This is a genomic window from Flavisolibacter nicotianae (genome assembly GCF_003628535.1).
GTDB classification, from domain to species: domain Bacteria; phylum Bacteroidota; class Bacteroidia; order Chitinophagales; family Chitinophagaceae; genus Flavisolibacter; species Flavisolibacter nicotianae.
The window spans coordinates 57,672-172,629 of the sequence record NZ_RBCI01000003.1; the positions used below are offsets into that span (position 1 = coordinate 57,672).

General features: G+C 49.0%; 104 protein-coding genes, 1 tRNA gene and 1 pseudogene (1 of these 106 running past the window's edge). 56 read left to right on the top strand and 50 right to left on the bottom strand.

The window, feature by feature from the left end; translation table 11 throughout:
- Nucleotides 1-112 precede the first annotated feature (112 nt).
- The 6 genes from rplI to D6024_RS08660 all read right to left on the bottom strand — a co-directional run bounded on the left by rplI (nt 113) and on the right by D6024_RS08660 (nt 8,052).
- A complete protein-coding gene (gene rplI, locus D6024_RS08635) occupies nt 113-559 on the bottom strand; it encodes a 50S ribosomal protein L9 (RefSeq protein WP_121354221.1) in 447 nt (148 codons plus the stop codon).
- A 74-nt stretch (nt 560-633) separates the two neighbouring features.
- Nucleotides 634-900 (bottom strand): 30S ribosomal protein S18, encoded by a 267-nt coding sequence (gene rpsR / locus D6024_RS08640; protein ID WP_121354222.1) that lies wholly within the window; start codon nt 898-900, stop codon nt 634-636.
- A complete protein-coding gene (gene rpsF, locus D6024_RS08645; RefSeq protein WP_121354223.1) occupies nt 893-1,258 on the bottom strand; it encodes a 30S ribosomal protein S6 in 366 nt (121 codons plus the stop codon). The genes rpsR and rpsF overlap by 8 nt, the downstream gene beginning before the upstream one ends.
- 260 nt (nt 1,259-1,518) lie before the next feature.
- Nucleotides 1,519-5,169, bottom strand: a complete 3,651-nt coding sequence (locus D6024_RS08650) for a T9SS-dependent choice-of-anchor J family protein (RefSeq protein WP_121354224.1) — start codon at nt 5,167-5,169, stop codon at nt 1,519-1,521.
- 210 nt (nt 5,170-5,379) lie between these two features.
- Nucleotides 5,380-7,086: a single-stranded-DNA-specific exonuclease RecJ gene (gene recJ, locus D6024_RS08655; RefSeq protein WP_121354225.1), complete on the bottom strand. Its 1,707-nt coding sequence runs from the start codon at nt 7,084-7,086 to the stop codon at nt 5,380-5,382.
- Between the two features lie 3 nt (nt 7,087-7,089).
- The gene (locus D6024_RS08660; RefSeq protein WP_121354226.1) at nt 7,090-8,052 is read right to left on the bottom strand and encodes a polyprenyl synthetase family protein; all 963 of its coding nucleotides are present in this window, start codon (nt 8,050-8,052) and stop codon (nt 7,090-7,092) included.
- 190 nt (nt 8,053-8,242) lie between these two features.
- Between D6024_RS08660 and D6024_RS08665 the strand changes: the two genes are divergently transcribed.
- From D6024_RS08665 to D6024_RS08690, 6 genes are all read left to right on the top strand, one after another.
- Nucleotides 8,243-9,829 (top strand): OmpA family protein, encoded by a 1,587-nt coding sequence (locus tag D6024_RS08665; RefSeq protein ID WP_121354227.1) that lies wholly within the window; start codon nt 8,243-8,245, stop codon nt 9,827-9,829.
- Nucleotides 9,830-9,974: 145 nt separating this feature from the next.
- Nucleotides 9,975-10,790, top strand: coding sequence for an outer membrane protein assembly factor BamD (locus D6024_RS08670; RefSeq protein ID WP_121354228.1), 816 nt, complete (start codon nt 9,975-9,977; stop codon nt 10,788-10,790).
- Nucleotides 10,765-11,109 carry a DNA-directed RNA polymerase subunit omega gene (locus tag D6024_RS08675; protein WP_121354229.1) on the top strand — a complete coding sequence of 115 codons (345 nt, stop codon included), beginning with the start codon at nt 10,765-10,767 and terminating at the stop codon, nt 11,107-11,109. Before D6024_RS08670 ends, D6024_RS08675 begins: the two co-directional genes overlap by 26 nt.
- A 163-nt stretch (nt 11,110-11,272) precedes the next feature.
- Complete coding sequence (coaBC, locus tag D6024_RS08680) at nt 11,273-12,454, top strand: bifunctional phosphopantothenoylcysteine decarboxylase/phosphopantothenate--cysteine ligase CoaBC (RefSeq protein ID WP_121354230.1); 1,182 nt, start codon at nt 11,273-11,275, stop codon at nt 12,452-12,454.
- A complete protein-coding gene (gene porD, locus D6024_RS08685) occupies nt 12,451-13,362 on the top strand; it encodes a type IX secretion system protein PorD (protein WP_121354231.1) in 912 nt (303 codons plus the stop codon). The genes coaBC and porD overlap by 4 nt, the downstream gene beginning before the upstream one ends.
- The gene (locus tag D6024_RS08690; RefSeq protein ID WP_121354232.1) at nt 13,363-13,713 is read left to right on the top strand and encodes a DUF4296 domain-containing protein; all 351 of its coding nucleotides are present in this window, start codon (nt 13,363-13,365) and stop codon (nt 13,711-13,713) included. It begins immediately after the preceding gene.
- A 41-nt stretch (nt 13,714-13,754) separates the two neighbouring features.
- Here the strand turns inward: D6024_RS08690 and D6024_RS08695 are convergent, their stop codons facing one another.
- Together D6024_RS08695 and D6024_RS08700 are read right to left on the bottom strand one after the other, a co-directional pair.
- Complete coding sequence (locus D6024_RS08695; protein WP_121354233.1) at nt 13,755-14,513, bottom strand: class I SAM-dependent methyltransferase; 759 nt, start codon at nt 14,511-14,513, stop codon at nt 13,755-13,757.
- A 3-nt stretch (nt 14,514-14,516) separates the two neighbouring features.
- Nucleotides 14,517-15,173: a response regulator transcription factor gene (locus tag D6024_RS08700; RefSeq protein WP_121354766.1), complete on the bottom strand. Its 657-nt coding sequence runs from the start codon at nt 15,171-15,173 to the stop codon at nt 14,517-14,519.
- 1,051 nt (nt 15,174-16,224) lie between these two features.
- On the opposite strand from D6024_RS08700, the gene D6024_RS26625 reads away from it, so the two are divergent.
- From D6024_RS26625 to D6024_RS08730, 6 genes are all read left to right on the top strand, one after another.
- A complete protein-coding gene (locus D6024_RS26625) occupies nt 16,225-16,563 on the top strand; it encodes a hypothetical protein (protein ID WP_162944642.1) in 339 nt (112 codons plus the stop codon).
- Between the two features lie 8 nt (nt 16,564-16,571).
- Nucleotides 16,572-17,414, top strand: a complete 843-nt coding sequence (locus tag D6024_RS08710) for a sensor histidine kinase (RefSeq protein ID WP_121354235.1) — start codon at nt 16,572-16,574, stop codon at nt 17,412-17,414.
- Between the two features lie 23 nt (nt 17,415-17,437).
- Complete coding sequence (locus tag D6024_RS08715; RefSeq protein WP_121354236.1) at nt 17,438-18,088, top strand: response regulator transcription factor; 651 nt, start codon at nt 17,438-17,440, stop codon at nt 18,086-18,088.
- A gap of 437 nt (nt 18,089-18,525) precedes the next feature.
- Nucleotides 18,526-19,194, top strand: a complete 669-nt coding sequence (locus tag D6024_RS08720) for a response regulator transcription factor (protein WP_121354237.1) — start codon at nt 18,526-18,528, stop codon at nt 19,192-19,194.
- Nucleotides 19,195-19,258: 64 nt separating this feature from the next.
- A complete protein-coding gene (locus tag D6024_RS08725) occupies nt 19,259-20,086 on the top strand; it encodes an aminotransferase class IV (protein WP_121354238.1) in 828 nt (275 codons plus the stop codon).
- 8 nt (nt 20,087-20,094) lie between these two features.
- Nucleotides 20,095-21,411 carry a cryptochrome/photolyase family protein gene (locus D6024_RS08730; RefSeq protein WP_121354239.1) on the top strand — a complete coding sequence of 439 codons (1,317 nt, stop codon included), beginning with the start codon at nt 20,095-20,097 and terminating at the stop codon, nt 21,409-21,411.
- Here the strand turns inward: D6024_RS08730 and D6024_RS08735 are convergent.
- Both D6024_RS08735 and mqnB read right to left on the bottom strand, forming a co-directional pair.
- Nucleotides 21,408-22,238, bottom strand: a complete 831-nt coding sequence (locus D6024_RS08735; protein ID WP_121354240.1) for a 1,4-dihydroxy-6-naphthoate synthase — start codon at nt 22,236-22,238, stop codon at nt 21,408-21,410. The two genes, D6024_RS08730 and D6024_RS08735, sit on opposite strands and share 4 nt — an antisense overlap.
- Nucleotides 22,235-22,882, bottom strand: coding sequence for a futalosine hydrolase (mqnB, locus tag D6024_RS08740; protein ID WP_121354241.1), 648 nt, complete (start codon nt 22,880-22,882; stop codon nt 22,235-22,237). The genes D6024_RS08735 and mqnB overlap by 4 nt, the downstream gene beginning before the upstream one ends.
- A gap of 70 nt (nt 22,883-22,952) precedes the next feature.
- On the opposite strand from mqnB, the gene D6024_RS08745 reads away from it, so the two are divergent.
- Nucleotides 22,953-23,396, top strand: a complete 444-nt coding sequence (locus D6024_RS08745) for a 6-pyruvoyl trahydropterin synthase family protein (protein ID WP_121354767.1) — start codon at nt 22,953-22,955, stop codon at nt 23,394-23,396.
- Between the two features lie 6 nt (nt 23,397-23,402).
- Entirely contained in the window at nt 23,403-24,002 is a 600-nt protein-coding gene (folE, locus tag D6024_RS08750) for a GTP cyclohydrolase I FolE (protein WP_121354242.1), read from the top strand.
- Here the strand turns inward: folE and D6024_RS08755 are convergent.
- On the bottom strand, nt 23,999-24,541 hold the full coding sequence (locus D6024_RS08755; protein ID WP_121354243.1) for a Uma2 family endonuclease: 543 nt from the start codon (nt 24,539-24,541) through the stop codon (nt 23,999-24,001). The genes folE and D6024_RS08755 overlap by 4 nt on opposite strands.
- A gap of 54 nt (nt 24,542-24,595) precedes the next feature.
- Between D6024_RS08755 and fabD the strand changes: the two genes are divergently transcribed.
- Nucleotides 24,596-25,486 (top strand): ACP S-malonyltransferase, encoded by an 891-nt coding sequence (gene fabD, locus D6024_RS08760; RefSeq protein ID WP_121354768.1) that lies wholly within the window; start codon nt 24,596-24,598, stop codon nt 25,484-25,486.
- 129 nt (nt 25,487-25,615) lie between these two features.
- A complete protein-coding gene (locus tag D6024_RS08765) occupies nt 25,616-25,783 on the top strand; it encodes a phosphatidate cytidylyltransferase (RefSeq protein ID WP_121354769.1) in 168 nt (55 codons plus the stop codon).
- Nucleotides 25,784-26,030: 247 nt separating this feature from the next.
- On the opposite strand, the gene D6024_RS08770 is transcribed toward D6024_RS08765, so the two are convergent.
- The 3 genes from D6024_RS08770 to D6024_RS08780 form a co-directional block, all read right to left on the bottom strand.
- The gene (locus D6024_RS08770) at nt 26,031-30,356 is read right to left on the bottom strand and encodes a PKD domain-containing protein (protein WP_121354244.1); all 4,326 of its coding nucleotides are present in this window, start codon (nt 30,354-30,356) and stop codon (nt 26,031-26,033) included.
- 94 nt (nt 30,357-30,450) lie between these two features.
- Nucleotides 30,451-31,950, bottom strand: coding sequence for a carboxypeptidase M32 (locus tag D6024_RS08775; RefSeq protein ID WP_121354245.1), 1,500 nt, complete (start codon nt 31,948-31,950; stop codon nt 30,451-30,453).
- A 70-nt stretch (nt 31,951-32,020) separates the two neighbouring features.
- On the bottom strand, nt 32,021-32,776 hold the full coding sequence (locus tag D6024_RS08780; RefSeq protein ID WP_121354246.1) for a polysaccharide deacetylase family protein: 756 nt from the start codon (nt 32,774-32,776) through the stop codon (nt 32,021-32,023).
- 108 nt (nt 32,777-32,884) lie between these two features.
- Between D6024_RS08780 and D6024_RS08785 the strand changes: the two genes are divergently transcribed.
- From D6024_RS08785 to D6024_RS08800, 4 genes are all read left to right on the top strand, one after another.
- On the top strand, nt 32,885-33,982 hold the full coding sequence (locus D6024_RS08785; protein ID WP_121354247.1) for a Nif3-like dinuclear metal center hexameric protein: 1,098 nt from the start codon (nt 32,885-32,887) through the stop codon (nt 33,980-33,982).
- A gap of 212 nt (nt 33,983-34,194) precedes the next feature.
- Nucleotides 34,195-34,950: a zinc ribbon domain-containing protein gene (locus D6024_RS08790; protein ID WP_121354248.1), complete on the top strand. Its 756-nt coding sequence runs from the start codon at nt 34,195-34,197 to the stop codon at nt 34,948-34,950.
- Between the two features lie 91 nt (nt 34,951-35,041).
- Nucleotides 35,042-36,700: a DNA repair protein RecN gene (gene recN, locus D6024_RS08795; protein ID WP_121354249.1), complete on the top strand. Its 1,659-nt coding sequence runs from the start codon at nt 35,042-35,044 to the stop codon at nt 36,698-36,700.
- Nucleotides 36,701-36,945: 245 nt separating this feature from the next.
- On the top strand, nt 36,946-37,251 hold the full coding sequence (locus D6024_RS08800) for a hypothetical protein (protein ID WP_121354250.1): 306 nt from the start codon (nt 36,946-36,948) through the stop codon (nt 37,249-37,251).
- Nucleotides 37,252-37,435: 184 nt separating this feature from the next.
- Here D6024_RS08800 and D6024_RS08805 read toward each other — a convergent pair whose 3' ends face one another.
- A complete protein-coding gene (locus tag D6024_RS08805) occupies nt 37,436-37,921 on the bottom strand; it encodes an SRPBCC domain-containing protein (protein WP_121354251.1) in 486 nt (161 codons plus the stop codon).
- A gap of 236 nt (nt 37,922-38,157) precedes the next feature.
- On the opposite strand from D6024_RS08805, the gene D6024_RS08810 reads away from it, so the two are divergent.
- The 3 genes from D6024_RS08810 to D6024_RS08820 all read left to right on the top strand — a co-directional run bounded on the left by D6024_RS08810 (nt 38,158) and on the right by D6024_RS08820 (nt 39,740).
- On the top strand, nt 38,158-39,153 hold the full coding sequence (locus D6024_RS08810) for an MBL fold metallo-hydrolase (protein WP_121354252.1): 996 nt from the start codon (nt 38,158-38,160) through the stop codon (nt 39,151-39,153).
- A 95-nt stretch (nt 39,154-39,248) separates the two neighbouring features.
- Complete coding sequence (locus D6024_RS08815; protein WP_121354253.1) at nt 39,249-39,503, top strand: hypothetical protein; 255 nt, start codon at nt 39,249-39,251, stop codon at nt 39,501-39,503.
- 27 nt (nt 39,504-39,530) lie between these two features.
- Nucleotides 39,531-39,740 (top strand): hypothetical protein, encoded by a 210-nt coding sequence (locus D6024_RS08820; protein ID WP_162944643.1) that lies wholly within the window; start codon nt 39,531-39,533, stop codon nt 39,738-39,740.
- A gap of 54 nt (nt 39,741-39,794) precedes the next feature.
- Here D6024_RS08820 and D6024_RS08825 read toward each other — a convergent pair whose 3' ends face one another.
- Nucleotides 39,795-40,076, bottom strand: a complete 282-nt coding sequence (locus D6024_RS08825; protein WP_121354255.1) for a hypothetical protein — start codon at nt 40,074-40,076, stop codon at nt 39,795-39,797.
- Between the two features lie 97 nt (nt 40,077-40,173).
- Between D6024_RS08825 and D6024_RS08830 the strand changes: the two genes are divergently transcribed.
- Nucleotides 40,174-40,707: a hypothetical protein gene (locus D6024_RS08830; protein ID WP_121354256.1), complete on the top strand. Its 534-nt coding sequence runs from the start codon at nt 40,174-40,176 to the stop codon at nt 40,705-40,707.
- A 142-nt stretch (nt 40,708-40,849) separates the two neighbouring features.
- Here the strand turns inward: D6024_RS08830 and D6024_RS08835 are convergent, their stop codons facing one another.
- Nucleotides 40,850-41,782 (bottom strand): YihY/virulence factor BrkB family protein, encoded by a 933-nt coding sequence (locus D6024_RS08835; RefSeq protein ID WP_121354257.1) that lies wholly within the window; start codon nt 41,780-41,782, stop codon nt 40,850-40,852.
- 75 nt (nt 41,783-41,857) lie between these two features.
- On the opposite strand from D6024_RS08835, the gene D6024_RS08840 reads away from it, so the two are divergent.
- A complete protein-coding gene (locus D6024_RS08840; protein WP_121354258.1) occupies nt 41,858-42,148 on the top strand; it encodes an HNH endonuclease in 291 nt (96 codons plus the stop codon).
- On the opposite strand, the gene D6024_RS08845 is transcribed toward D6024_RS08840, so the two are convergent.
- On the bottom strand, nt 42,149-43,012 hold the full coding sequence (locus D6024_RS08845; RefSeq protein WP_121354259.1) for a hypothetical protein: 864 nt from the start codon (nt 43,010-43,012) through the stop codon (nt 42,149-42,151).
- Between the two features lie 84 nt (nt 43,013-43,096).
- Here D6024_RS08845 and D6024_RS08850 point away from each other — a divergent pair, with 84 nt between their 5' ends.
- From D6024_RS08850 to D6024_RS08855, 3 genes are all read left to right on the top strand, one after another.
- Nucleotides 43,097-43,315, top strand: coding sequence for a hypothetical protein (locus D6024_RS08850; protein WP_121354260.1), 219 nt, complete (start codon nt 43,097-43,099; stop codon nt 43,313-43,315).
- 177 nt (nt 43,316-43,492) lie between these two features.
- Nucleotides 43,493-43,660, top strand: coding sequence for a hypothetical protein (locus tag D6024_RS26630; RefSeq protein WP_162944644.1), 168 nt, complete (start codon nt 43,493-43,495; stop codon nt 43,658-43,660).
- Nucleotides 43,661-43,694: 34 nt separating this feature from the next.
- Complete coding sequence (locus D6024_RS08855) at nt 43,695-43,937, top strand: hypothetical protein (protein ID WP_121354261.1); 243 nt, start codon at nt 43,695-43,697, stop codon at nt 43,935-43,937.
- Between the two features lie 84 nt (nt 43,938-44,021).
- Here the strand turns inward: D6024_RS08855 and D6024_RS08860 are convergent, their stop codons facing one another.
- Complete coding sequence (locus D6024_RS08860; protein WP_121354262.1) at nt 44,022-44,279, bottom strand: hypothetical protein; 258 nt, start codon at nt 44,277-44,279, stop codon at nt 44,022-44,024.
- 230 nt (nt 44,280-44,509) lie between these two features.
- The gene (locus tag D6024_RS08865) at nt 44,510-45,622 is read right to left on the bottom strand and encodes an NAD(P)/FAD-dependent oxidoreductase (protein WP_121354263.1); all 1,113 of its coding nucleotides are present in this window, start codon (nt 45,620-45,622) and stop codon (nt 44,510-44,512) included.
- Nucleotides 45,623-45,653: 31 nt separating this feature from the next.
- Here D6024_RS08865 and D6024_RS08870 point away from each other — a divergent pair, with 31 nt between their 5' ends.
- Nucleotides 45,654-46,358, top strand: a complete 705-nt coding sequence (locus D6024_RS08870) for a 2-C-methyl-D-erythritol 4-phosphate cytidylyltransferase (protein ID WP_121354264.1) — start codon at nt 45,654-45,656, stop codon at nt 46,356-46,358.
- A gap of 150 nt (nt 46,359-46,508) precedes the next feature.
- Nucleotides 46,509-47,180 carry a hypothetical protein gene (locus D6024_RS08875; protein ID WP_240409990.1) on the top strand — a complete coding sequence of 224 codons (672 nt, stop codon included), beginning with the start codon at nt 46,509-46,511 and terminating at the stop codon, nt 47,178-47,180.
- Between the two features lie 84 nt (nt 47,181-47,264).
- Here D6024_RS08875 and D6024_RS08880 read toward each other — a convergent pair whose 3' ends face one another.
- A complete protein-coding gene (locus D6024_RS08880) occupies nt 47,265-47,555 on the bottom strand; it encodes a hypothetical protein (protein WP_162944645.1) in 291 nt (96 codons plus the stop codon).
- 208 nt (nt 47,556-47,763) lie between these two features.
- Here D6024_RS08880 and D6024_RS08885 point away from each other — a divergent pair, with 208 nt between their 5' ends.
- The 3 genes from D6024_RS08885 to D6024_RS08895 are packed head-to-tail and all read left to right on the top strand — an operon-like array spanning nt 47,764 to nt 50,736.
- Nucleotides 47,764-49,179: a tetratricopeptide repeat protein gene (locus tag D6024_RS08885; RefSeq protein ID WP_121354266.1), complete on the top strand. Its 1,416-nt coding sequence runs from the start codon at nt 47,764-47,766 to the stop codon at nt 49,177-49,179.
- 46 nt (nt 49,180-49,225) lie between these two features.
- The gene (locus tag D6024_RS08890) at nt 49,226-49,999 is read left to right on the top strand and encodes a phosphosulfolactate synthase (protein ID WP_121354267.1); all 774 of its coding nucleotides are present in this window, start codon (nt 49,226-49,228) and stop codon (nt 49,997-49,999) included.
- On the top strand, nt 49,996-50,736 hold the full coding sequence (locus D6024_RS08895; protein WP_121354268.1) for a shikimate dehydrogenase family protein: 741 nt from the start codon (nt 49,996-49,998) through the stop codon (nt 50,734-50,736). Before D6024_RS08890 ends, D6024_RS08895 begins: the two co-directional genes overlap by 4 nt.
- Nucleotides 50,737-50,806: 70 nt before the next feature.
- On the opposite strand, the gene D6024_RS08900 is transcribed toward D6024_RS08895, so the two are convergent.
- The 5 genes from D6024_RS08900 to D6024_RS08930 all read right to left on the bottom strand — a co-directional run bounded on the left by D6024_RS08900 (nt 50,807) and on the right by D6024_RS08930 (nt 54,246).
- Entirely contained in the window at nt 50,807-51,232 is a 426-nt protein-coding gene (locus D6024_RS08900; protein ID WP_121354771.1) for an acyl-CoA thioesterase, read from the bottom strand.
- Nucleotides 51,233-51,240: 8 nt separating this feature from the next.
- Nucleotides 51,241-51,960, bottom strand: coding sequence for a hypothetical protein (locus D6024_RS08905; RefSeq protein ID WP_121354269.1), 720 nt, complete (start codon nt 51,958-51,960; stop codon nt 51,241-51,243).
- A gap of 2 nt (nt 51,961-51,962) precedes the next feature.
- On the bottom strand, nt 51,963-52,532 hold the full coding sequence (locus D6024_RS08910; protein ID WP_240409991.1) for an RNA polymerase sigma factor: 570 nt from the start codon (nt 52,530-52,532) through the stop codon (nt 51,963-51,965).
- Nucleotides 52,533-53,102: 570 nt separating this feature from the next.
- Complete coding sequence (gene rdgB, locus D6024_RS08925) at nt 53,103-53,690, bottom strand: RdgB/HAM1 family non-canonical purine NTP pyrophosphatase (protein WP_121354272.1); 588 nt, start codon at nt 53,688-53,690, stop codon at nt 53,103-53,105.
- Nucleotides 53,691-53,700: 10 nt separating this feature from the next.
- Entirely contained in the window at nt 53,701-54,246 is a 546-nt protein-coding gene (locus D6024_RS08930; protein ID WP_121354273.1) for a hypothetical protein, read from the bottom strand.
- Between the two features lie 90 nt (nt 54,247-54,336).
- Between D6024_RS08930 and D6024_RS08935 the strand changes: the two genes are divergently transcribed.
- The 3 genes from D6024_RS08935 to gcvP all read left to right on the top strand — a co-directional run bounded on the left by D6024_RS08935 (nt 54,337) and on the right by gcvP (nt 60,904).
- On the top strand, nt 54,337-55,377 hold the full coding sequence (locus tag D6024_RS08935) for a branched-chain amino acid aminotransferase (protein ID WP_240409992.1): 1,041 nt from the start codon (nt 54,337-54,339) through the stop codon (nt 55,375-55,377).
- A gap of 105 nt (nt 55,378-55,482) precedes the next feature.
- Entirely contained in the window at nt 55,483-57,876 is a 2,394-nt protein-coding gene (locus D6024_RS08940; RefSeq protein WP_121354275.1) for an outer membrane beta-barrel protein, read from the top strand.
- A 151-nt stretch (nt 57,877-58,027) separates the two neighbouring features.
- A complete protein-coding gene (gcvP, locus tag D6024_RS08945) occupies nt 58,028-60,904 on the top strand; it encodes an aminomethyl-transferring glycine dehydrogenase (protein ID WP_121354276.1) in 2,877 nt (958 codons plus the stop codon).
- 86 nt (nt 60,905-60,990) lie between these two features.
- Here gcvP and D6024_RS08950 read toward each other — a convergent pair whose 3' ends face one another.
- The 4 genes from D6024_RS08950 to D6024_RS27510 form a co-directional block, all read right to left on the bottom strand.
- Nucleotides 60,991-61,170 carry a hypothetical protein gene (locus tag D6024_RS08950; RefSeq protein ID WP_121354277.1) on the bottom strand — a complete coding sequence of 60 codons (180 nt, stop codon included), beginning with the start codon at nt 61,168-61,170 and terminating at the stop codon, nt 60,991-60,993.
- Nucleotides 61,171-61,428: 258 nt separating this feature from the next.
- Nucleotides 61,429-62,190 carry an oxygenase MpaB family protein gene (locus D6024_RS08955; protein WP_121354278.1) on the bottom strand — a complete coding sequence of 254 codons (762 nt, stop codon included), beginning with the start codon at nt 62,188-62,190 and terminating at the stop codon, nt 61,429-61,431.
- Between the two features lie 139 nt (nt 62,191-62,329).
- Nucleotides 62,330-63,346 carry a PorP/SprF family type IX secretion system membrane protein gene (locus D6024_RS08960; RefSeq protein ID WP_121354279.1) on the bottom strand — a complete coding sequence of 339 codons (1,017 nt, stop codon included), beginning with the start codon at nt 63,344-63,346 and terminating at the stop codon, nt 62,330-62,332.
- A gap of 220 nt (nt 63,347-63,566) precedes the next feature.
- Nucleotides 63,567-68,366, bottom strand: coding sequence for a PKD domain-containing protein (locus D6024_RS27510; RefSeq protein WP_121354280.1), 4,800 nt, complete (start codon nt 68,364-68,366; stop codon nt 63,567-63,569).
- A gap of 239 nt (nt 68,367-68,605) precedes the next feature.
- Here D6024_RS27510 and D6024_RS08970 point away from each other — a divergent pair, with 239 nt between their 5' ends.
- Entirely contained in the window at nt 68,606-69,064 is a 459-nt protein-coding gene (locus tag D6024_RS08970) for a CBS domain-containing protein (protein WP_121354281.1), read from the top strand.
- Nucleotides 69,065-69,340: 276 nt separating this feature from the next.
- Here D6024_RS08970 and D6024_RS08975 read toward each other — a convergent pair whose 3' ends face one another.
- Complete coding sequence (locus D6024_RS08975) at nt 69,341-69,769, bottom strand: DUF2141 domain-containing protein (RefSeq protein WP_121354773.1); 429 nt, start codon at nt 69,767-69,769, stop codon at nt 69,341-69,343.
- Nucleotides 69,770-69,918: 149 nt separating this feature from the next.
- Here D6024_RS08975 and D6024_RS08980 point away from each other — a divergent pair, with 149 nt between their 5' ends.
- From D6024_RS08980 to D6024_RS08990, 3 genes are read left to right on the top strand one after another with little or no spacing between them, the layout of a single operon-like run.
- Nucleotides 69,919-70,404 (top strand): YkgJ family cysteine cluster protein, encoded by a 486-nt coding sequence (locus tag D6024_RS08980; RefSeq protein ID WP_121354282.1) that lies wholly within the window; start codon nt 69,919-69,921, stop codon nt 70,402-70,404.
- A 52-nt stretch (nt 70,405-70,456) separates the two neighbouring features.
- On the top strand, nt 70,457-71,113 hold the full coding sequence (locus tag D6024_RS08985; protein WP_162944646.1) for a hypothetical protein: 657 nt from the start codon (nt 70,457-70,459) through the stop codon (nt 71,111-71,113).
- A gap of 37 nt (nt 71,114-71,150) precedes the next feature.
- Nucleotides 71,151-71,441 (top strand): DUF4242 domain-containing protein, encoded by a 291-nt coding sequence (locus tag D6024_RS08990; RefSeq protein ID WP_121354284.1) that lies wholly within the window; start codon nt 71,151-71,153, stop codon nt 71,439-71,441.
- A 77-nt stretch (nt 71,442-71,518) separates the two neighbouring features.
- Here D6024_RS08990 and D6024_RS08995 read toward each other — a convergent pair whose 3' ends face one another.
- The 8 genes from D6024_RS08995 to D6024_RS09030 form a co-directional block, all read right to left on the bottom strand.
- The gene (locus D6024_RS08995; RefSeq protein ID WP_121354285.1) at nt 71,519-72,418 is read right to left on the bottom strand and encodes an MBL fold metallo-hydrolase; all 900 of its coding nucleotides are present in this window, start codon (nt 72,416-72,418) and stop codon (nt 71,519-71,521) included.
- Nucleotides 72,419-72,686: 268 nt separating this feature from the next.
- Nucleotides 72,687-73,928, bottom strand: a complete 1,242-nt coding sequence (locus tag D6024_RS09000; protein ID WP_121354286.1) for an MFS transporter — start codon at nt 73,926-73,928, stop codon at nt 72,687-72,689.
- 21 nt (nt 73,929-73,949) lie between these two features.
- Complete coding sequence (locus D6024_RS09005; protein WP_162944647.1) at nt 73,950-74,600, bottom strand: phosphatase PAP2 family protein; 651 nt, start codon at nt 74,598-74,600, stop codon at nt 73,950-73,952.
- 120 nt (nt 74,601-74,720) lie between these two features.
- On the bottom strand, nt 74,721-76,364 hold the full coding sequence (locus D6024_RS09010) for a T9SS type A sorting domain-containing protein (protein ID WP_162944648.1): 1,644 nt from the start codon (nt 76,362-76,364) through the stop codon (nt 74,721-74,723).
- A gap of 414 nt (nt 76,365-76,778) precedes the next feature.
- Entirely contained in the window at nt 76,779-77,744 is a 966-nt protein-coding gene (locus D6024_RS09015) for a glycosyltransferase family 2 protein (RefSeq protein WP_121354289.1), read from the bottom strand.
- Nucleotides 77,745-78,019: 275 nt separating this feature from the next.
- Nucleotides 78,020-78,694, bottom strand: a complete 675-nt coding sequence (locus D6024_RS09020; RefSeq protein WP_121354290.1) for a porin family protein — start codon at nt 78,692-78,694, stop codon at nt 78,020-78,022.
- A 121-nt stretch (nt 78,695-78,815) separates the two neighbouring features.
- A complete protein-coding gene (locus tag D6024_RS09025; RefSeq protein WP_121354774.1) occupies nt 78,816-79,490 on the bottom strand; it encodes an OmpA family protein in 675 nt (224 codons plus the stop codon).
- Between the two features lie 330 nt (nt 79,491-79,820).
- Nucleotides 79,821-80,399, bottom strand: coding sequence for a hypothetical protein (locus D6024_RS09030; RefSeq protein WP_121354291.1), 579 nt, complete (start codon nt 80,397-80,399; stop codon nt 79,821-79,823).
- 167 nt (nt 80,400-80,566) lie between these two features.
- Between D6024_RS09030 and uvrA the strand changes: the two genes are divergently transcribed.
- Nucleotides 80,567-83,434 (top strand): excinuclease ABC subunit UvrA, encoded by a 2,868-nt coding sequence (gene uvrA, locus D6024_RS09035; protein ID WP_121354775.1) that lies wholly within the window; start codon nt 80,567-80,569, stop codon nt 83,432-83,434.
- 617 nt (nt 83,435-84,051) lie between these two features.
- A complete protein-coding gene (locus D6024_RS09040) occupies nt 84,052-86,541 on the top strand; it encodes a right-handed parallel beta-helix repeat-containing protein (protein WP_162944649.1) in 2,490 nt (829 codons plus the stop codon).
- A gap of 237 nt (nt 86,542-86,778) precedes the next feature.
- On the opposite strand, the gene D6024_RS09045 is transcribed toward D6024_RS09040, so the two are convergent.
- The 3 genes from D6024_RS09045 to D6024_RS09055 all read right to left on the bottom strand — a co-directional run bounded on the left by D6024_RS09045 (nt 86,779) and on the right by D6024_RS09055 (nt 89,076).
- Nucleotides 86,779-87,684: a ribonuclease Z gene (locus D6024_RS09045; protein ID WP_121354293.1), complete on the bottom strand. Its 906-nt coding sequence runs from the start codon at nt 87,682-87,684 to the stop codon at nt 86,779-86,781.
- A gap of 91 nt (nt 87,685-87,775) precedes the next feature.
- On the bottom strand, nt 87,776-88,645 hold the full coding sequence (locus D6024_RS09050; protein ID WP_121354294.1) for a fructosamine kinase family protein: 870 nt from the start codon (nt 88,643-88,645) through the stop codon (nt 87,776-87,778).
- 50 nt (nt 88,646-88,695) lie between these two features.
- Nucleotides 88,696-89,076 carry an STAS domain-containing protein gene (locus tag D6024_RS09055; RefSeq protein ID WP_121354295.1) on the bottom strand — a complete coding sequence of 127 codons (381 nt, stop codon included), beginning with the start codon at nt 89,074-89,076 and terminating at the stop codon, nt 88,696-88,698.
- Nucleotides 89,077-89,160: 84 nt separating this feature from the next.
- Between D6024_RS09055 and D6024_RS09060 the strand changes: the two genes are divergently transcribed.
- From D6024_RS09060 to cmk, 3 genes are all read left to right on the top strand, one after another.
- Nucleotides 89,161-91,683 (top strand): ATP-dependent Clp protease ATP-binding subunit, encoded by a 2,523-nt coding sequence (locus tag D6024_RS09060; protein WP_121354296.1) that lies wholly within the window; start codon nt 89,161-89,163, stop codon nt 91,681-91,683.
- A 380-nt stretch (nt 91,684-92,063) separates the two neighbouring features.
- On the top strand, nt 92,064-95,852 hold the full coding sequence (locus D6024_RS09065; protein WP_121354297.1) for a M4 family metallopeptidase: 3,789 nt from the start codon (nt 92,064-92,066) through the stop codon (nt 95,850-95,852).
- An 88-nt stretch (nt 95,853-95,940) separates the two neighbouring features.
- The gene (cmk, locus tag D6024_RS09070; RefSeq protein WP_121354298.1) at nt 95,941-96,627 is read left to right on the top strand and encodes a (d)CMP kinase; all 687 of its coding nucleotides are present in this window, start codon (nt 95,941-95,943) and stop codon (nt 96,625-96,627) included.
- A 107-nt stretch (nt 96,628-96,734) separates the two neighbouring features.
- On the opposite strand, the gene yidC is transcribed toward cmk, so the two are convergent.
- Both yidC and D6024_RS09080 read right to left on the bottom strand, forming a co-directional pair.
- On the bottom strand, nt 96,735-98,582 hold the full coding sequence (gene yidC, locus D6024_RS09075; RefSeq protein ID WP_121354299.1) for a membrane protein insertase YidC: 1,848 nt from the start codon (nt 98,580-98,582) through the stop codon (nt 96,735-96,737).
- Nucleotides 98,583-98,923: 341 nt separating this feature from the next.
- On the bottom strand, nt 98,924-99,784 hold the full coding sequence (locus D6024_RS09080; RefSeq protein ID WP_121354300.1) for an SDR family oxidoreductase: 861 nt from the start codon (nt 99,782-99,784) through the stop codon (nt 98,924-98,926).
- 82 nt (nt 99,785-99,866) lie between these two features.
- Here D6024_RS09080 and D6024_RS09085 point away from each other — a divergent pair.
- Nucleotides 99,867-99,940, top strand: a tRNA-Ala gene (locus tag D6024_RS09085).
- A 577-nt stretch (nt 99,941-100,517) separates the two neighbouring features.
- On the opposite strand, the pseudogene D6024_RS27585 reads toward D6024_RS09085, so the two are convergent.
- The 3 genes and pseudogenes from D6024_RS27585 to D6024_RS09110 form a co-directional block, all read right to left on the bottom strand.
- Nucleotides 100,518-101,459: pseudogene (locus tag D6024_RS27585) on the bottom strand (recombinase family protein); the annotation flags it as partial.
- Nucleotides 101,404-101,679 carry a hypothetical protein gene (locus D6024_RS09105; protein ID WP_121354302.1) on the bottom strand — a complete coding sequence of 92 codons (276 nt, stop codon included), beginning with the start codon at nt 101,677-101,679 and terminating at the stop codon, nt 101,404-101,406. The gene D6024_RS09105 and the pseudogene D6024_RS27585, both read right to left, overlap by 56 nt.
- Before the next feature lie 77 nt (nt 101,680-101,756).
- Nucleotides 101,757-102,464 (bottom strand): hypothetical protein, encoded by a 708-nt coding sequence (locus tag D6024_RS09110; RefSeq protein WP_121354303.1) that lies wholly within the window; start codon nt 102,462-102,464, stop codon nt 101,757-101,759.
- A 206-nt stretch (nt 102,465-102,670) separates the two neighbouring features.
- Between D6024_RS09110 and D6024_RS09115 the strand changes: the two genes are divergently transcribed.
- Complete coding sequence (locus tag D6024_RS09115) at nt 102,671-103,150, top strand: hypothetical protein (RefSeq protein WP_121354304.1); 480 nt, start codon at nt 102,671-102,673, stop codon at nt 103,148-103,150.
- 47 nt (nt 103,151-103,197) lie between these two features.
- Here the strand turns inward: D6024_RS09115 and D6024_RS09120 are convergent, their stop codons facing one another.
- From D6024_RS09120 to D6024_RS09130, 3 genes are read right to left on the bottom strand one after another with little or no spacing between them, the layout of a single operon-like run.
- Nucleotides 103,198-106,317, bottom strand: coding sequence for a type I restriction endonuclease subunit R (locus D6024_RS09120; protein WP_121354305.1), 3,120 nt, complete (start codon nt 106,315-106,317; stop codon nt 103,198-103,200).
- Nucleotides 106,310-107,473 (bottom strand): restriction endonuclease subunit S, encoded by a 1,164-nt coding sequence (locus D6024_RS09125; protein ID WP_121354306.1) that lies wholly within the window; start codon nt 107,471-107,473, stop codon nt 106,310-106,312. The genes D6024_RS09120 and D6024_RS09125 overlap by 8 nt, the downstream gene beginning before the upstream one ends.
- Nucleotides 107,470-109,032 carry a type I restriction-modification system subunit M gene (locus tag D6024_RS09130; protein ID WP_121354307.1) on the bottom strand — a complete coding sequence of 521 codons (1,563 nt, stop codon included), beginning with the start codon at nt 109,030-109,032 and terminating at the stop codon, nt 107,470-107,472. Before D6024_RS09130 ends, D6024_RS09125 begins: the two co-directional genes overlap by 4 nt.
- A 312-nt stretch (nt 109,033-109,344) precedes the next feature.
- Here D6024_RS09130 and D6024_RS09135 point away from each other — a divergent pair, with 312 nt between their 5' ends.
- From D6024_RS09135 to D6024_RS09175, 9 genes are all read left to right on the top strand, one after another.
- Complete coding sequence (locus tag D6024_RS09135) at nt 109,345-109,896, top strand: sigma-70 family RNA polymerase sigma factor (RefSeq protein ID WP_121354776.1); 552 nt, start codon at nt 109,345-109,347, stop codon at nt 109,894-109,896.
- A gap of 66 nt (nt 109,897-109,962) precedes the next feature.
- Nucleotides 109,963-110,424 carry a DUF6789 family protein gene (locus tag D6024_RS09140; RefSeq protein ID WP_121354308.1) on the top strand — a complete coding sequence of 154 codons (462 nt, stop codon included), beginning with the start codon at nt 109,963-109,965 and terminating at the stop codon, nt 110,422-110,424.
- 22 nt (nt 110,425-110,446) lie between these two features.
- Nucleotides 110,447-110,674, top strand: coding sequence for an anti-sigma factor family protein (locus tag D6024_RS27710; RefSeq protein WP_449401682.1), 228 nt, complete (start codon nt 110,447-110,449; stop codon nt 110,672-110,674).
- A 74-nt stretch (nt 110,675-110,748) separates the two neighbouring features.
- The gene (locus D6024_RS09150) at nt 110,749-111,105 is read left to right on the top strand and encodes a DUF6799 domain-containing protein (protein ID WP_121354310.1); all 357 of its coding nucleotides are present in this window, start codon (nt 110,749-110,751) and stop codon (nt 111,103-111,105) included.
- Nucleotides 111,106-111,193: 88 nt separating this feature from the next.
- The gene (locus tag D6024_RS09155; protein WP_121354311.1) at nt 111,194-111,529 is read left to right on the top strand and encodes an arsenosugar biosynthesis-associated peroxidase-like protein; all 336 of its coding nucleotides are present in this window, start codon (nt 111,194-111,196) and stop codon (nt 111,527-111,529) included.
- Nucleotides 111,529-112,578: an arsenosugar biosynthesis radical SAM (seleno)protein ArsS gene (gene arsS / locus D6024_RS09160; protein WP_121354312.1), complete on the top strand. Its 1,050-nt coding sequence runs from the start codon at nt 111,529-111,531 to the stop codon at nt 112,576-112,578. Before D6024_RS09155 ends, arsS begins: the two co-directional genes overlap by 1 nt.
- 10 nt (nt 112,579-112,588) lie before the next feature.
- On the top strand, nt 112,589-113,557 hold the full coding sequence (arsM, locus tag D6024_RS09165; RefSeq protein WP_121354313.1) for an arsenosugar biosynthesis arsenite methyltransferase ArsM: 969 nt from the start codon (nt 112,589-112,591) through the stop codon (nt 113,555-113,557).
- Nucleotides 113,558-113,577: 20 nt separating this feature from the next.
- Nucleotides 113,578-114,387, top strand: coding sequence for a purine-nucleoside phosphorylase (locus D6024_RS09170; protein WP_121354777.1), 810 nt, complete (start codon nt 113,578-113,580; stop codon nt 114,385-114,387).
- Nucleotides 114,384-114,958 carry the 5' portion of a TIGR04282 family arsenosugar biosynthesis glycosyltransferase gene (locus D6024_RS09175; protein ID WP_121354314.1) on the top strand. Its footprint extends 25 nt past the window's final position, so the window shows 575 of its 600 coding nt (coding positions 1-575); the start codon lies at nt 114,384-114,386; its stop codon lies beyond the right edge, outside the window. The genes D6024_RS09170 and D6024_RS09175 overlap by 4 nt, the downstream gene beginning before the upstream one ends.

The window sequence follows — 114,958 nt, forward strand, 5'->3', positions numbered from 1 at the left end:
TTTTTTTGGGGAACAGCAGTTTTTCAAGAGGAAGCACGGTCGTTCGCTTAGAGCACAAAATAAAAAAAGTCTATGCAAATGCATAGACTTTTTAAAAGAAAAAATGTGGCGTTTATTCAGCAACTACTTCAAGATCAACTTCGGCTGACTGTCCGTTGCCAAAATCGACGGTTGCTTTGTACGTTCCAAGTTCTTTCACTTCGTCGTTGATCGTAATCTTCTTGCGATCGATGTCGTAGCCTTTTTGATCGCGGATTGCACGGCTCACCTGCAGGGAAGTGATGCTTCCGAAGATCTTGCCGCTGGTACCGGTTTTGGCACCTACGCGAACCGGGGCTTCTTTCAGCTTGCTGATTACATTGTTGATCTGGGCCAGCATTGCCTCTTCTTTCTTACGAGCCACTTTCAGTCTTTCTTCCAGTTGCTTTTTGTTTGAAGGATTGGCTTCAACGGCCAGGCCTTGCGGGATCAGGAAGTTGCGGGCATAGCCATTGCGAACTTTCACCAGCTCATTCTTACCACCCAGGTTGTCGACGTCTTGAATTAAAATGATATCCATATTCGTTGTTTTAGCCAATCACGCCGGCGGCGCGACTGTCCGTCTTGCCATACCGGCAAGAGTTAGGTTAAAAATTATTTTAAAAGATCCGTTACGTAGGGCAACAAAGCCATTTGACGGGCCTTTTTGATGGCATCAGACACTTTACGCTGGTACTTCAGTGAGTTACCGGTAATGCGGCGGGGCAACATCTTGCCTTGCTCGTTCAGGAATTTTTTTAGGAACTCTACATCTTTATAGTCGATGTATTTGATGCCATACTTTTTAAAACGGCAAAACTTCTTTGGGCGCTTTTCCTGCTTAATGGCCGTCAGGTATTTGATTTCATTTGCTTTAGCCATTGTTTACCTCCTCGAGTTTTTCGTTTCCGGTTGGCTGGCCGCTGCGCTTTCTGTTGTTGTACTCAACGGCGTACTTGTCCAGTTTTGTGACCATGTGACGCAGGACGGTCTCGTCACGCAGAAGCTGGATCTTCAGCTTCTCATTGAAGTCGGATGACGCCTGATACTCAGACACCCAGTACAAACCGGTAGTCTTTTTTTGTATCGGGTACGCCAGTGATTTCAGGCCCCATGCATTTTCGGCAACCATCTGTCCACCGTTATCGGTAACGATTGTCGCAAATTTGCGCTGAGCGTTTTTGAATTCTTCATCGCTCAGGACCGGGGTAAAAATCACCATCAATTCGTAATTGTTCATTACCCTGTTTTTTTGGTTAAAAAATTAAATGTGTTCCGCGGTAAAACACGCCTCGTTAACAGGGCAGTGCTTTTCGCGGGAGCGCAAAGGTAGGGGAAGCGGCTGGAAATGGGAAGGAGGAACGGAAGATTTTTGGGCGGAAGGTGTTAAAAATGGAGGGAATTTTCTTGCTTAGGGTAGGATGAGGGTGTAGCCAAATAGTTGGCGGAAAAAGAAAAGGCGGCCCTCCGGCCGCCTTTTGAATTACGATGCAAAACTGCTTACTCAGTTTTTACCAGTTTCTGGATCTGGACGTATTCCTTTCCTTGCGCGGTGGCGACAATGCGGCAGTAATAGACTCCCGGCTTTAGGGGAGCCGTATTGTAATGAATGCTATACGTGCCGGCCACGCGGTCGCCGGTGAATACCCGGGCGGCTTCCCGTCCCATTAAATCAAACACTTTAATAGAGACGTTGGCTGCCTGGGGAAGCGTGTATTGCAGGCTGGCCGTTTTCGCCACTGGGTTGGGGTAGGCATGGAATTTTAGCTGGCCACCGGTTTCAACAGCCTGTGGGCTGTTGCGCGGTGCGGCTACAGTTGCAGTGTACCAGTCGCATTGGCCAAGTTTGGCTCCTTTGTTCAGGAAAGCAGCCAGGGAATGGACGCTGACACAGATCGTATTTCCATTGTGGCAAACAAAAACCTTCCGGTCGGCCTTATTGTTGTCGCAATAAGGGTTGCGAACCGTAACGGTGAAGCTGCAGGTGGTGCTATTGCCACTGGCATCGGTAACCTCGAAGGTATTAGTTGTAGTGCCAATGGGGAAGACAGAGCCACTGGGCAGGCCACCGGTTTGATGGATAACCGAGTTTTCGCAATTGTCGGTAACGAGGGGAGCTTCAAATCGCACAGCCGCACCGTCCAGCGATGTGGGGTTGGCAACGATGTTTGGCGGGCAGGCGAACACAGGCAATTGCCTGTCTTTAACCGTGACTTTGAACGAACAGATTTCGCCATTGCTGCTGGTGACATTCACCACTGTTGTTCCCACCGGGAAATAGGAACCCGAAGCAGGCGTTGCCGTTACGGTTCCGCAGGTCATGGTAGTGCCAACGCTAAAGTTGACAACAGCGCCACAATGGTCCGGATCGTTGGCGACCGTGATGTCGGCCGGGCAGGTCAGCTTGCAGAACATGTAGCGTGTAAAAACCGGGAAGTGATCGGACGTCGTGGAAGCGTAGCTGGAAATCTGGCTGGCCACGTCGCTCAATACAGCCGCCGTTCCCGGCAGGTAGTAGGCCTGCATTTCATTGCTTAGCATCACGTGGTCGATCATGTCGTTGTAGCTGACAGTCGATTTTTTCCCGGCAAGGCTCAGGGCAAGCGTTGGAGAGAAGAAATGTGCCGGGTCTGTTGTAAAGGAATTATACGAAGAGGTGGTAAAGCCGGCCGTGATGGATTGGTCGAGATCGTCATTGAAATCGCCCAAAACAACCACGTTGGCATTGGCAAAAGACGTGTTCAGGGTATCGTGCAATTCGGCTGCGGCTGCCTGTCTGCGGGCATACGAAGTTGCTGTCGGTGAGGTGTTGGCTTTGGCATGAACCAGTACAAAGTTCACTTTCCGGGTAACGCCATTCAGCGTCACGTCGGCCGTCAGCAGGAAGGGATATCGGCCGCTCGACCAATTGTTGTACGAAGTGCTGCTGATGTCCTGGTTATTGATCAGGGGGCGGGTTGTGACATTGCTGAACAGGTCTGTCCTGTATACAAAAGCAAGTTTTTGTGCTTCCGATAATGGACCACCGGCAGGATCGGGCGGGTTAACATGCGAGCCGTATTGCCCGATCACATAGCTGTAGCCAGGCATATTCGATACCACTCTGGCAAGGCGGCTTTCGTCAACGACCTCAACCAGTCCAAAAATATCGGCACCGATTCCTTTCAGGACAGTTTGTGCATTTTGTTCTTGCTGGTTGTCGTTCGTTGGGCCGAGCGTTGTACTGCCAAACCATTCCATGTTCCAGTTTACAACTTCGAGGGTAGTAGCCGGGTCGATACTGGTTCCGCTCAGCGTCAGCGTCTGTTGCTGGCTAGATGTGTTAACCGTGATTGAACCGGTAAAGTTCTGGTCGGCCTGGGTTGGAGTAAACCGCACATAAACCGTTGCGGATACATTGTTGGCTTCAGCTACAGTGAATTCAACAGCCGGGCTAAAACTGCTTCCGTCTTTCGAGAGAAGAAAAGGGCCATTGGCTGTGACCGTTACGTTTTCTACCAGGTCATTGCCTGTAAACGAGAAGGTTTTATCGGCTGTGTTGCCATTGGCGACATAGCCAAACTGCAGGTTGCCGGTGCCGACCGTGAGGCTGGGCGGCGGCGGTGTTTCGGAATTGACCAGGCTAATGTCGTCGACTGTCCAACGGGCACCATCCTCATCCGTAGATGTATAGACGAATGCAACGTGCACGTTGGCTTGCTTGAATGCCGCCAGGTTAATGCCGGACGAAAGCGTCCAGCTATTGGAAGCCTGCTGGGGAAACCGGCCGTTCAGATCTGCCCACGTATAATTTCTTGGATCGCCGGTGCCGGGATAATCGGTGGAAATTTTTAACTGCAGCGGAAGGCCGTTAAAGGCCGTGCGGCTCCAGAAAGAGAGAAGCGGAAAGGTTGTGCCGGTAAGATCAAATGCAGGCGAGATTAGCCAGTCCCGGTTCTGTACATTACTGCCGCCGGAAAAGCCGTTAATCTGCACGCCATAGGGAGCTTGCGCTGTGCCTGTGGGTGCCTGTGGATCCCGTCCGAAAGGTGTACAGGCCCAAACGACTGCTCCGCTTTCGCTGAACTGTGTAAAGCCATTGCTTAGTGCCCCGTTGCATGTGGAAAAATCAGCGGAAAGCAGGGTGTTGCCTGTCGTAAAACGCCAGGTCGTTGCATCGCTGATGCCAGGAAACGAATTGTTTGCAAGGTCCTTGAATACCCCATTTTCGACGAGAATGTAATAGGTGGTATTTGTGGCGAGATTTGCCAGCGAAAAAGTGGCTGTTGTACCACCGACAGTCACACCTGCAGATGCAACGGAAACAGTTTGAACAGTGCTGTTGTCGGATGCTTTTTTGACGTAAATGTTGCCGCTGCCTTTTGCGATGTTTTCATCGAACGTCAGTGTTGCCGTTGCTGCGAGTGGAACATCGGTGGCGCCGATAACGGGGATAGTTGTCAAAAGGGAAGGAGCAGTGACATCGGCGTTGTTATTTCCCAGTGAAAGCGAGAAGTCGTCGATGGCGAGGCCGTCGTCTGCACCGGAAGCATTAAAATCAGTCCAGCGGATAAAAAACGTAGCGTCTGCGGGGATAGAGAAGCCTGTCAGGGTAAAAGAAACACTTGAGCGAAAGGCGGGGTCGTTGCCATCTTTGGCACCTACCGTCCCGGCACTGACCGGTGCGGAAAAATCAAGTTCGTCCTTATTGATCCAGGTTCCTGTGGATAGGCTGGTTGCGTCCGTACTGTACTGGAAGTCGAGCCTGTCAGTCCGGCCGGTGGCGCCAAGACGCCATTGTTCACCGGTGAAACTGATTGTGAAGGTGGTAAGCGTCGCACCCGTTTTGTTCACGAAAGCAGCACCAACTGTAGGGGTCAGGGAGCCGGAAAGCAAGCCGCCAAAGGCCCGCTCCGGACTACCGGCGGCCCCAAAGCTGTAGGTGTCACCGGCATTGCCGGAGCCGGTACCGGCCGTATAGAAAGTGTTGGTATTGGTGCCGCTTTCCAGAAAGCCCCAGCCGGCAGGTGTTATGCCGGAGGTGCCCGAAACTGCCAGCGAATTAAAATCCTGGGAGTACGTCCCACTGGTCAGTGAGATGGGAACCGAGGTTTGACCAAAAGAGGTCAGTGCAACGACAAGCGTTGCCAGAAGCGAGTACAATTTTCGCATATTCAAAAGGGTTTATCTAACAAATGTAATCTGGCAACCATACCGGCAATGCGATCATCATCAATTAATTATTAACAATGAGAGAAAGGGTTCTACAGGGTTGCCCACCCGGGGAAAGACTATTGATAAGAAAAAACGTTGGTGTGTAGGGAAGAACAAATTTATAGGAGGTGACCGGAAGGTTTGCGAAAGCTGCGAGCAGTTGCTGGCTTAGTTTCTTTCGCTTAAACGCACATCCATCACCTTCAATTGCAGGTTTTTTTCACCGTTCCACTCATTCTCTTCGATCTTGAAAACGATATCCAGGGGCTGATTGTGCAGAAGCAAAGGCATTTTTTCCGCCATATTGAATCCAATGCCTGTTAAAGTATGATGATCCTGACGAAGCACGAAACGCAGGTGGGCTTCTTTTACCACTTTGCTCCACCCCGTATTGTAAACCTGCCGTGCACAAAATGTGGGCGACATGTTTTCCGGGCCGAACGGCTCCATTTGGCAGAGAATGTCGTAAAAGGATTTTTTGATGTCGCTGAACCGGATTTCCGCATCAATCACGATCTCGGGTATCAGCAGTTCCGGATGGATGGTGGCCTGGACCACTTCTTCAAACCGTTTGCAAAAGGCATCGACTTTGTCGGCTTTCAGTGTCATGCCGGCAGCATAAAAGTGGCCACCATAGCCCAGCAGCAGGTCTTTACACTGGTGAATGGCTTCGTACACATTGAAGCCGGCGACGCTGCGGGCCGAACCGGCGACGTAGTCACCACTTTGGGTTAAGACGATTGTGGGCCGGTAAAAATGGTCAATCAGCCGGGAGGCAACAATGCCAACCACGCCTTTATGCCAGTGCGGTTGAAAGAGCACCGTGCTTTTGCGGCTGGCCAGCGAGTTATCGCTCTGTATGAGCGCCAGGGCCTCTTCGGTAATGCTGCTGTCGGCTTCTTTTCGGCTGGTATTGTCTTCATTCAACTGTTCGGCCCAGAACATAGCCTCTTCATAGCTATCGGCAATAAACATTTGTACCGCTTTGCGGCCTTCGTCCATGCGGCCGGCTGCATTCACTCTGGGAGCAATAATGAATACCAGGTTGTTGATGTGGAATTGCTTTTGGAAACTGCTTAGATAGCTGAGCGCTTTAATGCCGAAGTTGGGATTTTGATTGGCTTTCTGCAACCCGTAATAAGCCAACACACGGTTTTCGCCGGTAATGGGAACAATATCAGCCGCAATGGCTGTCGCCACAAGGTCAAGATAGGTGAAAGCAATTTCATCGGGCAGGTACATCGCCCGGCACACAGCCATAATAAGCTTAAAGCCAACGCCACACCCGCAAAGTTCCTTGTAAGGGTAAGCACAATCTACCTGCTTGGGGTTTAAAATAGCTACAGCTGGAGGTAATTCATCATCGGGCAGGTGGTGATCACACACAATGAAGTCAATTCCCAGGCTTTTCGCATAACGGATCAGCTCAACTGACTTGATTCCACAGTCCAGCGAAACAATCAACGTGTAGTTGTTCTCAAACGCGAAGTCGATCCCCTGTTTGCTGACTCCATACCCTTCACGGTAGCGGTGTGGAATGTAAAATTCTGTTTGCGCATGGTGTTTTTTCAGAAACTGGTACATGCACGATACGGCTGTCGTTCCATCAACGTCATAATCACCAAAAACGAGGATCTTTTCACCGGCTGCAAACGCCTGCAGAACACGGTCAACCGCTTTTTGCATGTCTTTCATCAGGAAGGGATCATGCAAGTCGGCGAGTTGCGGGCGGAAAAACCGGCGGGCTTTGTCATATGTTTCAATGCCGCGCTGAACAAGGATGGCACACAGGACAGGGTGAATCTTCAGCTCCCTGAAGAGAGCCGTCGCTTGTTCCTTTTCGTATCCGTTGATGCGCCAGCGCTTTTCACCCATTGTTTAATATTTACGATCCGTAACAAAATTCACGAGGTCTTCAAATCCGTCTCTTGTTTCCGATGGCGGAAAGCTGTGCAGGATGCTGAGTGCTTCCTGTTTATAGGCTTTCATTCGCTCCACCGTGTAGTCGATGCCGCCAGCTTTTACCACTTCATCTACAATATAGGCAATTTTGTCCTTGCGGGTGTTCTCGTTCTTAATGATGTAAATAAGCTCGCGGCGTTTTTTCCTGTCGGTGTTGTTCAGGGTATAGATGAGCGGCATCGTTAGCTTTTTTTCCTTGATATCGTTGCCGGTAGGCTTGCCTATATCCTGCGAAGTGTAGTCAAAAAGGTCATCTTTAATCTGGAAAGCAATGCCTACTTTTTCACCGAAGAGCTGCATCTTCCGGGTGATCTCTTTGTCGCCGGTCACCGACCAGGCCCCGGCGCCACAGGCGGCAGCAAGCAATGACGCCGTTTTGTTCCGGATAATCTCCAGGTACACATCTTCGTCCAGGTTCAGCGACCGCGATTTTTCCATTTGCAGCAATTCGCCTTCGCTCATTTTCCGAACGGCGTCCGACAGCAGCTTGAGAATTTCAAAGTCATCATTGTCAAGCGAAAGCAACAGGCCTTTGGCCAAAAGGTAGTCGCCCACAAGGACCGAGATTTTGTTTTTCCAAAGTGCATAAACTGAGAAAAAACCTCTACGTTCAGGTGAGTCGTCCACCACATCGTCGTGCACAAGGGTGGCGGTATGCAGCAGTTCCACCAATGAGGCTGCCCGGTAGGTAGTTTCATTCACCTTGCCGCAAAGCTTTGCCGCCAGAAAAACGAACATCGGCCGGATTTGTTTGCCCTTTCGTTTTACCACGTAACGCATGATTCTGTCGAGCATGAACACGTTGCTCCGGGCCGCATCCTTGAACTTCTTTTCAAACAGGGTCAATTCGGCCTCTATTAAATTAACGGGTAGCTTCATTCGTAATTGAAAAATTGCAGCAGCAAAACGACAAATCCCCTCTGATGGTACAAGAATTGCAGATTTGAGCTGGCAAATTATAATGACTTGGCAAACGGGTCAAAAATAAATTTAAAAGTTTGGTAATTCTAAGTCAATTTATATTTTTGCGACTGATTAGGACATTGTTTTCAAATTTTAATTGATAGTTATGGTAAGCAAAAAGTACTCTTTTATAGCAGGTGCGTTGTGCCTGTTAGGCTCGACCGGCTTTGCTCAGACGACGACGAGCGGTTCCGGTTATGATGTAGCTGATTCCTCTGTAGTTCCTTCCCGTGGTATGCCCCAGCAAACTGAATTCATGCAGGGCACCTACAACTTCCCGGCAAAGCCGCGGAGCATGTGGGAGTTGGGTTTGAAAGTTGGTTCGTTTATGGTTGCGGGTGATATCCCCGCCCGTTTTCCTGGTGTTGGTTTCGGCGCTCACATCCGCAAGGCATTGGGTTATGTTTTCTCTCTGCGTTTAGAGTATATGTATGGTATTGGTAAAGGTTTGAACTGGAATGCCACTTCTAACTATTATAATAACACGGCCTGGTGGAATGCCGGTTACAGACCAACAAACCCGCAACAGGCAAGGATTTTCGAGAACTACAAAACAAATGTGCAGGACCTTTCACTGGAAGGTATCATCACATTGAACAATGTTCGTTTTCATAAAGCGCAATCCGGTTTCAACGTGTACGCATTGTTGGGTATCGGCGCGGCTACTTACGACACCAAAGTCAATGCCCTGAACGGAACAACTCCGTACAACTTCAGCGGTATTTCTGGCTATAACGACTATAAAAACAGAAAGAACGTAAGAGATCAGTTGAAATCACTGATGGATGACTCTTATGAGACACAGGCTGAAAATGACGGTCCCCGTCGTCCGAAGCTGGGTGGCAACACGCTGATCCCCGTTGGTCACGTTGGTGCTGGTATCGCTTTCCGTTTGAACAGACGTTTGAATTTGGCGATCGAAGACCGTTTCACAATCACCAGAACAGACCTGATCGATGGCCACAAATGGGCTGAACAGGTATTTGGTCAACCTGTGTTGACTGGTGACTACGATGCTTACAACTACGCTACAGTAGGTCTGAACATCAACCTGGGAGCAAAAGCTGTTGAACCGCTGTGGTGGTTGAACCCGCTGGATTATGCTTATCAGGAAATTCGTAAGCCTCGCCTGATGATCCTGCCAAAACCAGTTCTGCCTGATACCGATGGTGATGGCATTACTGACCAGTTTGACCAGGAAGTTACACCTGCCGGTTGCCCTGTTGACTCTCATGGTGTGAGCCTCGATTCAGACGGTGACGGTGTTCCTGATTGCCGCGATAAAGAAAAAGTTACACCTACCTACTGTCAGCCAGTTGACGCCGATGGTGTTGGTAAGTGTCCTTGCCCTGACTCTACTTGCTTCCAGGGTATGGTTCGTGCAGGAGATTGCGCAACGGCTTTGGGTTCTATGCCAAGCATTGCGTTCAAAGGCAGCGCTTCTAAACTGACTACAGAACAAAAGAGCCTGTTGGCCGGTGTCGCTGCTAACCTGCGCAACAACCCGAACTGCCGCATCTCTATCGTTGGTTATTGCACAGAAAGCAAAGCAAAACAATCTTCTGGTTCTGCAAGAGCCGAGAATGTTCGCAAATACCTGGTAGAAAGTGAAGGTATCTCAAACGATCGTATCACTGTTCTGCTTGGTCAGCAAGGTGGCGATTGCAATACAGTTGACCTGAGAGCTGAATAATTTGAATTCTTTTCGATAAAAAAATCCCGCTTCAACGAGGCGGGATTTTTTTTGCCCTCACTTTAGATAAATCTTAACGGCGGCTAATCTTCCGTTCCAGATAATTAAAGAATATTTGCCGCTATTGAATAATTTCGCCCATTTTATGAAGTTTTCTGCTGCGCTTTTTTTTAGTTTTTTTCTCCTGGCCGGCTGTCAATCCATTAATAAAGTGCTGAAAAATCCCGATCCGCACTATAAACTTCGGATGGCAGAACAGTATTTCGCCAACAAAAAATATGGCTTTGCCCAGCAGATCTACGAAGACATTATGCCGGCTTTCCGTGGGCAGCCCGAATTTGAAGACATTTATTATAAATACGCCTACACAGCTTATTATCAAAAAGATTATCTGAATGCAGAAAACCTGTTTAAAGGCTACCTGGAGGTTTTCTCAACAAGTCCGCGGGCAGAAGAGATCGATTTTATGCGGGCCTATACCTTCTATAAACAATCACCCAAGGCAGCGCTGGACCAGACATCGACCCGCAAAGCCATTGGAATGATGCAGACGTTCATCAACACGCATCCCGGTTCGGCTAAAAACAAGGAAGCGACCGAGATCATTGACCAGTTGCGCCTGAAACTGGAAACCAAGGACCGCAAGGCCGCACAATTGTATTATGACATTGGACAGTTCCGTGCAGCGGCGGTTGCTTTTAACACGCTGCTGAACGACTATGCGGAAAGCCAAGCCGGTGCTGAATACAAATTAATGGCAATAAAATCTTACTTTCGCTTCGCTGAAATGAGCGTGGAGGAAAAAAAAGCCGAGCGTTTCGAAAAAGTAATTGAAGAGGCTGCAGACTTTATGGACCGTTTTCCAGACAGTCCTTTAAGCAAGGAAGTCCAGGATTTTGTCAGCAAATCGCAAAACAATTTAAAAATATACTCGAATGAGCCTGTTAAGACGACAACTTAATACGAACATTGCCAACAATATTGAAACCCGTGATATAAATGAACTCAAGAGTAAGACGGGGAATGTCTATGAATCAATCGCCGTCATTGCAAAGCGGTCTAACCAGATCAACATTGCATTGAAGGAAGAACTGCACAATAAACTCGACGAGTTTGCCAGCCATACGGATTCATTAGAAGAAATTCATGAGAACAAGGAGCAAATAGAAATTTCCCGGGCTTACGAAAAAATGCCAAATCCGGCTATTCTTGCTACATCAGAATTCATGGAGGGAAAGGTTTACTTCCGTAAAAACGAAGAAACTGATCTGTTTCATTGATACCAGCCGTAAATCATTTGGAAAGCGACTCTTAACGGGTCGCTTTTGTTTTGTCAGCTAAGCTGGATGTTCCGGATTGGCGGAAACGGAGGTACTCCTGCATATCTTAATTCATAATGAACCGGTTATTTCTTTTTACACCTTTGTCACTTAGCTTTGAGCCATGTCTGCGGGGAAAAAAATATTGATAGGTATTACAGGAAGCATTGCTGCGTATAAAACACCGTTGTTGGTCAGGCAACTGGTTAAAGCCGGTGCTGAAGTAAAGGTGATCATGACCCCTGCCGCGGAAGACTTTGTTTCCCGGCTAACGCTTGCGACCGTTTCAAAAAATGATGTGCTCGTAAATTTATTTGACGAAGCAACCTGGGCTAATCATGTACACCTGGGACGTTGGGCCGACCTCTTTTTACTGGCTCCTTTGAGCTGTAACACGCTAAGCAAAATGGCCCATGGCTCTTGCGACAATCTACTCCTGGCCACCTATCTGTCCGCAACTTGTCCGGTGGTTGTTGCTCCCGCAATGGATGAAGATATGTGGCACCATCCCACAACCAAAAGAAACCTGGCCGCGGTTGAAAGCGACGGATGTTCAATAATCCCGGTAAAACACGGCGAATTGGCCAGTGGATTGATCGGGGATGGCCGGATGGCTGAACCGGAAGAGATCGTTTCCTGGCTGGATGCTTTTTTTGCCAGGCAAAACAGTTTATCTGGGAAAAAAGCCTTGGTTACAGCCGGACCTACATACGAAGCTATCGATCCCGTACGTTTTATCGGCAACCATTCCTCAGGCAAAATGGGTATTGCTATCGCCGAAGAGTTGGTGAAACGGGGCGCCTCTGTAACCCTGGTTACCGGACCAATTTCTCTTCAAGCCAAAGGTCTTCGGCGCATTTCGGTGACAAGTGCTGCAGAGATGTACGCAGCCTGTACAGGAGTGGATTACGATATTGCCGTGATGGCGGCGGCTGTTGCAGACTATACGCCAGTCGAAGTGGCCGATAAAAAAATTAAGAAGAATAGCGGCGAGCTCACCCTTACACTGAAACGAACCCAGGACATTTTGGGTTCCTTGGGAAAGCAAAAACGCGACGGCCAGTTGCTGGTGGGTTTCGCTCTTGAAACTGACAACGAGAGAGAAGGAGCATTAAAAAAGCTTCGGGAAAAAAATGCCGACCTGATCGTTTTGAATTCACTACAGGATGAGGGTGCCGGTTTTGGACATGATACCAATAAGGCAACCCTCTATTTTCGAAACGGGGAAGAAAAGAATTTGCCATTAAAGTCCAAAACTGCTTTGGCAAAAGATATTGTTGACACTATAACCGAATTAGTAAAATGAAATGGATCATCGCCGTCGCGCTGCTCGTTACGATGCAAAAGGCAACAGCACAGGAGTTGCAGGCTAAAGTGACTGTAATGGCCAACCGCGTGAGCAATAAGGTTGATAAAAAAACCTTTCAAACATTGCAAACGGCCCTCACAAATTTTGTGAATAACCGCAAGTGGACCGGCGATGCCTTTCAGCCACAGGAAAAAATCCGCTGCAGCTTCTTACTCAATATAGACCAGGAACTCGGAAACAATCTTTATAAGGCTACGCTGACCGTTCAGTCGGCAAGACCGGCATACAATACGACCTATGAGTCGCCGCTGATTAATTTCCAGGACAACGAGGTTACATTTAAGTACATCGAATTTCAGCCGGTCGAATTCAATGAAAATCGTGTGCAGGGCAATGACCCGGTGACAGCCAACCTGCCTGCTGTTCTTGCCTTTTATGTCAACATGATCCTGGGTATGGACTATGCATCCTTTTCACTGCGGGGAGGCGACCCGTATTTTTTAAAAGCGCAAAACATCGCGAATAATGCACCGGAAGGACAGCAGATCAGCGGATGGAAGCCATTCGATGGGTTGCGAAACCGCTACAAACTGGTTGAGGGTTTTGTCGACAACCGTTTTGCTCTGATGCATGATGCGGTTTATGCCTATTACCGCAGCGGGTTGGATCAGTTTGCCGAAAAGGAAAAAGAAGCCCGGATTGGTGTGCTTAACGCATTAAACTACCTGAATACGGTCGGCCAGGAAAACCCGGGCGCCATGGCCATCCAGTTTTTCTTCCAGGGAAAGAGCAGTGAACTTGTCAGGATATTCAGCAAAGCCGATCCGGATATGAAAACACAGGCTCGCAATATTCTCACCCGCCTTGACCTGACCAATGTCAATGCTTACAAGGAATTGAAATAAATGCGTTATCTTTTTTTACTCGCCATCGTTTTTGCAGCCACCGCCTGCACGTCTTCGGTACCCGAAGAAATTATGCCGAAGGAAAAAATGGGAGCGGTCTTGTACGATGTGATCAGGGCCGATGAAATGACGGACTTTCTCCTGGCAAACGATTCTACATATCGGGAATTTTCGAAAAGAGCTTCCTTCTACGATACGATTTTCCAGCTTCATGCCGTGAAAAAGGAAGACTTTCAAAAAAGCCTGAGGTTTTACCAGGGGCGTCCCGATCTGCTAAAGGAAATTTTGGATAGCCTGCAAAAAAAGGTATCGCCGGCGCAAAGCCAGCGAAGCGCTCCGTTACAGCGCTAACCGCTAATCTTCGAAGAAATAGGCCGTGCAATTATCGATGTTTAGTTTTTCTTTTCGACAACAATGTAGGCTTTGTTATCGCCCATCCTGAACGGACGTTTCTTCGGCGTACTGTAAACGGACCGCAAACGCAGGCCTGCCTGGTCAAAAAGAAAACTTAGTTCGTCGAGCGTGAAAACATAATCCACGCCACGAATAACTTCGACCGTTCCATCAGGGGCAAGAAGGGTATGCTCAGATTCGATGCGGCCTGGATTGAAGTGATATTTGTATTCAAGAAGATATTTGTATTCGTCGATCTTGTACCATTCGTGTTCACGAAAATGCCGGATGGCAATTTCTGCGATCATCCAGGTGTTGATAATAAAAATGCCGTCAGGTGTCAAATGAGCCGCAATTTTTTCCAACAGGGAGAGGGCATCTTCCCGGCCAAAAAAAGCAAAGCTGTTCCCCATACACAGAGCAACTTTATAGGAGCCGCTCAGTGGCACTTGCATTGCACTGGCCGCAATGGCTGTCACTGCCAGGTTTTCAGCAATTGCAGTTGTTTCGATTTCCGCTACGTACTCTTGTAAATTGTCAATTGCCGTTACGGTATAGCCCCGTCTTCCCAGTTCAAGTGCATGGCGTCCATAACCACAAAGCAGGTCAAGAACGTTGTCGCCTTTCTGCAAGGAGGCTTCGTCTTCAACAAACGAACACTCAGCTTCCGAAAGACCAGGCGGAATCAGTTTGCGCCAGATTTCTTTATAGGCGCTCTGGAAAAACGTATCGTTAATGTTGTTGCTTTTCGTTTGCAAATCTTACTCGATTAAACGGTTTCGCATGGCATACATCACGAGGCCGGCGATGGTTTTGGCACCAACCTTTTGCTTCATGTTCTGCCGGATGGTCTCAATGGTTCGCGGACTTAAGAAAACATCCTTCGAAATTTCCTCGGTGGTTTTGTCTTCTGCGATGCTTTTCAAAATACGCAGTTCTTTTTCCGAAAACTTCACAGGCGCGGGGTAATACTGGCGAACATTCTTTTTATGTTGCAACCGCATCAACACCGCTTTGTTTACGAGATCATTGAAGTAAAAGTCATCGTTCATGCAGGTAAGGATGGCCTGGTATATCTCATCCGGATCTGAAGTTTTTGTGAGATAGGCATTGGCGCCCATTTCCATCATCTTCGTGATCATCTCCTGGTCGTCATACATTGTCAGCACAACGATCTTCACTTCTTCATATTCTTTGCGGATCAAACCAATGGCATTCATGCCATCCAGTTCGGGCATGCGCAGATCCATCAACAACACGTCGGGTTGTTTGAGCTGAATTTTGTGCATCAGGTCTTTACCGTCTTCTGCTTCCCACAAAAATTTGATGTGATCGCGGCCGGTGAGTGCCATTTTTATGCCGTCACGAAAGATTTTATGATCATCGGCGATGGCCACTTTGATTTGCTGGGTATTCATGGAAATTGGTTTAATGAGCTGTTCGCAGTCGGCGACAAATCTAATTGTTTTTTCGTCTCCCACTCCATGACATCTTAAGAAATTTTTTCACGGAGCTGTGACGCATTCAAAGGTGGAACTACGTTTTCCGGAATCGTAAAAATGCGTTTGTACGAAGGGTTATTCCCCTTTGGCAATTGGGGGAAAGTAGGTGCGCATTTGGGGGGATTGCACCGGCTAATTGTTTGTACCCATCCTTGTTAAGTGTTTCTTCTTAGTGGTGGCCGAAGCGCTGAAATGTAGGCCTGGACTGCGTTTCAGCGGACTGGAAAGGGCTGGTTTTGTCGCCGTATGAATCTGTTTTGGGGTGAAAAATGGACAGTAAAATTACGATCATGAATGCGCAGAAATACCTGATTTTGTACGTAAGCCTACTTTTTTGCTGAGTACAAACGCTGATGAATAGTGTATTATGATGAAAAATTACAATTTATACTGAGCCTGAAGCACTTGGTTGAGAAAGATTTGAGGCCAATATTTGAGGTACAAAAACTTACTGATATGGTACCGACTAAAAAAATCATGAGATCTGTTCCTCCCGTTGGCGACGAACCAATTTGGTGGGAGCAAAATTAATTAAAGAAAGCAAAATTTCATTTTGTCAAAAGGTTTTCTATATTTGGCCTAAAACCAAAACTATAGAAAACCCTTTTTTATTTTGATCATTGTTGCCCTCGATATCTACCTTGAATTAGTTCCTCTCCTCGTATTCCTGATTTTTTTAAGAAAATCAAAAGCAGAAACAGGGATCCGGTTGATTGTCGCCTACTCGACGATAATTTTTTTGATCAACTTTTTATTATTGTATTGGAGAAAGCTTCCTTTGCTTTACGATTCATTCACATTGATTGAATGCTTGTTCTTCTGCAGCTTTCTTTACACTCAGCTCAAGAGTCAAACTTCCAAAAAGCTTTTGCGTCTTTGTTGCCTCGTTTTCACGGTATGTTATATTGGCTTTACGATTTATGCCAAAATGGCGACTGATACCAGTTCCATCCCAACCAACCAGGTCATGATGGATTCAATTCCGATTGGGGTGGAAACGATACTCCTCCTGGCATTCTCGTTTTACTTTCTTTACGAACGGACCAAGGATACCACGACGCTGTTTATCTACAACACCTACCAGTTTTGGATTGTGCTTGGCATCGTGTTGTACCTGGCGGGATCGTTCTTTATTTATATTTTCTGTAATTATTTAAGTCCTGCCGAAGTCAGGAAGTATTGGGTCGTGACCAACTTTTTTTCCATTTTGCGAACCCTGTTTTTTGCGATTGCGATTGTCTATAATTCAAAGCCGCCGCGTAACAATACACTGGTAACAGACTTTGAACTCACCTATTTAAATTAACCCGTCCGATGTTCCTTCTGCAAACGCCAACCTCCGGAATTTCGATGGTTCTTTTTCTGGGAACTTTAGGGATGCTTGTCCTCACCATCGGGTTGATCTTGTTCATCATTTTTCACCAGCGGAAGGTGATCCGCTTTCAACTGCGGTTGCAGGACATGGAGAAAAAGCAGCAAAAGATTTTGCTGAATGCCTCAATCCGTTTGCAGGAAGAAGAACGGCAACGATTGGCTGCCGACCTGCACGACGACGCCGGACCATTGCTGGCAACGGCCCGCCTCTACCTGAGCGAAAACCTCGTGAACCTGGACAAGGCCACGCAGTTACAATCCATTTTCCAGGCACGCCAGATTCTGGACGACACCATCCAATTGATCCGCAATATCAGCCACAGCCTCATGCCGCCAACGCTCAAGAATTTTGGCCTCGAGTCGGCGGTGAATGATTTGTTTCAAAAGATCGGCGGTTCCGGTGCCATTAATGCCAGCAGCCGTTTTCACGATTACAAAGACCGCCTGAAGGCCGACAAAGAACTCATTCTGTTTCGTGTCGTGCAGGAACTTGTCAATAATATTTTAAAACACAGCAGCTCCAGTTTTATTCACTTAACGCAGAACAATCAGGGCGACAATTGTTACATTCGCATCCATCACGATGGCCGCGGCCTTGTGCAAAGCGATTTTGAAAAATTGAATAAAAGCAAAACCGGCCTGGGGTTGAAAAACATCAGCAGCCGTTTGAAAGTGGTGCATGGCCGTATCAATTTTGAAAAAGACAGTTCGCAGACCTATTATAAGATTACCATCGAAGTGCCCAAGGAAGAAGTGCCCGAAGAGATGCTTTATCATTCGTAATTTTAAGTGAAATCTGATTTCTGATGAATGTGATTAAAGTGGCAATTGCCGATGACCACAAGATCTTTCGCAAGGGTGTCATTCTTTCCCTTCGTCCGTATAACAATATCAAATTTGTACTGGAAGCCGAGAACGGCGACGAACTGCTGGCTGGTCTTCCCGAGGCACAGCCAGATGTAATCCTGATGGATTTGCGCATGCCCCAAAAGGATGGGATCGAAACGACGAAAATCGTCAGCAAGCAATTTCCCAACATTTTTGTTCTTGTGCTGAGCATGTACGAAGACGAGCGATTTGTATCACACCTGATGGAAAACGGAGCCAATGGTTACCTGCTGAAAAACGCAGAGCCGCAGGAAATCCGCAAGGCGATCATGGACGTGTTTGAGAAAGGTTACTACCTGAACAACTTTGTCAACCGTATTCTGATCAAAAAAGCGCATGCAAAGCAAAAGACAATTCCCTCGTTGAACAGCGAAATCACGATCAGCGACAAAGAACGCGAAGTGCTTCGCTTTATTTGTATGGAATTTACGGCCCAGGAAATCGCACAGAAAATGGACATCAGCCCGCGTACGGTGGAGGCCATTAAAGACCGGCTGATGGAGCGGTTTGGTAGCAAGAATACGGCGGGGCTTGTATTTTTCGCCGTTAAAAACAACCTCGTGGATTGATCTGTCATCTCTTCACTTCGATTTTTAATCATAGCATGCGTCTCATTCCCTTTTTGGTTCTTACGCCCTGCATGATTGTTGGACTAAAATAGCAGTTACCGCATTTCCTCCTGCGCAGGCAAAGGCCATTCCAGTACACCCGCATTTTTAGAAATTACATTACCTGCGGCCAGGGATAACTGTTTTACTTTCCAAGGCACCGCCCGGTTATTTGCTAATTGAAAGTCAAAACACTCTAGATCTACGCTTGCAAAAGCCTTCAGTACCGTATTTTTGCACCTTTTATCGTAAAAACAACATTTATTATTCGTGGAAAGACGATCCAGTGAGTCCGTATTTTATGTGAAGTGAAATTCCGTACTAGTACTGTTTCCCGTTCGGAAGTTTTTCTGCAATTTGCAGCCCTGTTTTAACGTACAACTACCAACCTTTATTCAATGAAAAATCCAGAAACTAACGTTATTAAAGTTGCGATTGCGGACGATCATGCTCTTTTCCGTGCCGGTGTGAAAACGGCCCTGGCCAGCCGCAAAGACATACAAATGGTGGCAGAAGCGGAAAATGGCATGCAATTGCTGAACCTGCTGAAGCATATTGCGCCGGATGTGGTGCTCCTGGACATTCAAATGCCGATCATGGATGGCCTGACAACTCTTCCTGAGGTCAAGAAACTTTATCCCGATATTAAAGTCATTATGCTTTCGATGCACAATGATCATTCGGTGATTACTCGCATGATGGAGATCGGTGCCAATTCTTACCTTACCAAAGACTCTGATTCGGAAATGATTTACCAGGCGATCCGAACCTGTTTTGAGCAGGAGTTCTACTTCAACGACCTTACCAACAAGGCCCTGCTGAATGGATTGCGGATGAAACGCCCGGTAGAGCAGGAGGTTCCCGATGTGGCGCTCAATGACAAGGAAGTAACAATCCTGAAGTTAATGTGCGAAGAAAAAAGCACCCGTGAAATTGCTGTTGCAGTAGACCTGAGCCCCCGCACAGTCGAAGCTATTCGTGACAAACTGAAAACTAAAACCGGCGCAAAATCCCTGGCCGGCCTGATTATGTACGCTGTAAAAGCGGGCATTGTTGAACAGGAGTGATCTTTTAAAAATCGTTCTGCAAAAGCCAACCTCACCGTTGGCTTTTTTCGTTCAACTTTGAGGCATGAATGTATGCCTGAACGGAGATTTTTTCCCTGCAGAAGCACCCTTGCTTCCGGTTCACAACCGCAGCTACAAATGGGGCGATGGTGTGTTTGAAACCATGAAAGTTTTTCGTGGCAAACTGTTGTTGGAAAATCTGCATTTTGAACGATTGTTGACAAGCCTGCGAATTTTGCAGATCGGTACAAACGTAGCCCTTCATCGCGACACGATGGTTGCACAGGTACTTGAACTTTGCCGGCAAAACGACTGTTCGCATCATGCCCGTGTCCGCCTTGCAGTTTACCGTACCGAAGAAAATGCCGCTGGCTATTCTATTGAAGCCCTTCCGCTGGATGATCATGTAAGCGAGTGGAGCGAAGAGGGATTGAACCTCGTGCTGTTTCCGTATGCCCGCAAGAGCATGGATGCGTTTGCCAATTTAAAGTCTGCTAATTTTTTGCCTTACGTTATGGCCCAGCGTCACGCAACGGAACGTGGCGCAGATGATGCTTTGGTCATTAATGCACAAAACCACCTGTGTGATTCATCCAAAGCCAATCTTTTCCTGATCAAGGATGAAATCATCTATACTCCCGCTTTACACCAGGGGTGTGTTAACGGCGTCATGCGCCGGGTTGTCATCGATGAAGCAAAAAAAATGGGTTTTCGTTTGCACCAGGATGAAGTGACGGAAGAACAGGTCATTGCTGCCGGCGAAGTTTTTTTGACCAACGCGATCCAGATCATTCGTTGGGTAGCCCGCTACAAGGATTCCGAATATGGTTTTGCCCAAACCCGACAGCTTTTTACTGCTGTAAAGGCAACCATTTTTCGCGGTCTTTGTTAACACACATCATGCAGAAAGTTGTTCTCTTTTGGTTCCGGCGTGATTTGCGACTTTCCGACAATGCCGGTCTTTATGCTGCCCTTCGATCGGGCTTGCCTGTTGTACCGCTTTTCATTTTTGATAAGACCATTCTCCTGCAACTCGAAGACAATGATGATAAACGGGTAAGCTTTATTTATTCTGCTTTGCAACACCTGCAGCAACAACTGGCCGCTGTCGGCAGCACACTGGATGTTCGCTATGGAAACGTCGAAGATATTTTTTTAACTGTGGTCAGGGAGTATGATGTGCAGGCCGTTTATACTAACCAGGATTATGAGCCTTCTGCACGGCAACGCGATGAGACGAATAGGATGTTCCTGGCGAAAAAAAATATTCCTTTTTACTCGTATAAAGACCAGGTGATTTTTGAAAAAGACGAAGTGGTAAAAGAGGACGGAAGCAACTACATGGTCTTTACGCCCTATGCCAAAAAGTGGAAGGCGCTCCTGCAACAAAAGCCGGTTCAGCACTTTTTTTCGGAGCGACTCCTGCAGCATTATTACTGCCAGGATCCCTTGCAAATTCCTGCACTTGAATCGTTGGGTTTCGTTTTCAATCCCGCCATTCCCCCATTGTCCCGCATCGATGAAACAAAAATCATTCACTACGATCAAACAAGGGATACGCCATCTGTTAAGGGTACAACACGAATGGGGGTTCACCTGCGGTTTGGTACGGTAAGCGTTCGTAAACTGGTAGAGAAGGCCTTGCTGTTAAACGAAGTATTTTTAAATGAACTGATCTGGCGGGAGTTTTTTATGCAGGTACTCTGGCACCATCCCAGGGTTGTGAACGAGGCCTGCAAAAAAGAATATGATGCGATCGCCTGGCGCAACAACGAACAGGAATTTGCGCAGTGGTGCAAGGGGGAAACTGGTTTCCCGATCGTTGATGCCGGCATGCGGGAGCTCAATGAAACAGGCTTTATGCACAACCGTGTGCGGATGATCGCAGGCAGCTTTCTGGTAAAAGATTTACTCATCGACTGGCGTTGGGGCGAAGCCTGGTTTGCCAGAAAGCTCCTCGATTTTGAACTTTCTTCAAACAACGGCAACTGGCAGTGGGTGGCCGGCTGCGGCTGCGATTCCGCACCCTATTTCCGTGTTTTCAATCCGTCACTGCAGGCAAAGAAATTTGATCCGCAGGGAATTTATATTCGCAGGTGGGTGCCGGAGTTTGATACGGCAACCTACGCAGAGCCGATGGTTGATCATGCATCTGCAAAGGAGCGTTGCATCAGGGCATACAAAAAAGCATTGCAAAAGCAAAGCCGCATAGCTTAAGATAGAAAAAGGTCCTCCGCTTTTCCGGATTGTCCGTGCATTTTTGTGTAAACATCAAAGAACGCCTGGATAGCCGCCTTGCCGTTGGGGCCAAGGTTGACAGAATACTCGTTCACGTAAAGTTGAATATGCTTGCGCATCACATCTTCCTCCATGGCCTGTGCATGGCTGGTGATGTAGGCGGAAAGTTTCGGGTAGCGATCCAAACTGTATTGCACGCTTTTTTGAATCAGCCTTTCCACTTTGCGTTTTATTTCATCGGGCAGGCTTCGTTTAATGGTGATCCCCGCAAGCGGAATGGGAGCGTTCTCACGCTGTTCCCAGATCTCACCAAGATCGCAGATTTTGTGCAATCCTTTTTGCTGGTAGGTGAACCTGTTTTCGTGGATAATCACGCCCAGTTCTACCTCGCCATCGCACACGGCATCCTCGATGGAAGAGAAAAGCAGGGGCTCGGTATTTTTTACAAACGGAAAGGCATAGTGCAGTAAAAAATTCGCGGTTGTCAACTCTCCCGGAATGGCAATTTTGCAACGACCAATATCGCCGACATCCACCATTTTTTTTGCAACCAGCAGCGGGCCGACACCTTTGCCAAGGGCAGCGCCGGAATTGAGCATAGCATACTGCGCGGCCTGAGGAAAAAAGGCAGGAAAGCTGAGTTTCGTGATGTCAAGCTTTGCTTTTGCAGCGCCTGCGTTGAGGGTTTGAATATCTTCCAGCTTGGGTTCGAAAACCAATCCTTCCGTATCAATCAGGCCATTGACAAGGGCATCAAAAATAAATGTATCGTTTGGACAAGGCGAAAAACCGATGGTAAGTTTCATGATGCTTTCAGTTTCGTAAGGATTTTTTGCACTTCACGGTTAAGACTGGCAATGGCTTCTTTCATCTTCCATTTGCTTTTGTCTCTCTCGCCGATAAAATTAGACAGGGAGCGGATCTGGAGGAAAGGAATTTTTTCCAGCAGGCCCACATAATGCAGGGCCGCACCTTCCATGCTCTCTACCTGCGCATTGAGTTGATCGCGGTAATACCGGACGGTGGCTTCGTCTGTCGAAATTTCATTGACGGTGACGCCACTGACGATAGGCAGGCCGGTTGCCCGCAATCGCTCCACATCATTTGTCAGCCGTGTTTCGTTCCAGGGTGGTGTGTTCGTGCCAAGCAAGTGCAGGTCGAAAAGCGATCGAAAACCACTGGCTTCCTTTACACCCAAATCGCCCAGGCATTCGCTTCCGACTACCACAACACTACCAAGCGAATCTTGCGGCTGCAGCGTGCCGGCAACACCGGCCTGGATAATCAGGTCGGGGCGATTTTGCACGGCCTCTTTGGTCAGTGCATAGGTGGCGGCCACGAGGCCAACGCCTGTGATGAGAAGATTTACGGTCCGGTTTTCGTGTAACGAAAGGGCCTGGATAGTGGGAGCAATTTCCATTTCCGTGGCCGCACAAAGCAAAATCTGCATGGCGCAAAATTCGGATTTCTGCTCTGTTTGCAACCTTTACCTTTGTCCTTTGTTGGTTAACCCGAACAATATGAAGCAGAAAGTAGCCGTTGTGCGCCGCGAACATTTTAATGCTGCACATCGCCTGTTCCGCAAGGACTGGAGCGATGAGCAGAATACGTCAACCTTTGGCAAATGCAGCCTGCCCAATTTTCATGGCCACAACTATGAATTGGAGGCAAAGGTAATCGGTGAAGTGGATGCAGAAACGGGCTATGTCATGGACATCAAAAAGCTTTCTGACCTCATTGCCGAAAAAGTGCTGGAGAAATTCGATCACAAAAACTTAAACCTTGATGTGGAAGAATTTCGAACACTCAACCCGACGGCTGAAAACATTGCTATTGTGATCTACAACATTCTTCGTCCGCACATCCCGGAGCAAAACGAATTATATATCCGCTTGTTCGAAACACCCCGGAATTATGTTGAATATCCTGTGGCTCCAACCAATTTCGTAAATCCCAAATCGTAAAACCTGATGGCTTACCGTAAAATCGATCAATACGACGATCAGATAACCCAACAACTTTCAGACTGTTACAAAACAATCATTACATCCGCCGGTGAAGATGCCGAAAGGGAGGGCTTGCTGAAAACACCGGAACGTGCTGCCAAGGCGTTTCAGTTTGCCACGCAGGGCTATGGACAAAATGCAGTGGAGATTCTGAATTCGGCCCGTTTCAAAGAAGATATCAGCGAAATGGTGATTGTCAAGGACATTGAACTCTACTCGATGTGCGAACACCACCTGCACCCGTTTTATGGTAAGGCGCACGTGGCCTACATTCCCAACGGCTACATTACAGGCCTGAGCAAAATTGCCCGGGTAGTGGATGTGTATGCCCGCAGGCTGCAGGTACAGGAACGACTCACGACGCAAATTCTGGCAGCCATCAAGGAAAGTCTCAATCCTCTTGGTGTGGCTGTGGTGATCGAGGCCAAGCACCTGTGCATGATGGTTCGCGGTGTGCAAAAGCAAAACTCTGTAACCACCACCTCTTCCTACGACGGTGAGTTCCTGCACAACCACATCACTCGCAATGAATTTTTAAAACTGATTGCGGCCGACCTGAGTTAAGAAAGCAAATCCTGAATGGAGAAATTGACAATGCAATCGTTGGCGAGTGTGAAAGTATTCAGGTCTTTTACTTCCTGAAAACTGTTGTCCTTTAGTTGGAAAGTTTCCACATCTTTCTTGCCAATATCTGCAATGAGATAATACCGCACACCATAAGCCTGGTAAAGGTTAAATTTGGTGTTGCGGTCTTTTAAGATAGTAGAGGGAGAAAGAATTTCTAAAATCAGTGAAGGGGGATTTGTTACGAAATTTCCTTTGATCTCTTCAGAAACAACCATTACATCGGGACGTACAACCGTGTCGTCACTGACAATCCAGTCTGTTTCATATAAAACGTCACAAGTACAGGCTCCTGCTTTTTTAGTTAATGCATTTGAAAAGGCGGTTACAAACCGGCTTCCGAAACGTTGGTGCTGCCAGGTTGGTGCAGGATTCATGGCATACGGAATGCCCCTGATCAATTCCCAGTCGCCTTCCCACTTTTCGTAATCTTTGTAGGTGTAGTGAGGGTAATCATGTATGGTCAGATCAAAACTCATCCCCGGTCCTCAAATTTAGGGCGGTTTCTGCTTTGTAGCTTACTTTTGCGGCTTATGAAGAATGCATTTGTATTTCCGGGACAAGGTGCGCAGTACCCGGGAATGGGGAAATCGTATTACGACAACAGCAGTTTTGCCAAGCGAATTTTTGAACAAGCCAATGAATTGTTGGGTTTCCGGATTTCGGATGTGATGTTCAACGGAACTGAGGAAGACCTGAAGCAGACAAGAATTACGCAGCCTGCCATTTTTCTCCACTCCATTATTGCATTCCGCAGCATAGATGCCGGCCGGCCGGATATGGTTGCCGGACATTCTCTCGGTGAGTTTACCGCCCTTGTTGCCAATGGCACGTTGAGTTTTGAAAGCGGGCTTCAACTGGTAACGCTGCGGGCCCAGGCCATGCAGAAAGCCTGCGAACTCAATCCCTCTACCATGGCGGCCGTGCTGGGCCTTTCCGACGAAAAGGTCGAAGAAATTTGCGCCCAGGTTTCGCAGGAGAGTGGCGAGGTGGTGGTGCCTGCCAATTACAATTGCCCGGGCCAGTTGGTGATTAGCGGTAGTCTTAAAGGCGTGGAAACTGCCTGTGAGCAGTTGCGTGCAGCCGGTGCCAAAAGAGCGCTTATTTTGCCGGTAGGCGGCGCTTTTCATTCGCCATTGATGGAGCCGGCCAGGCAGGATTTACAGGAAGCCATTGAAGCGACCACTTTCCATGCACCGGCCTGCCCGGTGTACCAAAATGTAGTCGCCAAGGGCGTTATCGATCGCGATGAAATCAAGCAGAATTTAATCAACCAGCTTACCGGTGCCGTGAAATGGACGCAGTGCGTACAGGCTATGATTGCAGACGGTGCCAATAAATTCATTGAAGCGGGTCCCGGAAAGGTCTTGCAGGGACTTATCGCCAAGATTGACAAATCGGTTCAAACCGAAGGTGTTAGCTAGGCCAATAAGCAGTAAACAAAAAGCAATGGGCAAGGAGCGTAGGCGTAAACTTGCCCATTGCTTTTTGTTTACTACCAACTGAAAACGATCGGCAAAGCTTTTGCATACTTTCCACAAAAACAGAGACGTATGAAAAAGCTTTCAAGTATTTGGCTTTGTGCTTTTGCATTGGCAATGACCTTTTCGTCCTGCGAAGTGGTGGGCGGAATTTTCAAGGCAGGCTTCTGGACCGCTATTATCCTGATCGTCCTGGTCATTGTAATTATCCTTTGGTTGGTAAACCGGGGCCGCAGTTAAACCTGCTCCTTTTTTATTGCTGCTCCTTTCAATGACCTCTGTCATTGTTGGGCGCAGCATTTTGTTTGCAAACGTTTCACCTGTGCACACATGTGAAACGAGCACCTGGTATTACTTTTCCTGTGGTTCTCTTTTTTGTAAAAATATTTTGCGATTGATATAGCAGTGTTACTTGCTACAAGGCCGCTCTCCCTATTGCCTGTCCCAACAACACTGTTCACGGTCCGAAACTGGGAGAATAAGTCTCTTAGCGAATCAATGTAATGCTGCCATCCACACGAATGGTCTCGCTGTTATCACAAAATATATCCAACTGGTAAACATATGTATCAGGAGAAAGCCTGCGTCCTTGATACGTGCCGTCCCATCCCTTGCTGGCATCGTTGGCCACAAAATTCTGCCGCTCAAAAATAATCTCGCCCAGGCGGTTAAAGATCCGGAGGCTTTTGACACGGGCCAGCCCGGAGCCACGCACATAAAACACATCGTTACTGCCGTCCCCGTTTGGTGAGAAGGTGTTGGGCACAAACACATTGGCATTTTTACACAACACGATCACCTGAATGCTGGCCTCGTTCCGACAGCCATTGCTGTCTGTTGCCACCACTTTGTAAACGGTATTGAAATTAGGTTTTGCGATGGGCTGCGGACAATCGGTGCAACTGAGTCCTGTGACCGGTGACCAGCTATAGCTGACGACATTGGGCGAATAGGTCACCGGTTGAATTTGAATCGGTGTTCCGACCAGCGACGTCAGCGTAGCCGGCGCTGTGATGACCGGCAACGGGTTCACGTGGATGTCTTTACTTGCCGAGTCCACACAGCCGCTGCTGTTTACCGCAATCGCTTCAATGCTGAAATCACCGGCGGTGGTGTATTGCTGAATTGGCGGCAGCATTACCGAGGACGTGTTCCCATTCGGGAATTGCCATAACCACTGCATGGCGGATGTGTCGCTGCGCAAATTAATACCACGGGCCAGCATCCATGAGTCGCGGCAAAACACCGAGTCGGCAATGATTGCGATAGACGGACTTTGAACGACTTTGATCGGCGTCTTCAGTGTAAAGGTGTCGCGGCACATTGATGATGTAATTGTCACCAGCGTTACAGGGAAGAGGCCAGCACGCGGGTAGAAATGCGAAGGGTTTTGTGTGGTTGCCGTTCCTCCGTCGCCAAAGTTCCAGTTGTACTGGGTGACCGGTTCGTTGCCCAACGTGGAGTCGATGATTTGGATCGTACCGCTGTCGCAAAACAGGAGTTTGTCTACCCCGAATTTGGCATTGGCGCCACGCACAAAAACGGTGTCGGTGCCGGTGTAAGGCAAAAGGCAATTGCCGGAGTCGGAGATGATAAGCCGCGGCACGAAGCTGCCAAATGTCTGGTAAAGGTGCGTGGTATCCTTCTGCTTTGTTGTAACAATACTGCCATCACCGAAATCCCAGGAATAGGTCATATTCGCCGGGCTTTGAATACTGGTACGGAGGAGGAGCGGCTTACAGGCGTCGAATGGTGTGTACGAAAATTTATGTACGCTGTCGGGGTAGACAACAATATTCTGTTTGGCTGTGTCCACACAGCCACCACGACCGGTCACAAGAAGCTTCACCACATAGCTTCCCGGTAAGGTGTACGTGAAAACAGGGTTGGCAACTGTGCTGACAGATGGACCGAACTGCCAAAGTGATGAGGTGTAAAAATTGGAGGTATTGGTAAACCGTACCTCGTAAGGAACGCATCCGCCAATGGAATCGGACACATTAAACGAAGCCGTTGTTTTGTGAATGTTGATGTATGCCGTTCGTGTCAGCGAATCAATACAGCCATTGCTGTCTTTTACGATCAACTGGATCGAATACGTGCCTGTATCCTTGTAGAGATGAACAGGCGCAGCGGCGTTTGACATTGTCCCATCGCCAAACGTCCAGGCCGTTGTGTGTGCCGCAGAATCACTGAGATCGTTAAAATGCACACTGCTGCCCAAACAGGTAAGCGTATCCGGCGAATCGAAATTCACTTTCGGGTCTGTGGTGATGACAGCATTGGGAAGGAAGACGCTGTCTTTGCATCCCTTGCTGTCGGTGACAGTTAATTGCACGGCAAATTTTCCTGTATCGGAATAAACGTGCTGAAAGCCGGTGGCGGTTTGGAAACGCTCGGTTTGGCCATCGCCGTACGACCACTCCCATTGTGTAACCGGGTGCAGGCCATCACCCACCGATTTATCGGTAAACTGCGCTTTGATTCCTTTGCAACCGGTGGTATTCAGGGCAATAAAATTTGCAATCGGTCCATTGATCCTGATGTAATTGACAGCAGTTGCCGTATCGGGACAGCCATAAATGTCCTTTGTAATCAATGTAGTGGTGAAATTGCCGGCCTTGTCGTACACGGCCTGCGGATTGGCATCACGGGACGTTTGCCCATTGCCAAAATCCCAATAATAGTCGCTAACCTTTGTGGGATCGGCAAGGATCGATGTATAGGAAATTGTAGCCGTTTTGCACGCCTCGCGTACATCCGCATTGAAATTTGTGCTGACATCAAATGCAAGGACCTGCACGGAATAAGAATTGGAGCAGGTGCCATTCGTGACGGTCAGGGTCGCAAGATAAGTTCCGTAGTCCTTGTATATGTGCTTCGGGTTTGAGGCGGTGGAGGAGGTGCCGTCGCCGAAGTCCCATTGCCAGGTTTGAGCTCCGATGGATGCATCGGTGAAGAGAAACTCATTTTTGCCTCCGCAGATTTTTTGTACAAAAAATTTGGGGATGGGCGGCTTCGACCGAAGGAAACTGTTCCGTGTCAGGGTTACCGGGCAGCCGTTGTTGGTAACAGTTAATTTAATCGTAAAGAGACCAGTATCGGCATAGGCATGTGTCGGGTTTTGCACATTGGACGTTTGGCCATCACCAAAGTCCCAGGCCCATGTGTCGCCCTCGTTCGTGATGCCGGTAAAGCTAACCGGTTGCAACGCACAAACAGGATTTGGAGCAACTGTAAAATCGATCACCGGTTTGCGTCCCACAACGATTGCATTGGGTAAAGTCAGAGAGTCGGTGCAACCGGTGCTGGTTGTCACTACCAGCGATACGGCATAATTCCCCTGTACCGGGTAGGTGTGGGTTGGCGTTGCCGCAGTAGATGTGGTGCCATCGCCAAAATTCCATAAATAGGAAGTGACCTTGTCAAGTGTTTGAACGTTGGCAGAAAAACCGGCCGTGTAGGGAATACAGCCTGCCTGCGGCAACGATGGAAAAGTTGTCACCGGTTTTTGCACCCGTACAAAGGCTTTTTTTCGCAATGTGTCGGTACAGCCCGAGCTGTTGGTTACCGCCAGCATCACATCAAAATCGCCGTATTGGTCGTAGGTGTGCGAAGGATTTTGACCGGTTGCGGCATTCCCGTCACCAAAGTCCCATGACCAACTGACAGCGTTGCTTGACGCATCGTTGAATTGAACGGTCAGCGGTGGTTTGCACTGGAATGTATTGGGCGACGTAAAAGCCGCTTTGGGCAAAGGCAGGGCCCTGATCACTTTGGAAAACGAGTCGGTGCAAAAACCGTAATTATTGTACAACCGTACGGTATACGAGCCGGTTTTAGAATAAGTCGTGCTGGCGTCGATCGTACTGGCGGTAGTGCCGTTTCCAAAATCCCACTGCGCACTGGCCGGTACCGGTGTTGACGTATTGGAAAAAGAGGCCGGCGATAAAATGCAAATGCTGTCGGGTGCGGCAAAACTGGTTGCAACACTTGGGATAGATATGAGGTCGGGTTTCGGCAGCGAAACTTTACAGCCGTTGGTACTGGTCACCGAAAGCGTTACCGTGTATTTGCCGGGAGCCGCATAGGTGTGTGTTACAGTGGTCTGATCTGATGTGGCACCGTCGCCGAAATCCCAGCTATAGGAAAGGTTCCCCGGTCCCGAACTGGTGTTGTTGAACGTAACCGGGAAAGGTGCTTTGCACCGGTCGATCGGCGTATTGGTAAAGTCAACATTGATGCCTGTGGGTATTTGTATGTACGAAGGCTTGGTAAACGTTGCGTAGCAACCCTTATCGTTCGTTACTTTTAGCGAAACGGTATACTGGCCCGCGGCCGTGTACGTGACCTGTGGCGACTGATCGGTTGCCTGGAGGCCGTTGCCAAAATCCCATTGCCAACTGACATTGCTGGTTCCGGCACTGGGCACAGACGCATCGGTAAACTGAACCGGCAGCGGAAAGCATCCGTTGGTAACATCGGCAGAAAAATCCACCTTGGGTTTGTCGTAGATCGTGATGTAACCCGATCGTGTCAGTGTATTGCTTCCACTGGCATTGGTGGCCGTGAGGGTAATGGTATACGTCCCGGGCTGAAAATACGTGGCCGAAGGATTCTGAAGGGTCGAGGTGTTGCCATTGCCAAAATCCCATTTCCAGGCAGTCGGTGTGCCGGTAGAAAGATCCTGAAAGGAAATCACGAGAGGTGCACAACCCGATACCGTCTGCGCCGAAAAATTCGCAGTCGGCGTTTGTCCGATAACAACGGTTGCAAGCAGCACAAAGAGTACAAGAAGGGAGTGTTTTTTCAAGTGTGTTTCTTTAGGGGCAACATGCCGGATTACCTACCGTATTTCTGGGTGGCGATGGGCACCCCGGACTTCGTCAAGCCAAGATAAAATGCTTTTATGAATAAATCGACATGTACTTTTCTGTGGCATAGGCCAAAAAATAGTCGGGGTTCAGGGGTTCGCCGGTTACTTCTTTGCATAAATCTTCACTGATGAAAAGCCGTCCCTTACTGTGTATTTTTTCCCGCAGCCAGGCCAGGAGTTCTTGGGTTTGACCTGTCGAAATTTGTTCATCCAGTCCCTTTATCGACTTCCGCACATGGGCAAAAAGCTGCGCGGCATAAAGACTTCCGAGACTGTAAGTAGGAAAATAACCAAAGCTGCCATGGCTCCAGTGAACGTCCTGCAAAGCGCCCTGCTTGTCGTCGGGAACATCCACATCCAGGAGTTGTTTGTACTGTTCGTTCCAGTAGTGCGGAATGTCTGCTGTGTGTAGCGATCCTTCCAGAAGACGCTTTTCCAACTCGTAGCGGATGGACACATGGAAATGATAGGAGATTTCATCGGCCTCGGTCCGGATGAGGGAAGGCTGTACTTTGTTGATGCCCTTGTAAAACCGGTCGAGGCTGACATCTTTGAATTGTTGTGGAAAATGGCGTTGCACAACCGGGTACCAGTGTTGCCAGAAGCCTTTGCTCCGGCCAACGTTGTTTTCCCATAAACGTGACTGTGATTCGTGAATGCTGAACGAACAGGCTTCGCCGAGCGGAAGCCCGTATTCGCCTGCTGGCAGGCCCTGCTCATACAAGGCGTGACCCAGTTCATGGATGCAACTCCAGGTCATGTTCCCAAAATCGTTTTCGTCGATGCGGGTGGTAATGCGCACATCTTCCGCACTAAAGCTGGTGGTAAACGGGTGCTCGCTTTTGTCTTGCCTTCCTGTTTCGAAATTAAAATGGAGCGCTTTCAACAACTCCATGCCCCAATCCCATTGCTGGCTGGCGGGGAAATGCTGGCGTAGAAACGAATCATCGACCTGTGGCCGGTGCAGAATTTTTTCGTACAAATCTTTCAACTGCGGCAGCAGGCCTCCAAAGGTTTTATCGAGCAAGGCAACGGTCGTGCCTTTTTCGTACTCGTTCAGCAAGGCATCGTAAGGGTGCTGCAAGTATCCCAGCACGCCGGCTTCTTCTTTTTTTAGTTTGACCAGCGCTTCCAGGTCGTCCTGGTAAATGGCGAAGCTGTTCTGTTTTCGTGCTTCGATCCAGGAATGAAAGGCCTTGTTCACGGCATCGGACAGGGCCCGCACAAGGGCTGGCGTGTATTTCTTGTTTTTGGTATAGTCTTCCAGCGTCAACGCCACATTGCGTTTTTGCACCGGGGACAGTTCGCTGTCCTGCGATAGTTCACGGAGCAAATCTCCCAGGCTGTCTTCACTGAAAAGCTGGTGCGACAACTCGGCCAGGGTGCTGATCTGCTGTCCGCGAAAACGGGCACTTTTCGGGGGCAGGTAGGTTTCCTGGTCCCATTGCAAGACAGCGCTGGCATAGCGAACATCGGCGATGCGCTGCATTTTTTCCCGGTAGGCGGAATAGCGTTGTTCGGAAGTTGGCATGGTCAAAAGTTTACAAACAAAAGGCTGAAGCAGAGAATGCTTGCTTCATACAAAAAAACGTGCCGCTTGTTTACCTGGCAATCTGGTTGATGGTAACGAAGGAAATGTTGCGTTCTGCAGCAGCGCGGCTGAGTAAGAGCAATCGTTCTTTACTGATCTGGAGATGCAGCGATGGTTTATTGATCTGGTGGGCCACTAAAACCAGGCAGTCGTTGTGTTCCCGTGCTTTGTCCATCAGGGAAAGAATCCGATCGTCTTTCAGGCGGGAGTTATTGTCGATATTGGCGCCGTACAGCACTTTGCGGGTACCGGATTCTTTTACCAGGCTTTTGTAATAATCCTGGTGGTTGGAAAGTGCCCGGACGGAATTGAAACGGCGCAGCAGGCAATTGTCCAGTTGGTTGGAATGACTGCCGTAGGGGTAGGCAAAGTTTGTAATGGTATAACCGTCGCGTTTCAGCAAAGACAGATCAGAGATGATCTCTTTAAATTCCGTTTGGGCCAGGCCATCTTTGTTAACCTCTTTTACAAGGTCGGGATGCGTAGCCGTGTGGTAGGCGATTTCGTGGCCATGACTTTCAATGGTTTTCAACCGGTGTTTTTGTTCGGTCGTGAACGTATGGTAAGCGCTCACATAAAAGGTTGCCTTGATTTTTAACGAGTCAAGAAGTTCCAGGTTCTCAAACCAGTTGTCGACCGACGCATCGTCGAAGGTAATGGCAACCTGGCCGCTTGGCAGATTGCCGTGCGGGACATCTTTAAAACAGGCTTGCTGAAAAACAGCAACAAAGCAAAGCAGTAAGAAAAAGAGTAAACTCTTTTGCATGCAAATACGTTTTCGGTTCGTTATTGAAACGCCTTCCGGCGACTGGCCTGATTTGCAGGTTAAAGGTGATTAGGAATTTTCCCATCGGAAAATGGTTACTTTGGCTTCATGAAAATTGGTGAACTCCTCTCCGCCATCGAAATCTTTGCTGCTCCGGAATTACAAGAGGATTATGATAATGCTGGTCTTCTAACAGGAAACAAGGATTCTGAATGTACCGGCGTCCTTTGTACGCTGGACGTCACGGTGGCGGTTCTTCATGAGGCTCTGCAATATAAGTGTAATTTGGTTGTGGCGCATCACCCGGTTATTTTCAAAGGGCTCAAGCGATTAAATGGCCGTAATTACGTGGAGCAGGTGGTGATCATGGCCATCAAAAACGACATTGCCATTTATGCGGCGCACACTAACCTGGATAACGTGGTGCTGGGAGTCAGCAACACCATCGCCAGCAAACTGGGACTGCAAAACACCACCGTTCTTCAACCCAAAAGCAAGGTCCTTCGCCGCCTCATAACGTTTGCACCAACCGATAAGGCAGAAGCCGTACGCAACGCCGTTTTCGAAGCGGGAGCAGGGCACATCGGTAACTATTCGGAGTGCAGTTTTAACAGCCAGGGCACCGGCACGTTCAAAGCCGGAAAGGGCGCCGATCCCTACGTGGGCGAAATCGGCAGGCGGCACGAGGAACAGGAAACCAAGGTTGAAATCGTCTACCCGTTTTACCTGGAGAAACAGGTGGTAAAGACCCTGCTTGCCAGCCATCCTTACGAAGAAGTGGCCTACGATATCTTTACGATGGAAAATGCCCATTACGGTATCGGGTCGGGTATAATCGGCGAGTTGCCGGCCGGCATGGCAGAAGAATCGTTTTTGAAAATGTTAAAAGATCGCTTTCATTTACCCGCCGTGCGGCATACCCCCCTGCGGGGAAGGCCAGTGAAAAAAGTTGCCGTCTGCGGGGGCGCCGGCAGTTTCCTGATCAAAACCGCTCTCTCAAATGGGGCCGACATTTATATTAGTGCTGATATCAAGTACCACGAATTTTTCGACGCCGAAGGCCGCATGGTCATTGCCGACATCGGTCACTACGAAAGCGAGCAGTTTGCCGTGGATCTGTTGCGTGACCTGCTTGTGGAAAAATTCCCTACTTTTGCCGTCCTTAAAACCAGCGTGAATACCAACCCCGTGCAGTTTTTTACGTGAGACGGGAAAGGGCGAACGTGAGATGGGATGGGGTGAAGGGGCGCTGCTGAACAGGAGTACTGGATGTACAAGGGTGCGACGCAACGAAACCGATAGTAGTACAGTCGCTGGTTACAAAAAGAAAAAGGTAAAACCGAAAAGTATAAAGTAAACGTTTCGGGTGTTTGGGCTAAACAACTCCAAACCCCAAACTCCAAACCCCAAACAGTTATATGGCAACCGTAAAAGAATATTCTGTTGAAGAAAAATTATCGTCACTGGTAAGACTTCAAAAAGTAGAATCCAAGCTGGATGAAATCCGCATTCTGAAAGGTGAACTTCCGATGGAGGTGGCCGACCTGGAAGACGAGATCCAGGGGCTGCATGCCCGCCAGTTGCGCATTGAAGAAGAAATCAATGGCATCACGGAATTTATTAACCAGAAGAAAAATGCCATCAAAGATGCGCAGGAGCTGATCGCGAAATACGAGAAGCAAAGCGAGAACGTAAAGAATAACCGCGAGTTTGAAGCCATCAACAAGGAAATTGAGATGCAGCACCTCGAGGTGAAGCTTTGTGAAAAGCACATCAAGGACGCCAACGAGGAAATCGCCGAGAAGGCCGTTTCGCTGGAAAAAGCCAAAAAAGCGATTGCCAACAAGGAAGGCGTTCTGAATTCGAAAAAGGGCGAACTGGAAAAGATCATTTCCACCACCGAAAAAGAAGAAAAAGAACTGGGTAAAAAGGCTGAAGAAGCCCGCAGCCACGTCGACAGCCGCCTGTTGGCTTCGTACGAAAAAATCCGCTCCAGCTACCGCAATGGCCTGGCCGTTGTGCCGGTAGAGCGGGATGCCTGTGGTGGTTGCTTCAATTACATTCCGCCGCAAAAGCAAAGCGAGATCAAGCAGCGCAAGAAAGTGATGATCTGCGAAAACTGCGGCCGCATCCTGGTGGATAGCGAACTGAATGATGCCATTGAGGTCCAATAAATTAGACTCATAATTTTTAAGAAAAGCTTTCCTGCAAACGGAAGGCTTTTTTGTTTTGGGAAATGGGAAATGGAGTAATTTGTCCCGGATTATGCTGAGCCGATTATCCATACAGAACTACGCAATTATTGACCGTCTTGAGATCGACTTTTCTGCACGGTTGAACGTGATCACCGGGGAAACCGGTGCGGGAAAATCTATTCTTTTGGGTGCATTGGGACTTATCCTGGGACAACGGGCCGAAAGCAATGTGCTGTTGAACAAAGAAAAGAAGTGCGTGGTCGAAGGCTGTTTCAAAGAAGAAGCGGCGGACGGTCACGTGGTTGCTTTCCTCAAAGAAAATGAGCTGGATCTGGCCGATGAACTAACCGTTCGGCGGGAGATTGCAGCCAGTGGAAAATCCCGGGCTTTTATCAACGACACACCAGTCAATCTTTCGCAATTAAATGCGCTGAGCAGTTTGCTGGTTGATCTGCACCAGCAGTTCGATACACTGGAACTCGGCGAAAGCGATTTCCAGCGGGAAGTGCTGGACGCACTGGCGGGAAATTTTTCATTGCTTTCCACCTACCAGCAAGTCTATTCACAATCGCAGGCGGCCCGTAAAGCGTGGGAGCAGCTGAAGGAACAAAAAGCACAGTTTGAAAAAGAGGCCGACTACCACCAGTTCCAGTTTACTGAATTGGAGGATGCAGGATTCCGTGAAAACGAACTGGAAGACCTGGACGTAGAGCTGAAAATGCTTGCCAATGCCGAGGGCATCAAAACGGCCCTGAGCAAAGCCTACTATGAAATGGCCGAAAGCGAAGAGCCGATTGTGCGCCAACTGAAAAGCATGCTGGGAAGCCTTCAGCATTTTGCCGAATTGCATCCCGATCTCCCGGCTATCTCGCAACGCCTGCAATCGGCATACATCGAACTGCAGGACATTGCCGACGAGATCGACCGCATCAACGGGCATATCGGGTCGGATGCGCAGCGTCTCGACTTTATCAACGAGCGTCTTTCAATCGGCTACCGCCTGCTGAAAAAACACGGCGTGTCTGCGACCAATGAGTTGATCGAAATCCGCAACAACCTGAACGAAAAATTGCAGGCTGTGCTCAACATCGATGAATCCATTGTGGCAGCAGAAAAAAGATACAACGACTTGATCCACGAAGCCGACGTGCTGGCGGCAAAGATCTCCGCGGCCCGCTCTGCACAGGTAAAGCCATTGGAAACAAAAGTGAACAAGATGCTGGCGCAGGTAGGCATGCCCAATGCCCGGTTGAAAGCAGATATCCGTAAAGTGGCGCTCAATCAGACCGGCTTCGATGACGTGGTGTTTCTCTTCGACGCCAATAAAAGCAACCAGTTTCAGCCCCTGCGCAAGGTGGCCAGCGGCGGGGAACTAAGCCGCTTGATGCTGTGCATAAAATCGCTGGTGGCTACATCCATGAACATGCCTACGCTGATCTTCGACGAAATCGATACGGGTATTTCCGGTGAAGCCGCCAAACAGGTGGGCATCATTATGAAAGAACTGGCCCTTGCCCGCCAGGTTATCTGCATCACGCACCAGCCACAGATCGCCGGCAAAGCAGATGCACATTATCTCGTGTACAAATCGCTGAAGGAAGAAAGGGTGACGACCGGTGTTCGCCTCCTCGATACCGATGAACGCATTGTGGCCATTGCCAAAATGATGAGCGGTGAAAAGCCCACAGCCGCTGCCCTGGAGAATGCAAAAGAGATGGTGATGAATTAAGTGAGGTTTGAAAAAGCCAATCGAACAAGAATAAACCCGGATAGAATGAAAAGCGAAGACGCCGAAAGCGCCCCGTTTTCATAGAAAAGATTGACAGATGATGAAAGCCGGCTCCGAAGGAGCTCGGTATCCTGCACAAAACGGCCATTCCCATAACCTTGCTCATTTCAAGGCGCCCCTGCTGAAACGCTCTCTGGTACAATTTTTCCTGTGATGAATAGGGTCCAGTTATCGAACCTGTGTTCATGAAAAAGCCGGCGGTCGATCCTCACTTGCTGCAATTATTGGTTAGCATCTATAACGAGTCTATCCAAACCTTTTACCATTTCCCTGAAGTGATTCTTTGTGGTTCTCATCACCTGGAGGCGGCTGACCTGGCATTGTTGCTTGCCCAGGGATTTGTTGTTTCGTCCGGCTATGATTCATTCGGAAAAAACTACCGCCTTTCACGCAAGGGAGAAGCCTTCCTGTTTCATGCATTGTTTCCCCGCCGGGCAAAGCCTGTTCGGCATCACCCCGCTTCGCAATACCGCTTTCCGTTTGTGTCGTAAACAAAACTGTTGAAGAACTGATTGCAAGAACTGGCATAACTTTTTTTGGATTGTGAAAAAATGGATTTGTTATGCCCAATTGGTTAAGAGCTTTGATAGCAGGTTACGGAGCAAAAAAGTTAGGTGGCGGTTGTTTGAGCACCATCATCATTTTTGTTTTGATCTACTGGATGCTGGGACATTGCTAGGCGTGCTCCGATCCGGCGTCCGGCATTTGCGATGGATCGAAAGCGCCTTTGCGCAGGTTGATCCCGTATTCGAGGAAGGCTTTCAGACAGGCCAGGAAATTAGCCCAGCCTTCGGTGTTGCTTTTCAGCCATCGAAGGCTGGCTTCCGATAAAGTTTTTTCGCCTTCGGTAACAACGACAAACGTGGTGTTTTCGTCAACCGCCTTTAGTCGCATATCCACGATTGTTTCACTGCCGTCTTCCGTGCTCCAGGCAAAGGAAACCTGCCTGCCCGGTTCCGCGGCAATGACCCTGATGGGAAAACTCATCGCCATTTCGGGAAAGCTCCACTGCAAAACAGCGCCGGCTTCCATGCGGCCGCTGCTTTTGGAAATAAAATAGTTCGACATTTTTTCAGGGTCAACGATAGCTTCGAAAACCTCGCCGGCTGGCTTTGCCACCCGGAGGCCGGTTTTGATCTGTAACGGAGTTTGCGGATTCATCTGCCAGGATTTTGACGAAGATATTTCATACCCATCTGCTTTTCGGTTGCAAAGTTTTGTTCGATGGCGGATGAAGGAGGAAAGAGGAAAGTAGGAAGGGCGCTGTGTTTTCGCTGCGGAGATTCTTTCATTTTGATGACGGTTGGGTGTCAATTTCGCCGGCAGGGTTTCTCCGATGAAAGATGGATTGAAACCCGTTTTGAACAAAACACGAGAGATCGGGGTTAGCTTTGGATATGCAGGTGACTGACCATTTCAACGGAAAGATTTTTTTGAACCCGGTACCGACAGAAGTGATGGGCAAAGGCGCGATCTGGCGCCTGCTGGGCAAGGCGTTTCAGAAGCACCCGCATCGTGAGCCAGCCAAATCACCCGGGCCCTTTTCGGTAGATCATGATGCATTGCGTACCATCCCGGATTCTGCGTTACGGGTTACCTGGCTGGGGCACTCGAGCCTGCTGATAGACGTCGATGGAAAACGCTTTCTGACCGATCCGCTCTGGTACCAGCGAGCATCGCCATTTCGCTATCTTGGGCCTCGCCGCTTTTTCCCGAACCCGCTTTCCCTTGAGGCACTTCCGCACATTGATGCCGTTTTGCTGTCGCACGATCATTACGATCACCTGGACAGGAAGAGTATCCTGCATCTCACGCAAAAAAATATCCCGGTGATCACAATGCTGGGCGTCGGAAAGCGCCTGCTTCAGTGGGGGATTTCGCCGGGCCTGGTAACCGAACTGGATTGGTGGGATGCCGTTCCCTTTGGCGGGGAGCATACGATCACCGCGGCACCGGCCCGTCACTTTTCGGGCCGTGGCCTTACCGACAGGTTCTCCACCTTGTGGGGATCCTTTGCGATCAAAGGGCCCCTGCATCGTGTCTTTTATGGAGCAGATTCGGGATACTTTAACGGCTTTGTCACCATTGGCGAAAACCTGGGCCCGTTTGACCTGGCGCTTCTCGAGATCGGGGCGTATAACGAAGAGTGGGAAGCCATTCACATGGGTCCTGAAAATGCCGTGCAGGCAGCACTCGACCTGAAGGCCGCGCAACTTATGCCAATTCACTGGGGAACATTCAACCTTGCCATGCACCCCTGGACCGAACCGGTGGAGCGGTTACTGGACGCAGCAGCGAAAAAAGATGTATCGCTGGTGCTTCCCGCACCCGGCGATACCACGCCCATCACCGGCAATTCGCACAACAGCGGGTGGTGGAAAAAATACCACTAGGCGCTGCGCTTCCTGTTTTGCGTTTATAATGGATTGGCACATTCCCTTCAACAAAACCCGCTTGGGTATGCTCCTTGTTGTCAGTAAAAAAAACGATGGCAGCAGCAGCAAAAAAAACGACTTCGAAACGCAAGGCCGGTGTGAAAAGAACCGCAACAAAACGCGGCGCGACAAAGAAAAGCACTTCCAAAAGCCTGGCTAAAAAGAACAAACTGGGCGTGAAAAATTCGTTGGTGAACAATATCAATGCCCACAAGGAAAAAGGCGATTCGAAAAGCCGGAAAAAATCAACTGTCAGCAAAAAAGCTTATCAAAAGATGGAACAAAATTGGGGGAGAGATAAGGCGTAGTCCTATTTGTTCAACAAAAGCATGGAAATGGAAAACGATCAAAAGAAACGACCGGAAAATCCGGAACAAGATGCGGCCCGCGAACAAAATCCAACATTGCACGAGCCCGGCGCAAAGGTGGCCGATTACGGAAATGTAACGGGTGGTTCTGCCAGTGAAGATGCAGAGCAGCATAAGAGTGGCAAGCCGCAGGACAATTCCCGCTCGGCGAACAACGACACGATGGGTAATCCCTAAGTCGAAAGACGTATTGAAAATTCACCATTTTCAATACGTCTTCTTTTTAAAAGTTTATTCTGTGGGATTGTTCATCACCTGTTGAGCAATTTGCTTTTTTAGGTTTTTTTCTTCGGTATCGCCGGAAGAAGTAATGTCGTAAAGCGGCAAAATCGTCGCGGTAGGGTTGTGCAGAATGGTGAAGTGTTCACCACAAATCTTCGTCAATTCAGGGTCATCGATAAAAATCGAATAAACGTTGAGAAACGGAACCGGCGTCATACTGGTATCGATCGTTTCTACCTTGTAGCGAACCACGTGGCCTTTTCCGTTGTAGGGAACCTTGATTTCCTTCATGTCATCTCTTTTCGCTATCGCTGAAAATTTTATACCGCAGCCCCTTGCGTGCAAACTGGCAGTTCATTTGCGACAGCTGTTATGGAGGAAAATGAATATGAAGCAGAAGTTATTGTTGGCAGCTTTCCTGGTAATTGGAATTGTCGTCAGTTCTGCGGCCCAGACAACGGCTGTAAAAAAGCAGGCGAAACAAAAAACAGCGAAACAGGGTCAAGCAAAAGCGGTAACGGGAAAAACGAAATATGCCGCTAACAACAGTTCAACGGTGGTGCTTCGTTCCGTTTCGGAAAACAATGCATATGCGCCGGCAACGCGACCTTTTACCATCACGGATCCAACCATTACGACCCTGAATCAGCAGGCTAACGGAGCCGCCGCGGGTAGTTCGAGGATTGCAGGCATGCCCAAAGGGACCTATGGTTTTGCCAATGGAAAACTTTTTTTACGTCCCACTACCGCCAATTCATCAGGTACGGTTTCCGGTAGTGGCGCCGTCGGAACCGGCACCACGATCATCGGCGTTGGCACAAGCGAAAACTCGCCGGGTGTCAATGGCAAGAACCCCAATGCCGGCACCTGGTTGTGGGGCGACCGGTTGGCAACACGGCCTACAACGACGAAGCAGCATTGATGGGACGAACAATTTTGCAGGAGGTGGTACATGCCAGCAGAACGGTTTGCCGTCCGTATTGATGGCTTTTCCGCCACGTTTTGCGAGGCCTGGCGTCTGTAGAAAATGGTAAAACGATTTTGGAAGTTTCTCTTCGTGCCGTTCAGGCAGTTTCATTCACTTCCTGCAGTTTGTAATGGGTGGCATAGGAGCGGGGATTGATAGGAACACGTAGGTGATCGGCCCAGACGCGAGTAAATGCCGCGCCAAAATACAAGATCAGGGATGAGTAAAACACAAACAACAGAAGCAGTACCGCACCGGCTGAAGCCCCGTACAACGAGTTCAGGTTGCTGTTTACCAAAAGAACCCGCAGGATGTATTTTCCCAGGTTAAAAAGCACGCTGGTCACAAAAGCGCCGGTGAAGGCGATGCGCCAGGGCGCACGGGCATCGGGTAACAACCGAAAGAGTATGGCAAACCAAAGCGTGACAAATGCCACCGAAAGCAGATAATTCAATACGCCGATAAACTGGTGCGCAAACTGGGGGCTGACGTTGGTGATGGTGTGATCGAGGTAGGCTTTCGCTCCTTCCGCCAGGATACTCAAAACAAAAAGGAATGCCGTTCCAACAATGATCAAAACCGACTGCAGCCGGGTTTTGAGGTTTTGCAGGAAGCTTTCTTCCCGAAGCGGCTTGATGCGCCAAAGCTGGTTGATGGAGGATTTGATCACCATCAGCAAGGTTGTTGATACCAGAAACAGAAACAGGATACCAGCCACCGTAATCAGCTTGTTGTTCGCCAGCTGCCTGAATGCCCGCAACACATTCACAACCTGCTGCATCGCTTCGTTGCCCAATACACCTGCCAACGTGCCGTAAAGCTGGTGCCGGACTATAGTGACATCGTAAAACAGCCCCAGAAGCTGGGAAAGAATGATCAGGATGAATGGCAGCGCAAAAGACGTGAAGAAAGCTGTGGCGCCAGCCATGCGCAAAGGGTCGTTGTTGGATAAGTTCCGGAAGGCCTTTTTAATCAAAGAAAAAACCACAGGCACAAAGGAAAGCATTTCCAGTGACAGTACTTCCTTCATTTCGGATCGGGCGAAAACGCAGCGGCAGCGCTGCAAGGGCTATGCAAAGGGTACATTTCTTGAAACGGAAAAAGCATGCAGACCGGAGATGTTGAATTCTGTCCTCTTTGCGGGCGAAGGCTGGCGAAGCCTTATAATCGTCACCACCTGTTGCCGCTGAGCAAGGGTGGTCGCGGTACGGCCACAATCCTGCTTCACAAAATCTGCCACGACAAGATACACGCCGTGTTTACCGAGATGGAACTGAAACGGCATTTCTATACCATCGAACGACTGCGGCAGCATAAAGAAATCGCGGCCTTTTTAAATTGGATCCAGAAAAAAGAGCCGGAATACTACGACCGGTCCGTTCGCCGGAAACGCTGATCATTGCACTGTTTTGCGAAAGTCGTCCATCTTTCTCTTGTCTCCCGAGGCAACCACCGCCAGCCATACGTTGATCTTTGCGGCCGCCTTGGTGGCGGGGTACTTGGCCAGGAGATAGTCGTATGCTTTTTTGAATTCGTCGTTTAGCCTCGTACCGTTGTCGTCAATGGCCGGGGAGTTGTCTGCTCCGTTGATGAGGGCATTGGTATAAAAGCGGTTTAGCCGCACAGCATCTGCAGCAAATGACCGCGGAAGTGGCGCGGAAAGAAGTTGTTCGCTCAGCACAAGGCGGTCAACCAGCTCGGGCATTTCGATGGCGAGCCCGGCATCCAAAAATGTCGGTGTCGAATCCTCTTTTGCCACTAGGTCCAGGTAGTTGTCGACCGGCCGTGTTGTTTTGGCTTTGATAACAGGCAGGATTGTTTCGTACAAAGGCAAGAAGTATACACCGCCTTCGCCGTCGCCGGCCATTTTTAGTTTCTTTTTGTGCAGGTCGCTCAAAAAAGCTTTTTGCTTTTCGGTAAGGTTTGTTCTTGCCGGGTCGAGCATGGCAAAATAGTCGGCACTGTCCGTTTGCAACCGGTCATTTTGGGTTTTTACCACGTCCTGTATCAGCGAAACTACAGCAGCGGCTGCACTGTCGGCGCCGGTACTGTCGTTTGGTGCACGCATGTCATAGAGATGAACGGCACTGTCAATTGCTGTTGGCAAAGCCTTGTTGAGCTTTTGCAAGGTGTCGGTAAAGGCAGCCAGGGTAAGCGTGTCAGTTTTGGCCGGCGCTGTGTTTGCGTGTTTGGGCGTTGTGTCTCCTGTAGCGCAGCCAAGCAGTGCACAGAAAAAAAAGCTGAAAAGGAATGGTTTCATTGGTCAATTGTATGGAGATACAAAATAAGGCAAATTGAATTGGCATAATTCTTTCGCCTGTTCTTCTGCGGCAAAACAAAAAAAATGACAGACGAAAAAGACCTGAATACAAGCAATCGGCAAAATATGGAGAACGAAAGCAAGCGGGTAAGTGAACGAGTAGAAACCAGTGGGGATCCTGCGATTGAACGGGACGGCGGCGGTAATGTTGTTAGCATTGCGGATCAGCAGGAAGGTAGCATGAACAACGGCGAGTGCGGGGGCAATTTAACGAGTGAAGAGCAAGGTGGAAATTCCTTTTGAGAGAAGTTTTGTGTGCCGGTTTATGGCGAAGGCAACGGTAAAAAACAACAGTTGCGGGATGTTCGTTTCATCGGCAGAAAGACGAAGTGAATGCTGTTCTTCTTTTGCGGCCTCTTAATGACCGGTAAGACTGACGGGAAGTGACTTTTACCAGCATTAAAATTCAAACGATAAAAAATGGAAAAGCAGGAAAACAAATTGCAGGAGCAACAGGCGCCACTTAAAAATAGTGACAGGACCTTTGTGCAGGTTGGGCATAACGGAGAGCCGGTCATTCCAAGGGAAGAGCCAAAAAAGGACGACGCGACTGAGCAGCGGGATGACCTGTCGCAAACCGGCCGCTAAGGCCTGTAGTTCTGTCCTTTTTAAAAATTTCGTTATGGAGAAAAACAAATGGGAGCCAGACAAGCGAGAGGGAAATCCCGATAAGGCCTACAGGGATGAATTAGCCGGGAAAGGCAGCTCTTTAACTGACACGCCATCGGAAAGCGATGCCCGTGACAGAGCAAAAATGGAAAAAGCACGCGGTGGGCAGGGCCAGAAAATAGACGGCGTTCATCCGGATGAATTACAGGATGACGATGGTGAAAGCATACGGCGGGAAACGCTGGAAAATAAATGAGTAAAGCAGCAAGCAACTTTTCGGTGTGCGACAATGAATAGCCGCTTTTCGCTTTCCAGCACCGCACACCAAAGGGTTGAACGTTTACTGCAATTGTCCTTTCAGGAAACTTTCGATTGCACTGCAGGGAACAAGGAAAGGTTTATCCGTAATCGTAATGTTGAGGGTTTGCCCTGCAATGGTATAGTTGCCCGTAATCTTATTGCCAAAGACCGACACGTCGAAATCACCGCTGTTGGTGTCGCCGTCAAAATTACCTCCCTGGCTTTGCACGGCCGTTCTTGCTTTGGCAAGAATCGGTTCCGGCGCACCGGAAAACGGGATCGAAAATTCACACGCCATAAATTGTTTTTACAATGTTAAGGAATGGATTCGTGTAACGAAAGGCAAGTTGCGCATCTGCGATTTACCTGTCATGTCCACTTATCTCCTGTAGCAAATGCTGGTAAGCAATGGCAAGGATAGTGCCATGCATTCGCGATTGCCGGCAATGCATTTACCCGGTCAGAACCGGGAATATGGCTAAAGTCCCTATTGAAAAAAAAGAGCCGACCATTCTTTTGGACAAACGCTTACTTGGAAAGGATCCTGCTGAAGCGATGAACGTCTGCCTCTGGTGCAATTGGAAAATCATAGACTATATGCTGGGCCAACTGGTGAGCAAAAAAAGGGGCCAGCGATGCACCCTTGGTGCCCATGCCGTTGAGGATGCCGATGTTTGGGAACTGCGGATGGAAACCAACGAAAGGTCTTCTTTCCAGCGTTGCAGGTCGCACGGCTGCTTTATGATCCACGATTTTGAAAGGAAGCTTCAGCCATTGCGACAAGAGCTGGCTGGCGGTTTGGTAAAAAGTCGGTGAGGGTTTATCGTCTTCAAATTCCCACTGGTAATTCGAGCCCAGCCAAAACAGTCCTTCACTCGCAAGGGGGACTAGTAACATTCCCCTTTTGTAGATATGTTGGCGGTCGAGGGAATCACATTCCAGGATCAACGCTTCTCCTTTATTGGAGGAGAAGGGCAGGAGCGAGAACCATGGGTTGGAAGTGCCGCCAGTTCCTTCACAAAACACGATTTTCCGGGCAACAATATCATGGTAGTGAACTGCATCGTCCTCGTGCTGCACATCTTCCGGCCTGAACTGCTCAGTTCTGAGCTGCCCTCTTTGTTTTAGTTTTTCCTGCCATTGCGAAAGAAGCACCTGCAGGTGCAGGGTAAAAGCAGGGCCGATCTCTCCGCAGCCAAAGTCATACTGGAAAATGGGATTGAAATGGTTTTGATCAGGGTATGCGTACAGGTAAGTGTCGTTCTCCGTCAGGCGCTCGATAAATGTGTTGCGCATTTGCGGCGTGGGAAAAAAATCAATGATGCTTTTTTTGTACAGGAGGGGCGTTCCCAATTCTTCAGCAATAGTAGCGTATGTCACCCCGGCAAAATCCATCAATTCATCCGCCATCCAGGACGTCGTGTAGCGCCGCCCCGTAACGGGATTGATCACGCCGGCTGCCACTTTCGACGAGCTGTTTTCCAGGCCGGCATCTACCACAAGAACTGACTTGCCTTCGCGGTGCAAAAACCATGAAAGAAGCGTGCCGCAGATTCCTTGCCCAACGATGAGTACATCCACTTGCATGGCGCGAAGGTAGTTGCAGAAATACTCCAAAATGGGTACAAAGATTCGCTGCAAAAGGAGTAATTTGCCGGGCTATTTTTATTGTATGGAGAAGTACGCTATCATCGTTGCCGGCGGCATTGGAAAACGCATGGGAAGCGCAGTGCCGAAGCAGTTTTTGCTGCTGAAAAACAAGCCTGTTTTGTATTACACCATTAAGGCGTTTGTAGAGGCGTATGATGATATCCGGATCATCCTGGTGCTGCCGGAGGAGTATGCCGATCTCGGCAGGGAAATCATTGATGCCTACTTTGACTACCGCCGTATTCAAATCACGTCGGGTGGCGAATCCCGCTTTCATTCGGTGCAGAATGGCTTGCGCCTGATAGAGGAAGAAGGGATCGTATTTGTGCACGATGCTGTCCGTTGCCTTGTGACAACCGATTTGATTCACCGTTGTTACGAACAAACCTTGCAGATGGGAAGCGCCGTGCCGGTTATTCGGGCCAAAGACAGCGTGCGCATGCTGAACGAGGAACTAAACGACAACGAAGTGCTGGACCGCACGAAAGTGGTGCTGGTGCAAACACCTCAAACGTTTCACAGCCGGATTTTACGACCGGCTTTTGAAATTGATTACAAAGAACGCTTTACCGACGAAGCAACCGTAGTGGAAGCCTTTGGCCTGAAGATATCGCTGGTAGAAGGTGAAGAGAACAATCTTAAAATCACCCGCCCCGTTGATTTGCTCATTGCAGAGAAGATTTTGGAGATGCAGCAGGGCGAGAAAATGGGACTTCTTAACAATTGAGCAATCTCGCTCGTTGCGAAACCCGCCGCGTACACGCATCAACCGGTTTCCAGCCTTTCTTATAACCACCGGAAACTTAACACTCTCCGGCAGGTGCTCAACGCAACTTTTACAGATATTTGATACGTCTTTAAAGAGACAACTACAGTTATGTACCAGACCCTGACTTTGAAACTCGTTTTTTCTTTCCTTCTCCTGGCTTCGTTGCCTTCGTTGGCGCAAAAAAAGCTGGCTGAGGGCTCCATTCTTTACGATATCACGATAAATAACGGTTCTGACAAGCCGCAAAATGCCGAATTCCTGGATGGTGCAACCAATGCTGTTTACATTAAAGCAGGTAAGGTGCGCACCGAAATGGTGAGTTCTCTGGGCACGCAGTCGACGATCATCGATCAAACCGGAGGCAAAAAAGAAGTCACAATTTTAAAAGAATACGGTGCGCAGAAATTTATGATCAACCTGGCTGCTGCCGACTGGGCTGACCTGAATAAAAAATACGAGAACGTTACGTTTACCTACGATCCTTCAGCAACAAAGGTGATCCAGGGATTGTCGGCAAAAAAAGCAATCGGGAAACTGGGCGATGGCACAACGTTCACCGTTTGGTATACGCCGGATATTACCGTTGATAACAAGGATTTTCAATACGCCAACCGCAATCTGCCCGGTCTGGCGCTGGAATATGAAACGGTTTTGGGGAACCTGAGAGTGGTGTACACTGTTTCGAAACTGAGTTTTGCGCCGGTGCCGCAAGCCAAATTTGACCTGCCAAAGACGGGCTTCCGGGTCATGACATACCAGGAAAGCAAAGGCGGGAAATAAAGCACAAGCGATCAATAAAAGGCAATCGGCTCGATTCTAAAAGGCCGGCGTAATGAATTGGGACAGAAAAAGGAAAAGAGAAAATCAGAATTTTTCCGGAGCGGTTCCAAACCGGATTTTTCCCATCAAAGGCAATTTCTTCAGCGGCATGATGTAAGCCGCATTTCCTTTTTGGTATGTAACAACCGGGTTCAGCAGGATAAATTCCTTCTTTTCGGGAGCCGCGAAGAGGTTATTGCATCTGTAATTGTAATTTGACCGCAGGGAAAAATTTTTGGCACTGTAGGGAAGCAGAACGGTTGCCGCGTCTTTTTTCCCTTTTCTTCCGCCGTCGCCAAGCGTCGCAAAAGCCGCTACAGATGCGGATAAAAGCACCAACGTAGCTACCTTTTTAAGAAGAAAACATTTCGTTATGACGGACGGCCGGTTCATTTCGGGTCAAAGATAGGCTGTTTTATTAACATTCTTTCAACTTTCACCCATTTTCTTTACCATTACCTTAACGGCTGGCACTGGATTTTGTGGAATTAATTCGCTGTTTTCCGCTGATTTCAGCGTATTTTGTTACAAGGAGATTTTGCCTATGCGATCAGACCCCCATGAAGATAAAGACAGTTTGGACGAGCTATTAAAGCTTTACAACAACCTGCGAAACGGGCTGGGTGGTTTTTTAGACGAAGATGAATTTGAACGGGTCATTGACTACTACGATGACAAAGAGGAGTTGAGCAAGGCGCTGGAAGCAGCTGAAACTGCCCTCGATTATTTTCCCTATTCATCTTCCCTGCTCATTAAAAAAGCCGACATTCTGCTGGCTACCCGAAAATATCACCAGGCACTGGAAATCCTGGAGAAAGCCGAATTGTTCGACGGCCAGGATATCAATCTTTATATTTTAAAAACCGATGCTTACCTGGCGCTCGACAGGCACGAAGAGGCGGTAGCCTTGCTGGAGGATGCTATCCACAATTTTGAAGGCGAAGAAAAAATCGAATTGCTTTTCGAACTGGCTGACGTGTACGATGATTATGAGGAGTTCGACAAAGTGTTCGACTGCCTGAAGGTGATCCTGGAAGAAGAACCCACCAATGAAGAAGCTCTTTACAAGATTTGTTTCTGGACAGATTTTACCGGACGCAATGAGGAGAGTATCCGCCTTCACCTGAAAATTATTGATGATCATCCGTTTAGCGAGCTGGCATGGTTTAATCTTGCCGCGGCTTACCAGGGCCTCAAATTGTTTGAAAAAGCCATTGATGCCTACCAGTACGCCATCGCGATTGACGACAAGTTTGATTATGCCTACCGCAACCTGGGAGATGCGTTTATCCGTATCCGCAGGTATAAGGAAGCCATCGAAGCACTCGAAAAGGTGTTGGAGCTCTCCAAGCCTGAAGAGGTCATTTACGAAGCGATCGGTCATTGTTACGATCGGATGAAAAACTTCGCACAGGCCCGGTTTCATTACCGGAAAGCCTCGCACCTGAACCAGGAGGACAGCAAGCTTTATTACAAAATAGCCTGCACCTACTACAATGAAGGCCAGTTCGGAAGTGCTGTAAAGCAACTGGAAACAGCGCTGAAAATCCACCGTTCCCAACACGAATACAACTTGTTGATGGGTGAGTGCAAGCTGCAACTGCACGAATGGAAAGAAGCCATCCAGTTCCTGTCAACCGCCATCCGGGTGCGGCCGCGAAATATTTCCGGCTGGGAAACGCTGATCCGGTGCTTATACCAGTGTGGTTACTACCAGGAGGCCAGGCAGCAAACCCTTGCAGCGATCAAGCATACAAACGAAAAGCCCATTTTTATCTATTACCTGAGTGCGGTTTTGTTTGCCATGAACAAGCCCAAGGAAGCCCTTCTTTATCTCGAGAAAGGTTTGGCGGCGTCCCCCAAGGGCCTTAAAAAGCTCGTTCAGTTAAACCCTTCCATCCTGCAAAAGCCGCAAGTGGTAGACCTGATTGCAGGGTATAAACGAAATCAGCAGAGGTAAACCGTTTACTTCCCTATTTTTGCCGGCAATTTTAATTGATTGTTGAATGAATTTTAATCTGTCGCAAATCCCCGAACGGTTACAAAAGCCCCGGGCCGCCGGTCTGACCATGGTTATGGACAAAGGGCTGAGTGTGGAAGAGGCAAAGAATTTCCTGAGTGTTTCCCATCCGCATGTTGATATCGTGAAGCTTGGTTTTGGAACTTCCTTTGTTACGCCCAACCTGCGGGAGAAACTAGAGGTTTATCGTTCGTACGATCTGCCCATTTATTTTGGCGGAACCCTGTTTGAAGCGTTTTTGATCCGCAACCAGTTCGACGATTATCTTTCCGTGTGCAAGGATTTTGGCATTAGTTATATGGAAGTCAGCGATGGTTCCATCGAAATTCCCCATGCCGAAAAATGCGGCTACATCGAAAAGATGACCCAATATGGCACCGTGCTTAGTGAAGTGGGCAGCAAGGATGCCGCACACATTATCCCCCCGTATAAATGGATTGAGCTGATGCGTGCCGAATTGAGTGCCGGCGCTACGTACGTGATTGCCGAAGCCCGTGAAGCGGGTAACGTCGGTATCTACCGTGGGTCGGGCGAAGTGCGGGAAGGCCTGGTGCAGGAAATCCTGACGCAGATTCCCGGTGAAAAAATCATTTGGGAAGCACCGCAAAAAGCCCAGCAACTTTATTTCATTGAGCTACTCGGCGCCAATGTTAACCTGGGAAATATTGCTCCTACAGAAGTGATTTCGCTGGAAGCCATGCGCATTGGCCTTCGTGGCGATACGTTCCATTTGTACCTGAACAAAGAAGCCGTGAAATGAAACGCTACGGGCTCATTGGCCGGACATTGACACATTCTTTCTCGAAAGATTTTTTTTCCAAAAAATTTGAAAAGGAAGGAAGAACAGATTGTGTTTATGACAACTTTGAGTTGCTCACTATCGAAGAATTTCCGTCCCTCCTTGGAGCGCATCCCGATCTCCAAGGCCTGAACGTGACCATACCGTACAAGGAAGACGTGTTGCAGTACCTTACGGACAGCAATGACGTCGTCAGGGAAATCGGCGCCTGCAACTGCATTAAAATCAAAGGTGACGAACGGATCGGATTCAATACCGATGTGCTTGGGTTCCGGAATTCGCTGGTACCCAGGCTCAGGCGGTATCACCGGAGGGCCGTTATCCTAGGGACCGGCGGTGCTTCCAAAGCCATCCAATATGTGCTGCAGCGATTGGGGATTGAATATGTAATCGTCAGCCGGCACAAAAAAATCAATGAACTGGGATACGAAGACCTGGGCGAAGACCTGATGGCCGATCATTACCTGATCATCAATACCACGCCACTTGGCATGTATCCCAATGTAGAGTCCGACCCACCCGTCCCTTACGAATACCTTACGCACAAGCATTTTTTATACGATGTCATCTACAACCCGCTTAAAACAAAATTCCTCGCCGAGGGGGAAAAGCGGGGGGCACAGATCTGCAATGGTTACGAAATGTTGATCGAGCAGGCAGAGGAAAGCTGGCGTATCTGGAATTCTCCTGAATTTTGATGTGGTCAACTCTTAAGACAGCCAATAATTCTACCTGTCTATAATTGCGTTCAACAAGGAAGTTTTCGTTTTATTTTTCCCATTTGCGGCGGGCTTCTTCCGGCACCTTTGCTATTTTTCGCTGGACATAATCAAAACAAATCATGCCTGTTTTCGCAACTGCTACGGCGGTTTCTTCTTCGCCTTTTACCAGTTTGTAGTACAAGTCGAAACCGATGCGGCTGAAGTCAGCAATGGTAACATATGCTTTGAGAACATCGCCATAAAACGATTCTCCCTTGAACTCGATCGCTGCATCGGCCATGATCAGTCCCACCCCGGCAAATTCCAGTTCCGTATATCCCGCGGCACGCAAAAAAAGCATCCGGGCTTCGTGCAAAAGGGAAAGAATGGAATCATTACCTACATGGCCGCCGTAATTGATATCGGTGATGCGTACCGGTATGTTTGCTGAAAATGAAAAGGTCTCGGGTACTTGAATCTTGATCCTTGCCATGCCCAAGATTACGGCTTTTGCTGCAATTGCTGCAGCATGTCGAGAATGCCGGTAAAATCGGTGGTCATGGCTTTGGCAGCAAGCTTTTGCCGGAGGAGCTGCAGCCGTTGTCTGCATCCGCTGTCGCCGTCTTTGCAATGAATAAAACCTGCCATTTTTTTTGAAATTCGCCGCACTTTCCCATCGTCATCATTAAAGAGCACATAGTTGTTGAGCGAAGCATAGTTCACGCCGGCCGTTTCGGCTGTTGCAGCAGGCGTATTTGCCGCACCTGGTTCTGTGTTTTTTTGCGCAGGTGTGTTGGCCTGCGTTTCCGTGGTTGTATTTGCTGCGGGTTGTGTGGACAAAGGAGATTGTGATGCCGAACCGTTTCCCCTCGAAACAATCGTATTGGCGGTGCCCCGGCCTGTTGGTTCCAGTGCGCCGGCTTCTGTTCGTCGTACCGTGAGTGTGACCGTCACCAGAACGACCCCAATGAAACAGGCGACAGCAATATAGCGCAGTGGTTTTCGAAAACGTGTAGTGAGGGGAACCACTTTCGCCGGAACCGAATTTTGCAGTGCTTCTTCAATGTGCTGCCAGTTGGCAGCCGAAGGGCTTTCTTCGTAATTGTGCAAACGCCTGCCATAGTTTGTTTCAGCATCAAGCGCCTGCGCAATTTCGTTCCAGGCGCCTTCGGGAGGTGTGGCACGAAACTGTTGCAGTTTGTTTTGCAGATTGCTGTTCATTGTTAGGGCGTTTGTTTTCGTTTGTCAATGTAAGTCTTCACCATGTCCTGCAAAATTTGTTTTGCTCTTGATAGCTGTGACTTACTGGTGCCTTCACTGATGCCAAGCATGTCTGCAATTTGTTTGTGTGTGTAGCCTTCCACGACATACATATTAAAGACCGTTCGGTAGCCGGGCGACAATTGCTGAACCAGGTTGATGATATCTTTCTCCGCGAGGCTGTCCAGCACCGATAAAAAATTGCCCTCCACCGTGTTTTCCTCATGCTCAGTGATTGGTTGCAGGTAGGTCTTTTTGCGATAATATTCAATCGCCGTGTTCACAAAAATCCGGCGTATCCATCCTTCAAATGAGCCTTCGCCACGGTAAGATTCTATCTTGCGGAAGACCTTGATAAAACCTTCCTGCAAAATATCTTCGGCTTCTTCTGCACTTCCGGCATAACGCAAGCAGACCCCATACATCTTGGGCGCATACCGGTTATACAGCTCACGCTGCATCTTGCGGTCGCCTTTGATGCATCCTGAAACTAAGTCGCTTTCACTGATTGAATGGTTGCTTGCCTCGCTCAATTTTCCTGTTTTATGCGATAGTTTATTCAAAAATAAAACCAGCCGGACAATCTTCACGTTTCGGGCTCAACCATTGGTCCGCGGTGTCAGGGATGGGGTCGTACAATAATAACCTCCTAAATATGCCAACAACAAGGATTATGGAGAGTTTTCTTCTTTCGCAGGCAGCATACGCAACAAACGAAACTGCGAAATCGTTCGGCCGCCGCATCTCAATTGCAGTAGTTTGAAACACCTAAACTTGCTCTTGCAATTCATTGCTTCTCATTTTGGTGCCCCGTCCACAGCGTTTTTTGATTACGCTGATAAGGCAAAGAAAAAGGTGCTTTTTGGAGATGGTGCTGGCCAATGCTGACCTGCCGAAAAGGCGAAAGCCTACATCGTCCAGTTCAGCATGGCGCCGGCAAGCGGGTTGGCGACCTACAAGAAGCGGTTGCCGAAAAATGTGCGGATCGTTGACGTGGATAAATCGCGACAGTGTGTCAAGCCGATACCGTTCTGATGCCGTGGTGTTGCAGAAAATCCTTTGCTTACGTGAAAACGCGACTCCGGTAGCTATCCGCAAATTTTTTATTGCTTGTTGGCCTGTTGACTGAAAAAAGCAACCAGCTGGTCCACAGCTTTGCGCCGGTGGCTGAATCTATTTTTTTCATCCGTGCTCATTTCTGCAAACGTCTTCGTGGCGCCATCGGGAATAAATACCGGGTCGTAGCCGAATCCCCCGCTGCCTCTCTGTTCTTCAATGATCCGGCCTGTACAAATGCCTTCAAAAAAATGTTCTTCCCCATCCAGGATCAGGCAAACCACGGTTCGAAACCTCGCCGACCGGTCTTCTTTCCCCTGCAAATTGAGCAGCAACTTGTCAATGTTTTGCTGAAAGTCTTTATCGTCTCCGGCATAGCGGGCACTCTTGACTCCTGGTTCGCCGTTGAGTGAAAAAACCTCCAGGCCCGTGTCTTCGCTAAAACAACTGGTGCCGGTTCGCTGGAAAATCGTGGCTGCTTTTTCCCGGGCATTGTCCTGCAGTGTATCGTGTGGCTCCGGGATATCAATGTCAATCCCCGCTTCTTTCAGGGTTTTCAGGTGAAAATCCGGGGGGAGCACGGCTCGTATTTCGTCAACCTTGTGTTGGTTGTTGGTCGCAAAAATCAGGTTCATACGGGGAGGGTTAAACGGAAAAAAGTTGTTTCAGCGCCATCCAGAGTTGCTGCTTGGCTTCTCTTGATTTTTCGATTTCAGTCAAGGCCGGTGCTGCGGCAAACCGCCGACCGGCCAGGTGTATCACCGTGTACATCGGTGTTGCCGCCGGCAGGCCAAACAAGGCAGATGCGGTATCGAACAAAATGACTTCTTTGGCACCCAGTTCCGTTACAAGAGCGTTGGCATCAGGGTGTGCCAGGCGGCTCCAGTTCACGATCGCCACATCGGCCAGTCCCAGTTGACAGGCGGTAAGGATCTTGGTTAAAAAATCCAGTTCGCTATCCGACAGGTAGGGAATATCGGGCTTGTTGACAACGATAAGAATGTTCTTCCCGTTCTTTCCCAAAAACGTAACCGGTGTAGTCGAAGGTGCAGCAATTGTCGCTGTCGGCACGTTTGCCGTTGGTGACACACGGGCCGGTTGAGGCACGGCAGTTGCTGTATCACCAACCAGCGCATGCTGGTACAGGTCGGCGATCAGATGAGAGGAAAGAGAAATGTTGTTCAAACTCATGAAAGGGGATTTAACTGGAATGATAACCGTTCCTTTTGTTTCTTTGCACCGCTAAATTAAACGATTATGCTTGCTGCAACTGCCATTACTATGAACAAAGTAGAACAGAGTAAATTAAAAAACATCAATCTGCAGAATTTACCCTTTGGAAAATTCTTTACCGACCACATGCTGGAGGCGGATTATGAAGACGGGGAATGGAAAAATGTGGAGATCAAACCCTATCAGCCCCTTCTCCTCAGTCCTTCGCTGGCGGCCCTGCACTACGGCCAGGCGATCTTCGAAGGAATCAAGGCGTATAAAAATGAAGAAGGAGAGGCGTTTATTTTTCGTCCCCACGACAATTATGAACGCTTCAATATTTCGGCAGAGCGCATGGCCATGCCCAAAGTCCCGGAAGAGATTTTTATGGAAGGCATGCGCCAGTTGGTAGAACTGGACAGCGCCTGGATTCCGCAGTTGCCCGATCACTCGCTTTATATCCGGCCGTTTATGTTTTCCAGCGACGAAATGATTGGCGTTCGGCCCTCGCAGAATTATAAGTTTTTAATCCTGTTAAGCCCGACGGGCCCCTATTACAATGCGCCGATGCGTATCTACGTCGAAGAACAATACGTTCGTGCGGTGCCCGGCGGTGTTGGGTATGCCAAAGCAGCCGGTAACTACGGAGCCGCCATGTATGCCACGGCGCAGGCCAAGCAAAAGGGCTACGACCAGGTGCTGTGGACCGATGCGTTTGAGCACAAATACGTGCAGGAAGCCGGTACCATGAACGTGATCTTCATTATCGGCAACAAAGCGATCACGCCTGATTTAGGTGCCGGTACCATCCTTGCCGGTGTAACCCGCAACAGTGCACTTACTCTTCTAAAAGAAGCCGGTTTTACGGTGGAGGAAAGACCCCTGAGCATCGACGAGATCATCGACGCCTACAAGGCCGGTCACCTGTTTGAAGTATTTGGAACCGGTACGGCAGCAACGATCTCCCTCATCAAAGAATTGCGCTACAAAGATTTTGTGATGACATTTGATACCGACAAGTGGCGCACGGCTCCCACGATCAAGTCCTGGTTGAATGATATTCGTGAAGGGAAAAGAGAGGACAAATATGGCTGGATGGTGAAGGTATAAATCCATTCAGGAAAAGATCGGCCCCGCAGAAGCGGGGCTTTTTATGCATTGCATAAATGTTAAATGCGGCAGTGTCCAAACAAACTGCGTTTACTTTTACCGGCTATGAACCGGATCCTGCTTTTCGTCTTGGGCACCCTGCTATCACTGGTTGCATCTTCGCAGACCGTACCTGTTACGGTAAAAATTACCAACCAAAAAGGCGAGCCGGTTTCGCTTGCAACGGTTACCCTTGTTCCGGCGGCCGATACAATGGCAAAGCAGAACTTTTTATCCGACAGTATTGGTGAAGTAAGGGCGGACCTGCAGCAAAACAGCCTGTATTCCATCCGCATTTCTTCCATCGAATATGCGTCGCTGGAAAAAAACATCGCCGTAAAACCCGGTGCGACGCTTTTTCGCTTTGTACTGCAGCCGGTTTCAAAATCGCTGAACAACATCGTGGTGACTGCGAAAAAACCGCTCATGCGACAGGAAGATGACAAGACCATCGTAGACCCCGAACCCATTGCCAATACCTCTACCAATGCCTACGAGATCATGGAAAAAACACCCGGACTGTTCGTTGACCAGGACGGAAATATCTACATCAGCAGCACCACGCCGGCAAAAGTTTTTATCAACGGCCGGGAGCAGCGCATGAGTGCCTCCGATATCGCTACTATTTTAAAAAGTCTTCCGCCCAATGCCATTTCTTCGATCGAAATTCTGCGCATGCCGTCGGCCAAATACGATGCTTCCGGCAGCGGCGGCATTGTAAACGTAGTGCTCCGAAAGGGAATCCGCATTGGCTTAACCGGGAGCATGCATATCGGTGCCAACCAGGGTCGCTATGGCAACCAGTTCATGGGGATCAATCTCAATAACAGCAGCGGCAAGCTTTCCAGCTATCTCAACCTGCAGGTGTCGAAACGAAATTCCTTTGATGAACTGGTAACCAACCGCCGCTTTGCACCGGACAGCCTATTGCGCCAGGATGCCGTGACAAAATACCCGGCCAACAGCTATTACCTGGGTTATGGAATCAACTATGCCCTGAACGATAAATGGGAGTGGAGCTATGACGGGCGGCTGAGCTACAATCTCAATAAAAGCAACAGCGAAAACGAGTCGGTCAAGCAGCAATTAAGCACCGGGCAGGTGAGCACGCAGAACATCGCGTCGGTTCAAAACAGGGCGAAAAATTTTTCGGTCAACCAGGGGCTGAACCTGAAATATAAAATGGATTCTGCCGGCTCTACCTGGACCACCGATCTTTCCTATACCTATTCGCCGACGAATACCGACCAGTTGTTTGCTACACGTTTCCAGTTGCCCGTCATTTTTACTGCCAACGGCGATGCCCGCATCGAAAACCAGTACCATTTTGCATCGGCTTCGACTGACTTGTCCAAAAAGCTGGCGCATAAAATCACGGTAGAGGCCGGGCTGAAAAGCACCGGCATCCAGTTTCGGAACGGCAACAACTATTACAACCAGCAGAATGGTGCACGGGTGAAAGATGCGTTCCGGACCGGTGCCTACGATTACAATGAAAACATCAACGCCGCCTACCTGCAGGTCTCGAAAAGCTTTGGTGGCATTGTGCTGAAAGCCGGATCCCGCCTGGAAAATACCAACATGAGCGGTCACCAGTTGGTGCCCAGGGATACCTCTTTTTCACTTCACCGCACCGACCTGTTTCCCTACGTTTATCTCAGCCGCAACATCATGAAAATCGCAGGCTACGATTTGCGGGCTTTCCTGGTGTATCGCCGCACCATCAGCCGGCCGGCATACGAATACCTGAACCCTTCTCCGCGCTATGTGGATCCCTATTTGTACGAGACCGGTAATCCATCGCTGCGACCGCAGTTTACCCAAACCTACGAGGCCAATATTTCGGTAGACGAACGGCCCATCATCGCCATCGGTGTCAACGACACCAAAGACATTTTTAACCAGGTGGTGTACCAGGCCGACAGCAACCGCAGCCAGGCGTTCCGGACCTACGACAACCTGGGCAAGAACAAGGAAACCTACATCCGGGCACTGGGCGCCCTGCCACCGGGAGGCAAATACTTTTTTGTGCTGGGCGGTCAGTACAACCACAATTTTTACCAAGGTGCCTATGAAAACAAACCGCTTTCCTTTAAGCGGGGAAGCTGGCGGTTTTTCACCTACCACAATTTCAAAGCAACGCCAACCACCAACATTTTCCTGAACGGGTTTCTGATGACCAACGGCCAGTTGCAGTTTTACGAGCTGTCCAATTTTGGCCAGTTGAACATTGGCTTCAGCCAGCAGTTCTTCAACAAAAAACTAACGATGAACGTGTTCGGCCAGGACCTGTTTTATACGAACAAAAACGAATTTGTCCTCAACCAGGGTAGTGTGAATGCAACAGGCATGCGGCGCTCCGACACAAGGCGGCTCGGCATTTTCCTGCGCTACAATTTTGGCATCCGCAAAAAAGAAGAGCAGAAACTGCCGGATGTCGACGCCGCGCAGCGGCCGTAAACGGAAGCGCCTGGTAGTTGGCACGGCCGTTATTTTCAGCGGAATTTGACCGGATTGCAGGAACGTTTTGTTTAACGTCCCCGCGGTAGTTTCCTTCGTAAAACCTGCCATTCTTCACTTACCTTTGCGCCTTTCCAAAGGAGTAAAAAATATGAACCTTTTTGAAACGCAAAATACAGAGTTTCAACGCCGGCATATCGGTCCCAATGAAAAGCAACTGGACGAAATGCTGCGCACCATCGGCGTTGCCAGCCTGGACGAATTGGTTGACCGCACGGTGCCCTCAGGCATCCGAATGAAAGAGGAACTGAACCTGCCGGCCGCCATGAGCGAGGCGGAATACCTGCAGCACATCAAAGAAGTTTCCCTGAAGAACAAGGTTTACAAAAACTACATTGGCCAGGGCTATTACGATACCATCACACCCAGCGTGATTCTGCGCAACGTGTTCGAAAACCCGGGTTGGTACACGCAATACACGCCTTACCAGGCCGAGATCTCGCAGGGCCGCCTGGAAAGTCTTCTCAACTTTCAGACGGTCGTCAGCGATCTCACGGGTCTTCCCCTTGCCAACGCGTCGCTGCTCGATGAAGCAACGGCCGCTGCCGAAGCTATGACCATGTTCTTTAACCTGCTGAACAAGGACCAGCACCATATCAGTCGGCCCAAATTTTTTGTCGACGCCGATGTTTTCCCGCAAACCAAAGACGTAGTCGTCACACGGGCCATTCCGGTAGGAATTGAAGTCGTGTACGGGGATTACCAGACAGCACAGATCGACGAGACCTACTTTGGCGCCCTGGTACAATATCCCAACGACAAAGGATCGATCGAAGATTACCGCCAGTTTATCGCGGCCGTTCATGGCGTGGGAGCCTATGTGGCCATGGCCACGGATCTTCTGGCGCTGACCCTTTTGACACCGCCCGGTGAACTGGGTGCCGATGTAGCCCTGGGTTCTGCACAGCGTTTTGGGGTGCCGCTGGGCTATGGCGGGCCACACGCTGCTTTTTTTGCTACGAAAGATGATTTCAAGCGCAGCATTCCCGGCCGCATCATTGGCGTGAGCATGGATGCGCAAGGCAACCGTGCACTGCGCATGGCCCTGCAAACAAGGGAGCAGCACATTAAACGCGAAAAAGCAACCTCGAACATTTGTACAGCGCAGGCTCTGCTGGCCAACATGGCTGCTTTTTATGCCGTGTACCACGGCCCGGACGGGTTGCGCAACATTGCCAAACGGGTGGCCCTGCTGACACAAACGCTGGCAAATGCCATGGGTGAACGCGGCTATGAATTACTGAATGACTATTTTTTCGATACGATCGTGGTGAAAGTGGATGACGTGACACCGTTCCGTGAAAAGGCGGAACGCCAGCAGCTCAACTTCCGCTACTACGATAACCAGTTAATTGGGATTTCGCTTGACGAAACAACGACGCCGTCCGACCTGTTCGACATCATCAACTCTTTTGTCAACGATGTGGACCCGGTTGCGTACGAACTCGAACACGACGAGATTTTAGACATTATTCCAACTGCCTTAACCCGCACGTCGGAATTCCTGACACACCCGGTGTTTAATTCGCATCATAGTGAAACACTGATGATGCGGTACATCACGCAACTTCAGAACAAGGACATTTCGCTGGTGCATAGCATGATCCCGCTGGGAAGCTGCACCATGAAGCTGAATGCCGCTTCGGAAATGATCCCGCTAAGCTGGACGCACTGGAGCAAGATGCATCCTTTTGCACCGGTAGAGCAGGTGGCCGGTTATTCTTTTATTGTAAAAGAACTAAGCCGCTACCTCTGCGAGATCACGAAGTTTGATGCCTGCAGCCTGCAGCCCAACAGTGGTGCACAGGGCGAATACGCCGGACTGCTCACCATCAAGGCCTACCATGAAAGCCGCGGCGAAAGTCATCGCAATGTGATGTTGATCCCGATCTCTGCACATGGAACCAACCCTGCATCCGCCGTTATGTGCGGTATGCACGTGGTGGTGGTGAAGGCGCTTGAGAACGGCTATATCGACGTCGATGATTTGAAGGCAAAAGCCGAACAAAATGCCGCGAATCTTGCAGGTATCATGATTACATATCCATCGACCTACGGTGTGTACGAAGAAACCGTAAAGGAAATCACCGAGATCGTTCACCAGCACGGCGGCCAGGTATACATGGACGGTGCCAACATGAATGCACAAGTGGGATTGACGGCACCCGGTTTGATCGGCGCCGACGTTTGCCACCTGAACCTGCACAAGACCTTTGCCATTCCGCACGGCGGTGGTGGCCCCGGCATGGGACCCATCTGTGTGCGTGAACACCTGGCGCCCTTCCTGCCCGGGCACGTGGTGCTGAATGGCGGGAAAGAAGCCAAACATGCTGTTTCGGCCGCTCAATACGGTTCTGCCTCCATCCTGTTGATCTCTTATGCCTACATCCGCATGCTGGGTGCCGAAGGCGTTCGCATGGCCACCGAATACGCCATCCTGAATGCCAACTACATGCTGGCCCGGCTGAAAGAGCAGTTTGATATTTTGTATACCAATCACCACGGTGCCTGTGCACACGAATTCATCGTGGACCTGCGCCCCTTCAAGAAGTCGGCGGAGATTGAAGCCGAAGACGTCGCCAAGCGACTGATGGATTATGGATTCCATGCGCCAACCCTCAGTTTCCCGGTTGCCGGAACGATCATGATCGAACCGACGGAAAGCGAGGACAAAGGCGAGCTGGATCGTTTCTGCAACGCCATGCTAAGCATCCGGAGAGAAATTGCACTGGTGGAAGAAGGCGGTCTGGATAAAAAAGACAACCCGCTGAAGAATGCGCCGCACACCATGTTCATGATCTGCAGCGATGAATGGCAAAAGCCGTACTCACGGGAGATGGCAGCTTTTCCGCTGTCGTACGTAAAGGCCAACAAGTTTTGGCCCAGCGTTGGAAGAGTCAACAATACGTACGGTGACCGCAACCTGGTTTGCGTGTGCCTGCCGACAGAAATGTACGCGGAGGCCTAAGCTGATAAGAGGATATTGGGATATTGGATATTGTGGTAAGCGCACAGTTCCAATATCCCAATTTCTTAATAACGAAGATCCCTTCTTTACCCCATCGCATGATGAGCGGGCCGCTCTATATGGCCAATTCCTTCGTTGATGGTTTTATAAGCATCATCCGCTGACTCCAATACCCGGTTAGAGGATTTGTTTTTTCGCTGGTAGTAAACAATCAGCCCGGCTATGGCTGTTCCCAGGGCGGTGGCGGTTAGCAACATTTTTTTCATACTGAATAATTTGCCTAACGGATGCAAGCGCCGTACCAGGCGTATGTCTTCTGCTTGTTTTCATGTGGCTAGCAGGATATTGGAAAATTTTCTGCGATCAATATCCCAATATCTTAATATCCCAATATCCAACTATCTCACTCTCGGGTCATGCAAGTGAAAACCGTATTACAGCCAGGTCAGTGTGCCAGTCCTGTTCGTCAACAGGCGTTTTAAGTGAAAGCCAGGTTCAGGAAGGCTTGTGGCAGCAGGTTGTAGCTATGTTGCCACGTCCAGTGCATCGATCTGTTTTTTGTAAGCCTGTGGAAGAAGAAGCAATTTGACGAAGGCATCCAGTTTCAACCATTTGCTTAGTTTGTACAGCGGAACAAGCGGGGATAAAAACGAAAATTTCCGAAACTGCAACAGCCTCGACACGGGTTTCGGCACAACGAGAATCTGCGCTTCTACCAGCAAAGCATACCGCACCAATCCCAGGTGTTTTTTGTACTGCCGGAACAGGTCTTCTGTATAACGGCTCCGGGCAAGGTCGTTATGCATGTGCGCCTGCCGCACGGGCAACCAGTCTTCGTAAGAGGGCGGCAGACCGGGGATCTTCATGCCCTGTCCCACCCGCAGAAAAACATTGTACACCTCTTCTTTTTCTTCCGGCGAGAGTTTTTCTTCCAGTAACTCGTAAGCAGCAATCGAATAGTGGATCAGCATGAACAGCACATCGCGGTAGGCCCAGTCGGGAATCCGAGCACCGCGGGCTTTTTCAACCCCGGCATGGATGGAGGCAATCCGGTCGATCGCTCTTTCCGCTTCGTCTTTGGGTGCAAAGACAATTTGCCTGGCATAAGTTACCGTGGAAAAAAGACGTCCCAGCGGGTCGGAGGGAAGTTTGCTGGTGAAATACAGCCAGTCCACGGCTTTGTTGAGGGCAAATTCAGCCGCTGCACCTGCGAAGATGAAAAGGATGGTGTCGCTTTTGCCCCAGATTTTGCGAACGATGGAGTCCTGTTTAACAAAATTGCTCATACGGTCTGTCGTGTGAACTTACTGCAATCCCCCGGAGTGAAGTTTAAAGGTTCTCTTAAATCAGTTCACCGGTTCCCGAGTTCAACTGTTTACGGGTTAAGAAGAATACAAACTTGTGAACTCGCGAACTGTTGAACTCTTAGAAGTGCGGGCATCGAACGGCGTTGGCGCTGGAATTTTCCCTGTCGAGAAAACCGGCATAGGTGACCGACAGTTCGTATCCGCCGCGGCCATAGCTGGTTGTCGACAGTTTGGAAAGGTTTACGTCATAACTCAGCGAAACCGAGAAAGTACGGTAATCCAGTTGCACGACGGGGATGAAGGCGTCGCCCCAGCGCAAAAAACCACCGGCCCGCAGGATGGCATCGGGAGTGTCGCTGTAAGGGCCCACCTTATAACCAAGCAGCATACCGCTCATCGTTTCCCTGTAGGCTCCCTGGGTGACGAAATCGTTGTAAAACGTCGTGACAAATTCTTCTCCCATGGCAAATTTGGCGTCGGCGCTGAAAACCATTTTCGGCTGTACGGCCACGCTTTCGTTGTTGAAGAACGAATTTTTCGGCCGGTTGAAATGATGATACGCTGCACCGATCACCAGGTTGTTCTCGGGGTTGTCGCTCAGCTGCGTGTTGAAGCTGATGCCGGCACTGCCATCCATGTAACCGTAGCGGGTTTGCAGCAAGGCACTTTCGCCGTCGCCGTGTCCTTCGTAGGTACTGTTGGTAGTCATCTGGCTGCGGTCTACGCTGCGCTGCACATAGCCTCCGGTGAATCCCAGCGACAGGTACATGTTTTTTTCACTGCTCAGCGATTTATGGTAATTCAGGGCCGGCAACACATGCGTGGTGGTGAGGTTGGTGGATCCCGATTTGTCGTGAAACACCTGCAAGCCCACCGTCAGGTAATCATCGCCGGTTACCGGTAATTTGTATTCGGCGTTGAGCGATGTGGTTTTGTACGCATTGGCAATGCTGTTCCATTGCGAGCGGTAAACGGTTTGCACCCGTACGTCGCCGTTGACAATGCCTGCCAGCGCCGGGTTGCGATAGAGCGGCGCTTCAAAAAACTGCGAGAAGTGAATGTCCTGGGAAAAGCTACAAATCGCAAGCGAAATGCTGCAGGCCACAAAGAAGAGTTTCCGGTAAAGTTGTTTCATAAGAAGGATTTGAAGGAATTGGATAGTGGGAATTAGATAGTGGTGATTGAATTCGTTTGTTTCACCTTTTCCTTACGTTTTTCGACAGTTGATCATATGCTATGATTATTTTTTGTGTTCATTTTTGTTTCAATCCATTTTTTAAAAAGCTCCCAATTCCTATTCTCCACTATCTACTATCCAATATCTTAAGCCCTACTATCCCCAAATCTACTCCGCCTTATCGGAGCAGCGTTACATCTCCCTTGAAGGTCAGCACCTCGTTGTTCATGCACACGACCTCGCAGGTATAGATGTAGACGTCGGGGGCCAGCGCCTGGCCCTTGAAGGTGCCGTCCCAGCCGGCCGTTGCGTCGTTGGCGTTGAAGTTCACTTTGGCAAAGACCAACTCACCCCAGCGGTTAAACACCTTCAGCGACTTGATGCTGCTGATCCCTGTGCCCCGCGGATAAAACCGGTCGTTGGTTCCGTCGGTGTTGGGTGAGAACGTGTTTGGAATAAACAGGTTCCCGTTGTTGCAGATCACGTGCACCGTCACGGCCGCCTGGGCCTTGCATCCACCTTCATTCTTTACTTCAATGCTGTATTTTGTTTCCGCCTTCGGTTTGGCAACCGGCGAGGGGCAGGTGGCGCAGCTTAGCGTTTGTGCATTGCTCCAATAATACGATTTGACGTCGGCTGAATAGACCGGGTTCAACTGCAGACTATTGCCTACCTGGAGCGTTTGCACATCCTGCACAGTAACGGTTGGCACAGGCCATACTTTCACGAAGACCGAACCGGTTTCGGTAAAGCAGTTGTAGGCGTCTTTTGCCACTACGGTGTATTGCGTGGACGCTGCCGGTGTCGCCGTCGTGATTCCGGCTGTGGGGTTTTTGATATCCAGCGATGGCGTCCAGGTATAGCGGTCGGCACCAAGGGCAGCCAGGTGAACCGTTTCCCCGGCACAAATCGTGTCGCCTTTGCCAATCGACAGCTTGAAAGGCTGGTGCACCCGTACCACCACCGAGTCGCTTGTGCTGCAACCAAAGCCGTTGGAACCGGTTACGATGTACCGGGTCGAATCGGTTGGTGCGGCCAGCGGGCTATCGCAATCGGTGCAGCTCAGCGAGGGGGCAGCCTGCCAGCGGTAAGTGGCAGCGCCGGTCACTTTCAGTTGCTGAAAACTTCCGCGGCAGATCCAGCGATCGGCCCCGGCATCCGTAGCAGGAGCCGGGTAGAGCTTTACTGCCCTAGTGGCTGTATCACGGCAGCCCTGCTGGTCGGTAACGACAGCGCTGACCATATACCTGCCATCGGCTGCATAGCGCTGCGGCCCGGGGTTTTGCTGTGCGGAAGTATTGCCGTTGGCAAAATCCCATTGCCAATGCAGTTGTGCAGGATTGCCACGGACGACCTGGCTGTTAAAGCTCATTGCTACCGGTGCGCAGGAAGCCGTGTCGCCCCCGATTTTCACGATTGGGCTTGCATAGATTTTTACCGTATCGGTCAGCACGTGCTGGTCCGAACAACCGCTTTGTGTGATTGCCTGCAATTGCACGGAATAGAGTCCGGGCTGTGTATAGCGGTGTTCCGGGTTTGCCGCTGTACTGGTACTGCCGTCGCCAAAATTCCACCGGTAGCCGGTGATCAGGTCATTGCTAACAGTATGGTTGCGGAACGTTACCGTGCCACCATCGCAAAAGCGGGCCTCACCCAGGTCGAAGGAAGTAGTAACGCTTTTCACGCGGATGGTGTCTGTGCCGATGATCGGTACGCTGCAACCCGCCGCATCGGTCAGGATAATCTTTGGAACAAAGTCACCCGCATCGGTATAGGTATGCGAACTCGTTTGCTTGTTACCCGCTTCCGTGGCGCCATCGCTGAAGTCCCAGATAAATGACGCATCGTTTTTCGTGGTGGCATTGAAGGTGACCGTTAGCGGTTTGCAGCCGCTGAGCGGTGCGTAGGTAAAGGAGCCGCTGGGACCTTTTACAACGATCTTTTTGCGCATGGTATCGGTGCACCCGCCGGGGCCTGTTGCAACCAGCGTTGCGTAATACGTTCCGGGGAACGAATAGAAATGCGATGGTGTATCGAGTTGCGATGTGTTGCCATCACCAAAATCCCAGCGGATGCTTTTATAGGCTTTTGACTCATTGGTGAAATGCACCAGCAACGGGGGACAGGTGCCCACGGAGTCGGAAACCGAAAACACTGCTTTTGGAAGCGACACGGTGACCAGGTTGTTTTTGGCCATCGAATCTTTACACCCGTATTGGTCGGTGACCAGCAAGCTGACGGTGTACACGCCGGTAGCCGGGTAAGCGTGCAGGGGGTTGGCCAGCGTGGACTGCCGGCCGTCGCCAAACGACCATTGGTAGATTGGTGAAATGCCGGTGGACGCATTGGTAAACTGCAAGGCTTTGTCGGTGCAGGTGACGGTGTCGCTCACACCGAAAGCGGCAACCGGTTGTGCAATCACCACCGCTGCGTTTTGCCGGCTGCTGTCGCGGCAGCCGAAGTTGTCCTGTACGAAAAGGCTGACCGTGTATGAACCAGCTTTGCCGTAGCTGTGCTGGTAAGGTGCGGAAGCCGTTGAATCAAACTGGCCGTCGCCAAAATTCCAAATCCGTTGAACGATCGGGTGCTGGCCATCGGAAACAGAAGACTCTGTAAAGGTGACGATATTGTCTTTTAAACAGGTGGCTGCAACCTGTGGTTTAAATGACGCCGTGGGACCAAAAACGGTCACTTGCCTTGTGCGGGTGCTGCTGCAACCCAAAAGGTCGGTGACGGTCAGCGTTACTGTAAACGTTCCTGCCTTTGCATACGCATGGCTTGTCCCGTTCACATCCGTGCTGGTGGTTCCGTCGCCAAAATTCCAGTTCCAGTTTTTGATGTTATTGCTGTTGATGCCTGCCGAAGAAAAACGGGCAGCCGTGTTGCGGCAAAGCACAGAGTCGCTGGTTTGAAAATCGGCTTTCTCGTCGATGACCATCACCGTTTGTGTTGTAAAATGTGTACAGGAGCCATTGGTGACGATCAGCTTTACTTGGTACCGGCCGGTGCCTGCATAGACGTGCTCGGGGCTTGGCAGGGTGGAGGTGCTGCCATCGCCGAATTCCCAATACCAGGTTTTTGGTCCTACCGACTGGTCCACGAACTTCTTGGTGAATTTGTTGGCGCAATCATTTTGAACAGCGAAGTGCGCAAACGGCGGATTGACATAGACTGCGTTGGCGAGTGTCAGGGTATCGGGGCAGGTGTTGTTGAAAACGATCAACCGTACATTGTGCCAGCCCGTGTCGCCGTACTGGTGCACCGGGTTTTGTTCCGTGGAGGTACCGCCATCGCCGAATTCCCAGAACCACTGGTCCACACGGCCGGTGCTTTTATCCGTGAAAAATACTTTCTCATAGGGACACACGGTCACCGGCGTGCGGCCAAAGTCGGCATGGGGTTTTTCTCCCGTTCTCACAGCACGGGGCAACACGATCGAGTCGGTACAGCCGGTGGCAGTCGTAAATACCAGGCTGACTGTGTAATTGCCTGCGACACTGTAGGTGTGCGAAGGCGTCGGGCTTGCAGACGTGGTGCCGTCACCGAAGCTCCAGCGATAGGTTGCCAGTGTTTGATTGCCCGAAACGGAAACCGCCGGTGTAATGGTCAGCGGTGTACAGCCGGTCTTTGGCAAACCGCTGATGGTGACCTTTGGCTTTTGCACCTGGATAAAATTCGTTTTGACAATCGTGTCGCTGCAGCCGCCATCATTGGTCACGACCAGGCGAATGGTGTAGTTGCCTTCCTTGGAATAGGTGTGCGTAGGGTTGCTGCCGGTTGCATTGGTGCTGTCGCCAAAATCCCAGGTGTATTGGTAAGGGGTATTACTAGCCGGCGTTGAGAACTGCACGGTGGCCGGCACCGAGCAATATGCTTGTTGCTGCACGGTAAAATCGGCTGACGGTGCAGCGGTAACCGTGACTGTTTTTTTCAGCGTGTCGGCGCAGCTGCCAAAATTGGCGATCAGTTGAACGGTGAACGTACCTGCGGTTGCATAGGTTTTTACCGGATTTAAAACAGTGGATGTAGTGCCGTCGCCAAAATTCCATTGTGCCGTTACCGGTACGGCGGGAGAGGTGCTGGTGAATTGTGCCGGCTTGCCTGCACAAAGCCCCCCATTGGTAAAAGCGGCTTTTGCCGCACCGATTTTGAACAGGTCGGGTTTGACGGCCGTGTCGACGCAGCCTTGCGGGCTGGTGGCAACCAGGCTGACAGAATACGTGCCGTTCGTGCTGTAGGTGTGCGCAGGATTGCTCTCGCTGCTGGTGGCGCCGTCGCCAAAATTCCACAGGAACTGCAGCGGTCCCGGGCCGGTAGTACTGTTGGTGAATTGCACAGTAGCCGGTGCGGGACAGGAGCCTGGGTTGGTATTGGAAAAACCGGCTTTGACTCCATTGGCAATGCTGATGGCCTGCTCTTTTGTAAAGCTTTTACTGCAGCCAAAGGAATTGGTTACCCGCAGCGTGACGGAGTACGTACCGGCGGCCGTATACGTATGCACCGGGTTTTGCTGGTTTGCGATGGTGCCGTCACCAAAATCCCACTGCCAGGAAACCAGGCTGCCGCTACCCGGTGTGCTTTGATCGGAAAAGCTGACCGCCAGCGGAAAGCAGCCGGTGGATTTGTTGAAACGGAAATCAGCGAGGGGATTGTCGTAAACAGTGATGTACCGGCTTTTGACAACGGAATCTTTTCCCTGCGCATTGCTGACGACCAGCTTCACGGTGTAGGTGCCGGGATTGAAATACGTGGCCGACGGGTTTCGCAGGTACGACGTGACGCCGTTACCAAGATCCCACCGCCATTGCGTGGGGCTGCCCGATGAACTGTCGGAAAAATAAATGGCAAGTGGCGAACAGCCAGAAACTGGTGTGGCGGAAAAGGCGGCCCTGATCTGTGCCGACGCGGTGGCGTTCAGGCAAAGAAGAAACAGGAGCACAATAAGAGAACGACGATGGTTTGGCACCAAAGCATTCATAGGATTTAGGCGTTTCGGTTAATTAGGATATTGATATGCGAGGGCAAGATAATATTCGATGCAGGAAATCGGAATATTTCCCGGTGTCTTTTTCGCTTTTCGCAAAAGATGGGGTGATTCTACTTTGTTATCAATCGTAAGATTACGTGCCGGTTTTGTCGCTAATTTCTGGCGCAGTGGACAGGAGATGTCCTAATTTTGGTCGATTGTTTGCTAATTTACTCACCCTAAAGTTTTCTATGCGTACAGTTCAAAACATTCTGGATTCGAAAGCAAAACCATTTAACCAGATCGCACCCGACACCCTGGTCATTGAAGCCCTGAATCTCTTAAATTCTCTCAACCTGAGTTACCTTGTCGTTTTGGACGGCGATCAATACAAAGGCATTTTTTCGGAACGTGACTACAGCCGCAAAGTGATCCTGAAAGGCCGCCACAGCGACAGTACCACCGTGGCGGAAGTGATGAGCACCGATATTCCCGTGATCGGGCTGGAGGACACGGCCGAACACTGCATGAACCTGATGGAGCAGTCAAAATCCCGCTACCTGCTGGCGTTTGACGAAAACAAACGGCTGGCCGGCGTGGTCACAATTCATGATATCCTGCGGCTTGTGCTGAAAGACAAAGGCGAGGTCTTCGACCGCGAAATAGCCGGAAGGCTGGTTGATGAAGATGAAAGCGGTCGCGTATACTAACACAGTGGTTTCCTTGCAATCACCAACATGGCTTCAAAAAAATGCACCAGTCACCTGGTGCATTTTTTTGTGGCGCCTGTCGAAATGGGTTCGTATTTCTCCTAACCGTTTCAGCGCTATAACTGGATATTATGATAGTAAGATATTGATGGCAGAAAATATTCCAATATCCCAATATCTTAATACCCCAATATCTACCTGCCAGGCCACCGTAGTGAAAAGCTATTTGGCTTTAATCTCTTCTATCGACTCACTTTCTGAAATGGACAGGCTTTTCTACAGTAAGTAACGCAGCCTGATGACGAGGGAGGTGTCGGTAGCCGTACCGACGGCAAATTTATTTTCGTCGAAACGCGGTGCGGCAGCAAAGGGCAGTTTGTTTTTGGAGGCGCCATAGCCTTCGGTGGGAATGCCCATAAAGTTGGTATCGAACCGGTTGTTGCTGTTGGCATCGTGGATCACCGAAATGGCGTAAACACCGGCCGGGATGTTGTCAAAAACAGCCGTGGCGGTTTTGTTGGAAATAGTTGTCCGCAGGATGCGCAGCGGCGTGCCTTTCCCTGCAAATCCTTTTGCATTGTCGAAAAGACATACGAGACAAAGACCATTGTTGTTGTTGAAATCCGTTACCTGCACAGTAATCTTAGCCTGCGAAAACGACGCAAGCGGAACAGCGAGCAGCAGGAGGATGAACAAACTCTTCATACAGTACCGGGACAAAAGTGCAACGGAAAGTACGGAAACCGGCCGGTTTCGTTTTTTTTATCCTTTTCTTAAGTGGTGTTTGCGGTTGGCGCGGACTGCAGGCGCATCTTTAGCCAGCCGTTAACGTCTGATTTCGGTTCTTTGCAGCCATGTCGGCCGATCCCCTCCATAACTGGCAAAAGCGGAGCAAGGACAAGCAAAAGCTCCTGAAAAATTTTTTGGCAAAAGCCGATAAGAATAAAGTCCTGAAACAGCTTCCCGCTTTGCACGAAGAAGCATTCGAAAAGATCGATTGCCTGCAGTGCGCTGCCTGCTGCAAAAACTATTCACCCCGCTTCAAAACGCCGGATGTTAAGCGTATCAGCAAACACCTGGGCCTGAAGGAAAGCGCTTTTATTGAAACCTATCTGCGGGTGGATGAAGACGGGGATTTTGTGGTGAAAACATCGCCCTGTCCATTCCTGGGTGCCGACAACTTCTGCTCCATCTATGACGTGCGTCCATCCGATTGTTCCCGCTTTCCCTATACCGATGAAGATGTGATCGTCAAGCGCCAAAGCCTGACGATGAAAAATGCCACGTTTTGTCCCATCACGTTTTACGTGCTGGAAAAGCTGGAACAGCAACTGCGATGATCGGCATTGCATGCCTTTTGTTGTTTTCCGAAAATTTTCCTTTTTTACCGGGATGAATGCACGAACCGCCTTCCCTTTTTTTGCACTCGTTTGCCTGCTGAATCTTTCCTGTACTGCCGACTATTTTCACACGGCAAACGATGTATATCAAACCAGGGCTACCGTTTACCTGAAGAACGGTACTCAAAAGAATGGTGCACTGACCATCCAGTTGGAAAACGGTGTGGAAGCAAATCCGACCGCCATTTCACTCGTCGCCGCCGGCAGCCAGGAAGTGGAATACCTGGAGTTTGCGGATATCGATGCGTATGTTGTCAATGGAAGTACTTATCTGCCCAAATACGTCAACCTGTACACGGCCGGGATCAACCACGGATTGTTCGTGAAACGACTTTCTGATTCTGCGTCAAAAATGCAGTTGTTCGAGCTGAAGCAAAGGCACAAGAGCAGCGATACCGGCGAGGAGAGAAGCCTTTATTTTATTTCAGTGCCTTCTCATTCGGCAACGGAGTTGATTGAGCTGCACAGTGCCCTGCTTGTGCCTTCGTTTGAAACGAAAATGAGCGCCTTCGTTGCCGACTGTCCCGCACTGGCAACAAAAATTAAAAACAAGGGAAACGGCTATTTCTACAATTTCATGACTCCCGAATTTAAAAAGATCGAAGTGGTGAAACGGATTATCCGGGAATACGAAGTTTGTACCAGGTGAAATAATTTCAGTAATTTCTGTCTCTAAAACCACGCTTATGCCACGTTATGTTATTGAACGGGAATTGCCCGGTGCCGGCAATCTATCTCAACAGGATCTGCAGGCAATTTCACAAAAGTCCTGCGGTGTCCTCGATACGCTTGGGCCCAAAATTCAGTGGGTAGAAAGTTATGTCACGGATGACAAAATTTACTGCATCTACCAGGCGCCCAACAAAGAGATTATTCAGCAGCATGCCGAAATGGGCGGCTTCCCGGCCAATCGCATCGAAGAGATCCGCAACGTGATCAGCCCTGTGACGGCGGAAACGGAAGCAGCAACAGTTTGATCGCAAAACCAAAATGCAAAACGGCTGAAAGCAGGAATGCTTTCAGCCGTTTGGTTTGGGTATATTTCTTTATCGTATCAGGCTGCGGTCAGTTCTTCGTACGCGGCGGTCAACGGCCGGTCGATGCCCTGGCCCGTCCATTCGGTTACGCCGGGAATCGCGGTGTTCTTAATGAATTCTTCCTTGCTCACACCCCGCCTGATCTCCGTTTCGGCGAATTTCAAAACCTTGTCCAGGTAATCCTGGAATTTTTTCAGGTCTTCGGCTGTTCCGGTTTCTTCGCCGGCGTTGAGTGCGTGGCCAAAAACAAAAGCCGTGTCTTTGCCCGCTTTCTTCTGCACGGTTTCCAGTACGGTCATCCAGTTGCGCATGCTGGCGCCGGCCGACCGGTCCACAAAGGGATGGCGCTTGTTGAACACCAGGTCACCCATGTGCATGATATTGGCTTTTTCAAAATGATAAACCGCATCGCCGTTGGTGTGGCCCGGTCCAAAATAATAGCCCGTCAGTTTTTCGTCGCCCAGCTTCAGTTTCAGTTTGTCGTCGAATGTCTGGTCGGGGTAAAGTTGCTTGTCAACCGTTTTTTGTTTTTCGGCTGCAGCGGTTTGGTTGACCAGCGAGTTGCGGTGCGCCACCACGTGTTCGGCAAGTCCTTTAAAAGCAATGTTGCCCGAGGTGTGATCGCCATGGTGATGTGTGTTGAGTAAATAGCGGAAGGGCGTTGTGTTTTGCTTTTTCAATTCGTCGATCAGGTGTGGTGCCGTGTCGGCAAACTGTGAGTCGATGACAAGGATGCCATCGTTGGAGAGCAGGAAGCCGATGGTGCCGCCACGTTCTGTAAAGATGCCGACGTTGTTGCGCAGCATTTTGATGTTGAAGTCGGATGTTCTGAAAAAGGCGGCAAGGGCTTTCTGTTGAAACAGCAGGGAAGCGCCGGCAAGAACGCCGGACTGAAGGAGGAAGTTTCGTCTGTGCATGAAGATGATTTTGGTTGGTCAATTTACGTTTTTTTACCGGGGAGAATAAGGAACGCAGGGCTTTCGCAAAGAGGATTTGTTTGGCCCGGATTTTAACGGATCAGTACTTCTGTGTTCTTCCATGCGATCTCTGAGAGAAATATCCCTGCTGCATAGAATTCCTGAACGCAGAAGTGTGCGACGCAACGAAAGCTTACGAGCGGCACAACAGCTGGGTCCCTAAAAATCTTTCTTTGCAGGTGCTTCGCCGGTTCTCTGCGCAACAACCTCAGTATTCAAACTTTCGCAGGGCCGGTGCCTTCAGCCAGTTGATGATCACGACCACCAGCGTCATGGTGCCGCCAAAGAGAACAGCCGGCACGGCGCCGCCGAGAAGCTTTGCGGTGAAGCCGCTTTCGAACTGTCCCAGTTCGTTGGAAGAGTTGATGAACATCGAATTCACGGAACTGACACGGCCCCGCATTTCGTCGGGTGTGGTGAGTTGCAATACGGTGCTCCGGATGACCACGCTGATTCCATCCAGCATACCGGCGATCATCAGTGCGGCAAACGAAAGCCAATAGAGGCGGCTGAGACCGAAAATGATGATGCAGAGGCCAAATCCGCCTACCGCATAAAACAGTTTGTAGCCCTGCCTGCGGGAGATAGGCGACAGTGTCAGCGAAAAAATCATGATAACAGAACCAATGTCCATGGCGGCATTGAGCCAGCCAAAGCCCACCGGGCCAACGTGCAAAACGCGGTCGGCAAATTCCGGGATCAGGGCAACGGCGCCGCCAAACAGCACGGCAAACAGGTCGAGTGAAATGGCGCCGAGCAAGACCTTATGGCTGAATACAAAGCGGATGCCTTCCTTCACGCTGTCCCAGGTTTTTGTGGTTAAATTGGTGACGACGACCGGTTTCTTTTCAATGCGGGAAAGCGCCAGCGATGCGGTAAAGGCAAGAAAAAAAATGACCGTGAAGGTATAGTGCGCCCCGATGCCGGCGATCAGGAAACCGGCCGATGCATGTCCCAGGATCGACGCGGTCAGCCAGGAGGTTGACGACAGCGAGGCCGCGAAGCGCAGCACGTCCTTGGGAACCAGTTGCGCAATGATCGCGTTTGACGTTGGCCCCGCAAAGGCCCGGATGACACCGGAAAAAAAGATGATGACGTAAAAACAAAGCGCCGTGTTGGCGGTGCTCAGCCGGCTTTGCACCCAGGCCGACGTGACAAAGACCAGGGCCGCAATACACACCGAATAGGAAAGGATCCCCCGCAGCAGGAGCGTTCGTTTGTCGGACCGGTCGATGATGTGACCGGCATAAAGGGCCAGCGAAAAAACAGGAATGAACTCCGACAGGCCGACAATGCCAATGGAGAACGAACTGCGGGTAAGATGGAACAACTGGTAGGCAACCACCGTCGCGACCATGCGCAGGGCCATGGTGTAGAAAAAGCGGCAGAAAAGGAACCAGCGGAATTCTTTATGGTTGAGGGGTGTTAAGCTCTGACGTTGAAACTGCATGGCGGTGCAAAGATGGGGAACTTACGGAGATGCTTCGGTTCTTTTGGCCTTTTTCTTCCGGCGCCAGGCATCGTAAATCACCAGCGCCAGGTAGGCCGACACCGTACCGATAACAATGCCTGCCAGCACATCAGTGGCGAAATGCTGCGCCAGGTAAACCCGCGAATAACCAACCAGGAAGGCCAGCAGGGGAAAGACATAAATGGCAAACTCTCGCCGAACCAGAAAAGCCAGGAGCAGGGCAAACGTAAAGGCCGTGCTGGTATGCCCCGAAGGAAAACTGTTGACATAATTGTCGCGGCCGGCCATCAGCGGAACAGCACGGGCCAGGTCGTGAAGCACACGGAGAGGTCGTGGTGCTTCCGCAAAGATCACCCGCTTGCCGAGGTGCGTGAGCAGGGTGCAGATGAGCAGCGATGCCAGTACCGCGATGAAAAAATCCCGCCGGTAAACCAGTACATACAAAAAAAGCGGGATCCAGATCAGTCCATCACCCAGGTAGGTGACGTAGTTAAAAAAATAATCGGCCTGCAAGGAGTAGTGCCCGTTAATCATCAGGAAGGATTGATCCTTTCCGTAGATGGCCACAAATACCGCGAGCAGGAGCGCAATGCCCAGGCTGAAAAAAACGGCTGTCCGGAAATGACGGTATTCTTCGTTCTGCAATTTCATAGAAAAGGTCAAAGGTAGGCGAAGGCACGAGCCGGTGCGGCAGCAAGGTTGTGTAGGCACAGGCAATAAAAAACTCCCAACAGGCGGTTGGGAGTTGTGGTTTAAAAAAGAGAGGTAAGCTTACTGGATAATGACCTTGGTGGTTTGCACAGTTTTGTCGCTGACCACGCGGATGATATAGAGGCCTTTGGCCTTGTTGGAAAGGTTCATCTCCACGGTGCGGGTTTGTTCGGCATTCACCCGCTTTTGCTCCACCACCACGCCGCGGCTGTCAAGGACCTGCAGGTGGACGGCAGAGGAAGCGAACCGTTGCAGCTGCACCTGGAACTGCCCGTGGCTCGGGTTGGGATAGGCCACCACCAGCGGGGTTGCCCTTTCTGCAGTCTGCTGGTCCCTGCCTTTGACAAAGGGTACCCGGATCTCACAGGGTCCTACCAGTTTCACCATTCTTTGCACGGGATCCGACTGGCAACCCGTGGCGTCTTTGAGCCGCAAGGTATAGGTACCAGGCATCAGTCCCTGGAAGGAATAGCCCGTCGCTGGTCCCTCTACGTAGGTCGCGCCGCCGTCGATGGAGTACTGGAACGGTGCGGTGCCCGAAGTGGGAATAATGGTGATCAGGCCGGGACTGCCGCAGAAGGCGTCCAGCACAATGGTCAAATCGTTGCGGAAGGTGGGTGGAGTGCAGTGCGTGCACGGATATAACACCCTCACTTCTTTTGTCACGACAGCCGACTCACAGCCACCGGCGTCTTTGAGGCGCAACCGGTACGTGCCCGCTGCCAGGCCCTGGAAGGAATAACCGGTCGAGGGACCTTCAACATACGTTGTACCCCCATCGATGGAATACTGGAACGGTGCCGTACCCGAAGTGGGAATGATGGTGATCAGCCCGTCGTTGCCACACTCGCTTGCATCCAGCACAATCGTCAAATCGTTGCGGAAGGTGGGTGGAGTGCAGGTGGCTAAGGGCTCACCATAAATAAAATCATCCATCACAACCAGGTCTGTTGAAGGAAGATTTTCAATAACACCGGCACCCAAAGCAGCATTGCCTGCCGTGATTCGTACCCGTGCGATCATCGGTACCGGGTACGATACACCCAGAAAGGAAAAAGTTTCGTTGCCAGGGGCAGAAGGCACCTGGAATGTACCCAGCGAATTGTTGTTCCGGTCGAAAAGCTGGATGCTGGTTGAATTGGAAAGATCAACATCCGAAAAAACAACGCCAAAGCCGCGTGTCAGCGCCGGCGTAGCGGTGCCGGCCACAAAGAAGTTTACATCCATTATGTTGCTGTTCAGGGCGGTAAAGAGACGCAGTGGCGAAAAGGGGGCGAAGAGCGTTGGATAGGTTGGATTGATGGTACCAAATTCGGGTGGGGCAACCGCCGGGTTGGCGCTGACCTGGAAACCCGTTCCCGGCGTGGAAAAAACAACGCCCCGCGGCGAGTTGACATTGAAAAAGTTGGCGGGAAGGTTGTTGGGTGCCGACAGGGCATCGGGCACGCCGTCCCAGTTGATTTCGCGTCTGACACCGCCAAAGCTCCCGTTTGCTCCGGCTACAACGCCGCCTCCAAGTTCAGCTCTGAACTGGTCGCGGGCAGGTGTGATGGCGGCTGCCGAAGGCCCGGCTGCGATTGTTACCACCTGGCTGAAAACAGCGGCTGGCAGCAGGGAGAAGACCATGTAAAAGACGAGGCAGAAGATGACCGTGTGCGGCTGCAAATGCCGCTTCTCGGGGAACGATTGTAAAGCAGATTTCATATTGAAGGTTTTGTGTTTTGAGATGTAAGGAAGGCAGGAAAACGAAGGTGCAAACCCGGGAGGCGAGTGGCAGGCTGGCGCCGAGGATGCAACGGGCAGGCCGCTTTTGATGCAACACATCATATCCATAGTCAGTTCATTAAATGATGAATGGATATCAGATTTGCTTTTGGTATTTTTCGGGTAGGTAAGTGCGTGAAAGAAGAACAGCTTTAAATTAAGCAATCCCGTGAAGACTGCCAAGCAATAACGGCCGTGCGCAGACTTACATCCCAAACAGATTAACCGTTGTGCAGGAAATGAAATGTTTGTCAGCAGAAACTAGTGAGTAGGAGTTGCTGGCGTTACTGTTTTATCAAATGACGTTTGTCAGGATTGGCAACAACAAAATTTGTGAAGGCACCAGCTACCCGGTTAGACCGTGATCTCCAGTGTTGCAGGTGTTTTTTCTTTTTGATAAACCTTCCGGACCTGGTAGGTTTTTTTGCTTTGCGATTCGTAGTAGGTGCGAACCGCAATTTCCGCCAGGATACCGATCGTAATCAACTGAATGCCGCCCAGCAAAAAAATCAGTCCGAGGATCAGCATTGGCTTTCCCCAGATGTCATGGCCGAGAATCTTCAACACCAGCAGGTAGGCATTGATCAGGATTCCAAGACCAAGCGAAATAAAGCCGATGGTGCCAAACAGGTGCATCGGCTTTTGCATATAGCGGCGGAAAAAAACCATTAGCACCAGGTCGGACAGAACGCGGAAGGTGCGGCCGATGCCGTATTTGCTTTTCCCGAATTTTCGCGGGTGGTGTTTCACATCCACCTGCGTAATGCGGGCTCCCTGCAGCTTGGCCAGCACCGGGATAAAGCGGTGCAATTCGCCGTAGAGGCCCAGGTCTTCGGCAATTTCTTTTTTGAAAATTTTCAGTGTACAGCCATAGTCCTTGATGTAAACGCCTGTCAGCCGGCGGATAAGCGCATTGGCAATTTTACTCGGGATTTTGCGCAGCACCATGCCGTCTTTCCGGTTTTTGCGGTTGCCGGCAACCACGTCCCAGTCTTCGCGTTTCAGCAGGTCGAGCATGAACGGGATATCGGTTGGGTCATTTTGCAGGTCGCCGTCAAGCAGCGCCACATAGGTTCCGGTTGCATGGTCGATGCCCGCTGTCATAGCGGTACTTTGGCCGTAGTTCTTGCGCAGCTCTACGAGCACCGTCCTGTCATCGGCATTTTCCACGATGCGTTTGCGGGTTTGATCCGAAGAGCCGTCATCAACCAGGATCAGTTCATAATCAAAATCCACCAGGGCACTGCGCACCGCGTCGAGAAGAGGCTTGATATTGTCCTCTTCATTCATCACCGGGATGACAAGCGAAAGTTCTTTCATACAAGCCGCAAAAGTAAGTGATTGGCTACAGATAGGATCCCGGCAGGAGGTTCAGAACGTTAACGGAAGGTTGAAGTTGTGCCAGTCATTTTGCCCTATTCTGCGCTGCGGTACTGCTAACAGAGTGGCCTGTTTCATTTTGCTGCATGATGCCCGCCAGGGAACGAAATGAGCGACTTCCCCGAAAGCAGCGGTTTCTGGCCACGCAAAATGCAGTTGTCCGATACAAAAAAGCTGCCCCAGTGGGACAGCTTTTCAAGTCACGTTTGCCTGCTTTAAAACCGGTAGCCCAGGGAAAGGCCAAAGCCGGTGTTGCGGTACCGCGTTTTGTCGGATGTGTTGTCGCTGCCGGTATCCGGGTTGATGTCTTTCAGGCCCAGTTGCGCTTTCAGGTTCAGCGAAAGCTTGTTTGCAAATTCATAACCGGCCATGAAGTTGGCCCCTGCATCGGTCTTGCGCAATTGCACGGTGTTGCCCGGCACGGTGCCGTCGTATTTGTCTTTGTAAACCACGCTGGCCGAGCTGCCATCCGGGTTGGTAACGTTGCCGCCAAGACCAATACCCAAATAAGGTCCAAAGCCCAGCATAAAATTGCCTGTTCCCAAAACGGGTTTGTACACAAGGCTAAGCGGGATGTCCAGGTAGTTTAAGGTCGTCTTGATACCGCCTTGCGTTTCGCTTCCTTTCTGGGTAAAGTCAACGCCGGGTTGCACGTAAACACCACCACCCAGCGGGATGGCCACATCCACGCCGCCACTGAAACCCGTGTGCAGTTTGTTGTTCAATTCCGTTCCATTGGCTGTTTTCCCGTTAATGTTGTACATATTGGCGCCGGCATGAATTCCCACGGTGGTCCCGGTTTCTTTTGTCATCGACACTGATTTTTGCTGGGCTGTCGCCGTCAAAATCAAGGCGCTCAAGGCACCTGCTGTCATCACGATTTTTTTCATAGCTTTTACTTGTTTACGATTGTTGGTTTGTATTCTTTAGTGATGTCCGTGGGACAGGCCATGGCCTGTCCCTGCTTGTTTTTACTTCGATCGTCGATATTCCTCGTCCATCTGCTGTTCGCTAGCGTTTGCTTGCTTCCCGCTTTGCATCCGCTTTCATTTTTTCGTTGGCCGTGATCACGAATTCAACGCGGCGGTTTTGCGACCGGCCATCCTCGGTGTCGTTGCTGGCAATGGGATCGCTTTCGCCCATGCCTTTGGCGGATAAGCGGCTGCCCGCGATGCTGCGTGTGCGCAAATAACCAATGACGGCATTGGCCCTACGTTCGGAAAGCGCCTGGTTGTACGAATCGGTTCCCTTGCTGTCTGTGTGTCCAATCACTTCGATGTTGGTGTCGGGATAGTGGTTGAGCACATTCACTAGTTTGTCCAGATTTCTTTGGGCGCTGCTACCCAGGTCTGCGCTGTTAAAGGCAAACAGGACTTTCTCTTTAAACTTGATAACGATGCCTTCTCCCTCCCTGCGCACTTCCGCATCACCGAGAACCTTTTTCATTTCTTCGGCCTGCTGGTCCATCTTCTTGCCGATAATGGCGCCGGCCACACCGCCTACGGTTGCACCAATGATGGCACCCATGGCCGTGTTGCCTGTTGCCTTGCCAATGACAGCGCCTATGGCGCCACCGCCGGCAGCGCCGATCACCGCACCTTTTTGACTGCGGCTGGCTGTTTTACATCCTGAAAGCAGCATTCCGAAAAGAGCAGTTGCCAGCGTAAGATTTCTGATAGTTTTCATGGTCGTTCTTTGGCCGGAAAGATTTCCAAACACCATACCACTCAACAAGTAAAATCTGCCGGTGCAAAGGGTTTTTTAGAAAGCTTTAAGAGAATGTGAATAAATCGCAGGTTACCAACAGGGAGGTGAACGGTCGGGGAATGAATCATGAAAAAGGAGTAATGAGTAAGAGATCTTTTCATTCACCACGTATTGCTTGTCTGGCGCAGGAAAGAAAATTTATTTCTGGATTCGCTTTTCCTGCAAGAGCAGGGTAAGGAATGGATTGCACAAGCGGAAATAAAAAAAGGGGCTGCGACTGCAAGCCCCCCAGGTGGTTCTTCGCATAGGCTATTGTTGCGGTGTCGCAGGTGTTGCAACAGCAGCATCAGCTTTTGCTCCGGTATACAGAAAGCCTTTGTTTTTTTTTGAAGAGGCAGTCAGCACCGAGGTTGGATCCGCATCATTAAACGAGCGACCCAGAACGATGGTCAGTTCGTTGGTGTCGGGATTCACATAGAGTGTTCCTTCACTGATTGCTTTTCCGCCTTCGGTTGTTTGTGCCGGGATTTTATAGGTTGACGGCGCTTTTTTCATCAGGGCTTTGAACTTGCCTTGCGGCAGACCTTCTACCCATACAATGCCTTTGTTTGTTTCATCCAGCGCGATGGTTACACTGCCAGTGGATGAACCGGCTGCATTGAAGGTTCCGACTGCAGGGAAAATGAGGGCTGCTGTCAGCGTTTCGCTGGTCACCCCTTGCAGGCGTTCCGGGTGTGCTACATAAGCTTTTCCAATACTGGTATCAGCCAGGACGGTGCTATTGGCAGCGGTGTCATTTACAGGTTGGGTTTGTACAGGCGTCGTTGTTTGTGCATTGGTGACAACGCCAACGAATAGCGCCAGGGCCACAAGGGCTGTGTTTTTCATATGTCTAATTTTTAGGGTTGAAAAAGGTGTTTGCCCTACTTACATAAAACTGTGCCAGAAAAGAAGAAAAGGTTAAAAACGTTCAATTTTTTTCGTTCGTGCCGAACCGGGTCCGGTGCAGGGAAACCCTTGCGTATCTTCGCTTTCCCCGATTGGAGAAGCTTTACATGAAAAAAACAAATGGCACGCCTGTGAACGGCAATCCGGAAGAAGAGTTTATTGAGGTATTTGGCGCCAAAGAGCACAACCTGAAGAACGTCGATATTTCCATTCCGAAAAATAAATTGGTGGTTATCACCGGGATCAGCGGCAGCGGTAAAAGTTCGCTGGCCTTCGATACCATTTTTGCAGAAGGACAACGCCGCTACATGGAAACCTTTGGCGCTTATGCCCGCCAGTTTATGGGCGAGATGGAACGTCCCGACGTGGATAAGATCACCGGGCTTTCACCCGTGATTTCCATCGAGCAAAAGACCACGAATAAAAACCCGCGTTCTACCGTCGGCACGGTTACCGAGATCTACGATTTCCTGCGCCTGCTTTTTGCGCGGGCCAGCGAAGCCTATTCGTACAATACCGGGAAAAAAATGGTGCGCTGGAGCGAAGACGAGATTGTGAACAATATCATGGTGCGGTTCAACGGCGCCAAGATTTCCCTGCTGGCACCACTGGTACGTGGCCGTAAAGGCCATTACCGCGAACTCTTCGAGGAAGTGCGGAAAAAAGGATTCCTGAAAGTGCGTGTAGATGGTGAGATCAAGGACCTGGCGCCGAAGATGCAGGTTGACCGCTATAAAATTCACGACATCGAGCTGGTGGTGGACCGCCTGAAGGTGACCAAAGACATGCGCACCCGCATCAGCCAGAGCGTGCAGCAATCGCTGAAGCTTGGCAAGGACCTGATGTTTGTCGTGGCGGAAGACGGGAAAGGAGAGGCAACCTATTCGAAAGCGCTGATGTGCGAAGACACCGGCCTGTCGTACGAAGAGCCCTCACCCAATTCCTTTTCCTTTAACTCGCCGTACGGTGCCTGCCCAACCTGCAAGGGACTCGGACAGGTTTATACGGTCGACATGAAGGCGATCATTCCCGACGAGAGTTTAAGCATCAACGAAGGCGGTATTGCGCCGCTGGGCGGCGAGAGGGAAGCCTATGTCTTCCGGCAGGTGCAGCAACTGGCCCGCAAGGAAAAATTCAGCCTCGACAAACCAGTAAGTGAGTTGTCGCCAAAAGCACTCAACCTGGTTTTGTTTGGCAAGGCCGAAGGCGGTTCGGAAGAAGACCTGCAGTACGACGATGAAGAGCTCAACGACACGGTGTACAGCGGCGAATTTGAAGGCGTGGTGAACCAGGTCAAACGGTGGTTTGCGACCAGCACCAGTGAAGCCATCCAGCGCTGGGCGGAAGGCTTTATGGAACTGACCACCTGCAAAACCTGCAACGGTACAAGGCTGAAAAAAGAAAGCCTGTGGTTCAAGGTGGATCAGAAGAACATTGCGGAGCTGAGCAACATGGACCTGACCGAGTTGCGGCAGTGGTTCACCGGCATCGAAAAGCGGCTAAGTGAAAAACAAAATGTGATCGCCAAAGAAATCAATAAAGAGATCCGCGACCGCCTGCAGTTTTTGCTGGATGTCGGCTTAACCTACCTGACCCTGAACAGGGCAACCCGGACACTGAGCGGCGGCGAATCACAACGCATTCGCCTGGCAACGCAGATCGGGTCGCAGCTGCAGGGGATTACCTATATCCTCGACGAACCATCGATCGGTTTGCACCAGCGCGACAACCATCGCCTCATCACAGCCCTGAAAAACCTGCGGGATATCGGCAACTCGGTGCTCGTGGTCGAACACGATAAAGACATTATGCTGGCTTCCGATCACCTGATCGATGTGGGGCCCAAAGCTGGTTATCATGGTGGACGGATCATGGCACAGGGCACCCCGGGGGAAGTGCTTCAAAAAGATACACTCACGGCCCATTTCCTCAATGGCGAAAGAGAGATCGCGGTTCCGGACGAACGCAGAAAGGGAAACGGTAAAACCATCGAGATCAAAGGTGCCGGCGGCAATAATCTGAAGAACGTCAACGTAAAATTTCCGCTGGGAAAATTGATTGTTGTAACCGGTGTTAGCGGCAGCGGAAAATCAACCCTCATCAACGAAACGCTTTACCCGTTGCTGTCGACGCATTGCTACAACAGCAAGATGACACCGATGCCGTATAAATCGGTAAAAGGGCTGGATGAAATTGACAAGGTGATCGAGATTGACCAATCACCGATCGGCCGTACACCGCGAAGCAACCCGGCAACGTATTGCGGGTTTTTTACCGAGATCAGGACTTTGTTTGCATCGATCCCGGAAGCCAAGATCCGCGGCTACAATGCCGGCCGTTTTTCGTTTAACGTAAAAAGTGGTCGTTGCGACATGTGCGAGGGCAGCGGCCTGCGCACCATCGAAATGAATTTCCTGCCCGATGTGTATGTGCATTGCGAAAAATGCAACGGCAAACGCTACAACCGCGAGACGCTTGAGATCCGGTACAAGGGTAAGTCAATCGCCGATGTGCTGGATATGACGGTGGAAGAAGCGGTCGAGTTTTTCCAGGCCGTTCCTTTTATTCACCGCAAGATCAAAGTGCTGGAAGACGTTGGCCTGGGATATATCACGCTGGGACAGTCAGCCGTTACATTGAGCGGGGGAGAAGCCCAACGGGTGAAACTGGCAACGGAACTGGCCAAACGCGACACGGGCAAAACCTTTTACATTCTCGATGAACCGACGACCGGCCTTCACTTTGAAGATATCCATCACCTGCTCGAAGTGCTGAATAAACTGGTGGACAGGGGAAATACGGTGCTGGTGATCGAACACAATATGGACGTGATCAAGGTGGCCGATCATATCATCGATCTCGGCCCGGAAGGCGGATCGGGCGGCGGGAAAATTTTGTTTGAAGGCACACCGGAAGAATTGCTGAAAGTAAAGGAAAGCTTCACCGGGCAGTTTTTGAAAGAGGAGCTGAAGTAAGAGAAAAAGCCCTCCCTGCCTGCGTTCAATAAATGAGGTAACTATAGAAAGTGATCGTGGTTCTGAAACGGCGGTTTCCCCGGTAGGAGAAACCGCCGTTTTGTGGGTTGCCTACTCGTCGACAACCAGCGGAAGTTGCGTGCTGCGAGCGGCCCACTAATAAGAACCTGTATGTTTTTCGTATTCCCATCTCGTTTCACCTGTCCTACACTGGTGTGGTCCGTCGATTTCGGTGGTTGCCTGGGGTCAATATCTTCACTTACACGAAAGGCTGGTACAAAAGTTTATCGATAGCGGTTTGCGTAAATTTTACCTGTATTTCCGGGTCGGTCCCCATAAACGATCATGTTTATGTGTAAACTTCAAAATAATCCACGCTGGTATGGTTGTTTTATAATATCTTCCCTATTCTTGTGAAACCGTTTTCCATCTTCCTATTTCTAGACCGCTTTCCGTGTACCCGCCCGACAGTTCAAATTGATTTTATTTGAAGTAAAGAATTTATCTGTAATGACAGTCCACTTATATGTAAAAATGAGTGCGCTGTTCTGCAATGAATTTTATTGCTTGACCCTGTTGATTTAGTACTTGTAAGAATGCACCTTAAATACGACACTATGAGACTTGTTTTACTCGTCCTGCTCGCCTGCACCCTACTTTCTGCAAAAGCAAATACGTATTATTTTTCTTCGACTCTCGGTAACGATTCAAGAAATAAAAACCAGGCACAGAACCCGTCAACGCCCTGGAAAACGCTGTCGCAGCTGAATAGCTATATCGGAAATTTAAAGGATGGGGATTCTGTTTTATTCAAAAGGGGAGATGTTTTCTGGGGTTCAATTCAATTGGTTGGCGACGAAAAGAAAAAGAACAAAACGATCGTTTTTGGAGCGTATGGCACCGGGGCCAAACCTGTGATTACAAGTTTGCAAAGTATTACGGCCTGGAAGGCGATTGGCGGCGGTATTTATGAAACCACCTTGACCAATGGTCCGGGCAGTCTCAACTTGGTTCTCTTGAATGGCAATATGCAGCCCATGGGCCGCTGGCCCCGGCTGGATGCGCCGAATGGCGGCTACCTCAATTTTCAATCGCATGCAGATACGTCCTCCATCACAAGCAATGCCATAGCGGCTGCCAAAAATTTCGCCGGCGGCGAGGTTGTAATCCGCAAATACCAGTGGATTTTGGACAGGGGTACGGTAACGGCACAAACCTCCAATACGGTCAGCTATAAGCCTTTTGTGTCGCCGGCGCATCCGGGCATTACGTATGAACCCGTCAATGGCCATGGGTTCTTTTTTCAAAACCACGTCAATACCCTTTCACAATTGGGCGATTGGTGTTATGAGGCGGCTACTAAGAAACTCAAGATCTATTTTGGCAGTGCGGCACCGACTGCGTTTGATGTAAAGGTTCCCCTGGCAGAATATTTAGTTGACATGTCCTATGCGGATAATGTCTCATTCGATGCCCTTGCGTTTAACGGTGCGAATTCAAACAGCATCAATCTGTTCAAGTGTACCTATATTCGTTTTACCGGTTGCGATATTTCTAACTCTGGAGTAAATGCCATTAACGTCTCCCACATTATCGCTGTTTCAAAGGCTTCTGCTAACAGTAACATATCTTCTTCAAAAGATCCTCATTCTGTTCTCAATAAAACAAAATCCTTTTTAACAAGCATCGTCGCTTATTCCAATCATCTAACGGTGCGTAACTGCACCATTACCAACACGAACAACAATGCGATCAACAGCAACAATTCTTCAGATTGGACGATTGAGAACAACGTGATCCGCAACACGGGTCTGATCCGGGGCATGGGGCTATCCGGGGATGCGCAGTATAACGCCATTCAGTATGTCAACTCCAATAGCGTGGTGCAGAATAACGTCATTAAGAACACCGGCTATTTGGGCATTCACTTCATCGGTGACAGCACCGTTATCCGCAATAACTATATTGATAGCTTTTCACTGGTGAAAAGTGATGCCGGTGGTATTTATACCTATGGGGAAACAGGGAGGAACCGCAGCGTGGTGGGCAATATTGTGAGCAACGGCATTGGTGACCGCAACGGCATCGGCGATCCGGACCCAAATAACCTCTATGCAGGCCTGGTGCACGGCATCTACATGGATGGCAATTCCAGTAACGTTGCCATCGAAAACAACACTTGTTTTAACAACGTGTGCTCCGGATTATTCCTTGGCAGTTCCAATAACATATATGCCCGAAACAACCTGCTCTACAACAATACACGGACACAGCTCAAACTGGCCGATACCAAAGATTACTTTTCCAACATCACCATTAAAAACAATATTCTTTTTGGCCGGGACTCTGCTCAACTCGTTTTGGATGCGGAAGCCTTAATGCACGGGCTTTATAATTTTGGCTCCATTGACAGCAACTATTATTGCCGCCCTTTGTACGAACCCCAGGGGCTTGACAGCATTTTTGGCTATCCCCATGTTCCGACGTACTACAACTATCCCGGCGGCGGAATTGTGCAGGCGTATAACAGAAACTTTTACTCGCTGGATGCCTGGCAAACCCTGGCCGGCAAAGTTGGTTGGGAGCAACATGCCCAAAAATCGCCTGTCAGCATTGATAACCTGGATAAGCTTCGCTTCGAGTACAATCCCACCCAAAGCCCTAAAGTAGTGACGCTGGATGCTGCTTACGTGGATGCCCGTGGAAAAAGCTATAGCAACACACTCACCCTGGCACCTTATACAGCGGTGGTGCTCATTCAAACAGGTTACACCAGTCTCGCAGCGAAGAACACCGCAACCAATAAAATTGGTTTTGCCAACGAGCCTGAAAAGCAGGGATCAAAATCGATTAGTGTTGCTGTTTTTCCCAATCCGGTTAAAAACATAGCGAACATAGAAGTGCTGCCAATCGAATCCGGTGCTGCTTCCCTGACTGTATTTGACCAGCAAGGCAGGTCTGTAAAACAATTGTTCAGCGGGAATGTAACGGCCGGAATGCAAAAACGGTTTGTTTTAAACCTGACTGGATTTTCGGGTGGCGTTTATTATTTGCGTTTTGTCAACAACGCAAAAACGGTGACAAAGCAAATTGCATTGGCAAAGTAAACGGTAAGTAAAACGCAAATAATAAATTTAGAACGCCGGCCCTGCACAGTGCCTGGCGCCTATTGAAAAACAGAAAAATTGTCCGAAGTAAAAAGGCGCCTGATCCAGGTTGCCTTTTTACTTTAGAATCTTCAAATGCCCTGTGTACGTGTAGAATGTAACCATTGGTTTATCGGTCACGGCTTTCCTGTCCGCAATGAGCCCCTGAAACAGGACTGTTTATCCTTCTCGCACATCTCAATGAATATTGTACGTAATGCCTTCCAGGGCCAGCTCGGTATCGGGAAATACTTCTCTGGCCTCTTCGGCAAAGGCATCGAGTAAATTATACTTCGAAGAAAAATGCCCGATCAATAATTTTCCTACCATGGCCTTGCGGGCAATCAGGGCCGCCTGTTTCGTGGTGGTGTGAAACCGTTCTTCCGCTTTCTCCCGCATGCTGTCGAGATAGGTGGTTTCGTGGTAGATCATGTCGGCGCCATAAATGTGCGGGATAATGTTTTCATCGTACCGCGTATCGGCACAAAAGGCATATTTTTTACCGCGTTCGGGATTAGCGGTGACGTCGGTGTTTTTAATGCGAACGCCTTTTGGTGTGATGTAGTCGAGACCTGCCTGCAGGCTGGAATAGAAGGAAACGGGAATCTCGTGTTTGCGTACTTTGTCGATCAGAAGTTTTCGCTTGCCTTCTTTTTCTTCAAACAAAAAACCATAACACTCGATGCGGTGCGTGGTGCGAAAACACGAAATCCTGATCTTTTCGTTGTCGACCAAAACACCCGGTTCGGTCAGTGTATGAAAATAGAGCGGGTAGGAAAGCGTGGTGTTGGCAACCTTCAGTTGCACTTCGATAATCTGCTGCAGCGGTGAGGGTGCAAAAATGTGCATCTCCTGTTTGTGCGAAAGCAGCGAAAAAGAATTGATCAATCCAATCAGGCCAAAATAATGATCGCCGTGCAGGTGCGAAATAAAGATGTGCGTGATCTTGCCGCGGCGGATCTTGTATTTGATCATCTGGATCTGTGTGCCCTCTCCGCAGTCGACGAGGTAGTTGGTTCCATCGTGCGAAACCACCTGGCTGGTCGGGTGACGATTGAAGGCCGGTACCGCCGAATTATTCCCCAATATCGTGACCGATAACATGCGTTAAAAATACAGCGCAAATTGCAAGCAGGATAGGTGGATATTCGATAATGGGTTATTCGATATTGGGACAGTATTCATTTAAGACCAGTCAGGTGAATTGTTCCAGCGTTCGTTCGATTTGCGGCAGGTACCCGGCGCCAAAAAGATAGAGGTGAATGAGCAGGGGGTAAAGGTTGCAGATTGCCCATTGCTCCCGGTAATTGGCGGGGAGGGGAAAGTGATACTGGTAGGCTTCGTAAAACGGTTGGCGAAAGCCGCCGAAAAGCGTGGTTATCGCAAGGTCCACGGAACGGTGCCCGAAGTAAACGGCCGGATCGATTAATACCGGCTCGGACGATTGATTGCACAAAAAATTCCCGCTCCATAAATCGCCGTGCAACAAGGAGGGTCTTTCTTCTTCAAAAAAGTTTCCAAGTTTTTTCTGCAGGGCTTCAAATTGTAAAAGGTGTTGGCTGTGTAACTGGTTTTTGGAAGCACATCGTTTTGTCATCGGCATCAATCGTTCTTCCACATAGAAGGCCGTCCAACTTTCGTGTTTTGCGTTCGATTGCGGCACGCTGCCCATGTAGTTGTCCGCTTCCAGTCCATATGATCCGCGGGTCACCCGGTGAAGGGCTGCCAGTTGTTCGCCAAACAGTTTCCAAAATCTTTCATTCTGTTCGCCTTCCTGTATCCACTCCAGCAGCAAAACCTGGTGGCCTTCTGTCTGTAAGCAGTCAATCACTCCGGGTGTTTTGATCTTGTTTTGTTGCGCAATGAGATCGAGGCCACTCTTTTCGCGGCTGAATAAGTGGGGAAATTTGGTAGCAGAATTGATTTTGCAAAAAAGCGTCTTTCCGGAAAATGACAGCCGATAGGTGTCGTTGATGCTCCCGCCACCGACCCGCTGCAACCGGAGATCAGTGATGGTCCCAAAGCGTTTAACAAGTGACTCTTGTAAAATTATTTGCAGGCTCAAGCTAACGTTTCTGTGATCCCGAAAATTCCATTCATCCTATCGATCCCGGTTTAGATTTCGTCCTCGTCAAGCAACTCCCTTTCAATTTCTTCCATCTGCACAATATCGCCGGCTTCGCTTTCGGTAGGCGTGACGTTCATCAATTCAAGCAGGTCGATTTTGTCTAAGAAATCCTCCACATCCGCCGTTAATTCGCACACAACAAAGGAGGCGCTTTCTTCGTAAAACTTTTGCTGGGTGCGGACCAGCTTTTCGGCGGCTACTTCGCCAATAGATTTAACACCCTGCAGGCTGAGCACAACATTTCTTACCTTACCTTTAAGTAGTTCTTTCATCTGCCGGTCCAGCTCTTCTGCCATTGTAGCAGACATCTCCGGGGTTTCCACCCTTATGACAGTAAATTTTTCTTTGGTATCAGTTTTGACTTCCATATTCGTTCATTGGCAGGCAAAGAAAGAGCCCGACCCTGCTCAAAAATATTTTTTATTATTGTACAAAGCATATAGGAGACTAAAATGGATAATAATTTTTCCTCACAAGTAAAAGAGATCATCTCGTTCAGCCGGGAAGAAGCATTGCGTTTGGGCAATGACTTTATCGGCACGGAACATTTATTGCTAGGTCTCATTCGTGAGGGTGACAATACGGCGATTCGCATTTTGAAAAGCTTTAACGTCGACCTGTACGAACTGCGCAAAGAAGTGGAGCTGGCCGTCAAGGATAAAACCGGGAAGAACATTGCCAACATCAATAGCCTTCCCCTGACCAAGCAAGCCGAGAAAGTGATCCGTGTAACCGTACTGGAAGCAAAAGCACTCAAAAGCCCCACCGTGGAGACCGAGCACCTGATGCTCTCCATCCTCAAGAACAAGGAAAACATTGCAACGCAAATCTTAAATCAATTTGACGTGGATTACGACATCTTTAGACAGGAACTTGGCATGGTGAAATCCAACGACACCCGTGCCGAATACCAGGAAGAAAATGACGACGACTTTGATGAAGAAAAAAAGTACTCGAGTGCAAAGTCTCGTCAGGCCGGTGCCACCAAGAGTAAAACGCCTGTATTGGACAACTTCGGCAGAGACATCACCAAGTTGGCTGAAACAGGGCAGTTGGATCCGATTATCGGCCGGGAAAAGGAAATCGAACGTGTGTCGCAAATTCTTTCCCGCCGGAAAAAGAACAACCCCATTCTCATTGGTGAGCCTGGTGTAGGTAAAACAGCGATCGTCGAAGGTCTTGCGCTTCGCATTGTGCAGCGCAAAGTATCACGGGTGCTGTTTGACAAACGAGTGATTTCGCTTGACCTGGCTGCCCTGGTGGCCGGTACCAAGTACCGCGGCCAGTTTGAAGAGCGGATGAAAGCGATTATGAACGAACTCGAAAAGAACCGCGACGTGATCCTCTTCATCGACGAAATTCATACGATCGTTGGTGCCGGTGGTGCTTCGGGTTCACTCGATGCGTCCAACATCTTCAAGCCGGCACTGGCCCGTGGCGAGCTCCAATGCATTGGCGCCTCCACACTGGACGAATACAGAATGTACATCGAAAAAGATGGCGCCCTGGACCGTCGTTTCCAAAAGGTTATGATCGATCCGCCATCGGTAGAAGATACCATTCAGATCCTGAACAACATCAAGTCGAAATACGAAGAGTACCACAACGTGGATTATAACCAGGAAGCGATTGATGCCTGCGTGAAGCTGAGCGACCGCTACATCACCGACCGCCTGTTGCCCGATAAAGCCATCGACGTGATGGACGAAGTCGGTGCACGGGTTCACCTGAAAAATATCAATGTTCCGCAGAACATCCTCGACCTGGAGAAGAAGATCGAAGATATCAAGTCTGAAAAGAACAGGGTGGTGAAGAGCCAGAAGTTTGAAGAAGCCGCGGCGTTGCGTGACACCGAAAAACGTCTAGGCGAAGAACTGGAAAAAGCAAAAGCGCAGTGGGAAGAGGAGAGCAAGCACAAGCGCTACCCCATTGGTGAAGAAGAGATTGCCGAAGTGATCAGCATGATGACCGGTATCCCTGTTCGCCGCATGGTGGAAGCAGAGACAGAGAAGCTGCGCAAGATGGCCGATGAAATGAAAGGCATGGTGGTTGGTCAGGACGAAGCCATCAGCAAAGTGGTGAAAGCCATCCAGCGCAACCGCGTGGGTCTGAAAGATCCGAAGAAGCCGATTGGTACCTTCATCTTCCTGGGTCCGACCGGTGTGGGTAAAACCGAGCTGGCTCGTGCTTTGGCCCGTCATATGTTCGACAGCGAAGATGCCCTCATCCGCATCGACATGAGTGAATACATGGAAAAATTCACCGTATCGCGTTTGATCGGCGCGCCTCCCGGATACGTGGGTTACGAAGAAGGTGGTCAGCTCACAGAGCGAGTTCGCCGCAAGCCCTACAGCGTGATCCTGTTGGATGAAATTGAAAAGGCTCACCCCGATATCTACAACATCCTGTTGCAGGTGCTGGACGATGGTCAACTCACCGATGGCCTTGGCCGCAAGGTGGACTTCAAGAACACGCTCATCATCATGACCTCAAACATTGGTGTTCGTCAGCTGAAAGACTTTGGTGCCGGTGTTGGTTTTGCCACACAAGCCAAAGTGCAGAACCAGGACGAAGCCAACAAGGCCGTGATCGAAAAAGCGCTGAAGCGGACCTTCTCGCCGGAGTTCCTGAACCGTATCGATGATGTGATCATCTTCAATTCACTGACGAAAGAGCACATCTTCGAGATCATCGACATCCTGATGAAAGGTGTCATGAAGCGCCTGACCAACCTGGGATTCAGCCTCGATCTTACCGAGGATGCCAAGAGCTTCCTTGCCGACAAAGGCTACGACCAGCAGTTTGGTGCCCGTCCGCTGCACAGGGCGATCCAGAAATACCTGGAAGACCCGCTGGCAGAAGAGATCCTGAACATGAACATCAAAGCGGGTGACGTGCTTGAAGCCGGGCTGGATAAGGAAGCCGGAAAGATCACCTTCACCCTGAAAGGTGTTGAAGAAGAATCGAAAGCATAAAATCTGTTGCAGATAAAACTGAAATCCCGCCACATGGCGGGATTTTTTTTTGGCCATTTTCTGCAGAAGTACGCCGCTGCCTTTACGAAAGGCAAAACGCCTGGACCCAGGCAGGATAAGCATTGGCGTCGACAAAAAAAGTCCACTCTTTTTTTGCTAAATCCACCACACTTCTTTCCTCGTATATAGCCGAAACAGGTCTTTCACATTTCATTAAGAAATTGGCAAAATTCTTGATAAGTGTTGGAAAACCGTAACCAGGCCTGGCAAATTGAGCGTCGCTGGGATTAAGACATCCAGCAGGCAAATGGTCCGTGAATCCTTGCGAGCCCAGTGTGTCAAGGCTAAACACCTTTCTTCACCCTTAACACAAAATCCATATGATGACAACTCTATCCCTGCGCAGGATTCTCATCCTGTGTGTGATCTCCCTTTTGTTCACCTCTGTCCAATCGCAAAAAACTCCGCAGCAAATCGATGAGCTGAAAAAGAAAGTACTTGCAGACCCGAAAGTTGCGGCCGTTGCTATTTCTGAAGAACGCCAGACACCTTCCCTTATCCTGTTGAAAAGCAACGCCGGGTATACAAGAGACCAGGCACCCGTTGCGTTGCGCAACTACCTCGACCTGCGCACCGGAACAGATGAACTGGTGGTGACAAAAACCAGCCAGTTGTCCGGACAACTGGAAGTGCTCGAATTACAACAGTTTTACAAAGGCGTCAAGGTTGAACACGCAAAATTTAAAGCGTTGGTGAAAAACGGTATCGTGCAGTTTTTCAACGGTGCCTGGTTTGCCATTCCCGCCACACTTGCCGCACAACCTTCGCTCAGCGAAAACGCCGCACTTAGTTTTGCCAGGGCGAAAGTCGGCGCAAGGAAATACGCCTGGGAAGAGGTCGCGCAACGCATAGCGCAGGCAACCGATGCACGGGTGAAAGAAGCCTTGCAAAAAGAACTGGCCGACCTGACACCCAAAGGCGAACTGGTGGTCGTTAAAGATTTTACCCGAAGCGGTGTTGCCCAAACCAGGCTTGCTTACAAATTCAACATTTATGCGGCGGAACCGATTAGCCGTGCCTGGATTTATGTGGATGCGCAAAACGGCAAGGTCCTGCTGGTCGATAAGATCATCAAGCACATTACCGATCCGACACCGGCCTCTGTCAGTGCTACCGTGCAAACACGTTATGCCGGTACGCAGGTGATCAAAACAAAATTGATCAGTGGAAATGATCCCAACAGTGGAACGACGCTTATCAGCAGCCATCCAACGACGGAACCGCTTTACCTTCCCGGCGCCAACACCTATGTACTGATCGACGACTCCCGTGGAAATGGCATCGAAACCTATGACCTGAATGGCGTTGGTGGCCTGCCGTTGAGTGTCCCATCGTTGTATCTCCAGGGTAAATCGTTCACCGACGTTGACAACAACTGGACAACTGCCGAACACCATCGTTCACCGGCCAATGACGGCGCTTTCGAGGCCGAAAACGACGACATTGCCTGGGACGCCCATTGGGGTGCGGAGGTAGTGTACGACTACTGGCTGGCAAAACACAACCGCCTGAGTTACGACGGAAACAACGCCAGGATCAAAAACTTTATTCATTATGGCCCTGCCTACGACAATGCTTTCTGGAATGGAACGGCCATGACCTACGGTGATGGCTCGGGTCCAACGGCCGGCGGTTTTAAAGCGCTGACATCCCTGGATGTGTGCGGGCACGAGATAGGCCATGGTGTTTGTTCCAATACGGCGGACCTGGTATATGCCAACGAGTCTGGGGCCATGAACGAAGCCTTCAGCGACATTTGGGCGGCCTGTATCGAGCACTTTGCCATGGTGCGCAGCGGCAGCACCGTGCCGTCAACAGCCTATCGTCCGTTTTACATCGGTGAACAGATCAGCGCAACTGCCGATAATCCCTTGCGGCGAATGGACAATCCCAAAGCGCAAAGCAATCCCGACACCTATGGCGGGACCAACTGGGCCGATCCGAATTGCACGCCCAGCCTGGCCAATGACCAATGCGGCGTACACACCAACAGCGGTGTGTTGAACCACTGGTTCTTCCTGCTGACAGCCGGATCGAAAAACGGCACCCGCCCGGCCGGTATGACTCCTAACCAATATTATTTCGCCGACTCTGACGATGAGATCAATGATCTTGGCAATGCCTATACGGTGAATGGAGTAGGCTTTGACGTGGCGGAAAACATCGCCTTTCTCACGGAGAGCATGCTGACATCGACGGCAACCTATGCCGAAGCGAGAGAGGTATCAATACAGGTGGCACAAGCCGTGAGTGGAGATCCGTGCAGCGCACTCGCAGAATCCGTAACAAATGCCTGGTATGCGTGTGGTGTAGGCGCAAAGTTTGTAAAGCCCTGCACAGTGAAGTACGGGTTCATTTACCAGCCCGGAACAACCGTCAGCGAATCGTCAAACACACAGGGTTGCAATACCACCAGATCCATCAATGTGCCCGTCTTGCTGCCGGCTAATTCTACAGCGTCGGTTACAGTAAGCGGAACGGCCACAAAAGGCGTTGATTATACATTGTCGGCCACATCGCTGAGCAACACGTCGGCAACGAACAGCAAGCAAAACCTGGTGGTGACGATCAACAACGATGGTGTTGTGGAAAGCGATGAAACCATCAACCTGAAACTTGCCATAACCAACGTGGGTACAAACCCGGTCAATGCATCATACACCATCATCATTACAAACGACGACGTGGTACCGACGATCGGCAATACCGAAGTTACCCTGCTCAACGAAACCTTCACAAGAGCGGATGGTTTTGAAGACCCCGACGGCTGGACCGAAACCTTGCAGGTTCGTGAGACCAGCGGCGACCCGGCCGCCACAGGAAAAAACCAGTGGGGCGTGTTTGGCAACCAGTTGGCCATCACCGGTAAAGAAGGATTGACGGATACGAAGTTGGCGAATGGTACCTACAACAATCTCAGTGAAAGCAATACCATCATTCGGTCGCCCCTGCTCGATGCCCGTGGTCTGAGCCTGGTCAACGTGAAGTTTGATTACACGGTGCAGGGCGAAGTGGATGCGGCGAGCGGATCTACCGACATCGAAAACCTGCCGGTATTTGATTACATGGCGGTGCTGTATTCACTCGATGGCGTGAACTTCGTCGAACTCAATACCGGCGACTTCAAGCAGTTTGCCTCTGCAACGCCGGCGAGTGGTACGTTCACAGGGCTGTTGCCCGTTTCGCTCAGCAACAAGCAGTTTTACCTTGCCTTCCGCTGGAGCAACGACGCGAACGCCGGCGGTCCGGTAAGTGTACAAATTGATAACCTGGTCGTAAAAGGTGCGCCGCGTAAAATTGAGAACGATCTGAATCAGAATGGTCGCGAAAACCTCGGCGCCGGTTACGATGTTTATTTCTACAGCCTGCAGGACGGTGAAGTATTGGGCCGGGTTAAAAACAATTCGGCCAAAGACTTTGGCTGCACGAATGTGTATGTTGAAAAAACCGGCGCAGGTGCCTTTAACCTGTACCAGGGTAATGATGGTTTGCAGAAAGTGGCCGACAAGATAATACGGATCGAAACAAGCCTGATCTACAAGCAGTCCACAACAGTCACCCTTTACTACACCGAAGCGCAATTGCAGGCGCTGGAAAATGCCACCGGGCACCCGCGAACGGCGTTCAGCCTGTACCAGGTGGATGCGGCTTCGTACGCAGCGGCATCAGCACAGAACACGAAGAAGTATGCGGCTACGTATACAGCAATACCAGGCGTAGGTGGCTATTATACCATCAGCTTTAACGACAAGGCAAACGGTTCGTATGCATTGGGCTATCCTGTCTCGGTCTTTGGTACAACGGTTGGCGCATCCGTTGCAAGGCCTGAGGAGCAAACGGCATCTTCTGGCTGGCAGTTTGGTAACATCTATCCAAACCCGGGCAATGGTGCGGCAACGATCACCGTAACGGCACCGAAGGCGCAAAGAGTGGCCGTTGATGTGATCAATGTTTCGGGGCAGGTGCTTTCGAGCCGCACGCAACAAATGACCGAAGGTCTCAACAAGCTGGCGATGCCCGTTGAGCGGTTGACGACCGGTTCTTACCTGATCCGGTTCACCGATGCCGAAGGCAAAATCCTGAACACCCAGCAATACACGAGAAACTAAGCTTTCTCTTCCGTAAAAAGCTGCTACAATTAGTAGCAGCTTTTTTTGTTGGTATAGACGAGAGTCGTGAATTTTGTCCTGTTGAGTCATGAAAAAAATTATCATCACCATAGACGGATGGTCATCCTGCGGAAAGAGCACGTTGGCAAAGCAATTGGCAAAGGCGTTGAACTATGTGTACGTGGACAGTGGCGCCATGTATCGTGCTATTACCTTGTATTTCCTGCGGAATCACGTGGACTGGACCGATAAGAAAGAAGTGGAAAAAGCATTGAAGGCAATTTCGCTTGAATTTAATTACAACGATAAGTTGCAGCAGTCGGAAATCTATCTCAACGGCGAAAACGTGGAATACGTGATCCGCGACCTTGTGGTTGCCGAAAAAGTCAGTGACGTTGCCGCCATCAAAGAAGTTCGTGACTTTGCCGTGGCACAACAAAAGAAAATGGGCAGGCACCGCGGCATCGTGATGGACGGACGCGACATCGGCACGGTGGTATTCCCCGACGCGGAATTAAAAATCTTTATGACAGCCGACAATGCTGTTCGTGTTGAACGCCGCTTCAAAGAATTATACGAGAAGAACCCGGCGATCACCCTGGATGAAGTAAAGACCAACCTCGAAATGCGTGATTACATCGACTCGCACCGGGATGTAAGCCCGCTGCGGCAAGCCGATGATGCCCGCATTCTCGACAACACCAATCTGACAGAAAAGGAGCAGTTTCAGAAAGCCCTGAAATGGGCGCATCAGTTGAAGGTGCCGGCAGCGTGATGATCAGTGATGAGTGGGCCGTTTATAGCATAAACATTTTTTCATAAAAAAAACCTCCTGAGTATTTCAGGAGGTTTTTTATTTAGAAACGTTTCATTATTGATCACTCATTTTCTTTTCTGCTGTTGCTGGATTTGTTTCTGCTGGTCCTGCATTTGCTCCAGGCGCTCCTGCCATTTGGATTTTGTTTTTGGTTTCTTGCGGTTTTCCTCCATGCGGGCCAGGATCTTATCGTGGTTGATGATATAGGTCTGGATGACGAACTGCAGCGCCAGGGTGATGATATTGGAAACCGTGTAGTACCAGGTCAAACCCGCCGGCAGCTTGTTGAACACAAACAGCAGGACAAAGGGGAAGAAATACGGCATGTATTTCAAAACCGGGTTGCCCTGGTCGGGTGTAGAGGCCATGCTGTACAGCGAGATCAGGAACGAGGTTGTAACCGCCGTGATTGTGAACAGGCTAACGTGATCGCCATACAATGGAATGGTAAACGGCAGGTGGAAAATGGAGTCGTATTGCGACAGGTCATTTGCCCACAGAAAGCCTTGTCCACGCAATGCTACGTTGGAATTAAAGAAACTATACAGCGCAAAGAAGATCGGGATCTGGAACAGCGCCGGTATACAGCCACCTAGCGGGTTCACACCGGCTTCGCGGAACAGTTTCATTTGTTCCATGCTCATCGCCTGCTGATCGCTGCCGTACTTGGCTTTCAGTTGGTCGATCTCGGGGCGGAGCACTTTCATTTTTGCCCCGCTCAGGTAGCTGCTGTAGGTCAGCGGCGAAATTACCAGGCGGATCAAAAGTGTGAGCAGCAGGATCACGATACCGTAATTCTTCGTAAAGCTGCTAAAGAAATTGAAGGCCGGGATAACGATCCAGCGGTTGATGTATTTGACAAAGGCAAAGATGCCGCTGCCCAGGTCCACCATGTCCTCCATATCATTGCCATATTGCTTGAGGACCTTGTAGTCGTTGGGGCCGAAATAAAGGGAGAGGGGCACGGTGGCAGTTTGCGTGTTTTGCAGGGGCACCTGCATGTTGGCGGTTGCCTGCACCACGGTTTTGCTGCTATCAGCGGGTGCCGACCAGATCAGGTTGCCGCCGCTGAAACCGGTTTTCGATACCAGCGTTGTGTTGAAAAACTGCTGCTTTACGCCAACCCAGTCCACCTTTCCAGTAAACTCCTTGCTGCCACCACCGGGTGCGATATGGTTATCAAAATCGCCTTTGAAGCGGTAACCGACTTTCGACTGTCCGCGTTCATAGGTGATATCCTTTTGCTGTTGTATGGCATGGTTTTGCCAGGTCAGGTTCAGCACATTGGAGCCAAGGAGCTGCTGCACGCCGTTAACAAGGATGGTGAAATCGATCATATAATTGTGTGGCTTCACCACAAAGCGGTGAACGATTTCATGTCCTTCAGCTGAATGAAGCTTGTAGCTGACGATCGTGCTGTCGGGACTTTCGGTTTTTTCGGCGCCGGCAAAATAAAGCCCTGCTACACCGGCCGACCTATTGGGAGCGACAGCTACATTGTAGTTGATCTTGTCCGAATCGGAAGCGGCCATTTTTACATCGTTGCCATCGGGTCCCTTGAAACCTTTCAGTTCAACACCTTTCAGTTGACCACCGTGGTTGGTGAACACAACTTTCATCAGGTCAGTGTTCACTTCCGTTGTGGCTTCCGTTCCGCTCAGCGATTGCAGAAGGCCCACGCTGTCGGCGGCCGTCGCGACGGGTTGTGCAGTGGTGCCGGGTTGCGGATTGGTTTTATAGTTGAGAATAGAGTCCTGGGCTCTTTTGGTGCTGTCCTGGACCCGCAACTGCTCCTCTTTTTGCTTTTTCTCGGCGAGGAAGCGGTTCTGTTCTTTGGAATTGTAATAGAAAAAGGCAAAGAACAGGATTGCCAGGACAATAAAACCAATGACATTATTGCGTTCAAACTTCATTCGATCCTTGTTTAAAGGCCGCAAAGATAGCAGATGCCTGCGAGTTTTGGGGGGTGGGATCGGCGAGCGACGGGGTTAAACAGGGTGAACCGGGGATTTAAGAAGAATTTAGGAACATAAGGAGGTTGAGGTTGAGGTTAAGGTTAAGGTTAAGGAGAGAATACCGAAGAGGCGAACAAGGAAGGCAGAATTTCAAAGGAACGTTCCTGCTCAACTCTTCCAAATCGCGGCCGCTTGAAAGTTGAATGGACTAAACCTAACCCGTCTAAAATTTGCCTTCCTTGTTCGGATGCTGCGGTTTAAAAACGTCGTCTGTTCAGCGGTTCCTTGTTCCCTGTTCCCTAGCCATTCACGATTTCGCCCCCGTTCGGATGCAAAACCTGGCCGGTGAAATACGAGCTGTCCTGGGAAGCAAGGAAAAGGTAGCAGGTCGCCACTTCAGCCGGCTGGCCGGCACGGCCCATCGGAACATCGGAACCAAAGGTTTTGACCTTTTCTTCGTCAAACGACCCGACGATGAGCGGGGTCCAGATCGGGCCCGGCGCAACAGCATTGACCCGGATACCTTTTTCCACCAATTGTGCGCTGAGGCTGCGGGTGAAGGTAACAATGGCGCCTTTGGTGGCGGAATAATCCAGCAGCGACTTGCTGCCACGGTAGGCTGTGACGGAAGTTGTATTGATGATGGCAGCACCCTCTTTGAGGTGCTTCAGCGCATATTTTGTAAACCAGAACATGGAGAAAATATTGGTTTCAAACGTTTCTCTTAATTGCTCGGTGCTGATGTCTTCAATCGATTCTTTTTCCGTTTGCGTTGCCGCATTGTTGACCAGGATGTCCAGCTTTCCCAGTTGACGCACGGTTTCTTCCACGGCTTTTTGGCAAAACGATTCATCGCGGATATTGCCGGGTAGCAACACGCATTTCCGTCCCTGCTCTTCCACGTCTTTGCGAACGGCTTCCGCATCCGGGTGCTCGCTCAGGTACACGATGGCTACATCTGCACCTTCCTGTGCAAACAGTCGGGCCGTAGCGCCGCCGATGCCGCTGTCACCGCCGGTGATCAGGGCCACTTTGCCATCGAGTTTCTTCTTCGCTTCCGGGCGTTCCGAAACGGGCTTGGGTTTCATGTTTTGTTCAATGCCGGGCATTGGCTGTTCCTGCGGCGGACGAACTTCCTTCGGATCGCTTCCTTTTTGCATAAGCCAAAATTTATTGTCGGTACAGAAATTTTTATACCATCGTATTAGTGCAACCCTTATTTTTGCTGCCGCTTTCAGCAATGGGGGACTAGCTCAGCTGGCTAGAGCGCTTGCATGGCATGCAAGAGGTCATCGGTTCGACTCCGTTGTCCTCCACTTCACCGGAAGGCAGAACAAAATTTTTTGTTCTGCCTTTTTTATTTCCCTTTAAATCCTTGCTGGGCTTGAGCAGTAGCGAAACAGCACTCTCGGGAGAAGTGGTTCGACATTGACCATTTTTAAAAACCAACTTTTCTGGAAAGGTCGAACCCAAAATGCGGTGCTTTTGCTCCAAATCCGCTACAGTAAAGAGTTTGTCGAGATTGCGCAAAAAGTAAAAGCCAAATTCCATTATCTCTTCTTCGTTTTCATCCTTGCTGTTTAGCTCTGTTTGTTTTCTTACGAGCCGGCTCATTTCAGGTTCCAGCTTTGCTTTGATGTTACGGTACTCTGTGGCGTCCAAGGCACCGTCAAGGGTCATCATTTGTGCGTTGTCCAAACGCTTGCGAATAACTTCAAGTTCTTTGTTCACTTTCTCCAGTTCGGCTTTCTTTTGCTTGTTGTCTTTGAGGTAGTGATCTGATAAAATATTTTCAAATGATTTGAGTGCTTTTTCATTGCTGCTGATGTCAAGGAGCATTTCGTAAAACGAGCCGTTGACTTCAATTGCTTTTTGGCGTTCCTTGCAAGCGTTTTTGCAGTGATAGTAATAGTACCTGCCACCGTTTCCTTTCGAAGCACTGCCGGTTAGGTTGCGTCCACACGATGGACATTTTAGAAAACCTCTGAGCGGCAAGTCTTCTTGCTTGGAGTGATGAGCCGGAAGTTCTTTTCTTCGCTTTCCCTCCAACACGTCCTGCACTTCATAAAAGAGCCGTTCGGAGACGGTGGGTTCGTGCTGACCGGGAACGATCATGGCCAGTTCGTCTTTGTACGGCGGTACAATGACTTTACCAACATAGACCGGACTGCGCATCATCCACCAAAAGGCAGAACGCTCCACCTTTACTCCCTTGTCGTTGAGCATCTTTCGTACTTCATCAATATGATAGTGGCCTGTTGCCATTTGCTCAAAGGCCCAACGAATTAATTCAGCGTCTTTGCTCGGCACAATGCAGGGCCTGTTGTTTTCATCCCGGCTTCGCCTGTAGCCTTTTGGTGCGCCGCCCATCCAACGGCCTTCCTTCATTGCTTTGCGCATGCCAGCAAGGATGTTCAATGCCCTTCGGTCATTCTCTACTTCCGGTGCAGCGAGATAGATGGCGAGCATAAACTTGTGCTCCGGTATCTCCATGTTCAGCGGCTGCTCCATTGCCTGCGGCTCTACACCCATGCGCATGAGCTGGTTAATCATCGCATAAGCGTCTGCTGCATTGCGTGAAAAACGGTCCCACTTTAGAAACAGAAGCATGTCCGCCAAATTTTTATTGGCCTTGATAAAGTCGAGCAGCTTTTTAAAAGTGGGCCGTTCAAAGCTTTTGGCCGAATGGTCTTCTTTAAAAAAGGCCACGACTTCAATGTTGTTGTGAAGGCAATGGCTGCGCAGGCGTTCTTCCTGGTGCGAGAGGCTATGTCCTTTTTCAGCTTGCTCGTCGGTGCTCACCCGGACGTAGATAATTGCTTTTCTCGTTTTCATGTTCGGTACTTATCGGTATGACTTTGGTTTGCTGTTTTACTTTTTCACTTACCCTAACGATGACTTCTGCCATTGCATAGAGCCACGTTCTTATCTGTTCGAGTTCTCCATCACTGTACTGCCTTTCTTTGTCGTTCCAAATTTTTCGAAGCTCCGCTAAGGGCACCTTGTCTGGAAAAATTTCTTCTTTCGTTTCTAGATCAATGAGTTTGGCGTTCATAGGAGTTGATGTATCAAAGGTATAAAATGTTGATTATCAATGAGAATAGTATAATTTATGGGGCATCTTCCAAAAGGTTAAGAACTTGTTTTTAGTGATTTCAAGACTTCTTTTACCGCATCGTCAATCAACTTAACCAGTTTCTTTGAGTTGTCACTATCAGTTTTTATGGCAGCTAAACTCATAAGTTGCGTTTTATGGCTTCCTTCTACCCAATCAATGACGGTCGGGAAATGGTAAGCCAAGACGGGTTCGTCGGTAAGACCTTGAAGGAGATGATAGGTCTGTAAATCATCCCTTAGCTTTTGTGGCAAACTGCTTTCGAACTTTGGAAATAGAAGAGTAGCCGCCTCATACAATAATTTGGTAGGAATGCGTGGTTGGTTGAAGTCTAAAACTTGCACAAGTTCATGGCCTGTTTTTAAAACGGCAAGCCGAAGCTTTGGCTTCAAATAGGTTTCCAGCGTTTGGTGAATAGAAAGCGAGTACAAGTCATATTTCCGCTTTAAACCTTTTAACTCATAGCCTTCTTCATTCCCGGTTGCTTCGGAACGGATGATTTTTGTCAACACCTTTTCTTCAAAGCGCATAAGTTCCAACGGCACCTCTTTCAGCGTCTTGTAGTACAGCCCGTACCGGCTTTTAAGCTGCATGTTCTTCCGGTTGTACGTCACCTGCAAATAGAGCGGGTAGAGTTTCTTTCCTTTTTCGTCAGTTGCCGGTTCCAAGGCCTGGTTCAGAAAGAACTTGACGGTAATCTTTTTTTCTTTTAGTGCGCCACTCATGCCACGAAAATAGAAATGTTATTTTATTATTCAAAAAATAATAACAAATCATATCTTTGAACCCGATGGAGCAAAGAAACAGCAAGGTTTCAAACAGGATAGAATTAGGGTAGCATTAGACGCCATTTGTCTTCGTTAAGGTTCCGATTAGAGTACCATTAGATGACAATGCCGCAGCCATTGAAAACAAACATAAATCACATACTATGAATGCCGAAAACACATCAAAAACGGACAGGGAAAAACGGAGAAGAGAACACCGGAGCTTTAATAACCCCTCAAGGCAACTTTCAGATAATGAACTAACCCTGCAATCGCAGTACGCATTACTCAAAGAAGCGTACATAGAGATGCAAAAGCTGCAAATTGAAAATGCCGCACTGAAAGAAAAGCTACATCAGTATGAATGTCCCGATGACGGCTACCGGAAAGATTGGACTTGGGTGGCAAAGATTGTTTTCATCTTAGAAAAGGCAGAAAGGCCATTGGCAACAAAAGAAATCATTGAACGGCTTGAGAAAAGAGAACCAACGTTGAAAGACCATCACGACAAAGGAAAATTCTTTTCCGCTTTTCTCAACCTTGCCCTGAAACACGGCCGCATCCAACGGGAAAAACGAAAAGGCGAACGAGGTTATTATTACTTCATAGAACAAACCCGCTTGTTAGACAAGTGTAATCCATAGAGCATATTTTAAAAAGATTAGATGGCACTGTATTCATTAGCTTCCATTCATTCAGCCCCGGAAATATCCCAAAACCGGTTGAAAAACGCTCTCAGCTTCTCTATCACCGTTTCTCGCTTTTGCGTCCTTTCTCCAGTAGGTGTAAACCGTGAAACCGGCGGCAGGATTTTGGCGATGCTTGTGCCTGTTGTTTGTACATAACCATCCCTGAAAGCGTTGGTGATGAATTTATGGGTTTCTCCGCTATCCAGATTTTCGTCCCTGATAATCTGGTCCAATTCTTCTCTTTTCTTCTCATCAACAAAGCTTTGCCAGTTGTCGGTGACGTCTGTTCCTGGCGTAAGCGATTGAATGAATTTCTGGATCAGGTCTTTTTTATTTCGCAATTCAACACTTGAATCAATTGCTTTGTTGATGCTGATTATAATTTCCTTGTCTTTTTGATTCCCAGCATGGTATCTCTTGATTAATTCCAGGATGTAGTCAATGTTAATCTCCACCTGTTTGATTAATTCCATTTCAAACACAATATCATCATTCACATTTTCGGCGTCTCCGCCAGCCCTGCTCCGGAACTCGTGGTAGAGGTTGATGTACATGCTATGATAATCCTGTACGTCTCTTTCGCTCAATATCTCCCTACCGGCAAATTCATCAAATGTCGAAAGGATGTTCTTCACTCTTAAAATGGAACCATAGAGCCGAATGAACTCTTTCTGCCTTTGCTCTCCGATAATGGGTTCACCAACCGGAAACTTCGTTATGAGTTCATTGACCAGCGTAACGTAACCGGGAATATTTTTCGCCCCGTCTTGATACCCGTTGTAATACTCATCAAAAGTTTTTAGTAGCACGATGCCGCCTGCTTCTTTATCGCCAAACAGGGCAATGCTTTCGTTTGTCGCTTTTTCCAGGTTGCGGAAGCAAACAATATTGCCAAACGTCTTCACCGAGTTCAAAATTCGGTTGGTTCTGGAATAAGCCTGCAACAAGCCATGCAACCGTAAATTCTTGTCAACCCACAACGTGTTCAGGGTAGTGGCATCAAAGCCGGTCAAAAACATATTGACGACAATGAGCAAATCAATCTCCCGGTTCTTCATCCGGAGAGATACATCCTTATAGTAATTCTGAAACTTATCGGCAGACGTATCGTAGTTCGTCTTGAACATTAAATTATAATCCGCTATCGCTGCATCTAGAAAGTCTCTGTCTGTTGCACTGAGCTGTTCTGTGCTTTCCGAGTTTTCATCATCAATAACGCCATCGTCGTCGTCCGCATCATTTACACCAAAGCTGAAAATGGTGGCAATTTTGAGACGTGAGATTTCTGGCAGCGATGCCTGTTGTGTCTTAAACTCGTTGTAGTAGATTTTGGCAAAGTCAATGGAGGCGACAGCAAAAATGGAATTGAAGCCGCTCAGCCGGATTTTTTGTTTTACTTCTTCCACCTTGACACGGTCTCCTGCCGTCGCTACTTCGTAAACATTCTTCAGTGAAGTGAAGCTATACGGCTTGCTATTGCGCTTTGTTTTCTGGTCAAAATGGCCCAGAATGTAGGTCACAATGTTGCTGATACGCTTTGGTTCTGCCAATGCCCTTTCCCGGTCAATGTCCCACACCTTTTGGTCTTTGATGTTCTCCTGTTCTTTCATTGTTCGTATGTAATCAATACGAAACGGCAGCACGTTTTTATCGTTGATGGCGTCAACTATGGTGTAGGTATGCAGCTTTTTGCCAAAGGCTTGTTCGGTGGTTTTTAAATCGGGCCGGTTGTTGTTGCTGGCGTTTTTGGCAAAAATGGGTGTGCCGGTAAACCCAAATAAAAAGTATTTCTTGAATGCCTTGGTGATGGCGGTGTGCATATCGCCAAACTGGGAGCGGTGGCATTCATCAAAAATGATAACGATTGGCTGGCTAAAGGCAGCATGGCTCTTTTCCTTCTTAATGAGGATGGAAAGCTTTTGAATGGTGGTGATGATGATGCTTGCCTTTTGGTCGGAGAGTTGCTTTTTTAGGATGGAAGTGTTGGTATTGCTGTTGGCTGCCCCTTTTTCAAACTTGTCGTATTCCTTCATGGTTTGGTAGTCCAGGTCTTTGCGGTCCACCACAAACAATACTTTTTCAACAAAGGGCAACTTGCTGGCTAATTGGGCTGTTTTAAACGAGGTGAGTGTTTTGCCACTTCCGGTGGTGTGCCAGATATAACCGCCGCCGTCAATCGTTCCGTAGGCTTTGTAATTGTTGGCCACATTTATCTTACTTAGAATGCGTTCGGTGGCAACAATCTGGTAAGGACGCATGGCCAACAACAGTTTGTCCGTTGTAAATACGCAGTAGCGGGTAAGTATGTTTAATAAACTGTGCTTGGCAAAAAAGGTACGGCCAAAATCCATTAAATCGGTGATGGGACGATTGTTTGCATCGGCCCACCAGCTTGTAAACTCATAACTATTGCTGGTGCGCTGTTTGTTTTTCTTTACGGCATTTTGGCTTTGCTCTTTGATGTGCGAAAACCTTGTGGTGTTGCTGTAATACTTGGTATAGGTGCCGTTGGAGATAACAAAGAGTTGCACGTACTCAAACAATCCTGAACCGCTCCAAAAGCTTTCCCGGTTGTAGCGATTGATTTGATTGAAGGCTTCTTTTATATCAACGCCACGTTTTTTTAGCTCAATATGCACGAGAGGCAAGCCGTTTACCAGCACGGTAACGTCGTAACAATTGGGTCGTTTGCCATCCGCCACCTCGTATTGGTTGATGACCTGTAAATGATTGTTGTGAATGTTGGCTTTGTCCAGCAGGTAAATGTTTTTTACCGTGCCGTCGTCACGGGTTAAGAGTTGTACATGGTCTTCCTGAATCAGCGTTGTTTTTTCTTCGATGCCGCTGTTTTGGTTAGCGATTTTACTTCGGAAGAAATGGTTCCATTCGTTATCGGTAAACGTGTAATCGTTTAACCGCTCTACTTGCTGGCGAAGGTTGGTGGTGAGTGCCGCTTCGCTGGTGATGGGCAGGTATTCGTAAGCCTGTGTTTGTAGCAGGCCAATGAAAGCCTTTTCCAAGGCATCTTCTGTTTGGTAGGCGGTTTCTCTTTTGTAAGGCGAACTGTATTCGGCAACAACGGTACTCTCCGGGTTTTCGGCTACAAGGTTGTACTTATCCATTGCTCACATTTTTAAAGGTGAGGAGCTTGTTTCGGTAGTATTCATATTGCCGGCGGCGGGCTTCTATTTCAGCCGGTAAACCAATGGAAATATCATTGACCAAGGCATCAAACTTGTCTAAGATGGAAACGATTTTCTCCTGTTCAGAAAGAGGTAGAATTGGTATTAGATAGCTTTCAAAATCCGTAGCCCTGACATGCGGAACGCCGCTTCCTTTCTTCGTTGAGTGTATTTTGTCTTGGTCTTTCTTAAGGAAATAATAAACAAACTTAGTCTTGAGTAAAGTATTCTCTGGATGGATACTAAAAGCATCCGTGAGGAATAATGGCTCATTCCAATAACTTACAAGTCCGCAATAGGCACCAGACCTTGCAACAACTATTATTTCTCCGTTTCTGTTAAACTCGTTATGATAATAAATTGGGGTTGGACCATTTGCAACAACAGGAAATTCACCAGAAATTGTTTCTTTTTTTGTTATCGCAGTACCACGTTGAATTTTCGCAATCTCGCCAAGCGTTTTCCATTCCACGTTTTTTGCCTCGCAACTCAATAAAGCGTTTCTATAGTGCTCGTATTGCGTTTTACGAGCTTCCAGCTCCGCTTCCAGCTCCGCTTCTAATAACTTAAACTTATCTAAAATGCTTACGATTTCATTTTGAATTTCCAGCGGCGGAACTGGAATTTGAAATTTTCTTAAAACACTGTCTGAAATGGCTGGATAGCTCGTGCCTTGTTCGTTGGCTTCGACATACTCATAGAATGAAGGCGTTCCTAATAAATGAAAAAGAAAATTAGTTAGAACGATATTATTGTCAGGACGCAGAACACAGTAGCCAGTGCTACAAATCTGCCTATCGTATTGTAATGGAATAATTGCATAACGCTTCAGCATTGGGCGAGTAGTGCCGAATATAACATCACCTTCTTGAACTATCTGCTGTGCACGACTTGGTGCTGTTTCTGAATTGATGGATGTTATATCAACGATAGAGTGAGTTGTCCGATCTACAGAAGTAAGGTCAATGTATTTAAATTCTTCACCTGTGTTTTCAGACCAGCGAATATTCTTTGTTTTCAAAACAACCTCACCGATTGGTTTAAACTCCACACCGTCAGGACAAAATTGTTCAATCAATTCATCAACCCTATTCATAAGCTTCCTCCCTCCAAATCCGCTACAATTTCATCAATGGCAATACGCAGTTTGTTTTGCTTGATTACAATTTCAGCAATGTGCGCATTCAGCTTTTGGATGTCCACAACTTCAGTATTGTTTTCGCCTTCTACATAACTGCTTACGGCAATGTTGTAATCGTTGTCCGCAATGTCCTTGTTCAAAACTAGGGCCGCAAAATGGTCAACATCTTTCCGTTCGATGTAGGCATTCAGTATTTTCTTGCGGTAGGTTTCCGTTAGCTTGTTCTTGTTGCCTATCCGCACAAATTCGGCAGAGGCATCAATAAACAACGTGGCATTGTCCTTCTTGCTTTTCTTCAACACCACAATGCAGGTGGCGATGGTGGTACCAAAGAAAAGGTCGGGCGGCAACTGTATAACGGCATCGATGTAGTTGTTGTCAACAAGGTATTTGCGGATTTTTTGTTCGGCACCACCCCGGTACAACACACCCGGAAATTCTACAATAGCCGCCGTTCCCGATGTAGAAAGCCAGTGCAGCATGTGCAGGGTAAACGCCAGGTCGGCTTTGCTCTTCGGCGCTAAAACACCGGCCTGCGAAAAGCGAGGGTCGTTTATGAGGAGCGGGTTGGCATCACCTTCCCATTTGATAGAGTAGGGCGGATTGGAAACAATGGCATCAAAGGGTTCATCGTCCCAATGTTTCGGGTCAAGCAAGGTATCGCCGTGTGCAATATCAAATTTCTCGTAGTTAATGTCGTGGAGAAACATGTTGATGCGGCAAAGGTTGTAGGTAGTAATGTTTACTTCCTGTCCGTAAAAGCCTTGTCGCACGTTTTCTTTGCCCAGCACTTTGGCAAACTTCAAGAGCAAGGAGCCCGAACCACAGGCGGGGTCGTACACTTTGTTCACTTGCTTTTTGCCTACAACGGTAATTTCTGCCAGCAGTTCCGATACTTCCTGTGGCGTAAAAAACTCGCCACCCGATTTGCCTGCGCTGCTGGCATACATGGTCATTAAAAACTCGTAGGCATCGCCAAAGGCGTCAATGGTGTTCTCTTGATAGTCTCCAAGTTTCAATTCGCCAATCGCATCCAGGATTTTGCGTAGCTGGTCGTTTCGCCGTTGTACGGTGCCGCCCAGTTTGTTGCTGTTAACGTCTATGTCATCAAACAATCCTTTCAGGTCGTCTTCGCTTTCGGTGCCTTTTGCCGAAGCTTCGATGTGCTTAAAAACACGGCTTAATGTTTCGTTGAGGTTCTCGTCGGTCTTTGCTTTTTTGCGAACGTTCACGAACAGCTCTGATGGTAAAATGTAAAAGCCTTTTTCTTTTACCGTATCGGGCCGGCCAAATTCGGCTTCGGCATCGGCGATGGCGGCGTAATTAAAATCTTTATTGCCCGTTCTTGCCTCTTCTTTGTTGATGTAAGCTGTCAGGTTTTCGGAGATAAACCGGTAAAACAGCATTCCTAAAACGTAAGATTTAAAATCCCAGCCATCAACACTTCCACGCAGGTCATTTGCTATCTGCCAGATGGTCCGGTGCAGTTCTTCCCTTTCCCTTTCTTTCGCCATTGTTTTGGTTGTTTGTATTTCCTTTATAAAAGGGTGAAAATAAGAATTTAAGGAAACTATTTTCCTGAGAATATGGAGTTTCCCGTTCTCTTCGTTCGCTTATTGCTATTCACTCCTCACTATAACCTGCAGCAGGCTATCAGGATCACACTTGTGTTTTGCCTAAGAAGGTATTTTGGTGGGAGAGTAGAACCTGAAAACGAAAACCTTTCACGTCATGTTCAGTGCGGGAATTTGCGGCTTTTTGGACAGAAAACTTCAGGTTTTCTATGGTGTTCTATAAAATGCCAACTTTGTTCGAAGCTTTTGAAAATGACCACTTCCAAACAAGACTTCATTCAGTTCGTGAAAACCCACACAAAGGAGTTGTTTGCCTATACTTTTTCGAAGGTGCAGCAAAAAGAGGTGGCAGAAGACTTGGTACAGGAAATGTTTCTTTCAGCTTATCAATCGTATGATAGCTTCCAGGGGAAAAGCAGCGTAAAAACCTGGCTGTTTTCTATTCTCAAACGAAAGATTGCAGATCATTACCGTTTACGATACAAGAACAGTAATGAAGTTTCGTCTGGAATTATAGGAGATTTTTTCGATGAAAATCATCGCTGGAGACCAGAACACAGGCCTAAAGAATGGCCCGACGAAAAGGACCTGCTTGATGATCCTGAGTTTTCAAAATCCCTGTCAGAATGCTTTAAAAACCTACCCGAGAAATGGTCATCTGCTATTCGACTGAAATATCTTGAAGAACATGATGCAGATGGCATTTGCAATCAGCTTGAAATAAGCAAGTCAAATTTTTGGCAGATTATCCACAGGGCTAAATTATCGTTAAGAAATTGTTTGGAATTAAAATGGTTTAAATGATTATTGAAATTTCTTTGTCAGGATTAAAATAACTGTGCGACTATTCATGAAACAAAACTCTTTGTCATGAAAAATAAAATTGCACAAACAATAGTAGCAGGGTTGATTGCCACAGCAGTAATGACTGTTGTAGGATTAATGGCTCCGTACATGGGCCTTCCCAGGATGAATCCAGCCGAAATGCTATCCGGTATGATGGGTGTTCCGCTAATGGTGGGTTATTTAATGCACTGCATGATCGGGATCATGTTTGCAGCAGCATACATCTATTTCTTTAACCCAAAAGTTCATATAGAAAGTAAATTTTTGAAGGGAATAGTATTCGGCTTTGCAGTTTTTGTATTTGCGCAACTTATGATGTTACTCATTGGAATGATGATGCCAATGCCGGAGATGGGCGATAAAATGCTAATGATGATTGGTTCGCTAATCGGCCATTTGATATTTGGAATAGTGGTAGCTTTGATCGTTCCCAACCAATCTATTTCCACCTCAAAAAATAGAGTACAAACAACTCACGCCTATTAATATGAATTTAATGAATGCCACGATGTTGTCTTGTATTAAGGCAACAGAATTAATGGAACAAAAAGAATTGATGCCGCTAAGCCTTTTGCAAAAGGTTCAACTACAAATGCATGTAGCCATGTGCTCAGGTTGCAGAAACTACATGAAACAGACGGCCTTGATAAACAAGCTGCTCAACAAAACGTTCAATTCAGTCTTGCAAACCGATACGGCAACATTGGAAGAAAAAATTCTTTCGAAAATTTCGTAGCAACTGTTGTCAGGAACCGGCCATTTTTACGACAATTGTTTAAATCAATTTTAAAACAATCAAAATTTAGAGGAATGAGAAAACTACTCTTGCTTCTGACAATTGTCTTCGGGCTTTCCGCCGCCTCCTTTGCACAAAAGTCCACCAAGATGAAAATGAAGGATGGGGTGATGATGGTGGATAACAAAACCATGCTCTGCAAAGCCGGAAAATGTTCGCCGCTCACCACTGTTTACACTTGCTCTGATAAGTGTAAGGTTTCGCCAGACGGTACAGTTACAAAGCCTGATGGCTCAACAATGAAGCTTGAAAACGGCTATGAGATTTCCAAAACTGGAAAAGTTACCATGATCCCACACGGTCAATCAGGGCACGTTTGTGGACCCAACTGCCCGATGATGAAGGAAAAGATGAAAGGAAAAACGAAGTAACTCCCACGAGCCAAAAGATGAACTTGCTTATGCCACAACCAATCTTGTGGCATAAGTGTTTTTAAAGATTAACCAAATACGAAAACCAATGAGTGAACATTATTACAATTCCAAGGACCTGGCAAAGTTTGGTAACATAGCAGACTTTCAGAAAGAACTGGGCGAAAAATTCTTCTCTTATTACAGCGAAGTGTTTAAAGACAGTGAGCTATCAGCAAGGGAGAAATCATTGATAGCATTGGCAGTAGCCCATGCAGTGCAATGTCCTTATTGCATTGACGCCTATAGCAGCGATGCCTTTGAAAAGGGATGGAGCGAAGGGCAGATGATGGAAGCTGTACATGTAGCGGCTGCCATACGAGGCGGTGCTTCTTTGGTGCATGGTGTGCAGATGATGAATAAGGTGAAAGAAATAGCAATGTAATGAGATCATTAAAAGCACAACATAGTTCCCTTGCCGATGCCCATGAGCAAGTGGCGATTATAGAACGTGGAAGAACGGGAGATTTTGCATTGGTTCCGTTCCAGCAAAACCTGGAAGGCTCCAATCTATATCCGTTGAAACCTACAGAAGTTCAAATCTTTCAGGTGAACATTGGCAAAATGTGCAATCAGGTATGTAAACATTGCCATGTAGATGCAGGTCCTGACAGAAAAGAAATTATGACCAGAGAAACGATGCAGCGATGCCTTGATGTGTTGCAGGCGAACGATCAATTGCAGACAGTTGATATTACCGGGGGAGCGCCGGAGATGAACCCCGACTTTCGCTGGTTTGTAGAAGAAGTTTCAAAACTAAAAAGGAATATTATTGTTCGATGCAATCTCACGATAATTCTTGCCAACAAGAAGTATCATGACCTGCCACTTTTCTATAAAGAGCACAACGCTGAAGTTGTTTCTTCCCTTCCCTTTTATACACAAGATAGAACGGACAGACAGCGTGGCAATGGTGTGTTTGAGGACAGCATCAAAGCATTGCAAATGCTCAATGACGTCGGCTATGGAAAGGAAGGAACCGATTTGCAGTTAAATCTTGTGTACAATCCTGCTGGTGCATTTTTACCACCGTCGCAACAGGCGTTAGAAAAGGAATACAAGCAGGCCTTGAAGCAACGGTTTGGTATAGACTTCAATAATCTGTACGTCATCACCAATATGCCCATTAGCCGCTATCTGGATTATTTGCTCACCAGTGGAAACTATGAGGCCTACATGGAAAAATTGGTGAACGCTTACAATCCTGTTGCAGCATTAAATGTCATGTGCCGCAACACTATTTCAGTTGGCTGGGATGGTTATTTATACGATTGTGATTTTAACCAGATGCTGGAATTGAAAGTACATTGCCAAGGTCAACACATTAGCGACTTCAATATCGCAGATTTAAACAACAGGGAAATTATTACAGGACAGCATTGTTACGGTTGTACCGCAGGTTCGGGTTCAAGTTGTGGCGGTGCTGTGGCTTAAAACAAAGAATATGTCATATTTAGAAACAACGAAGAATATATACAAAGAGGCGGCAGAAAAGCCGCAGGTAGGCTTGTGTTGCACCACAACACCTGTATGGCAGTTACCAGGATTGTCTATTCCAAACAGGATGCTGCAAATGAATTATGGTTGCGGCAGTACCGTTCATCCCCGTGACCTTGTAAACAATCCCAACGTTTTGTATGTAGGTGTTGGCGGCGGAATGGAATTACTTCAATTTGCTTATTTCAGCAGGCAGCTTAATGGAGTTACAGGAGTAGATGTTGTGGATGAAATGTTAGAGGCTTGTAAAGAAAACTTTAGAGAAGCAGAAAAACAAAACCCGTGGTTTCGTTCTGGATTCGTCAACCTTATAAAAGGCAATGCACTGCATTTACCGGTTGAAGATAATAGCATTGATGTAGCTGCACAAAACTGTTTATTCAACATCTTCAAAAGGGATGATTTACACACGGCTTTAATGGAAATGTACAGGGTGCTAAAGCGACACGGAAGACTGGTTTTATCAGACCCGGTTTGTGAGCAGGAAATCCCTGAGCAACTCAAAGAAGATGAACGTTTGCGGGCATTGTGTTTAAGCGGTTCGCTGCCATTGAGCGAGTATGTAAAAATGATTACGGATGTTGGCTTTGGTATGGTTGAAATAAGAGCCAAACGTCCTTACAGGATTTTAGCTCCTGTTAATTATGATACGGACGAATTGATTTACATAGAAAGTGTGGAGGTATGTGCGATAAAAGACCCCATGCCGCCAGACGGTCCTTGTATGTTCACAGGAAAGGCAGCCATTTACTACGGTCAGCTGGACTATTTTGATGACGAGAAAGGGCATGTCTTGTTACGTAATCAGCCGTTAGCTGTTTGTGATAAAACAGCGCGAGCTTTAGCAGCTTTGAAGAGAGATGATATTTTTATTTCAAACAGTACCTACTTCTATGACGGCGGTGGTTGTTGTTAAACCAACTTCTTGAAAACAAAATGGAGCAATTCATCAAAGCAAAGGACTTTCTAAATTCCAAAGGCATTGCCAATGCTGAAATAGGCATTGTATTGGGCACAGGGTTGCATCAGCTATTGAACCATGTGGATGTAAAGCAAACCATTCCTTATGCAGAAATACCCAACTTCCCTGTTTCAACCGTAGAATTTCACAAAGGCCATTTGATTTTTGGAACAATAGTAGGAAAAAACGTTCTGATCATGCAGGGCCGCTTCCATGCTTATGAAGGCTACACCATGCAGCAGATTGTGTTTCCGATAAGAGTAATGAAATTATTAGGCATCGAATACCTATTCTTATCCAATGCAGCGGGTGGCATTAACCTGAATTTTAAAAAAGGAGATTTGGTGTTGATTGATGACCACATCAACCTGCTTTCAGGCAATCCGCTAAGTGGAAAGAATTACGATGAATTGGGAAGTCGTTTTCCTGACATGAGCGAACCGTATGACCTGCAATTGAAAAGTCTGTTGCAGCGAAAAGCAAATGAATTAAGGATAGATTTAAAGAAAGGCGTCTACGCCGCGGTGCATGGTCCTAACCTTGAAACTAAAGCAGAATACCGTTACTTAAAGATCATTGGTGCGGATATGGTGGGCATGTCCACTGTACCGGAAGTAATTGCCGCTGTTCACATGCAGTTGCCCTGTGTTGGCGTTTCGGTTATCACGGATGAATGTGACCCTGAGAATCTAAAACCTGTAAACATTGCAGAAATTATAGAAATAGCAGGCAAGGCAGACAGCAAACTTTCGCGATTGTTCATTGAAGCAATAAAAGGATTATGAAGAAAGAAGCCTTGGTCATATTCACCAAAAACCCGGAAGCAGGTAAAGTTAAAACAAGGCTTGCCGCTACAATAGGCAATGATGCGGCACTTGCTGTTTACAAGGAATTGCTGTGGCGTACTATTGCGGCAACACAGTATTTGCCTGTCGACAAGTTTGTCTACTATTCAAATCATGCAGAACAGGAAGATGTATGGAATACCAATCAATACTATAAAGAGGTTCAGCAGGGAAGTGATTTGGGAGAGAGAATGAAGAACGCCTTTGCCTCCATTTTTAGTAAAGGGTATACTAAGGCTGTCATAATCGGAACGGATTGCCCAGCATTGAATGAAAATATTGTTCAGGGTGCATTTGGCAAACTGGCTGACGTTGATGTAGTCGTTGGTCCTGCCTACGACGGCGGTTATTATCTTCTTGGCATGAAACGTTGCTACCATCTTCTCTTTGAGAATATGAATTGGAGCACCGCAAATGTTTTACCTGAAACGATAAGCCGGTGCAAAAATGAAGGTTTGTTGTTTCAGCTCCTTCAAACATTGCATGATGTGGATGAGGAAAAGGATTTGGG

What these genes read in the sequence shown, in the direction of transcription:
- porD (WP_121354231.1), top strand. Translation starts at nt 12,451, where the DNA reads ATGAAATGGATCATCGCCGTCGCGCTGCTCGTTACGATGCAAAAGGCA.
- D6024_RS08690 (WP_121354232.1), top strand. Translation starts at nt 13,363, where the DNA reads ATGCGTTATCTTTTTTTACTCGCCATCGTTTTTGCAGCCACCGCCTGC.
- D6024_RS08810 (WP_121354252.1), top strand. Translation starts at nt 38,158, where the DNA reads ATGCAGGTGACTGACCATTTCAACGGAAAGATTTTTTTGAACCCGGTA.
- D6024_RS09125 (WP_121354306.1), bottom strand. Translation starts at nt 107,473, where the DNA reads ATGAATAGGGTTGATGAATTGATTGAACAATTTTGTCCTGACGGTGTG.
- D6024_RS09015 (WP_121354289.1), bottom strand. Translation starts at nt 77,744, where the DNA reads ATGAAAGAACTTTCGCTTGTCATCCCGGTGATGAATGAAGAGGACAAT.
- D6024_RS08700 (WP_121354766.1), bottom strand. Translation starts at nt 15,173, where the DNA reads ATGAATACCCAGCAAATCAAAGTGGCCATCGCCGATGATCATAAAATC.
- rpsR (WP_121354222.1), bottom strand. Translation starts at nt 900, where the DNA reads ATGGCTAAAGCAAATGAAATCAAATACCTGACGGCCATTAAGCAGGAA.
- D6024_RS08895 (WP_121354268.1), top strand. Translation starts at nt 49,996, where the DNA reads ATGAAACGCTACGGGCTCATTGGCCGGACATTGACACATTCTTTCTCG.
- D6024_RS09080 (WP_121354300.1), bottom strand. Translation starts at nt 99,784, where the DNA reads ATGCAAAAAGGAAGCGATCCGAAGGAAGTTCGTCCGCCGCAGGAACAG.
- D6024_RS08860 (WP_121354262.1), bottom strand. Translation starts at nt 44,279, where the DNA reads ATGGCGTGTGAATTTTCGATCCCGTTTTCCGGTGCGCCGGAACCGATT.
- D6024_RS08890 (WP_121354267.1), top strand. Translation starts at nt 49,226, where the DNA reads ATGAATTTTAATCTGTCGCAAATCCCCGAACGGTTACAAAAGCCCCGG.
- D6024_RS08725 (WP_121354238.1), top strand. Translation starts at nt 19,259, where the DNA reads ATGAATGTATGCCTGAACGGAGATTTTTTCCCTGCAGAAGCACCCTTG.
- D6024_RS08850 (WP_121354260.1), top strand. Translation starts at nt 43,097, where the DNA reads ATGACAGACGAAAAAGACCTGAATACAAGCAATCGGCAAAATATGGAG.
- D6024_RS08710 (WP_121354235.1), top strand. Translation starts at nt 16,572, where the DNA reads ATGTTCCTTCTGCAAACGCCAACCTCCGGAATTTCGATGGTTCTTTTT.
- D6024_RS08935 (WP_240409992.1), top strand. Translation starts at nt 54,337, where the DNA reads ATGAACAAAGTAGAACAGAGTAAATTAAAAAACATCAATCTGCAGAAT.
- D6024_RS08980 (WP_121354282.1), top strand. Translation starts at nt 69,919, where the DNA reads ATGTCGGCCGATCCCCTCCATAACTGGCAAAAGCGGAGCAAGGACAAG.
- gcvP (WP_121354276.1), top strand. Translation starts at nt 58,028, where the DNA reads ATGAACCTTTTTGAAACGCAAAATACAGAGTTTCAACGCCGGCATATC.
- D6024_RS09010 (WP_162944648.1), bottom strand. Translation starts at nt 76,364, where the DNA reads ATGAAATCTGCTTTACAATCGTTCCCCGAGAAGCGGCATTTGCAGCCG.
- D6024_RS09020 (WP_121354290.1), bottom strand. Translation starts at nt 78,694, where the DNA reads ATGAAAAAAATCGTGATGACAGCAGGTGCCTTGAGCGCCTTGATTTTG.
- D6024_RS08950 (WP_121354277.1), bottom strand. Translation starts at nt 61,170, where the DNA reads ATGAAAAAAATGTTGCTAACCGCCACCGCCCTGGGAACAGCCATAGCC.
- D6024_RS08785 (WP_121354247.1), top strand. Translation starts at nt 32,885, where the DNA reads ATGAAAATTGGTGAACTCCTCTCCGCCATCGAAATCTTTGCTGCTCCG.
- D6024_RS08870 (WP_121354264.1), top strand. Translation starts at nt 45,654, where the DNA reads ATGGAGAAGTACGCTATCATCGTTGCCGGCGGCATTGGAAAACGCATG.
- D6024_RS08990 (WP_121354284.1), top strand. Translation starts at nt 71,151, where the DNA reads ATGCCACGTTATGTTATTGAACGGGAATTGCCCGGTGCCGGCAATCTA.
- D6024_RS08715 (WP_121354236.1), top strand. Translation starts at nt 17,438, where the DNA reads ATGAATGTGATTAAAGTGGCAATTGCCGATGACCACAAGATCTTTCGC.
- D6024_RS08845 (WP_121354259.1), bottom strand. Translation starts at nt 43,012, where the DNA reads ATGAAACCATTCCTTTTCAGCTTTTTTTTCTGTGCACTGCTTGGCTGC.
- D6024_RS08985 (WP_162944646.1), top strand. Translation starts at nt 70,457, where the DNA reads ATGAATGCACGAACCGCCTTCCCTTTTTTTGCACTCGTTTGCCTGCTG.
- rplI (WP_121354221.1), bottom strand. Translation starts at nt 559, where the DNA reads ATGGATATCATTTTAATTCAAGACGTCGACAACCTGGGTGGTAAGAAT.
- D6024_RS09045 (WP_121354293.1), bottom strand. Translation starts at nt 87,684, where the DNA reads ATGTTATCGGTCACGATATTGGGGAATAATTCGGCGGTACCGGCCTTC.
- D6024_RS08790 (WP_121354248.1), top strand. Translation starts at nt 34,195, where the DNA reads ATGGCAACCGTAAAAGAATATTCTGTTGAAGAAAAATTATCGTCACTG.
- D6024_RS08765 (WP_121354769.1), top strand. Translation starts at nt 25,616, where the DNA reads ATGAAAAAGCTTTCAAGTATTTGGCTTTGTGCTTTTGCATTGGCAATG.
- D6024_RS09115 (WP_121354304.1), top strand. Translation starts at nt 102,671, where the DNA reads ATGAATGCCGAAAACACATCAAAAACGGACAGGGAAAAACGGAGAAGA.
- D6024_RS08820 (WP_162944643.1), top strand. Translation starts at nt 39,531, where the DNA reads ATGGAAAACGATCAAAAGAAACGACCGGAAAATCCGGAACAAGATGCG.
- D6024_RS09135 (WP_121354776.1), top strand. Translation starts at nt 109,345, where the DNA reads ATGACCACTTCCAAACAAGACTTCATTCAGTTCGTGAAAACCCACACA.
- D6024_RS26630 (WP_162944644.1), top strand. Translation starts at nt 43,493, where the DNA reads ATGGAAAAGCAGGAAAACAAATTGCAGGAGCAACAGGCGCCACTTAAA.
- D6024_RS09130 (WP_121354307.1), bottom strand. Translation starts at nt 109,032, where the DNA reads ATGGCGAAAGAAAGGGAAAGGGAAGAACTGCACCGGACCATCTGGCAG.
- D6024_RS08840 (WP_121354258.1), top strand. Translation starts at nt 41,858, where the DNA reads ATGCAGACCGGAGATGTTGAATTCTGTCCTCTTTGCGGGCGAAGGCTG.
- D6024_RS08755 (WP_121354243.1), bottom strand. Translation starts at nt 24,541, where the DNA reads ATGAGTTTTGATCTGACCATACATGATTACCCTCACTACACCTACAAA.
- D6024_RS09065 (WP_121354297.1), top strand. Translation starts at nt 92,064, where the DNA reads ATGATGACAACTCTATCCCTGCGCAGGATTCTCATCCTGTGTGTGATC.
- arsS (WP_121354312.1), top strand. Translation starts at nt 111,529, where the DNA reads ATGAGATCATTAAAAGCACAACATAGTTCCCTTGCCGATGCCCATGAG.
- D6024_RS08780 (WP_121354246.1), bottom strand. Translation starts at nt 32,776, where the DNA reads ATGCAAAAGAGTTTACTCTTTTTCTTACTGCTTTGCTTTGTTGCTGTT.
- D6024_RS09150 (WP_121354310.1), top strand. Translation starts at nt 110,749, where the DNA reads ATGAGAAAACTACTCTTGCTTCTGACAATTGTCTTCGGGCTTTCCGCC.
- folE (WP_121354242.1), top strand. Translation starts at nt 23,403, where the DNA reads ATGGCTTACCGTAAAATCGATCAATACGACGATCAGATAACCCAACAA.
- D6024_RS08830 (WP_121354256.1), top strand. Translation starts at nt 40,174, where the DNA reads ATGAAGCAGAAGTTATTGTTGGCAGCTTTCCTGGTAATTGGAATTGTC.
- D6024_RS08805 (WP_121354251.1), bottom strand. Translation starts at nt 37,921, where the DNA reads ATGAATCCGCAAACTCCGTTACAGATCAAAACCGGCCTCCGGGTGGCA.
- D6024_RS09120 (WP_121354305.1), bottom strand. Translation starts at nt 106,317, where the DNA reads ATGGATAAGTACAACCTTGTAGCCGAAAACCCGGAGAGTACCGTTGTT.
- uvrA (WP_121354775.1), top strand. Translation starts at nt 80,567, where the DNA reads ATGAAAAAAACAAATGGCACGCCTGTGAACGGCAATCCGGAAGAAGAG.
- D6024_RS08955 (WP_121354278.1), bottom strand. Translation starts at nt 62,190, where the DNA reads ATGAGCAATTTTGTTAAACAGGACTCCATCGTTCGCAAAATCTGGGGC.
- D6024_RS08775 (WP_121354245.1), bottom strand. Translation starts at nt 31,950, where the DNA reads ATGCCAACTTCCGAACAACGCTATTCCGCCTACCGGGAAAAAATGCAG.
- D6024_RS26625 (WP_162944642.1), top strand. Translation starts at nt 16,225, where the DNA reads ATGATGGATTCAATTCCGATTGGGGTGGAAACGATACTCCTCCTGGCA.
- arsM (WP_121354313.1), top strand. Translation starts at nt 112,589, where the DNA reads ATGTCATATTTAGAAACAACGAAGAATATATACAAAGAGGCGGCAGAA.
- D6024_RS09110 (WP_121354303.1), bottom strand. Translation starts at nt 102,464, where the DNA reads ATGAGTGGCGCACTAAAAGAAAAAAAGATTACCGTCAAGTTCTTTCTG.
- D6024_RS08650 (WP_121354224.1), bottom strand. Translation starts at nt 5,169, where the DNA reads ATGCGAAAATTGTACTCGCTTCTGGCAACGCTTGTCGTTGCACTGACC.
- D6024_RS08960 (WP_121354279.1), bottom strand. Translation starts at nt 63,346, where the DNA reads ATGAAACAACTTTACCGGAAACTCTTCTTTGTGGCCTGCAGCATTTCG.
- D6024_RS09140 (WP_121354308.1), top strand. Translation starts at nt 109,963, where the DNA reads ATGAAAAATAAAATTGCACAAACAATAGTAGCAGGGTTGATTGCCACA.
- rpsF (WP_121354223.1), bottom strand. Translation starts at nt 1,258, where the DNA reads ATGAACAATTACGAATTGATGGTGATTTTTACCCCGGTCCTGAGCGAT.
- D6024_RS08975 (WP_121354773.1), bottom strand. Translation starts at nt 69,769, where the DNA reads ATGAAGAGTTTGTTCATCCTCCTGCTGCTCGCTGTTCCGCTTGCGTCG.
- D6024_RS08970 (WP_121354281.1), top strand. Translation starts at nt 68,606, where the DNA reads ATGCGTACAGTTCAAAACATTCTGGATTCGAAAGCAAAACCATTTAAC.
- D6024_RS08900 (WP_121354771.1), bottom strand. Translation starts at nt 51,232, where the DNA reads ATGGCAAGGATCAAGATTCAAGTACCCGAGACCTTTTCATTTTCAGCA.
- D6024_RS08835 (WP_121354257.1), bottom strand. Translation starts at nt 41,782, where the DNA reads ATGAAGGAAGTACTGTCACTGGAAATGCTTTCCTTTGTGCCTGTGGTT.
- D6024_RS08875 (WP_240409990.1), top strand. Translation starts at nt 46,509, where the DNA reads ATGTACCAGACCCTGACTTTGAAACTCGTTTTTTCTTTCCTTCTCCTG.
- D6024_RS09055 (WP_121354295.1), bottom strand. Translation starts at nt 89,076, where the DNA reads ATGGAAGTCAAAACTGATACCAAAGAAAAATTTACTGTCATAAGGGTG.
- rdgB (WP_121354272.1), bottom strand. Translation starts at nt 53,690, where the DNA reads ATGAACCTGATTTTTGCGACCAACAACCAACACAAGGTTGACGAAATA.
- D6024_RS09030 (WP_121354291.1), bottom strand. Translation starts at nt 80,399, where the DNA reads ATGAAAAACACAGCCCTTGTGGCCCTGGCGCTATTCGTTGGCGTTGTC.
- D6024_RS08905 (WP_121354269.1), bottom strand. Translation starts at nt 51,960, where the DNA reads ATGAACAGCAATCTGCAAAACAAACTGCAACAGTTTCGTGCCACACCT.
- D6024_RS27710 (WP_449401682.1), top strand. Translation starts at nt 110,447, where the DNA reads ATGTTGTCTTGTATTAAGGCAACAGAATTAATGGAACAAAAAGAATTG.
- D6024_RS08745 (WP_121354767.1), top strand. Translation starts at nt 22,953, where the DNA reads ATGAAGCAGAAAGTAGCCGTTGTGCGCCGCGAACATTTTAATGCTGCA.
- D6024_RS08735 (WP_121354240.1), bottom strand. Translation starts at nt 22,238, where the DNA reads ATGAAACTTACCATCGGTTTTTCGCCTTGTCCAAACGATACATTTATT.
- D6024_RS09170 (WP_121354777.1), top strand. Translation starts at nt 113,578, where the DNA reads ATGGAGCAATTCATCAAAGCAAAGGACTTTCTAAATTCCAAAGGCATT.
- D6024_RS09000 (WP_121354286.1), bottom strand. Translation starts at nt 73,928, where the DNA reads ATGCAGTTTCAACGTCAGAGCTTAACACCCCTCAACCATAAAGAATTC.
- D6024_RS09040 (WP_162944649.1), top strand. Translation starts at nt 84,052, where the DNA reads ATGAGACTTGTTTTACTCGTCCTGCTCGCCTGCACCCTACTTTCTGCA.
- D6024_RS09025 (WP_121354774.1), bottom strand. Translation starts at nt 79,490, where the DNA reads ATGAAAACTATCAGAAATCTTACGCTGGCAACTGCTCTTTTCGGAATG.
- D6024_RS09155 (WP_121354311.1), top strand. Translation starts at nt 111,194, where the DNA reads ATGAGTGAACATTATTACAATTCCAAGGACCTGGCAAAGTTTGGTAAC.
- recJ (WP_121354225.1), bottom strand. Translation starts at nt 7,086, where the DNA reads ATGGGTGAAAAGCGCTGGCGCATCAACGGATACGAAAAGGAACAAGCG.
- D6024_RS08720 (WP_121354237.1), top strand. Translation starts at nt 18,526, where the DNA reads ATGAAAAATCCAGAAACTAACGTTATTAAAGTTGCGATTGCGGACGAT.
- D6024_RS08660 (WP_121354226.1), bottom strand. Translation starts at nt 8,052, where the DNA reads ATGAAGCTACCCGTTAATTTAATAGAGGCCGAATTGACCCTGTTTGAA.
- mqnB (WP_121354241.1), bottom strand. Translation starts at nt 22,882, where the DNA reads ATGCAGATTTTGCTTTGTGCGGCCACGGAAATGGAAATTGCTCCCACT.
- fabD (WP_121354768.1), top strand. Translation starts at nt 24,596, where the DNA reads ATGAAGAATGCATTTGTATTTCCGGGACAAGGTGCGCAGTACCCGGGA.
- D6024_RS08995 (WP_121354285.1), bottom strand. Translation starts at nt 72,418, where the DNA reads ATGCACAGACGAAACTTCCTCCTTCAGTCCGGCGTTCTTGCCGGCGCT.
- D6024_RS08670 (WP_121354228.1), top strand. Translation starts at nt 9,975, where the DNA reads ATGAAGTTTTCTGCTGCGCTTTTTTTTAGTTTTTTTCTCCTGGCCGGC.
- D6024_RS08825 (WP_121354255.1), bottom strand. Translation starts at nt 40,076, where the DNA reads ATGAAGGAAATCAAGGTTCCCTACAACGGAAAAGGCCACGTGGTTCGC.
- D6024_RS08940 (WP_121354275.1), top strand. Translation starts at nt 55,483, where the DNA reads ATGAACCGGATCCTGCTTTTCGTCTTGGGCACCCTGCTATCACTGGTT.
- D6024_RS08885 (WP_121354266.1), top strand. Translation starts at nt 47,764, where the DNA reads ATGCGATCAGACCCCCATGAAGATAAAGACAGTTTGGACGAGCTATTA.
- D6024_RS09060 (WP_121354296.1), top strand. Translation starts at nt 89,161, where the DNA reads ATGGATAATAATTTTTCCTCACAAGTAAAAGAGATCATCTCGTTCAGC.
- recN (WP_121354249.1), top strand. Translation starts at nt 35,042, where the DNA reads ATGCTGAGCCGATTATCCATACAGAACTACGCAATTATTGACCGTCTT.
- D6024_RS08675 (WP_121354229.1), top strand. Translation starts at nt 10,765, where the DNA reads ATGAGCCTGTTAAGACGACAACTTAATACGAACATTGCCAACAATATT.
- D6024_RS08665 (WP_121354227.1), top strand. Translation starts at nt 8,243, where the DNA reads ATGGTAAGCAAAAAGTACTCTTTTATAGCAGGTGCGTTGTGCCTGTTA.
- D6024_RS08800 (WP_121354250.1), top strand. Translation starts at nt 36,946, where the DNA reads ATGAAAAAGCCGGCGGTCGATCCTCACTTGCTGCAATTATTGGTTAGC.
- cmk (WP_121354298.1), top strand. Translation starts at nt 95,941, where the DNA reads ATGAAAAAAATTATCATCACCATAGACGGATGGTCATCCTGCGGAAAG.
- D6024_RS27510 (WP_121354280.1), bottom strand. Translation starts at nt 68,366, where the DNA reads ATGAATGCTTTGGTGCCAAACCATCGTCGTTCTCTTATTGTGCTCCTG.
- D6024_RS08815 (WP_121354253.1), top strand. Translation starts at nt 39,249, where the DNA reads ATGGCAGCAGCAGCAAAAAAAACGACTTCGAAACGCAAGGCCGGTGTG.
- coaBC (WP_121354230.1), top strand. Translation starts at nt 11,273, where the DNA reads ATGTCTGCGGGGAAAAAAATATTGATAGGTATTACAGGAAGCATTGCT.
- D6024_RS08730 (WP_121354239.1), top strand. Translation starts at nt 20,095, where the DNA reads ATGCAGAAAGTTGTTCTCTTTTGGTTCCGGCGTGATTTGCGACTTTCC.
- D6024_RS08930 (WP_121354273.1), bottom strand. Translation starts at nt 54,246, where the DNA reads ATGAGTTTGAACAACATTTCTCTTTCCTCTCATCTGATCGCCGACCTG.
- D6024_RS08855 (WP_121354261.1), top strand. Translation starts at nt 43,695, where the DNA reads ATGGAGAAAAACAAATGGGAGCCAGACAAGCGAGAGGGAAATCCCGAT.
- D6024_RS09105 (WP_121354302.1), bottom strand. Translation starts at nt 101,679, where the DNA reads ATGAACGCCAAACTCATTGATCTAGAAACGAAAGAAGAAATTTTTCCA.
- yidC (WP_121354299.1), bottom strand. Translation starts at nt 98,582, where the DNA reads ATGAAGTTTGAACGCAATAATGTCATTGGTTTTATTGTCCTGGCAATC.
- D6024_RS09005 (WP_162944647.1), bottom strand. Translation starts at nt 74,600, where the DNA reads ATGAAATTGCAGAACGAAGAATACCGTCATTTCCGGACAGCCGTTTTT.